General features: G+C 60.9%; 106 protein-coding genes and 1 tRNA gene (2 of these 107 only partly in view). 54 read left to right on the plus strand and 53 right to left on the minus strand.

The features are described from left to right. The 9 genes from GRF63_RS06145 to leuC form a co-directional block, all read right to left on the minus strand. Positions 1–120: the beginning of an SOS response-associated peptidase gene (locus GRF63_RS06145; RefSeq protein ID WP_160485045.1), read on the minus strand. It extends 498 nt beyond the left edge of the window; the window shows 120 of its 618 coding nt (coding positions 1–120); its start codon is at positions 118–120; its stop codon lies off the left edge, out of view. Between the two features lie 6 nt (positions 121–126). Continuing rightward, positions 127–1026, minus strand: coding sequence for a hypothetical protein (locus GRF63_RS06150; protein ID WP_160485046.1), 900 nt, complete (start codon positions 1024–1026; stop codon positions 127–129). Between the two features lie 102 nt (positions 1027–1128). Beyond that, on the minus strand, positions 1129–1470 hold the full coding sequence (grxD, locus tag GRF63_RS06155) for a Grx4 family monothiol glutaredoxin (RefSeq protein ID WP_160485047.1): 342 nt from the start codon (positions 1468–1470) through the stop codon (positions 1129–1131). Positions 1471–1506: 36 nt separating this feature from the next. After that, complete coding sequence (locus GRF63_RS06160) at positions 1507–1740, minus strand: BolA/IbaG family iron-sulfur metabolism protein (protein ID WP_160485048.1); 234 nt, start codon at positions 1738–1740, stop codon at positions 1507–1509. Positions 1741–1765: 25 nt separating this feature from the next. Continuing rightward, positions 1766–2089 (minus strand): DUF1476 domain-containing protein, encoded by a 324-nt coding sequence (locus GRF63_RS06165; protein WP_160485049.1) that lies wholly within the window; start codon positions 2087–2089, stop codon positions 1766–1768. 41 nt (positions 2090–2130) lie between these two features. After that, positions 2131–2736 (minus strand): 3-isopropylmalate dehydratase small subunit, encoded by a 606-nt coding sequence (leuD, locus tag GRF63_RS06170; RefSeq protein ID WP_160485050.1) that lies wholly within the window; start codon positions 2734–2736, stop codon positions 2131–2133. Beyond that, positions 2736–2894: an isopropylmalate isomerase gene (locus tag GRF63_RS06175; protein ID WP_160485051.1), complete on the minus strand. Its 159-nt coding sequence runs from the start codon at positions 2892–2894 to the stop codon at positions 2736–2738. Before GRF63_RS06175 ends, leuD begins: the two co-directional genes overlap by 1 nt. Before the next feature lie 39 nt (positions 2895–2933). Continuing rightward, positions 2934–3428 (minus strand): DNA-deoxyinosine glycosylase, encoded by a 495-nt coding sequence (locus GRF63_RS06180; RefSeq protein ID WP_160485052.1) that lies wholly within the window; start codon positions 3426–3428, stop codon positions 2934–2936. Then, on the minus strand, positions 3415–4857 hold the full coding sequence (gene leuC, locus GRF63_RS06185) for a 3-isopropylmalate dehydratase large subunit (protein ID WP_160485053.1): 1443 nt from the start codon (positions 4855–4857) through the stop codon (positions 3415–3417). The genes GRF63_RS06180 and leuC overlap by 14 nt, the downstream gene beginning before the upstream one ends. Positions 4858–4955: 98 nt before the next feature. Here leuC and GRF63_RS06190 point away from each other — a divergent pair, with 98 nt between their 5' ends. The 3 genes from GRF63_RS06190 (at position 4956) to GRF63_RS06200 (ending at position 6699) form a co-directional block, all read left to right on the plus strand. Continuing rightward, entirely contained in the window at positions 4956–5360 is a 405-nt protein-coding gene (locus tag GRF63_RS06190) for an acyl-CoA thioesterase (RefSeq protein WP_160485054.1), read from the plus strand. A 66-nt stretch (positions 5361–5426) separates the two neighbouring features. Then, positions 5427–6194: a fatty acid desaturase gene (locus tag GRF63_RS06195; protein WP_160485055.1), complete on the plus strand. Its 768-nt coding sequence runs from the start codon at positions 5427–5429 to the stop codon at positions 6192–6194. Positions 6195–6198: 4 nt separating this feature from the next. Beyond that, a complete protein-coding gene (locus GRF63_RS06200) occupies positions 6199–6699 on the plus strand; it encodes a sterol desaturase family protein (RefSeq protein ID WP_160485056.1) in 501 nt (166 codons plus the stop codon). A gap of 36 nt (positions 6700–6735) precedes the next feature. Here the strand turns inward: GRF63_RS06200 and GRF63_RS06205 are convergent, their stop codons facing one another. The 12 genes from GRF63_RS06205 to GRF63_RS06260 all read right to left on the minus strand — a co-directional run bounded on the left by GRF63_RS06205 (position 6736) and on the right by GRF63_RS06260 (position 10915). Next, the gene (locus GRF63_RS06205) at positions 6736–6894 is read right to left on the minus strand and encodes a YqaE/Pmp3 family membrane protein (protein WP_160485057.1); all 159 of its coding nucleotides are present in this window, start codon (positions 6892–6894) and stop codon (positions 6736–6738) included. 92 nt (positions 6895–6986) lie between these two features. Then, complete coding sequence (locus GRF63_RS06210) at positions 6987–7319, minus strand: YbaN family protein (protein ID WP_237392308.1); 333 nt, start codon at positions 7317–7319, stop codon at positions 6987–6989. A gap of 19 nt (positions 7320–7338) precedes the next feature. Continuing rightward, positions 7339–7746: a SufE family protein gene (locus GRF63_RS06215; RefSeq protein ID WP_160485059.1), complete on the minus strand. Its 408-nt coding sequence runs from the start codon at positions 7744–7746 to the stop codon at positions 7339–7341. A gap of 24 nt (positions 7747–7770) precedes the next feature. After that, positions 7771–8022 carry a hypothetical protein gene (locus GRF63_RS06220; protein WP_160485060.1) on the minus strand — a complete coding sequence of 84 codons (252 nt, stop codon included), beginning with the start codon at positions 8020–8022 and terminating at the stop codon, positions 7771–7773. Between the two features lie 39 nt (positions 8023–8061). Beyond that, positions 8062–8298: a hypothetical protein gene (locus tag GRF63_RS06225; RefSeq protein WP_160485061.1), complete on the minus strand. Its 237-nt coding sequence runs from the start codon at positions 8296–8298 to the stop codon at positions 8062–8064. Next, complete coding sequence (locus tag GRF63_RS06230) at positions 8295–8597, minus strand: hypothetical protein (RefSeq protein ID WP_237392309.1); 303 nt, start codon at positions 8595–8597, stop codon at positions 8295–8297. The genes GRF63_RS06225 and GRF63_RS06230 overlap by 4 nt, the downstream gene beginning before the upstream one ends. After that, entirely contained in the window at positions 8597–8914 is a 318-nt protein-coding gene (locus GRF63_RS06235; RefSeq protein ID WP_160485062.1) for a hypothetical protein, read from the minus strand. Before GRF63_RS06235 ends, GRF63_RS06230 begins: the two co-directional genes overlap by 1 nt. After that, a complete protein-coding gene (locus tag GRF63_RS06240; protein WP_160485063.1) occupies positions 8914–9225 on the minus strand; it encodes a hypothetical protein in 312 nt (103 codons plus the stop codon). The genes GRF63_RS06235 and GRF63_RS06240 overlap by 1 nt, the downstream gene beginning before the upstream one ends. A 34-nt stretch (positions 9226–9259) precedes the next feature. Beyond that, positions 9260–9637 carry an envelope stress response membrane protein PspC gene (gene pspC, locus GRF63_RS06245; protein ID WP_160485064.1) on the minus strand — a complete coding sequence of 126 codons (378 nt, stop codon included), beginning with the start codon at positions 9635–9637 and terminating at the stop codon, positions 9260–9262. Continuing rightward, entirely contained in the window at positions 9634–9930 is a 297-nt protein-coding gene (pspB, locus tag GRF63_RS06250) for an envelope stress response membrane protein PspB (RefSeq protein ID WP_160485065.1), read from the minus strand. The genes pspC and pspB overlap by 4 nt, the downstream gene beginning before the upstream one ends. Positions 9931–9932: 2 nt before the next feature. Next, positions 9933–10766: a phage shock protein PspA gene (pspA, locus tag GRF63_RS06255; RefSeq protein WP_160485066.1), complete on the minus strand. Its 834-nt coding sequence runs from the start codon at positions 10764–10766 to the stop codon at positions 9933–9935. Then, positions 10763–10915, minus strand: a complete 153-nt coding sequence (locus GRF63_RS06260) for a hypothetical protein (protein WP_160485067.1) — start codon at positions 10913–10915, stop codon at positions 10763–10765. The genes pspA and GRF63_RS06260 overlap by 4 nt, the downstream gene beginning before the upstream one ends. Before the next feature lie 150 nt (positions 10916–11065). Here GRF63_RS06260 and pspF point away from each other — a divergent pair, with 150 nt between their 5' ends. The 9 genes from pspF (at position 11066) to rbfA (ending at position 19869) form a co-directional block, all read left to right on the plus strand. Beyond that, a complete protein-coding gene (pspF, locus tag GRF63_RS06265; RefSeq protein ID WP_160485068.1) occupies positions 11066–12121 on the plus strand; it encodes a phage shock protein operon transcriptional activator in 1056 nt (351 codons plus the stop codon). Between the two features lie 174 nt (positions 12122–12295). After that, the gene (locus GRF63_RS06270) at positions 12296–12673 is read left to right on the plus strand and encodes a hypothetical protein (RefSeq protein ID WP_160485069.1); all 378 of its coding nucleotides are present in this window, start codon (positions 12296–12298) and stop codon (positions 12671–12673) included. Between the two features lie 212 nt (positions 12674–12885). Then, positions 12886–13446, plus strand: a complete 561-nt coding sequence (rimP, locus tag GRF63_RS06275; protein ID WP_160485070.1) for a ribosome maturation protein RimP — start codon at positions 12886–12888, stop codon at positions 13444–13446. Then, positions 13446–15116, plus strand: a complete 1671-nt coding sequence (gene nusA, locus GRF63_RS06280) for a transcription termination factor NusA (RefSeq protein WP_160485071.1) — start codon at positions 13446–13448, stop codon at positions 15114–15116. The genes rimP and nusA overlap by 1 nt, the downstream gene beginning before the upstream one ends. Further along, positions 15097–15798, plus strand: coding sequence for a DUF448 domain-containing protein (locus tag GRF63_RS06285; protein ID WP_160485072.1), 702 nt, complete (start codon positions 15097–15099; stop codon positions 15796–15798). Before nusA ends, GRF63_RS06285 begins: the two co-directional genes overlap by 20 nt. 75 nt (positions 15799–15873) lie before the next feature. Continuing rightward, on the plus strand, positions 15874–18459 hold the full coding sequence (gene infB / locus GRF63_RS06290) for a translation initiation factor IF-2 (protein WP_160485073.1): 2586 nt from the start codon (positions 15874–15876) through the stop codon (positions 18457–18459). A gap of 53 nt (positions 18460–18512) precedes the next feature. Next, complete coding sequence (locus GRF63_RS06295; RefSeq protein WP_160485074.1) at positions 18513–18938, plus strand: PaaI family thioesterase; 426 nt, start codon at positions 18513–18515, stop codon at positions 18936–18938. Next, the gene (locus GRF63_RS06300; RefSeq protein ID WP_160485075.1) at positions 18938–19471 is read left to right on the plus strand and encodes a DUF1697 domain-containing protein; all 534 of its coding nucleotides are present in this window, start codon (positions 18938–18940) and stop codon (positions 19469–19471) included. Before GRF63_RS06295 ends, GRF63_RS06300 begins: the two co-directional genes overlap by 1 nt. Continuing rightward, entirely contained in the window at positions 19471–19869 is a 399-nt protein-coding gene (rbfA, locus tag GRF63_RS06305; RefSeq protein WP_160485076.1) for a 30S ribosome-binding factor RbfA, read from the plus strand. Before GRF63_RS06300 ends, rbfA begins: the two co-directional genes overlap by 1 nt. Here the strand turns inward: rbfA and GRF63_RS06310 are convergent. Further along, complete coding sequence (locus tag GRF63_RS06310) at positions 19866–20357, minus strand: flavodoxin family protein (protein ID WP_160485077.1); 492 nt, start codon at positions 20355–20357, stop codon at positions 19866–19868. The two genes, rbfA and GRF63_RS06310, sit on opposite strands and share 4 nt — an antisense overlap. Further along, positions 20354–21946: an AbgT family transporter gene (locus tag GRF63_RS06315; RefSeq protein WP_160485078.1), complete on the minus strand. Its 1593-nt coding sequence runs from the start codon at positions 21944–21946 to the stop codon at positions 20354–20356. The genes GRF63_RS06310 and GRF63_RS06315 overlap by 4 nt, the downstream gene beginning before the upstream one ends. An 85-nt stretch (positions 21947–22031) precedes the next feature. Between GRF63_RS06315 and GRF63_RS06320 the strand changes: the two genes are divergently transcribed. From GRF63_RS06320 to GRF63_RS06345, 6 genes are all read left to right on the plus strand, one after another. Beyond that, positions 22032–22715, plus strand: a complete 684-nt coding sequence (locus tag GRF63_RS06320) for a site-2 protease family protein (RefSeq protein WP_160485079.1) — start codon at positions 22032–22034, stop codon at positions 22713–22715. Beyond that, on the plus strand, positions 22708–23688 hold the full coding sequence (gene truB, locus GRF63_RS06325; protein ID WP_160485080.1) for a tRNA pseudouridine(55) synthase TruB: 981 nt from the start codon (positions 22708–22710) through the stop codon (positions 23686–23688). The genes GRF63_RS06320 and truB overlap by 8 nt, the downstream gene beginning before the upstream one ends. A 26-nt stretch (positions 23689–23714) precedes the next feature. Further along, the gene (rpsO, locus tag GRF63_RS06330; protein ID WP_160485081.1) at positions 23715–23984 is read left to right on the plus strand and encodes a 30S ribosomal protein S15; all 270 of its coding nucleotides are present in this window, start codon (positions 23715–23717) and stop codon (positions 23982–23984) included. Between the two features lie 203 nt (positions 23985–24187). Then, on the plus strand, positions 24188–26488 hold the full coding sequence (gene pnp / locus GRF63_RS06335) for a polyribonucleotide nucleotidyltransferase (RefSeq protein ID WP_160485082.1): 2301 nt from the start codon (positions 24188–24190) through the stop codon (positions 26486–26488). Between the two features lie 68 nt (positions 26489–26556). After that, on the plus strand, positions 26557–27240 hold the full coding sequence (locus GRF63_RS06340; RefSeq protein WP_160485083.1) for a polyamine aminopropyltransferase: 684 nt from the start codon (positions 26557–26559) through the stop codon (positions 27238–27240). A 76-nt stretch (positions 27241–27316) separates the two neighbouring features. After that, positions 27317–28381, plus strand: coding sequence for a class I SAM-dependent methyltransferase (locus GRF63_RS06345; RefSeq protein ID WP_160485084.1), 1065 nt, complete (start codon positions 27317–27319; stop codon positions 28379–28381). A gap of 15 nt (positions 28382–28396) precedes the next feature. Here the strand turns inward: GRF63_RS06345 and GRF63_RS06350 are convergent, their stop codons facing one another. Beyond that, complete coding sequence (locus tag GRF63_RS06350) at positions 28397–28918, minus strand: DUF1993 family protein (protein WP_160485085.1); 522 nt, start codon at positions 28916–28918, stop codon at positions 28397–28399. A 142-nt stretch (positions 28919–29060) separates the two neighbouring features. Between GRF63_RS06350 and GRF63_RS06355 the strand changes: the two genes are divergently transcribed. Then, positions 29061–30416, plus strand: a complete 1356-nt coding sequence (locus tag GRF63_RS06355; protein WP_160485086.1) for an MFS transporter — start codon at positions 29061–29063, stop codon at positions 30414–30416. A 260-nt stretch (positions 30417–30676) separates the two neighbouring features. Beyond that, positions 30677–31249, plus strand: coding sequence for a class I SAM-dependent methyltransferase (locus tag GRF63_RS06360; RefSeq protein ID WP_160485087.1), 573 nt, complete (start codon positions 30677–30679; stop codon positions 31247–31249). A gap of 76 nt (positions 31250–31325) precedes the next feature. Here the strand turns inward: GRF63_RS06360 and GRF63_RS06365 are convergent, their stop codons facing one another. Continuing rightward, entirely contained in the window at positions 31326–32021 is a 696-nt protein-coding gene (locus GRF63_RS06365) for a GcrA family cell cycle regulator (RefSeq protein ID WP_160485088.1), read from the minus strand. Between the two features lie 100 nt (positions 32022–32121). Here GRF63_RS06365 and GRF63_RS06370 point away from each other — a divergent pair, with 100 nt between their 5' ends. Beyond that, positions 32122–33012 carry an ABC transporter permease gene (locus tag GRF63_RS06370; RefSeq protein WP_160485089.1) on the plus strand — a complete coding sequence of 297 codons (891 nt, stop codon included), beginning with the start codon at positions 32122–32124 and terminating at the stop codon, positions 33010–33012. Between the two features lie 2 nt (positions 33013–33014). Here GRF63_RS06370 and hspQ read toward each other — a convergent pair whose 3' ends face one another. Further along, positions 33015–33395, minus strand: a complete 381-nt coding sequence (gene hspQ / locus GRF63_RS06375; protein ID WP_160485090.1) for a heat shock protein HspQ — start codon at positions 33393–33395, stop codon at positions 33015–33017. A gap of 161 nt (positions 33396–33556) precedes the next feature. On the opposite strand from hspQ, the gene GRF63_RS06380 reads away from it, so the two are divergent. Then, positions 33557–33647: transfer RNA gene (locus GRF63_RS06380), tRNA-Ser, on the plus strand. Between the two features lie 21 nt (positions 33648–33668). Here the strand turns inward: GRF63_RS06380 and GRF63_RS06385 are convergent. The 4 genes from GRF63_RS06385 to GRF63_RS06400 all read right to left on the minus strand — a co-directional run bounded on the left by GRF63_RS06385 (position 33669) and on the right by GRF63_RS06400 (position 40168). Continuing rightward, entirely contained in the window at positions 33669–35870 is a 2202-nt protein-coding gene (locus GRF63_RS06385; RefSeq protein ID WP_160485091.1) for a molybdopterin-containing oxidoreductase family protein, read from the minus strand. A gap of 192 nt (positions 35871–36062) precedes the next feature. Further along, positions 36063–37520: an aldehyde dehydrogenase gene (locus GRF63_RS06390; protein WP_160485092.1), complete on the minus strand. Its 1458-nt coding sequence runs from the start codon at positions 37518–37520 to the stop codon at positions 36063–36065. A gap of 8 nt (positions 37521–37528) precedes the next feature. Then, positions 37529–38827: a glutamine synthetase family protein gene (locus GRF63_RS06395; protein ID WP_337189620.1), complete on the minus strand. Its 1299-nt coding sequence runs from the start codon at positions 38825–38827 to the stop codon at positions 37529–37531. 57 nt (positions 38828–38884) lie between these two features. Beyond that, positions 38885–40168 carry a cytochrome P450 gene (locus GRF63_RS06400; protein WP_237392310.1) on the minus strand — a complete coding sequence of 428 codons (1284 nt, stop codon included), beginning with the start codon at positions 40166–40168 and terminating at the stop codon, positions 38885–38887. A 119-nt stretch (positions 40169–40287) separates the two neighbouring features. Between GRF63_RS06400 and GRF63_RS06405 the strand changes: the two genes are divergently transcribed. Then, complete coding sequence (locus GRF63_RS06405) at positions 40288–41163, plus strand: 3,4-dihydroxyphenylacetate 2,3-dioxygenase (RefSeq protein WP_160485094.1); 876 nt, start codon at positions 40288–40290, stop codon at positions 41161–41163. A gap of 27 nt (positions 41164–41190) precedes the next feature. On the opposite strand, the gene GRF63_RS06410 is transcribed toward GRF63_RS06405, so the two are convergent. Together GRF63_RS06410 and qhpR are read right to left on the minus strand one after the other, a co-directional pair. Further along, the gene (locus GRF63_RS06410) at positions 41191–42024 is read right to left on the minus strand and encodes a type 1 glutamine amidotransferase (RefSeq protein WP_160485095.1); all 834 of its coding nucleotides are present in this window, start codon (positions 42022–42024) and stop codon (positions 41191–41193) included. 58 nt (positions 42025–42082) lie between these two features. Beyond that, the gene (qhpR, locus tag GRF63_RS06415) at positions 42083–43084 is read right to left on the minus strand and encodes an AraC-like transcriptional regulator QhpR (RefSeq protein WP_160485096.1); all 1002 of its coding nucleotides are present in this window, start codon (positions 43082–43084) and stop codon (positions 42083–42085) included. A gap of 170 nt (positions 43085–43254) precedes the next feature. Here qhpR and GRF63_RS06420 point away from each other — a divergent pair, with 170 nt between their 5' ends. The 4 genes from GRF63_RS06420 to GRF63_RS06435 all read left to right on the plus strand — a co-directional run bounded on the left by GRF63_RS06420 (position 43255) and on the right by GRF63_RS06435 (position 49638). Then, on the plus strand, positions 43255–44457 hold the full coding sequence (locus GRF63_RS06420) for an MFS transporter (protein ID WP_160485097.1): 1203 nt from the start codon (positions 43255–43257) through the stop codon (positions 44455–44457). A 3-nt stretch (positions 44458–44460) separates the two neighbouring features. Next, positions 44461–45876: an NAD-dependent succinate-semialdehyde dehydrogenase gene (locus GRF63_RS06425; RefSeq protein WP_160485098.1), complete on the plus strand. Its 1416-nt coding sequence runs from the start codon at positions 44461–44463 to the stop codon at positions 45874–45876. Next, the gene (gene gabT / locus GRF63_RS06430; RefSeq protein WP_160485099.1) at positions 45876–47162 is read left to right on the plus strand and encodes a 4-aminobutyrate--2-oxoglutarate transaminase; all 1287 of its coding nucleotides are present in this window, start codon (positions 45876–45878) and stop codon (positions 47160–47162) included. Before GRF63_RS06425 ends, gabT begins: the two co-directional genes overlap by 1 nt. Before the next feature lie 82 nt (positions 47163–47244). Then, positions 47245–49638, plus strand: a complete 2394-nt coding sequence (locus GRF63_RS06435) for a TonB-dependent receptor (protein ID WP_160485100.1) — start codon at positions 47245–47247, stop codon at positions 49636–49638. A gap of 14 nt (positions 49639–49652) precedes the next feature. On the opposite strand, the gene GRF63_RS06440 is transcribed toward GRF63_RS06435, so the two are convergent. Genes GRF63_RS06440 through GRF63_RS06455 form a run of 4 tightly spaced genes read right to left on the minus strand, consistent with a single transcriptional unit; the run spans position 49653 to position 53362 of the window. Beyond that, positions 49653–50666 (minus strand): AraC family transcriptional regulator, encoded by a 1014-nt coding sequence (locus GRF63_RS06440; protein WP_160485101.1) that lies wholly within the window; start codon positions 50664–50666, stop codon positions 49653–49655. A gap of 53 nt (positions 50667–50719) precedes the next feature. Continuing rightward, complete coding sequence (locus tag GRF63_RS06445; RefSeq protein WP_160485102.1) at positions 50720–51040, minus strand: 2Fe-2S iron-sulfur cluster-binding family protein; 321 nt, start codon at positions 51038–51040, stop codon at positions 50720–50722. After that, a complete protein-coding gene (locus tag GRF63_RS06450; RefSeq protein WP_202131574.1) occupies positions 51037–52467 on the minus strand; it encodes an aldehyde dehydrogenase family protein in 1431 nt (476 codons plus the stop codon). Before GRF63_RS06450 ends, GRF63_RS06445 begins: the two co-directional genes overlap by 4 nt. Before the next feature lie 4 nt (positions 52468–52471). Beyond that, positions 52472–53362 carry a fumarylacetoacetate hydrolase family protein gene (locus GRF63_RS06455; RefSeq protein WP_160485103.1) on the minus strand — a complete coding sequence of 297 codons (891 nt, stop codon included), beginning with the start codon at positions 53360–53362 and terminating at the stop codon, positions 52472–52474. Between the two features lie 149 nt (positions 53363–53511). On the opposite strand from GRF63_RS06455, the gene GRF63_RS06460 reads away from it, so the two are divergent. From GRF63_RS06460 to GRF63_RS06490, 7 genes are all read left to right on the plus strand, one after another. Further along, positions 53512–54315, plus strand: coding sequence for an acetoacetate decarboxylase family protein (locus tag GRF63_RS06460; protein WP_160485104.1), 804 nt, complete (start codon positions 53512–53514; stop codon positions 54313–54315). Positions 54316–54496: 181 nt separating this feature from the next. Next, entirely contained in the window at positions 54497–56869 is a 2373-nt protein-coding gene (locus GRF63_RS06465) for a TonB-dependent receptor (protein ID WP_160485105.1), read from the plus strand. 34 nt (positions 56870–56903) lie between these two features. Further along, the gene (locus GRF63_RS06470; RefSeq protein ID WP_160485106.1) at positions 56904–58661 is read left to right on the plus strand and encodes an amidohydrolase; all 1758 of its coding nucleotides are present in this window, start codon (positions 56904–56906) and stop codon (positions 58659–58661) included. 26 nt (positions 58662–58687) lie between these two features. Continuing rightward, on the plus strand, positions 58688–60388 hold the full coding sequence (locus GRF63_RS06475; protein ID WP_160485107.1) for an amidohydrolase: 1701 nt from the start codon (positions 58688–58690) through the stop codon (positions 60386–60388). 432 nt (positions 60389–60820) lie between these two features. Continuing rightward, complete coding sequence (locus tag GRF63_RS06480) at positions 60821–63391, plus strand: TonB-dependent receptor (protein WP_160485108.1); 2571 nt, start codon at positions 60821–60823, stop codon at positions 63389–63391. A 74-nt stretch (positions 63392–63465) separates the two neighbouring features. Further along, complete coding sequence (locus GRF63_RS06485) at positions 63466–64794, plus strand: APC family permease (RefSeq protein ID WP_160485109.1); 1329 nt, start codon at positions 63466–63468, stop codon at positions 64792–64794. 37 nt (positions 64795–64831) lie between these two features. After that, a complete protein-coding gene (locus tag GRF63_RS06490; RefSeq protein WP_160485110.1) occupies positions 64832–65650 on the plus strand; it encodes a helix-turn-helix transcriptional regulator in 819 nt (272 codons plus the stop codon). Between the two features lie 18 nt (positions 65651–65668). On the opposite strand, the gene GRF63_RS06495 is transcribed toward GRF63_RS06490, so the two are convergent. Next, positions 65669–67060 (minus strand): aminotransferase, encoded by a 1392-nt coding sequence (locus tag GRF63_RS06495; protein ID WP_160485111.1) that lies wholly within the window; start codon positions 67058–67060, stop codon positions 65669–65671. 198 nt (positions 67061–67258) lie between these two features. On the opposite strand from GRF63_RS06495, the gene GRF63_RS06500 reads away from it, so the two are divergent. Further along, positions 67259–68506, plus strand: coding sequence for a Zn-dependent hydrolase (locus GRF63_RS06500; protein WP_160485112.1), 1248 nt, complete (start codon positions 67259–67261; stop codon positions 68504–68506). A gap of 60 nt (positions 68507–68566) precedes the next feature. On the opposite strand, the gene GRF63_RS06505 is transcribed toward GRF63_RS06500, so the two are convergent. Continuing rightward, on the minus strand, positions 68567–70315 hold the full coding sequence (locus GRF63_RS06505; protein ID WP_160485113.1) for an amidohydrolase: 1749 nt from the start codon (positions 70313–70315) through the stop codon (positions 68567–68569). 267 nt (positions 70316–70582) lie between these two features. Here GRF63_RS06505 and GRF63_RS06510 point away from each other — a divergent pair, with 267 nt between their 5' ends. The 6 genes from GRF63_RS06510 (at position 70583) to GRF63_RS06535 (ending at position 77569) form a co-directional block, all read left to right on the plus strand. Next, a complete protein-coding gene (locus GRF63_RS06510) occupies positions 70583–71092 on the plus strand; it encodes an RNA polymerase sigma factor (protein WP_160485114.1) in 510 nt (169 codons plus the stop codon). Beyond that, positions 71089–72126 carry a FecR domain-containing protein gene (locus GRF63_RS06515; protein ID WP_160485115.1) on the plus strand — a complete coding sequence of 346 codons (1038 nt, stop codon included), beginning with the start codon at positions 71089–71091 and terminating at the stop codon, positions 72124–72126. The genes GRF63_RS06510 and GRF63_RS06515 overlap by 4 nt, the downstream gene beginning before the upstream one ends. A 73-nt stretch (positions 72127–72199) precedes the next feature. Further along, positions 72200–74821 (plus strand): TonB-dependent receptor, encoded by a 2622-nt coding sequence (locus GRF63_RS06520; RefSeq protein ID WP_160485116.1) that lies wholly within the window; start codon positions 72200–72202, stop codon positions 74819–74821. A gap of 40 nt (positions 74822–74861) precedes the next feature. Beyond that, positions 74862–75239 carry a DUF6152 family protein gene (locus GRF63_RS06525; protein WP_160485117.1) on the plus strand — a complete coding sequence of 126 codons (378 nt, stop codon included), beginning with the start codon at positions 74862–74864 and terminating at the stop codon, positions 75237–75239. 7 nt (positions 75240–75246) lie between these two features. Beyond that, the gene (locus GRF63_RS06530; RefSeq protein WP_202131575.1) at positions 75247–76053 is read left to right on the plus strand and encodes a hypothetical protein; all 807 of its coding nucleotides are present in this window, start codon (positions 75247–75249) and stop codon (positions 76051–76053) included. A gap of 1 nt (position 76054) precedes the next feature. Continuing rightward, positions 76055–77569, plus strand: a complete 1515-nt coding sequence (locus tag GRF63_RS06535) for an alpha/beta hydrolase domain-containing protein (RefSeq protein ID WP_237392311.1) — start codon at positions 76055–76057, stop codon at positions 77567–77569. Positions 77570–77605: 36 nt separating this feature from the next. Here GRF63_RS06535 and GRF63_RS06540 read toward each other — a convergent pair whose 3' ends face one another. Genes GRF63_RS06540 through GRF63_RS06550 form a run of 3 tightly spaced genes read right to left on the minus strand, consistent with a single transcriptional unit; the run spans position 77606 to position 80384 of the window. Next, the gene (locus GRF63_RS06540; RefSeq protein WP_160485118.1) at positions 77606–79000 is read right to left on the minus strand and encodes a tetratricopeptide repeat protein; all 1395 of its coding nucleotides are present in this window, start codon (positions 78998–79000) and stop codon (positions 77606–77608) included. Next, positions 79000–79719 carry a DUF4331 family protein gene (locus GRF63_RS06545; protein WP_160485119.1) on the minus strand — a complete coding sequence of 240 codons (720 nt, stop codon included), beginning with the start codon at positions 79717–79719 and terminating at the stop codon, positions 79000–79002. The genes GRF63_RS06540 and GRF63_RS06545 overlap by 1 nt, the downstream gene beginning before the upstream one ends. Continuing rightward, positions 79719–80384, minus strand: a complete 666-nt coding sequence (locus tag GRF63_RS06550) for a DUF4331 family protein (RefSeq protein ID WP_160485120.1) — start codon at positions 80382–80384, stop codon at positions 79719–79721. The genes GRF63_RS06545 and GRF63_RS06550 overlap by 1 nt, the downstream gene beginning before the upstream one ends. A 184-nt stretch (positions 80385–80568) precedes the next feature. Between GRF63_RS06550 and GRF63_RS06555 the strand changes: the two genes are divergently transcribed. Together GRF63_RS06555 and GRF63_RS06560 are read left to right on the plus strand one after the other, a co-directional pair. Next, positions 80569–81129: a sigma-70 family RNA polymerase sigma factor gene (locus GRF63_RS06555; RefSeq protein ID WP_160485121.1), complete on the plus strand. Its 561-nt coding sequence runs from the start codon at positions 80569–80571 to the stop codon at positions 81127–81129. After that, the gene (locus tag GRF63_RS06560; protein ID WP_160485122.1) at positions 81126–81920 is read left to right on the plus strand and encodes an anti-sigma factor; all 795 of its coding nucleotides are present in this window, start codon (positions 81126–81128) and stop codon (positions 81918–81920) included. The genes GRF63_RS06555 and GRF63_RS06560 overlap by 4 nt, the downstream gene beginning before the upstream one ends. 32 nt (positions 81921–81952) lie before the next feature. Here the strand turns inward: GRF63_RS06560 and GRF63_RS06565 are convergent, their stop codons facing one another. From GRF63_RS06565 to GRF63_RS06585, 5 genes are all read right to left on the minus strand, one after another. Beyond that, on the minus strand, positions 81953–83038 hold the full coding sequence (locus tag GRF63_RS06565) for an NADH:flavin oxidoreductase (RefSeq protein ID WP_160485123.1): 1086 nt from the start codon (positions 83036–83038) through the stop codon (positions 81953–81955). Between the two features lie 131 nt (positions 83039–83169). Next, on the minus strand, positions 83170–85062 hold the full coding sequence (locus GRF63_RS06570; protein WP_160485124.1) for an HAD-IIIC family phosphatase: 1893 nt from the start codon (positions 85060–85062) through the stop codon (positions 83170–83172). Continuing rightward, complete coding sequence (locus GRF63_RS06575) at positions 85059–85304, minus strand: acyl carrier protein (protein ID WP_160485125.1); 246 nt, start codon at positions 85302–85304, stop codon at positions 85059–85061. The genes GRF63_RS06570 and GRF63_RS06575 overlap by 4 nt, the downstream gene beginning before the upstream one ends. A gap of 55 nt (positions 85305–85359) precedes the next feature. Beyond that, positions 85360–86550, minus strand: coding sequence for a TonB-dependent receptor (locus GRF63_RS06580; RefSeq protein ID WP_160485126.1), 1191 nt, complete (start codon positions 86548–86550; stop codon positions 85360–85362). Positions 86551–86554: 4 nt separating this feature from the next. Further along, positions 86555–88075: an MBOAT family O-acyltransferase gene (locus GRF63_RS06585; protein ID WP_202131576.1), complete on the minus strand. Its 1521-nt coding sequence runs from the start codon at positions 88073–88075 to the stop codon at positions 86555–86557. A 444-nt stretch (positions 88076–88519) separates the two neighbouring features. Here GRF63_RS06585 and GRF63_RS06590 point away from each other — a divergent pair, with 444 nt between their 5' ends. From GRF63_RS06590 to asnB, 3 genes are all read left to right on the plus strand, one after another. Next, the gene (locus GRF63_RS06590; RefSeq protein ID WP_160485128.1) at positions 88520–89341 is read left to right on the plus strand and encodes a sulfotransferase family protein; all 822 of its coding nucleotides are present in this window, start codon (positions 88520–88522) and stop codon (positions 89339–89341) included. 187 nt (positions 89342–89528) lie between these two features. Then, on the plus strand, positions 89529–90740 hold the full coding sequence (locus GRF63_RS06595) for a polysaccharide pyruvyl transferase family protein (RefSeq protein ID WP_160485129.1): 1212 nt from the start codon (positions 89529–89531) through the stop codon (positions 90738–90740). Positions 90741–90844: 104 nt separating this feature from the next. Then, complete coding sequence (gene asnB / locus GRF63_RS06600; protein WP_160485130.1) at positions 90845–92788, plus strand: asparagine synthase (glutamine-hydrolyzing); 1944 nt, start codon at positions 90845–90847, stop codon at positions 92786–92788. A gap of 45 nt (positions 92789–92833) precedes the next feature. On the opposite strand, the gene GRF63_RS06605 is transcribed toward asnB, so the two are convergent. Continuing rightward, positions 92834–94183, minus strand: a complete 1350-nt coding sequence (locus GRF63_RS06605) for a lipopolysaccharide biosynthesis protein (RefSeq protein WP_160485131.1) — start codon at positions 94181–94183, stop codon at positions 92834–92836. A gap of 172 nt (positions 94184–94355) precedes the next feature. Then, the gene (locus GRF63_RS06610; RefSeq protein ID WP_160485132.1) at positions 94356–95783 is read right to left on the minus strand and encodes an O-antigen ligase family protein; all 1428 of its coding nucleotides are present in this window, start codon (positions 95781–95783) and stop codon (positions 94356–94358) included. A 249-nt stretch (positions 95784–96032) separates the two neighbouring features. Here GRF63_RS06610 and GRF63_RS06615 point away from each other — a divergent pair, with 249 nt between their 5' ends. Further along, positions 96033–97415, plus strand: coding sequence for a pectate lyase family protein (locus GRF63_RS06615; protein ID WP_237392312.1), 1383 nt, complete (start codon positions 96033–96035; stop codon positions 97413–97415). A gap of 9 nt (positions 97416–97424) precedes the next feature. Further along, positions 97425–98564, plus strand: coding sequence for a glycosyltransferase (locus tag GRF63_RS06620; RefSeq protein WP_160485133.1), 1140 nt, complete (start codon positions 97425–97427; stop codon positions 98562–98564). A gap of 49 nt (positions 98565–98613) precedes the next feature. On the opposite strand, the gene GRF63_RS06625 is transcribed toward GRF63_RS06620, so the two are convergent. From GRF63_RS06625 to GRF63_RS06645, 5 genes are all read right to left on the minus strand, one after another. Next, positions 98614–99819, minus strand: coding sequence for a glycosyltransferase family 4 protein (locus tag GRF63_RS06625; protein ID WP_160485134.1), 1206 nt, complete (start codon positions 99817–99819; stop codon positions 98614–98616). 303 nt (positions 99820–100122) lie between these two features. Then, entirely contained in the window at positions 100123–101856 is a 1734-nt protein-coding gene (locus GRF63_RS06630) for a hypothetical protein (protein ID WP_160485135.1), read from the minus strand. Positions 101857–102084: 228 nt separating this feature from the next. Continuing rightward, positions 102085–102774 carry a PIG-L deacetylase family protein gene (locus GRF63_RS06635; protein ID WP_160485136.1) on the minus strand — a complete coding sequence of 230 codons (690 nt, stop codon included), beginning with the start codon at positions 102772–102774 and terminating at the stop codon, positions 102085–102087. Beyond that, a complete protein-coding gene (locus GRF63_RS06640) occupies positions 102774–103688 on the minus strand; it encodes a methionyl-tRNA formyltransferase (RefSeq protein ID WP_160485137.1) in 915 nt (304 codons plus the stop codon). Before GRF63_RS06640 ends, GRF63_RS06635 begins: the two co-directional genes overlap by 1 nt. Before the next feature lie 6 nt (positions 103689–103694). Further along, on the minus strand, positions 103695–104900 hold the full coding sequence (locus tag GRF63_RS06645; protein WP_160485138.1) for a glycosyltransferase: 1206 nt from the start codon (positions 104898–104900) through the stop codon (positions 103695–103697). Positions 104901–105322: 422 nt separating this feature from the next. Here GRF63_RS06645 and GRF63_RS06650 point away from each other — a divergent pair, with 422 nt between their 5' ends. The 6 genes from GRF63_RS06650 to GRF63_RS06675 all read left to right on the plus strand — a co-directional run. After that, on the plus strand, positions 105323–107407 hold the full coding sequence (locus GRF63_RS06650; RefSeq protein ID WP_160485139.1) for a polysaccharide biosynthesis protein: 2085 nt from the start codon (positions 105323–105325) through the stop codon (positions 107405–107407). Next, positions 107397–108596 carry a DegT/DnrJ/EryC1/StrS family aminotransferase gene (locus tag GRF63_RS06655; RefSeq protein ID WP_160485140.1) on the plus strand — a complete coding sequence of 400 codons (1200 nt, stop codon included), beginning with the start codon at positions 107397–107399 and terminating at the stop codon, positions 108594–108596. Before GRF63_RS06650 ends, GRF63_RS06655 begins: the two co-directional genes overlap by 11 nt. Positions 108597–108849: 253 nt before the next feature. Continuing rightward, positions 108850–109386 carry a polysaccharide biosynthesis/export family protein gene (locus GRF63_RS06660; RefSeq protein ID WP_160485141.1) on the plus strand — a complete coding sequence of 179 codons (537 nt, stop codon included), beginning with the start codon at positions 108850–108852 and terminating at the stop codon, positions 109384–109386. Further along, a complete protein-coding gene (locus GRF63_RS06665; protein ID WP_160485142.1) occupies positions 109386–110621 on the plus strand; it encodes an outer membrane beta-barrel protein in 1236 nt (411 codons plus the stop codon). The genes GRF63_RS06660 and GRF63_RS06665 overlap by 1 nt, the downstream gene beginning before the upstream one ends. Positions 110622–110880: 259 nt before the next feature. Next, positions 110881–113223 carry a GumC family protein gene (locus tag GRF63_RS06670; protein WP_160485143.1) on the plus strand — a complete coding sequence of 781 codons (2343 nt, stop codon included), beginning with the start codon at positions 110881–110883 and terminating at the stop codon, positions 113221–113223. Further along, on the plus strand, positions 113210–113475 hold the beginning of the coding sequence (locus tag GRF63_RS06675; protein WP_160485144.1) for a sugar transferase. The gene runs 334 nt beyond the window's last position; 266 of the gene's 600 nt are visible here — the first part of the coding sequence; its start codon is at positions 113210–113212; the stop codon falls past the right edge of the window. The genes GRF63_RS06670 and GRF63_RS06675 overlap by 14 nt, the downstream gene beginning before the upstream one ends.

Consider the following 113475-nt stretch of genomic DNA (forward strand, 5'->3'; position numbering starts at 1 on the left):
GCCGGGATACACCATTTCCGGCGCATTGCTGCCCGGGGAAACGGAGAGATCCTGCGCAATCGCATCGAAGAAATGCGCAACCTCGTCCTGCGATTTGGACATGCGATAAAGGTTGCACATGGCCGGTCAGCTGCCTTCGTCGACAAAGGGAACGGGCGGCGCGGCCATACCGTCCGCCATCAGCCACACGATATCGCCGGTCACCACGCCCAGCCGCATCGGCAATTGGCTGGAAATAAAGCTATGGATTACCGTGGGCGCAGTGCCCTGTTCGAACTGCGTCAAATAGACCTTGTTCGAAAGATCGGCCTCATCGCCATTCCACGTCACCACTTCGCAGGTGTCGGTCACGATTTCAGGATCGCCAACCTGGCCAAATTCATCAAAGCTGACGCGGTAATGCTTGCCCAGGGGCACGGCCCCTTCGGCAATCGGGCCATTCAGGACATAGGCGACAAGCTTGCCATCGTCGCTCGGCGGCAGGACGATGGGAATGTAGCTGACCGAGTGATTGGCTTTCGGGTCGGCAGGCTCTCCATCAAGGCAATAGCTGGCAGACGGGGCGGATATCACCGCGCGCGGCGCGACGTATTTTGCCCGCGCCATCTGTTCCGCGATGCCAGTTAGGGCAGGGGCGGATGCGGCATCGTGCAGGGTTTCGGACAGGATCTGGCCCTGTGCAATTTCGTACTCGCCAAGGGCCACCAGCGGGGCCTGTGCGCCTTCGCCGCGCGCCGCTACGATCGTAACGTTCCATACGCCCAGCGTATCTGCGGGGAAGGCAACTGCGCCGCGATAGCCATCGCCAAATTCGCCGCCGGTCATCCCGGCATATTGCCGCTGCGCAATGGCGCTTGCCATCTGCACATCGGCCATGATGCGTGCGGTGGCCTCGGCCTCTCTTGCCTGCGCGCTGCGATCCGCCAGATCGGCGGGCATAGCGGGCTCGGCTGGCGGGGCGTCCTGCGCATGCGCCACCAGGGGCGCGGCAAGAGCGAGGGTTGTGGCTGCAAGGATGCGGATCATGAAAGCTCCAGGATTTCTATCGTCTGGAGGATAGAGAGATTTTCCTGAACGGAAACGGACCCTGCTTTCAAAGAAATTGGGCGCCCGCAGGCGCCCAATTGTTCAGGAGGCCTTTTCGACCTTCTTTTCATCCATCAACTGCTGCAATTCGCCAGCCTCGAACATCTCCATCATGATGTCGCTGCCGCCGACGAATTCACCCTTCACGTAAAGCTGGGGAATGGTCGGCCAGTCGGAGTAGCTCTTGATGCCCTGGCGGATTTCCTGATCCTGCAATACATCGACGCTGCCAAAGGCGACACCGCAATGATCGAGGATGGAAACCGCCCGGTTGGAAAAACCGCACTGCGGGAAGAGCGGGGTGCCCTTCATGAACAGGACGACATCTTTGTCGCCCACGATCTTTGCAATGCGTTCATTGGTTTCAGCGCTGTTGTCGCTCATCTATCCCACCACGTCGTTAGAAAAAATTGATGACAGTCAGTTGGGAACGCTGGTGTGCAGTTGCAAGGCATGAAGCTCTCCGCCCATGCGACCGCCCAGTGCTGCGAACACCATCTTGTGCTGCTGCACGCGGTTTTTCCCGGCAAACTCGGCGGAGGTGACCCGCGCAAGCCAATGGTCGTTATCGTCGGCCAGGGCCTCTATCTCGACTGCGGCATCGGGAATGGCGGCCTTGATCAGCGCCTCGATCTGTTCGGCTGGCATGGGCATCAGGATTGTCCTTGCAGGGTAATGATCAGGATTCGCTCATGAACTGGCGGCGGGCTTCGATAGCCTTTTCTTCCAGCTTGGCGCGCACGCCGGCTTCGTCAACGTCGCAGCCGGCCTGTGTCAGATCGCCCAGCACCTTGCGGATCACGTCCTCGTCACCGGCTTCCTCGAAATCGGCCTGCATGACGGCCTTCTTGTAGGCGTCGGTTTCTTCGGGCGTCAGGTCCATCAATCCGGCGGCCCATTCGCCAACCAGACGGTTGCGGCGCGCGGCCACCTTGAAGGCGGTCTCTTCGTCCAGCGCATATTTGGCTTCTTCGCCGCGTTCGCGGTCCTTGAAATTGGTCATCGGATTATTCCTTGCTAAGTGGAAAGCGTAAAATTGAAATGTCAGGCTGCCGCTGCCGTGCCGCGAACCAGCCATGGCTTGTCTGCCGACAGGCGGTTTTCGTAGCGTGAGATGGCATCATCGCGCGTTAGCGTAAGGCCGACTTCGTCCAGCCCTTCGATCAGGCAATGCTTGCGGAAGGGGTCGATCTCGAAAGTGAAACGATCCTGAAATGGCGTGGTGACGGTTTGCGCGTCCAGATCGATGGTGATCGGATCGGTCTTCGCCACTTCCAGCAATCGGTCCACCTGCGCCTGCGGCAGCGCCACGGTCAGGATGCCGTTCTTGAAGGCGTTGCCTGCAAAAATGTCGGAAAAGCTGGGGGCGATCACGGCGCGGATGCCAAGGTCCAGCATGGCCCACGCGGCATGTTCGCGGCTGGAACCACAGCCGAAATTGTCTCCGGCCACAAGGATGGGTGCGCCGGAAAATTCCTCGCTATCGAAAACATTGTCCGGATCGTTGGCCCGCACGGATTCGAACGCGCCAGCGCCTAGGCCTTCGCGGCTGGTGGTTTTCAGCCAGCGCGCGGGGATGATCAGGTCCGTATCCACGTTCTTGCGACCGAACGGGATCGCCCTGCCTTCTACGGTCTGAACCTTCTCCATCAATCCGTCTCCGGCTTTTCGCCGCTGGGGATGGGGCCGGGCTGTGTCGGCTCGTTCTTCTTCTTGCGACGGTTGGCGTAAAGCATGGCTGCGGCAATAGCGGCAGAGCCGATGGCCCCGGCGGCAATGGCCGCTGTCTTTTGAATACGGTCAGTCATAATAGTTCAAATGCTCTTGTGATGGCTACGTTGCAAGATTCAGCGAAGAAAATGCTGCAATTTGTCCCACTCTCGCGCTTTTTCATCGAATGTCATCGCGGCATGGGCCGGGCTGGAGGAGGGGAGGGTGACGCATCTGGCGCCCGATTGCGCCAGTTGCGGCCTGCCGATCGCTTCCGATTTCTTTCCGTTGAAAGCTACGGCCCGCAATTTCGGCAGGTGGGAGACAAGATCGCAAAGGTCGGTCGCTTCCACCTTGCGGATGCTGGCATCCAGGCTGCCGCTGCGCTCTGCCGATTTGACGGCATCCCACAGGCCAACCTTGTGGCGAAGCAGCGCCCCGGTCCGTTCATCATAGGGAAGCGATACGAGCGGAGCGCCGATAACCCGCTCCATCAGATGCCAGAAACGGTTCTGCGGATGCGCGTAATATTGTCCGGCCGACAAAGATTTCTCCCCCGGCAGGCTGCCAAGGATCAGCAATTGCGTATCGTCCTGAACGATGGGCGCGAAAGATGTCTTACGCTGGCTCACGCGTCAGTTCGCGGACATCGGTGAGGCGTCCGGTCACGGCGGCGGCGGCGGCCATTGCCGGGCTGACCAGATGCGTGCGGGCACCCGGCCCCTGTCTGCCCACGAAATTGCGATTGCTGGTGGAGGCGCTGCGTTCGCCTGATGGCACCTTGTCCGGGTTCATGCCGAGACAGGCGGAGCAGCCCGGTTCTCGCCATTCCAGTCCGGCATCGGTGAACACCTTGTCCAGCCCCTCAGCCTCTGCCTGCATTTTCACAAGGCCAGAGCCGGGCACGACGATGGCCCATTTCACATTGTCCGCCTTGCGGCGTCCGCGCAGCACTTCTGCTGCGGCGCGCAGATCTTCGATGCGGCTGTTGGTGCAGCTGCCGATGAAGATGTTCTGCACTTCCACGTCCTGCATCCGCGTGCCCGGCGTCAGGCCCATGTATTCAAGGCTGGCGCGGGCGGCGTCCTGCTTTGACGGATCGTCATAGCTTTCAGGAGCCGGCACGGTGCCGCCGATGGGCACCACGTCCTCCGGGCTGGTGCCCCAGGTAACGGACGGCTCCACATCGGCCGCGTTGATCACGACGGAGCGATCGAACTTCGCATCGGGATCGGTGTAGAGCGTTTTCCAATAGGCGACGGCATCGTCCCATTCCTCTGCCTGCGGGGCGAGGGGACGGCCCTTGATATAGGCAAAGGTGGTTTCATCCGGCGCGATCAGGCCGCCGCGTGCGCCGGCTTCGATGCTCATGTTGCAGACGGTGAGGCGCGATTCCACGCTCATGTCCTCAAATGCCTTGCCGCGATATTCGATCACGTGGCCGGTGCCGCCGGCGGTGCCGACAACGCCGATGATATGCATGATCAGATCCTTGGCCGTGATGCCAAGGCCCAGCTCTCCATCCACGCGCACTTCCATGGTCTTGGACGGGCGCAGCAGCAGGGTTTGCGTGGCGAGCACATGCTCCACCTCGCTGGTGCCGATACCGAAGGCCCAGGCGCCAAGCCCGCCGTGGCAGGCGGTGTGGCTGTCGCCGCAGACGATCGTCGTGCCGGGCAGGGAGAAGCCCTGTTCCGGGCCGACAACGTGCACGATGCCCTGCTGCGCCGAAGTCTCGTTGAAATAGCGCACGCCGAATTCCGGCGCGTTGCGTTCCAGCGCGGCCAGCTGATCGCGGCTTTCCTTGTCCGCGATGGGGATGCGCTTCCCATCTGCATCAAGGCGCGCGGTGGTGGGCAGGTTATGGTCAGGAACGGCCAGGGTCAGCTCAGGGTGGCGCACGGTGCGGCCCTTCATGCGCAGCGCCTCGAAAGCCTGCGGGCTGGTAACCTCGTGAACGAGGTGGCGATCGATAAAAATCAGGCAGGTGCCATCATCGCGCCGTTCGATCACGTGGGCGTCAAAAATCTTTTCGTAGAGTGTGCGGGGTTTGCTGGCCATGCCGCGCAGATAGCGCGCGTATCGTTTTGAGCCAAGCATTACGAAAAAATGCTTCTTATCGTCTTGGAAAGTTAACCTTGGGCGTCTAACTTACACAAATGTCAGCCATACCCTTTGCCATCCCGATCAAGATCCTGCCCGATGATATCGATTTCATGGGGCATGTGAACAATTCCCGCTATCTCAACTGGGTGCAGGATGTGGTGCTGCAGCACTGGCAGAAACTCGCCCCGGCAGACGAGGTGGCGAGCAAGGCGTGGGTCGCGCTGAAGCACGAGATTACCTATCGCCGTCCCGCCTTCCTGGAGGATGACGTGATAGCCGAAACCGTGCTGGAAAAGATCAAGGGTGCACGCAGTTTCTACAACACGGTGATTCGCCGCGGTGAAGAGGTGCTGGCCGAGGTGCAGAGCATGTGGTGCTGCATCGATGCTGCAACCTTGCGGCCCGCACGCATTGATCAGGACGTGGCGGAACGCTGCTTTGGTCTGCCGCGAACATAGCGCCAGCGCCGTACGGACCACGGGACGCGTTTGCTTGAGGCGGATTTGCGCCTACAGCGCATGGTGATGACGAAAACCGTTCAGCAACCAGCGCCGGGCCTTGGCCGCAGAGCGCAGGCGGCGATTGGCCTTGGCCTTGCCGCGCTGATTTCCGGTGCGTGGATTGCCTTGCACATTTACGCGATCTTCGTGTTCGAGCTTACCTGGGCCAGCCTGCCGCTGGGCATTGGGATCGCGGTGCTGCAATGCTGGCTTTCGGTCGGCGTGTTCATCATCAGCCATGATGCCATGCACGGTTCGCTGGCGCCGGGCTGGGCGCGGCTGAACGGGGCGATCGGCGGCGGGCTGTTGTTTCTTTACGCAGGCTTTGGCTGGCGCAAGATGCGCGATGCGCATTTCGATCATCACATCCATGCCGGCCGCGAAGGCGATCCCGATTTCGACACCGCCAACCCCAGCCATTTCTGGCGCTGGTACACCACATTCCTGATGCGCTATTTCGGCTGGCGCTCCATCGTCTATGTTTCCACCCTGGTGACGATCTACTGGCTGGTGGTGGGCGTGCCGATGGTGCAGATCGTGCTGGTGTTCGGCCTTCCGGCCATCGCATCCAGCCTGCAGCTGTTTTATTTCGGCACCTATCGCCCGCACCGGCATGCGGATGACGGGTTTGGAGACAGGCACAACGCCCGGTCCGATGATTTCTCGCCGCTGGTCAGCCTCGCAACCTGCTTCCATTTCGGCTATCATCACGAACATCACATCTATCCGCAAACGCCATGGTGGGCCTTGCCACGCCGCCGCCGTGCGACTGCGGAAACGATACGGAGCTGACAAGATGAGCGTAGCTGCAATCATCCTCACCGTGGCAGGTGCGGTCGTGTTCATGGAGGTGTTCGCCTGGTGGGCGCACAAATACGTGATGCATGGCTGGGGCTGGGGCTGGCATCGCGATCACCATGAACCGCATGACAATGTGCTGGAAAAGAACGATCTTTTCGCCGTCGTCTTTGGCAGCATCGTAGTCGCCATGTTCGCAATCGGCTATTACGTGTCCGATTTCCTGTGGTGGTTCGCGATGGGGATTACCGTTTACGGCCTGATCTACACCTTCATCCATGATGGACTGGTGCATCAGCGTTATTTCAAATGGGTGCCAAAGCGCGGCTATGCCAAGCGGCTGGTGCAGGCTCACAAGCTGCACCATGCCACCGTGGGCAAGGAAGGCGGGGTCAGTTTCAGCTTTGTCTTCGCGCGGGACCCCGCCAGCCTGAAGGCGGATCTGAAAAAGCAACGCGAAGCCGGTATCGCCGTCGTAAGAGACAGCGTGGGCGCGTGATACGCTGATCAGCGCGCCCGTTTCAGCGAAACCGATTTAGCGCACGAAGTTCACGTAAATCCCGTGGATCAGGCCCGGCACGAAGAAGATCAGCGTCAGGATCAGGTTGATCAGGAAGGTGCCGCCAAGGCCATGCTTCAATGCAACGCCCAGCGGCGGCACGAGGATGGTGGCGATCAGGATAAGGATATTCATGTGTAGCTCCGTTCGGGACTAAAGGGATGTTGACCCCTTCAATCCTGCGGAGCGCTGCATGTTCCTGCATCTTCAGGCGCTACGGCGCGCAATCACTCCGGCCGGGTCCAGATCCATGTTCCCACCAGCGCCATGATGCCGATGGGTATAAGGGCAATGGGAAAGCCGGCGGTGAAGCCCGTCAGCACGGCGGCAAGGGCCATGAAGCCCAGCGCTGCATATTTGCTTTTGCGCGCAATGCGGCGATGTTCGCGCCAGTCGCGCAATGCGGGGCCATACTTCGGATGATCCAGCATTCGCGTTTCCCACTGCGGATTGCCCCGCGCGAAACAGAACACCGCGCCCAGCAGGAAGACAAAGCCCGGCATCACCGGCAACACCATGCCGATCCAGCCCAGGGCGAAGAACACGATCCCCGCTGCCATCCACAGCGGACGCGCCATATCAGCCTGCCGCAATGCGCGCGGCGTGATCCTGCACCAGCGCGATCATGTTGGGCACGCCCTGCGTGCGGTTGGAAGACAGCTGGTTTTTGAGGTCGAAGGGGGACAGCGCCTCTGCAATGTCCATCTGTGCAACATCGCTTGCGGGCTTGTCCTGCACGGCGGAAATTACCAGTGCGACGATGCCTTTGGTGATTGCCGCGTTGCTGTCTGCCAGGAAGTGCAGCTGGTCCGCCTCTCCGGTAGGATAGACCCACACCTGCGCCGAACATCCGCGCACCAGCGTGGCATCGGTTTTCAGCGCGGCGGGCATTTCATCAAGCTCGCGGCCCAGCTCGATCAGCAGGCGATAGCGTTCATCGCCTTCGAGAAATTCATATTCTTCTTGGATATCTTCAAGTGTTCGCATGCCAAGCCATGTAGGGGCTGCGCGTCAGAGGTCCACCCCGTTTGCGATGGCTTCCAGCTTGCGGATGCGCTCTTTCAGGTCGGCGATCTCTATCCGCGCCATGCCTTCGCGCGATCCGCCTTCCATGTCCGGCGCGCTGTCCGATTGGCCGCGCTGCATGTCCAGCTCGCTGCGTTTGAGGTCCAGCCATCCCTGCCATCCCATCAGTGCAGAGGCGCTGAGCATGGCGATGGCGAGCAGGCTGCTGGCGGCGAACAACAGGTCAATGTGTGTCATTGTTTTCCTCCCTGCGGGTGTGCGTGGTGCGTGCGGCGACTATTCGTCGCGCAGCTTTTCAATTTCTTCCGCCGTGCGGCGTGCCGGATCGGTGGCGATGCGTTCAAGAACCTGCAGTCTTTCGCGCAGTTCTTTCACCTCGTGCTCAAGCTCGGCCTCGCGCCTTGTGGCATGTTCGGTATCCTCAATTCGATCATCGCCGGGGCGGCGGCCATGAAGATACTTGGCCACAGCGGTGATGAGTACGATCAGGACGATGGCGCTCCAGAAACTCACGATGCTGCCTCTTTTCTTGCCTCTGTCTCGGCGCGCAAATCTTCGATCTGGCGGGAGAGATCGGCACCGGGATCGGTAACGATGCGTTCCAGCACGCGCATCCTGTCTTCAAGATCGGCCTGCGTCTGGTCGCCCCTGGAAACCTGCGCAGCCTTTGCCTCCTCAATGCGCGCCTCAAGTTCCAGCTTTTGGATCTTGTGCGCCCGATCCCGCTTGCCCGCGATCGTGCCAAATATCAGGCACACCAGCAGCATGACGAAGATAAAGGCCATGATGATGAAGACGGTGACAGCGTCCATCAGTTGGCGTCCTTCTTGTCGCCCCGCAGGCTCTCGATCTCCTGCGTCAGGTGATAGCCGCTGTCGGTGACGATGCGTTCCACATTGGCGAGGCGATCTTTCATCGATCCCAGTTCAGCCTGCAGCGCGGCGTTTTCCTGGCTCAGCAGTTTGACGCGCTCCACCGCCTGATCATTCTTGGGATAGACCGATTTGCCCCAGCTGTTTTCCAGCGGATAGCCGTGCTTCACACGGATCCAGGTGTTGGCGACCCATGCGACGCCAATCGCAATACAGGGTATGGCAATCGTCGCTGCGGGAAGTTGCGAGAAATCCATCAGACCGTTTCCTTCTTCTCGATATTCAGGGGCACGCCGCTGCCTTCGTCCACGCTGCGCTGGTCACGCAGAGCCTCGATCTGGGTGGCGATGTCATAGCCCTTGTCGGTGACGATGCGTTCCAGCACGCGGACCCTGTCCTCCAGTTCCTGAGCATGGGTGGCATATTGCGCGGCTTTTTCCGCTGTATGTTGGGCCGTGACGTTGACTTCCATCCTGGCGATTTTTTCCTTGTGCCTCGTCCAGATCAAGCTGATCGGAATCATGCATCCGAAGATAATGCCAAGTATCGGGATCAGTTCTCCAGGCATATCGGTCCCCCTTTGTCCTTGTGTGATGCGCCCCTCAGCGCAGTTGTTCGATTTCCTGCGACAGGCGCGGGTTGGATGATACGTAATAGCTCTCCACTTCGGCCAGGCGGCGATCGATGTCCTTCATCCGGCCGCGGATTTCGCGCGCCGTGCGCTTCGGGCTCTGCCGTACGCGCTGCCAGTACTGCGCCTCTTCCGGCGCGGTGTAGAGGTGCGCGGGCTTCTTGTTCAGCAGCAGTCCGGCGATGAAGTAGAACGGGATGATCGAACCGCTGGTTGCGAAAAGCAGGAACACGGCGGCCAGGCGAACCCACAGGGCATTAACCCCGGTGTAGTCGGCAACCCCGGCGCAAACGCCCATCAGCTTGCCATTCACCTTGTCACGGTAAAGCGTTGTGCGGGGGCTGTTCATGCCTGGTTTCCTTTCTTTTCTGCGAGCAGTTCCTCCAGCTCGCGCAATGGTACGTTGTCGATGGCTTGGTCGTGGCGGATACGGGGCGTTTCGAAGTCGGGATTGTCGGCCGCGACAAGGCGCTCCACCGTGTCCATCCGTTCGTCCAGCCGCTTGGCCAGCTGGTAGAGTTCTTCCAGCAGCGCCTCATCATCGGTGGTGATTGTGGCGGCGGTCTTCCACTTTGTTACGTAGTGCAGGATGACCCATGGCAGGCCGATGAAAATGATCGGTATGGCAATCAGTTCTTCCACGTCTATTCCCCTTCGTCCTTCTTGGCGCTGCTTCCCATGCCGAGAGCGCGCTTCATTTCCTCCAGTTCGTCATCCACCTTGTCGCCGCCTTCCAGCGCTGCGAATTCATCCGCGAGGCTGGGTTTGCCATCGCCGATACCCAGGGCATCGGCGCAGCCTTCGGCATAGTCCACGCGGCGTTCCAGCTGGTCAAAGCGGCTGTGCGCTTCCTCCACCCGGTCGCTGGTCATCAGGCTGCGCAGCTTCACGCGGTTCTCCGCGCTTTCCAGCCGGGCCGAGATCTGGCTCTGGCGGCTGCGGGCTTCGCGCAGGCGGTTCTGCAGCTTGGCGATATCCTGTTCATAGGCGCGCAGCGCATCGTCCAGCACGGCGATTTCCTGCTTCAGCTGGTCGCACATGTCGGCAGACTTGCGCTTTTCCATCAGGGCGGCACGGGCCAGGTCTTCGCGATCCTTGCTGAGTGCCAGCTGCGCCTTTTCAGACCAGTCGTTCTGCAACCGTTCCAGCTTCACAGTGTGGCGGTGCATTTCCTTCTGATCGGCAATCGTGCGGGCCGCGCTTGCGCGGACTTCCACCAGCGTTTCCTCCATTTCGAGGATGATCATGCGGATCATCTTCGAAGGGTCGTCTGCCTGGTCCAGCAGTTCGTTGAAGTTGGCGGCGATAATGTCACGAGTACGCGAGAAAATGCCCATCAAGGGTCCTCCGATATTAAGCGAATTGCCGGTGGGGGTGGGGCTGGTGCGAATACGCTCGATTTCCTTGTCGAGGCGCGATCCGATGCCAGTCCTGCCACGTCCGCGCGGCAAGAAGGGGGTGCGGTTTTCGTCGGTCATGCCAGTTCCACCGTCGGCAGGCCCACCAGCATGGCTGGCGCGTCTGCAACCGGCTCCATGCCGGCGAAGATGGTAAAGGCAATCATCGCGGCGATGCTAACCATTGCGGCTTGGCCAACCTGGCTGCTGAAGAAGCTGCGATCGAACATGTTTTTCCTCCTGAACCCTTTCTGCACCATGAATTGCAACAGCTGTGCCAATTTTGGGAAACGGGAGAAAACTGCGGTTTCTTGAGGATTGTGCGTGCCGGCAGTTAGCGACTATTGCCAAGTGTTGGGATTTTGCACTATATCTTGGGGATGGAGCGCGAAAATCAGTTCATCGGCCAGTCCGGCGCCTTCCTGGATGCGGTGGAAAGGGCCAGCCGTGCGGCCCCGATGGCGCGTCCCGTACTGGTAATCGGAGAGCGGGGCACCGGCAAGGAATTGATCGCCGAACGCCTGCACCGATTGTCGGACCGCTGGGAAGAGCCGCTCGTCACCATGAACTGCGCCGCGCTTCCCGAAACCCTGATCGAGGCGGAGCTTTTCGGCCACGAGCAGGGCGCCTTCACCGGCGCTACCAGAGCGCGCGAGGGGCGTTTCGAGGAAGCCGACCGGGGTACGTTGTTTCTCGACGAACTGGGCACCTTGTCCATGGGCGCGCAGGAGCGGCTGCTGCGGGCCGTGGAATATGGCGAGGTCACGCGCATCGGGTCCAGCCGCCCCACCCGTGTGGACGTGCGCATCGTCGCCGCCACGAATGCAGACCTGCCACGCCGTGCGGAAGAAGGCACTTTCCGGCCCGACCTGCTCGACCGGCTCAGCTTCGAAGTCATCACCCTGCCGCCCCTGCGCGTGCGGGAGGGGGATATTCCCGTGCTGGCCGATTATTTCGGCAGGCGCATGGCGGCAGAGCTGAGCTGGGACGAATGGCCGGGCTTTGCCGATCACGTGGCGCGCGGGCTGGAGAACCACCCTTGGCCCGGCAATGTGCGCGAGCTTCGCAATGTGGTGGAGCGCGCCGTCTATCGCTGGGACAATTGGGAACAACCCATCGGAGAGGTGGTGTTCGACCCGTTCGATTCGCCGTGGAAGCCGCTGGCCGATGCAACAACGGCGGCGGGCAGCCGCGCAAGCTCCGCTGGAAACTCGCAGCAGACCCCTCAAAACGCCCCGCAACACGCTATACAGCCGCGGCTGGACAAGATCGACGATCTGCGCGCCGCGGTGGACGATCATGAAAAGGCGATCGTGGAACATGCGCTGGGTGCCAATCGCTGGAACCAGCGGCAGACCGCGCAGGCCCTTGGCCTTACCTATGATCAGTTGCGCCACACGATGAAAAAGCATGGGATTGGCCAGGACAAGTCGTGATCGCTTACGGGTTTTTACCTCGCATTAAGGCTGGCTTAGGAACTTGCGGTTAGGCATTTTCTGGAGAGAGGACGGCAATGCTGGTTCGGGCCATGGCCCCGTCAGCGCGACTAGCCTGACGCCTGCCTTACGCCTGCCAGAGGCCTGATAGAGAAAAGAGCTGCAACCAGAACGATGCCGAAAGCTGTTTCAAAGATCGCTCGTCGCCCTGTCTATTCCGAAGCGGATGCTCCGCCTCAGAAGGTGAACTTCCTGGTGGGCGTAGTGGCCTTTGTAGGCGCGATCGGGGTGGTGGGCATTTTCGGCCTGGCGAGCATCGGCGGCGGCATGGATGGCGGTGATACCGGCCCGCATGTCATCTATGAAGGCGGCGCTCCCCAGCGGGTGGAGCAGCCCCGCGAAAACATTGTGGCCATGGTGGACGATGATTACGTCGTCGGAAACTTCGGCGATCCGGTCAGCGATCTTTATGCCGATGACGATGATGGCGGCTGGGGCACGCCCGCGCTGGAACGGGCATCGGATAGCGGCGCAGGCTCTGCCTGGAACTAGAAAATATCGCAGGCCAATGCCCACGGCAGGCCCGCGCGCCGTGCTTTTCCCCCTGCAATCTGAGATTCCCGTGTTGCTTTCCCACGCTGCTGCGCCTACATAGCCGCAATCCCGACATTGTCTGACACTGGAGGGGCTGGCGCCGAACGGGGCCGGCACCTAAACCTTTGTCTGCACCGTGTTGGTGATTTGGACCTGATGATGGAGACCCGATGGCCGATATTGCGCGCCTTACAGACGTGATCGAACCCGAAGCTAAGGCACTCGGCTTTGAACTCGTGCGCGTGAAGATGACGGGTTCGGGTGATGAACGCACCTTGCAGATCATGGCCGAGGACCCGGAAACGGGCCAGCTGGTTGTGGAACAGTGCATGGCATTGTCACGCCGCGTGTCTGACCGGATCGACGAGGTTGAGGCCGAGGGCGAAGAGCTGGTGCGCGGCGCGTATCACCTCGAAGTCAGCAGCCCCGGCATCGATCGTCCGCTGACTCGCGCAAAGGATTATTCGGACTGGGCCGGGCATGAAGCCAAGATCGCGCTGAGCGAAAAGGTTTACGGCCACCGCAATCTGCATGGCGATATTGTCGGCATTGAAGACAATATGGTCACCATCACGGACAACCGGGCAGGGGACGTTACCGTCCCGCTCGACAAGATTCACTCGGCGCAGCTGGTCTTCACCGACAAGCTGATGGCCGCAACCAAGCCGCTGGATATGAGCGGCGTCGACGATCTAGAAGAACTCGAACAGGAAGAAGAGGCTAACAACTGATGGCCAGTCCCATTTCCGCCAACAAGGCTGAACTGCTTGCGATCGCCAATGCCGTCGCATCGGAAAAGATGATCGACAAGAGCATCGTGATCGAAGCGATGGAAGAGGCGATCCAGAAGGCCGCACGCGCACGCTTCGGCCAGGAAAACGACATCCGCGCCAAGCTCGACCCCGTGACCGGCGATCTGCGCCTGTGGCGCGTTGTCGAGGTGGTTGAGGAAGTGGAAGACTACTTCAAGCAGGTAGACCTGGAACAGGCCGAGAAGCTGGAGCCGGGTTCCACCGTGGGTGACTTCATCGTCGATCCGCTGCCCGCCATGGACGATCTTGGCCGCATCGACGCGCAGAGCGCGAAGCAGGTGATCTTCCAGAAGGTGCGCGATGCAGAGCGTGAGCGCCAGTATGAAGAGTTCAAGGATCGCGCAGGCGAAGTGATCACCGGCGTTATCAAGTCGGTGGAATTCGGCCACGTGATCGTGAACCTCGGCCGTGCCGAGGGCGTGATCCGCCGCGACCAGCAGATCCCGCGCGAAGCTGCCCGTGTGGGTGAGCGTGTGCGCGCGCTGATCAGCAAGGTGGAGCGCAACAACCGCGGCCCGCAGATTTTCCTCAGCCGCGCCAATCCCGATTTCATGCGCAAGCTGTTCGCGCAGGAAGTGCCCGAGATCTACGATGGCATCATCGAGATCAAGGCCGCCGCCCGCGACCCCGGCAGCCGCGCCAAGATCGGCGTCATCAGCCACGATTCCTCCATTGACCCCGTCGGCGCCTGCGTCGGCATGAAGGGCAGCCGCGTACAAGCGGTGGTGCAGGAATTGCAGGGCGAGAAGATCGACATCATCCCGTGGTCGGAAGACACCGCGACATTCGTGGTGAACGCCCTCCAGCCCGCCACCGTTTCGCGCGTGGTGCTGGATGAGGACGAGAGCCGCATCGAAGTTGTCGTGCCTGACGATCAGCTTTCGCTGGCCATCGGTCGCCGCGGCCAGAACGTGCGTCTCGCCAGCCAGCTGACCGACAGCCAGATCGATATCATGACCGAGGAAGAAGCCTCGGAAAAGCGCAGCAAGGAATTCGCGCTGCGCTCCAAGATGTTCGAGGAAGAGCTGGACGTCGACGAAACCCTGTCGCAGCTGCTGGTTGCCGAAGGCTTCGCCGAGCTGGAAGAAGTTGCCTATGTGCAGCTGGACGAGCTGGCCACCATCGAAGGCTTCGATGAAGAGCTGGCCGAAGAACTGCAGAGCCGTGCGCAGGAAGCGCTTGGCCGCCAGGAAGCTACGCATCGTGAAACCCGCCGTGAACTGGGCGTGGAAGACGATCTGGCAGAACTTCCGCATCTGCGTGAAGAAATGCTGGTGGTGCTGGGTAAGGCCGGGATCAAGACGCTGGACGATCTGGCCGATCTCGCCACGGACGAGCTGATCGCCAAGAAGCGCGAAGCTCCCCGTCGCCGCAACAACAGCCCCGATGGCCCGCCGATGCGTCGTCCCCAGCGAGAGCAGGACAAGGGCGGTGTTCTGGGTGCCTTCGGTTTGAGTGAAGAGCAGGGCAACGAGATCATCATGGCTGCCCGCGCGCACTGGTTCGAGGACGAGGAAGAGGCTGCACCTGCTGCACCTGCTTCCGAAGCCCAAGCAGAGGAGGCCGCCGATGCGGAATCCTCACAATGACACATTAGGTTCGCCTAAAACCGAAGCCGACGTCTCCCCCGCAAAGGGGAGCGAGCGTCGTTGCGTGCTGACGGGTAACACCGGCGCGCGCGATGAACTGGTGCGCCTTGCCATCTCTCCCGATGGCGATGTGCACCCCGATGCGCTGGCAAAGGCACCGGGACGCGGCGCGTGGATCGGCGTTTCGCAGGCAGAGCTTTGCGAAGCGATTGCCAGTGGCCGCCTGCGCGGCGCGCTGGCCCGGGCATTCAAAACGGGCGGCACGGAAGGTGCGCTGAATGTGCCGGAAGACTTGCCTACAAGAATCGAAAACGCCTTGAAAAAGGCCGTGCTGGATCGCCTGGGCCTCGAAATGCGCAGCGGACGCCTTATCTTGGGGTCTGATCGCATCGCTAACGAAGCGCGTATGGGGGCCGTTGCCGCCCTTTATCACGCCGAGGATGCGAAGGAGGACGGGCGCCGCAAGCTGGATCAGGCATGGCGTGTTGGCCTTGATGAAGAAGGTTCGGGACGGACGGGCGAGCGCCTGCCACTGGACCGGGAGGCCCTGTCTGTGGCATTGGGCCGGGAAAATGTCGTCCACTTGGCGCTGGCCGATGCGAAATCGGCGCAACGGATAGCTATCCCGTTGCAGCGCCTGCTGAACTTTATGGGAGCCGCCACAACGGCTGCTGAGACGTAACTCGCCGGGTGGCGAAATATGCCGCCCCGAGAGGGACGGCGTGACTGATTGATTTTGAAGGACTGAAACGAGCACATGAGCGAAGAGAACGAAACCCCGAAACGCACCCGCAAGCCGCTTGGACTCAAGCGGGCCGTGGATGCCGGGGAAGTCAAACAGACCTTCAGCCACGGCCGCACCAACAAGGTTGCGGTGGAAGTGAAGCGTCGTCGCAAGCTCGTGAAGCCGGGTGAAGAGCCCGCCGCGGCACCTGCCCCTGCGCCCGCGCCAGAGCCGACGCCGGAACCTGCGCCCGCACCCGTGGCCAAGAAGCCTGCCGCGCCCAAGCCTGCGCCAAAGCGTGCGGCGCCTGACGGAGAGACTCCGCAGGAAAAAGTCGCCCGCATGCAGCGCGAGGCCGAGGAAGACCGGCTGCGCCAGGCCCAGGAATCGCGCAAGCGTGAGGAAGAGGCAGCAAAGCAGGCTGCCGAGGACGAGAAAAAGCGCGCCGCCGAAAACAAGAAGGCCGAGGAAGAAGCCGAGAAGCAACGCAAGGCCGATGCCGCCGCCGCCAAGGCCGAAACCGCCGCGCCCGCTGCAGAGCCGAAGGCCGAGGCCGCAACCGAGGCAACGCCGGAGCCAGCAGCCGAGGAGCAGACCGCAAAGGCGCCTGCTGCCCGCAAGTTTACGCCGGTTGCCCGCCCAGAGCCCAAGCGTCCTGAAAAGAAGAAGGAAGAGAAGAAGGCCGGTGGCCGTTCGGATCGTGCTGGTGGCGGCAATGCTGCCGACAAGCGCCGTTCAGGCAAGCTGACCGTCAACAAGGCGCTGAACGAGGACGAGGGCCGCCGCGCCCGCAGCCTCGCCGCGCTGAAGCGTGCCCGCGAAAAGGAACGCCGCGCCCAGGGTGGCGGCGGCTCCAGCCAGCCGCGCGAGAAGCAGATCCGCGACGTCGTCGTTCCCGAAGCCATCACGGTCGGCGAACTTGCCAAGCGTATGGGTGAGAAGGGCGCTGATTTGGTGAAGGAACTCTTCAACCTCGACATGATGGTGACGGTCAACCAGACCATCGACCAGGATACGGCGGAATTGCTGGTCGAACAGTTCGGCCACAATATCCAGAAGGTTTCCGAAAGCGATGTCGACATCGTCAATGACGAGGACGTCGATCCCGAAGAAACGCAGGTTCCGCGTCCGCCGGTGGTGGCCGTCATGGGCCATGTCGATCACGGCAAGACCAGCCTGTTGGATGCCCTGCGCAAAACCAATGTGACGCGCGGCGAGGCGGGTGGCATCACCCAGCATATCGGTGCCTATCAGGTGACCACGAAGGACAAGTCCAAGGTCACCTTCCTCGATACGCCGGGCCACGCTGCCTTTACCGAAATGCGCCAGCGCGGTGCCAACGTCACCGATATCGTTGTGCTGGTGGTGGCCGCCGATGACGGCATCATGCCGCAGACGATCGAGGCCATCAATCACGCGAAGGCGGCCAACGTGCCGCTGATCGTGGCGATCAACAAGATCGACAAGCCCGAGGCCAATGCCCAGAAGATTCGTGAGCGTCTGCTGGAGCACGAGGTGATCGTTGAGGCCATGTCCGGCGATGTGCAGGACGTGGAAATCAGCGCCAAGGAAGGCACTGGGCTTGACGAACTGATCGAGAAGATCGCGCTGCAGGCCGAGCTTCTGGAACTGAAGGCCCGCCCGGATCGCGATGCCGAAGCCACCGTGGTGGAAGCACAGCTGGACAAGGGCCGCGGTCCTGTTGCCACCGTGCTGATCAACCGCGGCACGCTGAAACGTGGCGACACCTTCGTTGTCGGCACCGAAAGCGGCAAGGTTCGCGCCATCGTCAACGACCAAGGCAAGCAGATCAAGGAAGCTGGCCCGTCGATGCCGGTAGAGGTTCTGGGCCTGGGCGGCGTGCCGTCTGCGGGTGAGAAGCTGACCGTTGTTGAAAACGAGCAGCGTGCCCGCGAAGTGGCGGAATATCGCCGTGAGAAGGCAACCGAGAAGCGTACCGCGCTGGCCCCGACCAGCTTCGACACCATGTTCAACAAGTCGGACGTGATCGAATGGCCGGTGGTGGTGAAGGCCGATGTGCAGGGTTCTGTCGAGGCGATCACCTCTGCGCTGCACAACCTTTCCAACGATGACATCAAGGTGCGCGTGCTGCATGCAGGCGTGGGTGCCATCACGGAAAGCGACGTGCAGCTTGCGTCGGGTTCGAAGGCCCCGATCATCGGCTTCAACGTGCGTCCCAATGCCAAGGCGCGTGAACTGGTGAAGCGCGATGGCGTGCGGATGATGTATCACGATGTGATCTATCACCTGACCGACGAAATCACGAAGGACCTGCTGGGCGAGCTTGGCCCGCTCAAGGTGGAAAACGTGGTTGGCCGTGCAGAGGTCAAGGAAGTCTTCAAGTCCGGCAAGCGGGACAAGGCTGCCGGCCTGCTGGTGGAAGAGGGTGTTATCCGCAAGGGTCTGCACGCTCGTCTCACCCGCGAGGACGTTATCGTCTCTGCCACCACCATCGCATCGCTGCGCCGCTTCAAGGACGATGTGGACGAAGTCCGCGCTGGCCTGGAATGTGGTGTGGTCCTCGAAGACACCAACGACATCAAGCCGGGTGACCAGCTTGAAGTGTATGAGGTGAACGAGGAAGAGCGTACGCTCTGAGCCGAGTGTATCCCGCCCTTCTCCTTCGGGAAGGGGCGGGAACGGAGTAACTGATGAGCGAACTTCCCACGATACCGCAATGGCCATCCGCGCGCATGATGGGTGCCGAATATCTCGGCTATGATGCGGAAACGCAGACGGTCGAGATGGCGTTCACACTGCCGCCCGAATTCGCCGCCATGCGCGGCACGGTGCAGGGCGGATTGCTGGCAGGCCCGTTTGACGAGGCTTTTGGCGCGGCGTTGTATATGGCGACGGGCGGAAAGCTGCAACTGACGCTGGACCTGAACCTGTCGCTGCTGCGGCCCGTTCCGTTGGAGCGTTTCACGATCAAGGCGCGCGCGGCAAAGGCCGGGCGGCGCGTGTGCTTTCTGGATGCCGACCTGTTCGACGTGAATGGAAAGCTGGCCGCACGCTGCACCGCCACCAGCATGGTGACCGACTGGCCACAGGCGAAAGGTGCCGAGGCCGAGGGTTGATGGCAGGTCTGGTCGCTCTGATCGGCTCCATCAACGTAGGCGGCAATCGTGTGAAGATGGACGCGCTGCGGGTTGCCTTCGAGAAAGCGGGTTTCACCGGCGTTGCCACCGTCACCGCAAGCGGCAACGTGCTGTTCAACGATGATGGCAAGGACGATACAGAGGGCCGCATTGCTGCGCTGTTGAAAAGCGACTTCGGTATCGACAGCTTCGCGGCCGTGCGCAGCCGCACAGAACTGGCTGCGGCGCTGGCGAACAATCCATTTACAGAAGCGGGTGAAGAGAAGCTGGTCCACACCATGTTTCTGGAAGGCCAGCCCGATGCGTCTGCCTTCGCGCAGCTTGAGGCGGATCACCAGGGGCGCGGGCCGGAGAAACTTGCACCCGGCACCAAGGCTCTCCACATCGATTATGTCGATGGCTTGGGCAGTTCGAAGCTGACCAAGCAATTGATAGAGCGCCGCCTCGGCTGCCGCGGCACAGCGCGCAATGTTACCTCGATCCGCCGGATCATGGAAAAGATGAAAGACTGATGGCCCGCCATTCCAAACCCGAAGACCAGTCCGTCCGCCTACTGAAAGTGGGGGAGCGGGTGCGCCATATCCTCTCCGAACTGCTGGCGCGCGGGGAGGCGCATGACAACACCTTGCGCGCGTCCAACATCTCCGTGACGGAAGTGCGCATGTCGCCCGACCTGCGCAACGCGAAGGTCTACGTAAAGCCGCTGCTGGGGGAGGACGAGGACGTCGTCATCAAGGCCCTGCGCACCAATACCGCGTTCTTCCAACGCGAAGTCGCCCAGCGCCTGGGCCTGAAATTCGCGCCCAAGCTGCAATTCCGCCCTGACGAGAGTTTTGACGAGGCAGGCCGGATCGAACAATTGCTGGACGATCCCAAGGTGCGGCAGGATCTGGAAGACCCCGAAGACTAGAACACGCCCATTTCCAGGCCAGCGGCGAGGGTTGCGCCCAGTTCGCGGACCTTGGAAAGCCCGGTTTCGCCGATGGTCTTTTCGGCCAGTATCTCTTCCTTCGTTTGCGCGGCCACGTTGATGATCGGCGTGTCCGCAACGCGCTTCAGCCGCCAGCCGGTGCAGATGCGTTCCAGCTGCGCCCTTGCGTTTTCTCCATCCGATCCGGCGCAGATCATCGCGGCGTAGGGCCGCCCCTCGATCTTGCCGAGCACATCGTAATAGGTGCGATCGAAGAACGCCTTCATCACCCCGGCAATCGCGGCGAGATTTTCCGGGCAGGCGAACAGGTAGCCATCGGCATCCAGCAGGTCTTGCGAGCTGGCATCTTCCGCCGCCAGAAAGAGGACATCGATCTCGCCCGCCTCTCGCGCCGCATCGCATGCGGCCTGCGCCAGTTGCCTGCTGCCGCCGGTGCGCGAATACCAGATGATGGCGAGGCTCGTCATTGGGCAACTATTGCAGTCGGCACTTCGCTGAATACGCTCGCGCCCGGACCCAGCGGCAGGTCAAACACCACCCATGCCACGGTCAGCGCCATGCCCGATGCCATGATCCCCACGGCATAGGGCACCATGGTCGCCGCCAGGCTGCCAAGGCCGAAGCCCTTCACCCAGCGCTGACAGAACACCAGCACCAGCGGGAAATAGGGCATCAGGGGCGTGATGATATTGGTGCCGCTGTCACCCACGCGATAGGCGGCGGTGGTCATTTCAGGCGAGAGGCCCAGCAGCATCAGCATGGGCACCATCACCGGTCCCAGCACCGCCCACTTGGCGCTGGCAGAGCCGATCAGCAGGTTCAGCGTCGCGCCGAAGATCAGCACGCCCAGCAGCATCGCCCAGGCGGGCAGGCCGCTAGCGCGCAGGGCGTCGGCCCCGTCCACCGCCAGCACCAGCCCCATGTTGCTCCATGCGAACATCGCCACGAAATGCGCCGCGGCAAAGGCCAGCACCATGTAATAGGCCATGTCCTTCATCGCCTCCGCCATCATCGCCACCAGATCGCGGTGATCGGCAATGGTGCCTGCCGCGCGGCCATAGGCCCAGCCGGGCAGCAGGAAGACGAGAAGGAAGAATGGCAGCAGGCTGCGGTAGAACGGCGTCAGCTGGCCTTCGGGCGGAGCATCGGGGTCTATCAGCGGGGCATTCGGCATCAGCACCATCGCGGCCCACAGCGCCACCAGCGCCAGCACCACCAGCCCGGCATTGCGCAGGCCGCGCCGCTCGTCCGGGCTCGTCGAGGTATCATCATCGCCATCGTCCACCGCGCGCGCGGCCGTTCCATCCAGCGCATAGCCCGACAGGCGCGGTTCGATGATGCGATCGGTGACGTACCAGATCACCGGCAGATAGATGATCGTCATCGCCGCGATGAAGAACCAGTTGCCCGCGATATTGGCCGTCCACCCTTCGAAAACAGTGTTTACGCTCGCCTCCGTTATGCCCAGCAGCAGGGCATCCAATTGCCCCGGCAGCAGGTTGGCGGAAAAGCCGCCCGATACCGCGGCAAAGCTGGCGGCGATGCCCACCAGCGGGTGCCTGCCTGCGGCATGATAGACGATGCCCGCCAGCGGGATCATCACCACAAACGCCGCGTCGGCAGCGTGGTTGCCCATCATGGACACCAGCGCCACGGCAGGTGTCAGCCAGAAGGCAGAGACCTTGGCCATGGCCGCGCGCATGGCGGTGGCAAACAGGCCGGAGCGCTCTGCCACGCCGGCGCCCAGCATTACGGTGAGCACATAGCCCAGCGGCGGGAAGTGGGTGAACGTCTCCGGCATCTGCGTCAGCAGGCGGCGGATATTCGCGCCTGACAGCAGGCTTTCCACCGCGATGATGCGATAGGTGCCGGTTTCGGGATCGATCTCTACCGGGTGCGGTGCAGACCATCCGGCCCATGCCGCCACCACCGAAATCACCACCAGCGCAAGGATGAACCACAGGAACAGGAAGACAGGGTCAGGCAGGCGATTGCCCGTCTTCTCGATCCAGCCGAGGATGCCGCCCTGCGTTTGCGCCACTGCCGCTTGGTTCATTGAAACCCCATTTATTCCCTGCGGCGCAGCATGACGGCAAGTGTGGCACTTTACCAGAGCCTGTCGAACGCCCATTTAGCCTGCAATGACTGAAACCATCCTGCTGGCAGCGATCCTGATCCCGTGCCTGATCGTTGCCATTGTCTTCCACGAAGTCGCGCATGGCTGGGTTGCGCTGATGCTGGGCGATCCCACGGCGAAAGAGCAGCGCCGCCTGTCGCTAAACCCCATTCGCCACGTGGACCCGGTGGGCACGCTGCTGGTGCCCGGTGGCCTCGCGCTGGCGGGGCTGCCGGTGTTCGGCTGGGCCAAGCCTGTGCCCGTCATCAAGCAGCGGCTGGATAATCCGCGCTTCGGCATGATGGCGGTGGCCGCTGCGGGGCCGATGACCAACTTCATCCTCGCCCTGATCGGCGCGATCGTGCTGGGCGTGGTGATGGCGCTATTCCCGGCAGATGTGCCGCCGCCGCAATGGCTCGCCGATGGCGCCTATTATTTCATCGCGATCAACCTGTTCCTGGCGCTGTTCAACCTCCTGCCGATCCCGCCGTTTGACGGTTCGCACATTGTCGAAGGGCTGCTGCCAGCGTCTGCTGCGCGCGTTTACAACAAGGTGAGGCCGTTCGGCTTCCCGCTGCTATTCATCCTGCTGCTGGTGGTGCCCTATGTTTTCCCGGAGGCGAACATCATCGAGAACGTCGTCTTCCCGCCCGTGGAATGGGCGATGAACAAGTACCTTGCCGTTTCCGAATGGATCGCCGGTGGCTGATAAACTTCCCCAGCACGGCTGGATCATCCTCGATAAGCCCGTGGGCCTTGGCTCCACGCAGGCTGTGGGCGCGGTGAAGCGCAATCTGCGCGAAGGCGGCTATCCCAAGGTGAAGGTGGGCCACGGAGGCACGCTGGATCCGCTGGCAGAAGGCGTCCTGCCCATCGCATTGGGCGAAGCGACGAAGCTTTCGGGCCGCATGCTGGATAGCGACAAGACCTATGAATTCACCATCCAGTTCGGCGCGGAGACGGAGACACTGGACAGCGAAGGCGCAATAACCGCCACGACTGACCGCCGCCCACCGCGCGCCGCCCTTGCTGCCATCTGCGAGCATTTCACCGGTGCAATCGAACAGGTGCCGCCCAAATATTCCGCGCTGAAGATAGACGGAAAGCGCGCCTATGACCTCGCCCGCGCGGGCGAGGATGTGGAAATGAAAACGAGGGCCGTCACCATTTATTCGCTGCATCCGCTGGGCGGCGGAGCCGATGGCGGGGTATCCTCCGCCTTCGCCACCGTGGCGGGCCGGCCCGATCCCTATGATCCGCAGGCGCCGCTGGAACTGGCCGACAGCGTCACCTTGGTCGCCAGCGTATCCAAGGGCACCTATATCCGCAGCCTAGCACGCGATATCGCCCATGCCCTTGGAACTCTGGGTCATGTTACCTATCTAAGACGTGTGAAGGCCGGGCCCTTCAGCGAAACGCAAGCGATTTCGCTGGACAAGCTGAACGAAATCGGTAAGGGCGCGCCACTTCAAGACCACCTCCTGCCACTGGAGGCGGGGCTGGACGGTATCCCGGCCCTCGCTCTCGATCCGGATAGTGCGCAGGCGGCCCGACAGGGCCGGGTCGTATCCGGATTGCCCCAACCCGACGGGCTCTACTTTGCCAGGCTGGAGGAAACTCCGGTGGCATTGGTGGAACTTGAAGGGGGCACGATGAAAGTCGTGCGGGGTTTCAACGTTTAAGGATACTGCGAAAGGTTACAAAACGCATGACGATTACCGCAGAACGCAAGCAGGAAGTTATTGAAGAGCACGCCCAGAACAAGGGCGACACCGGTTCTCCGGAAGTGCAGGTAGCAATCCTGACCGAGCGTATCCGCAACCTGACGGATCACTTCAAGGCCAACCACAAGGATAACCATTCCCGTCGTGGTCTGCTGAAGATGGTCAACAAGCGTCGCAGCTTGCTGGCCTATCTCAAGAAGTCGGATCTCGACCGTTACAACGCCCTGATCAAGAAGCTTGGTCTGCGTAAGTAAGAGTTTCCCGAAGGGGCGGCTGATGAGGCCGCCCCTTCGTCTATCTACGTTCCGTCACATTAGGAGCGTAAGTGAAATGGCATCCTTCACAATTCGGTGAAGGGGCCGGGGGCCGCACAAGGCTCCGCACCGGACCGGGACGGATCACCCGGAACAAGTAGGCCCCGCGATGCAATGTGGCACGCGGGTCAGAAGGATAATCAATGTTCGACACGAAAACTGTATCGCTGGAGTGGGGCGGGAAAACCCTCACTCTGGAAACCGGCCGTATTGCCCGTCAAGCCGACGGCGCCGTTCTGGCCACCTATGGCGAAACCGTGGTGCTGTGCGCCGTGACCGCCGCCAAGAGTGTACGCGAGGGGCAGGATTTCTTCCCGCTCACCGTTCACTACCAGGAAAAATTCTCTGCCGCGGGCCGTATCCCCGGCGGCTTCTTCAAGCGCGAAGGCCGCGCGACGGAGAAGGAAACGCTCACCTCCCGCCTGATCGATCGCCCCGTGCGCCCGCTCTTCCCGGAAGGTTTCTATAACGAGATCAACGTGATCTGCCAGGTTCTCTCCTATGATGGCGAGACCGAGCCCGATATCGTTGCGATGATCGCTGCATCTGCCGCGCTCACCATTTCCGGCGTGCCCTTCATGGGCCCGATCGGCGCTGCACGCGTCGGCTTCGTCGATGGCGAATATGTGCTGAACCCCGGCGTCTCCGACATTTTCGAAGAAGGCCGCCTCGACCTGGTCGTGGCCGCCACCAACGATGCCGTGATGATGGTGGAATCCGAAGCCAAGGAGCTGACCGAAGAGGAAATGCTCGGCGCCGTGATGTTCGCGCATGAGGAAAGCCGCAAGGTCATCGGTGCCATCATCGATCTGGCCGAACAGGCTGCCAAGGATCCGTGGGAAATCGACACTTCCGACGACACCAGCGCCATCAAGGAAAAGCTGCGTGGCATCGTGGGTGATGATATCGCCGCTGCCTACAAGCTGACCGACAAGGGCCAGCGTTCGGACGCGCTGAACGAAGCCCGCGCCAAGGCGAAGGAAGCTTTCGCCGAGGAAGAAGCGCAGACCCAGATGGTCGCCAACAAGGCGGTAAAGAAGCTGGAAGCGGAAATCGTTCGCGGTGCCATCCTGAAGGACGGCCAGCGTATCGACGGCCGCAAGCTGGACCAGGTTCGCCCGATCGAGGCGATGGTTGGCCTGCTGCCCCGTACCCACGGTTCGGCCCTGTTCACGCGCGGTGAAACGCAGGCGATCTGCACCACCACGCTGGGCACGAAGGATGCAGAGCAGATGATCGATGGGCTGGAAGGTCTTTCGTACAACAACTTCATGCTGCACTATAACTTCCCGCCCTATTCCGTTGGCGAGGTTGGCCGTTTCGGCTTCACCAGCCGCCGCGAAACGGGCCATGGCAAGCTGGCATGGCGTGCGCTGCACCCCGTGCTGCCCACCCATGAGGATTTCCCCTATACGATCCGCATCCTGTCCGACATCACCGAAAGCAACGGCTCGTCCTCCATGGCGACCGTGTGCGGTGGCTGTCTGTCGATGATGGACGCCGGTGTTCCCATCGAACGCCCCGTCTCCGGCATCGCCATGGGCCTGATCCTGGAAGGCGAAGACTTCGCCGTCCTGTCCGACATTCTGGGTGACGAAGATCACCTGGGTGACATGGACTTCAAGGTGGCAGGTTCCGAAAAGGGCATCACCTCGCTGCAGATGGACATCAAGGTTGCCGGCATCACGCAGGAAATCATGAAGTCCGCGCTGGAGCAGGCCAAGGCCGGCCGTGCGCATATCCTTGGCAAGATGACCGAGGCGCTTTCGGGTGCCCGCGGTGAAGTGTCCAAGCACGCTCCGCGTATCGAGACGATGCAGATCGATAAGTCGAAGATCCGTGACGTTATCGGCACGGGCGGCAAGGTTATCCGCGAGATCGTGGCCGAAACCGGCGCCAAGGTCGATATCGACGATGAAGGCGTGATCAAGATCAGCTCCTCCAATGCTGACGAGATCGCCGCTGCACGCAAGTGGATCGAAGGCATCACCGAGGAAGCCGAAGTCGGCAAGATCTACGAAGGCAAGGTCGTCAACATCGTGGACTTCGGCGCATTCGTGAACTTCATGGGCGGCAAGGACGGTCTCGTCCACGTGTCCGAAATGAAGAACGAGCGTGTCGAGAAGCCGACCGACGTCGTGTCCGAAGGGCAGGAAGTTAAGGTCAAGGTTCTCGAGATCGACAACCGCGGCAAGGTTCGTCTGTCGATGCGCGTTGTAGACCAGGAAACCGGCGAAGAGCTGGAAGACACCCGTCCCCCGCGTGAAAAGCGTGAAGGCGGCGGTGACCGTGGCGGCCGTGGCGGTGATCGTCGTGGCCCGCGTGGCGGCGGCGGTGGCCGTGGTCGCGGTGGTGATCGTGGCCCTCGCGGCGGCGGTGACAAGGGCGGTGACAATGGTGGCGGCGGTGCCGACCACATGCCGGCCTTCCTCAAGGACGACTAAACCCGTTCGATAGACTATCAGGGAAGGGCCGCGAGCAATCGCGGCCCTTTCCATTTGGAGAAACGACAATGCTGCCACGCGAAGAAATCGCCACTGCCCAGATCCCCGAAGGCGACACGCTGACGCTGATCAGCCACGGGCGCGATTTCATCATCATGCTGGGCCGGGACGAGCTGATGGGCACGCGCATGCAGTTCAGCGAGGAACAGCTTGCGCAATTGACGCTGGAACGGCTGGAAATGCCCGCTCCGCGCGTGCTGATCGGCGGCTACGGCATGGGCTTCACCTATCGCGCCGCGCTGGCTGCCCTCCCGGAAAAGGGCGAGGTGGTGGTGGCCGAGGTCGTGCCCGAAATTCTCGACTGGGCGAAAGGTCCGTTGTCAGAACTCACCGGCAATTGCCTGGATGATCCGCGTGGCGAGGTGGTGCTGGCGGATGTGGCGGCGCTGATAGACGATGCGGTGGACGAAACGACGCCAAAATATGACGCCATCCTGCTGGACGTGGACAATGGCCCCGACGGCATCGTGCGCGACGGTAACGAACGGCTCTACACCCGCACCGGCATTGCCCGCATGCGCGATGCGCTGAACGTGGGCGGCGTGCTGGCCGTATGGTCCGCCGCGCCCGATCACAAGTTTACAGGTCGCCTGAAGGATGCAGGCCTGGACGTGGAGGTGCGCCGCGTGCGCGCACGCCCTAACAACAAGGGCCCGCAGCACCACATCTGGTTCGCCCGCCGCCAGCGATAGGGGGCGCGATTCCTCTCTCATTCCATTTCGTGCTATGGCCCGGCGCAGGGTTGTGCTGATATTTGGGAGAGAGAATATGAGCGAGGAACAGATCGATTTCGCCAAAGTCGAGGAGATGGCTGGCAAGATCGTGGGCGATGTTGCAGGAGCGGTCAGCCTCTTCATGGCCTATATGGGCGATCAGGCTGGCGTGTTTGACGCTATGGATGGCGAAGGCCCCATGACCTGCCAGCAACTGGCGGACAAGACCGGCCTCAATCCGAAATATCTGCATGAATGGCTCGGGTCCGTCTCTGCAGCGGGTTACGTTGACTTTCATCCAGATAGCGAGACCTTTGAACTGCCCCCCGAAAAGGCACTGGTGATGGCCCGCGAGGGGCAGCCTGCCTGTATGCAGGGCTTCATACAAGCCATTGTTGCGCAGTTCGAAACCCACGAGAAGGCCGTGGAAACGTTCAAATCGGGGGAGGGGCGCGACTGGTCCGATCATTCGCCATGCCTGTTCTGCTCGACAGACCGCTTCTTCCGACCGGGCTACCAGGCCCACCTGATCGACGAGTGGCTGCCGGCACTGGATGGCGTGAAAGAAAAGCTGGAAGCAGGCGCCAGGGTGGCGGACATCGGTTGCGGCTATGGCTCGTCTACGGTGATGATGGCGCAGCGCTTTCCCAATTCAACATTCGTCGGCATCGATTTCCACGAACCTTCGATCGAAAAGGCGCGCGAACAGGCAAGGGAAGCGGGTGTCTCGAACGTCAGCTTCGAAGTCGCGCGCGCGCAGGATTACTCTGGCAACGATTTCGACTTCGCCTGCATTTTCGATGCGCTGCATGACATGGGCGACCCTGTCGGCGCGGCGCGACATATCAGAGAAACGCTGAAGGACGATGGCACTTTCATGCTGGTAGAGCCGATGGCGGGCGACAGCATGGCGGCCAACATGCATCCGCTGGGGCAGATATTCTACGGCTTCAGCACGGTGGCCTGCACGCCTGCATCGCTGGCGCAGGAAGTCGGCCTTGGGCTGGGTGCACAGGCCGGGCAGGCACGCCTAACGGAGGTGCTGAACGAGGCGGGTTTTGCCAAGGTGCGCCGCGCAGCGGAAACGCCAACCAATATGGTGCTGGAGGTGACCGGCTAGGCCACGGCGTAGCGCCTATCCCGCGGGCGCGGTGCGGATCTGGCCAAGGTAATCCATCTTGCCCACGTCCACCCCCATGTGCCGCAGGATGGCGTAGGCGGTGGTGGCGTGGAAGAAGAAGTTGGGCTGCGAGAAGCTGAGCAGGAAATTCTCCGCCGTGAAGGGGATATCAACGTCCTTTGCCTTGAAAATGAAATGCATTTCCTGCCCGACGAAGCTCTCCAGCTCTCCTGTGGAGAGCGCCCGCAGGCTGTTTTCCGCTGCGCCCAGATTGAGGCGCATCTTTTCAAGATCGCTGTCCGGCTCCTCCAGATCGGGGGAGAAAGTGCCCTTGCGCACCCCCTCGATAGCGCCCAGCGAATGCGCCACCATGCTTTTCACCTGATAGTCGAATGGCAGCATGTCTTCGGCCAATCTGAACGCCGCGATGTCGCCATCAGCAAGATCGCTCGCCTTGGCCTTTTCGATCCAACCCTGCGCAGAACCCAGCATCTGGATCATGGTGGGGATGATGGCGTCGTAAAGCGAAATGGTCATCGAAAGGTCCTCGCGTCAGGGCTGCGCCATTTGCTGCCACTCCCGGCCAGTGTCTGCAAGGGCGGCGGCGCCCCGGCGGGCCAGCTTTCTGCGTGACATTCGCCCACCTGCTGGCATTGTGCGAGCGGAGAGGGAGAGATTCATGGCCACGAAGCCGCGCACCACGACATTTGGAGAGGCGCTGAACGCGCAGCCGGTGAAGCCCATTCAGTGGGCCATCGTCACCGTTTGCATGCTGGTGCTGGTATGCGACGGGATTGATCTGCAATTGCTGGGCGTCGTCGCACCAAAGGTGATGGAGGCGTTCGATGTAACACGCTCCACCTTCGGCATTGCGATGATGGCGGCGCTGATCGGTTTTGGCCTTGGTGGATGGGGTGGCGGCTGGCTGGGCGATGCCATCGGTCGGCGCTGGACGCTGGTGATCGCTGCGCTGGTGTTTTCGCTGGGAACGATGGCCGCTGCCACATCCGAGGGGGTGTGGGCCATGGCCTTCTGGCGCATGTTTGCAGGGCTGGGCTTCGGCGGCGCCTATGCCAATGCGCTGGCAATGGCGGGCGAATGGCTGCCGGATCGCTGGCGCCCCGTGGCCATCAGCACGCTTGCCGTTGGCACACCCATTGGCGGCACGGTGGTAGGCTGGATCGGGCCTGACCTTGAGGCCGCCTATGGCTGGGAAGGCACGTTCATGATCTTTGGCGCGGCCACGCTGCTGGTGGTGCTGGCCATCGGCATTGTCCTGCGTGACAGCCCATCCTTCCTGCTGGCACGCGGGCGATCAGAACTGGCGCAGAAACACGCGAAGCTGGTGCTGGATGACGACGTGGCGCTGTCGCCTGACAGGCACCACACGGATAGCGAGGGCGGGCCGCAGATCGGCGTGCTGCATCCTTCCAATTTCAGGCTGAACCTAGGCATCGGTATCGCCTTTGCCGCATCCACGCTGGTGGCGTACGGCATCCTCAGCTGGGGAACCACGTTCCTGACGGCGGAGGATTTCACGCTGAACCAGGCGGGCGATGCAGTGGCGCTGGCGGGGCTCAGCTCCATGGTGGGATCGATCCTGTGCGGCATCATCATGCGCCGCTTCGGATCGAAGATCGTCATGGCGGCGCTGTCTGCCATCATGGTGGTGTGGATGCTGGCCATCGGCTTTACGATAGAGGGCCTGCCGGATCAGCTGGACGAGGCGCGACGCACCTATGTCACCTGGCTGGTGGGATTGTCCGGATTTGCCTTCAGCGCCGCCATCGCGGGCATGTATGTGATGATGACCCACGGCTATCCGCCCAGCTGCCGTTCGGGCGGCATCGGCTTTGGCATATTCATGAGCCGCCTTGGCGCAGTGTCGGCCACGGGGCTGGGTGGGGCGCTGCTGGATGCTGGCGGCACCAGCGTGTGGCCCTTCTTCGGCACGTTGGCCGCGGCTGCCGTGCTGGTGTCTGCAGCGGCCTTCGTGGTGGATCGCCACGTGCCGCCGCTGGGCAAGGAAGGGTAACCTCCTGATTCGCTTGGCGATTGATTTGGGGCTTAACGGTTTTTGCGCAGGCAGAGCCTTCCGGCACAATTATCAGCGATTTCAGCAACCGGGCTTGCGTGAATTGGCAGTAACCCTTGGCTTTGGCGCAATGCATCGGCATGGGGGGAAACCCGTTTGAAAAGCGATCAACCTACCGCAAGGAAAAGGCTGCCAGATACGTGAATGGAAATGATCAAGTCCTGTCGACCCAAGGTGCACGGCGCGGGGCATTCAGCCGCATGATAGGCCCGCTGGGCGTGTTTTTCCGGGGCTTTGTGGAAAATCCGAAGATGGTGGGGTCCATTATCCCGTCCTCCCGCGTGACGATCAATGCCATGCTGGACCGGGTGGATTGGCAACGGTGCAAGCTGTTCGTGGAATATGGGCCGGGCGTGGGCACTTTCTGCCCGCATATCCTGGATCGCCTGCCGCCGGGTGGGCAATTGCTGGTGATCGACACCAACCCCCGCTTTATCGAATATCTGCAACGCACGGTGGATGACGATCGTTTTCATGCCATTCTTGGTTCGGCAGAGAATGTGGAGGAATATGTCCGCCGGCTTGGCCATGAAAAGGCGGATTTCGTCCTTTCGGGCCTGCCGTTTTCATCCCTGCCCGAAGGGGTGGCAACGCGCATCGTCGAAGCCACGCAGCGCGTGATCCGCAGCGGCGGCGCATTCCTGACCTATCAGTTCCGCCCCACCGCGAAAGAGCTGACCGAGGCACATTTTGACAAGGTGGACACAGGCTATGTCTGGCGCAACATTCCCCCCTGCCTGCTGGTGTGGGGCTGGAAAACGGGCGAGGCCTGACGACAGCAAACAGCACAAAAAAGGCCCGCCTTCCGGATATTGGAAAGCGGGCCTTTTTGTTAAATGGCTGTTGCCGTCAGCGAACGCGCGGTCCGCCAAAGGGCAGGGGCGGCGGGGGACGGCGCGCACCACGGGGCAGCTGCGCCTGATAGGCCCGACCGCAATGTTCCACGCAATAGGGGAAACCGGGGTTCACCTTTTCTCCGCAGAAGTGGAAATCCGCCTCTCCGGGATGGCCCATGGGCCAGCGGCACACGCGATCGTTCAGGTCCAGCAGGCTGGTCTTGTCCGCGATGGAAGGATCGGGCTTTGCCGGCACCAATCGGCGCGGCGGGGCCGGCGGGATCGGCGGCTGCTGATCACCTGGGCCCTGGCGCAGAAAACCACCGGGGCCATAGGATACGATCTTGGGCAGGTCGGATCGCTTGTCCGGCATGGGCTGCTGCGGATTGGAGTTGGATGCGGGCGCGGCGGCCTGCGGTTCCTGACGCTCCACCGGCTTTGCCGCCGGGGCTTCCGCTGCCTTTCTGGCGGGCGCGGGTTTCGGCTTTGTTTTGGGCGCTGCTGGTTTTGCAGCAGCCTCCTTCTTCTTGGCAGCCTTCTTCTCGTTCGCCTTTACCGGGCTTGGTCGTGCCTTCAGGCCCAGACGATGCGCCTTGCCGATCACCGCGTTGCGTGACACGCCGCCCAGTTCGGTGGCAATCTCGCTAGCGGTGGATCCGCCTTCCCACAGCTTTGTGAGGGTGGCGATGCGTTCTTCAGTCCAGCTCATGAAGTTATCGTGTTCCGTTCATCTTGCGGACCGCGCACCATTCCGGTCACGGTCCTTTGTGTTCTTGCCAGCCCGGCACAGGAGAGATAGTCGCGCCCCTATGACCGATCAAGCACCTGCATCACTTTCCGCCACCGGCGATCTTGTGGCAGCCGGCAGCAATGCCGGTCGCAAATTCCCGCCAAAGGGAGAGCCGCAGATCACCGGCATCAACCGGATCGGGCTGTGGAGTCTCTATATTAAGGAGATCCGCCGCTTTCTCAAGGTGCAGACGCAGACTGTGTGGGCGCCCGCCGTCACCACATTGCTGTTTCTGGTGATCTTCACCGTGGCGCTGGGCCGATCCGGGCGAGAGATCATGGGCGTGAATTTCGGCACTTTCGTTGCGCCGGGCCTGATCATGATGGGCATGATGCAGAACGCCTTTGCCAATTCCAGCTTCAGCCTGCTGGCGGGCAAGCTGCAGGGCACCATCATCGATCTGCTGATGCCGCCCTTGTCAGAGGCGGAACTGATGATCGGCATCGTGATGGCGGCCATCACCCGCGCGGTGATGGTGGGCGGCGCGGTGGCGCTGGCCATGTGGCTGTATCCGGGTGTGGACCTGCACGTGGCGCACCCTTGGGCGGTGGTGTGGTTCGGCCTGATGGGGGCCACCATGCTGGCGATTCTGGGCCTGCTGGCCAGCATCTGGGCAGAGAAGTTCGATCATAACGCGGCGATCACCAATTTCGTGATTGCGCCGCTCAGCCTGCTGTCGGGCACGTTCTACGTGATTTCCAACCTCTCGCCATTTTTCCAGATGGTCAGCAAGGCGAACCCGTTCTTCTACATGATCTCTGGCTTCCGTTTCGGCTTCCTCGGCTCCAGCGATATTGGCGACACCAATCAGGCGGTGATCGGCGCGGCGATTGGCGTGGGCGTGCTGAACCTGGTGATGGGCTTCATCACCTACCGCGTTCTGAAAAGCGGCTGGAAGATCAAGAGCTGAACCTAGTGCGTCAGGCTGCGGCGCAGGAAATAGCGACCGGCGCGGAAATCTTCGAACAGCTGGTCCACCTGCGGATGGTCGATCGGTTCGCCATCTGTATCGATAGAGAGGTTCTGCTGGCTGACATAGGCGACGTAGGAACTGTCCTCGTTCTCTGCCAACAGGTGATAGAACGGCTGGTCCCGATCCGGGCGCTGCCCTTCCGGGATCTGCTCAAACCATTCTTCCGAATTGGCGTAGACCGGATCGATATCGAAAACCACGCCGCGAAAATCGAACTTGCGGTGTTTCACGATGTCCCCGATTGCAAAGCGGGCACGCGACCGGCGGGGCGCATCGATGAGCCGACCGGCCTGGGATGAATAGAATTCAGAGCGTTCCATGGCCCGAATATATGCCGTGCCTTCGCCGTAACAAGCGCCAGCGTAAGCCCGTCCCCCGATTTTACGACGAAAAGGCGCGGAAGGGACTTGGCAAGCGATAACCAGTCGGCTAACCGCCGCGCTTCCCATCGACTGCGGGTTTAAGCTGACACCCCGTTTGCGGAGAGGTGCCGGAGTGGTCGAACGGGGCAGTCTCGAAAACTGTTGAGCTCCTATGGGGTTCCGAGGGTTCGAATCCCTCCCTCTCCGCCACTCACTCACAGAACAACTACTTCAGGCCTTCTCTTCTTGCTCAATTGGCAGGACAGACACCGGTACGGCCCCCATGCGCGGCTGGCCGTGAAGCGGATCGTAATCGTCGGACCAGCTTAGAAGCTCGTTCACATTCGCGCCGTGCTCCCGCGGATCGTGATCGTCTCCCGGATTGGCGCCGAAGCCGTGCGTCATTGAAAGGACGCCGGGGCGCAGATCGTCATCGCTTTCCACCACGCCGACGATGGATCCGTTTTTCGATCGAATGCGCACCAGATCGCCGGGAGATAGACCAAGCTGGGCCAGATCCGTGCCGTGCATATAGGCAGGGTTATAGGGTGTCCTGAGAATACCCTCGGCACGGTATGTGGCATTGGTGGTTTGCTGAATGCGGCGGGGGATGAAGAGGTAGGGAAAGTCCGGCCCCGTGCCACGGCGTGCGTGATAGTCTTCCGTCGCCACCTCCTGCAATTGGGCCATCATGCCCGCATCGGCGAGTTCTAGCCGGGCGGAGCAATCGTCGCTGCGCGGGCCGACTTTTGTCCGCGCTTCCTCGAAGATATGTCCATCAGCATATTGCTTTACTGTTTCCAGCGGGATTGCGGAGCCTTCGCAAAGCAGTGCGTAAAGCGCATCGGTATCGGGCTCCCGCTCCATATCCATCGGCAGGGCACTGGCGCGATCCTCGAAGATGCGCCCCAGCTTCAATGAAAGCCCCAGACGGCGCGCGACATGGTAATAGATCTCCCACGAAGCCATGATCTCGGCATCGGGTGGCGGCGTGGCCAGCGCTGGATTGTAAAGCCCGTAAGGCTCCTGCACGCCCCATCCGGGGTGAGTGAAGGAAACGGATTCGAACCATTGCGAGAATGTGGGCACCTCAAGCTGGGTGTTCGTGGCGATGACATGGGTTGCCACGCGGGCGGTGGCGGACATCTCGATATCATGCACCACCAGCAGGTCCAGCGCTTCAAGCGCTTCCTTCACCTTGCGCGTATCGGGCCAGGTGCGCATCGCGCCGCCATGCATGAACATCGCGCAGACATTGCCTTTCGCGGGCGTCATCATCTCTTCCAGCAGGCCGTTGAGCGGCAATCCTGCCACGCTGGCTCCAATGCCGCGCGCAGGCTTTCGCGGGGCATCCGGCATGATGGCGGGGTAGGGGGCGGACGGCTGCGCGCGCGGCTGCCACGGCGCAAGCAAAACAGGGCTGCGGGCAGGATCGCCGGGCCGCGTCCAGAACCCGCGCAGGGTGATCAGGCAGCGTGACAGATAGGTGGAAAGCGTGCCGCGCGTCGCCATGGATGGCCCGACGCCGCTTCCCACATCGCCCCGCTTCGCCTCGATCAGCAATTGGGCTGCTTGCCGCAGTTGCTCCGGATCGACGCCGGCACGCTGCGCGACATAGTCCGGCGTAAAGGGACTGACGGCAGCTGTTAGCGCGTCCAGCCCGGTTGCGTTCTCTTTCACGAACGCAGCATCGGTGCCGCCGCCCTTGATCACCAGATGGATCAGGCCCGCCAGGATCGCGGGGTCCTCTCCCGGAATGCCCTGCAGGTGAACGGCCGCACGCCGGGCGGTTTCGGTGCGGCGGGGATCTATCACGATCAGCTTGCCACCACGGCCCACGAAGCTTTTAAGCCGCTGGCCGGGATTGTTGTTGGCATATTGCTTTGAAATGATGGGATTGCCGCCGATGATCAGGAACACATCCAGCAGATCAAGCGGAACGTGCCCACCTTCCCAGGTGCCGTGCAGCGCATCGGATACGAACATGCCCGGCTGGTCTATCGTCGCCACGGTGTAGAGGCTGTTGGAGCCGATCGCCTCCAGGAAAGACACCATCATCGGCGCGGTGGCGGGTTGTTCGTGCACCGGGTTGCCCATGTAGGATGCAACGGAATCCGGCCCGTATTCCTCGATGCATTGCCGCACTTTCTCGGCAATTTCGTCTATCAGCTGATCCTTGGAAATCGGCACGAAGGAACCATCGGGCATTCGCTTCAGGCTGTGCTTCAATCGGTTCGGATCGTTCTGCTGTGTCGCCAGCGCCCGCCCCTTGGGGCAGATGAAGCCGCGATGCAGCGGGGCGTCAGGATTGCCCTCAACCTTTTCGATCCGCGAGCCATCCAGCGTTGCGATCACCGGGCAGAACCCGCCGCAGCAGCGGCAAACGCTCTTGGCGGTCACCGGCGTGGCCGAAGTCACAGTGCCATCCGTCATTCACGACATCCTTCTCTCCCCCGGCCAGCTTATTGCAAACCAGTGCGGCCTTTGGGGTGGGAAGTATTGAAGCGTATTTTATGCTGGCTGACAATATCGGAATGAGAAACGGCAAAAGGTCCGACGGCCAGATTGGCCGCCGGCGCGTGCGACATGCAGGGCTTCATCCACCCTGTTCGCCGATCCTAAAGGCTATTTTACGCTTTGCTCCAGGATCTGCAGCGTCTTGAGATCGGAATGGAAATCCAGCGCGTAATCGCCGCCCTCACGGCCGATGCCGGAGATACCGATACCGCCGAATGGCGCCGTCAGATCCCGCACTAGGAAGGTGTTTACCCACACCGTGCCGCCGCGCACTTGCCTGCCGACCCGTTCTGCTCTTTCTGCATTGCCGGTGTAGACGATGCCGGAAAGGCCGTATTGGGTGGAGTTGGCAAGGGCCACGCCATCCTCTTCGCTGGCAAATGTCTGGAAGGTGAGGACCGGGCCGAAGATCTCGCTTTGCACCACTTCGCTGTTGTTGTCCCTGGGCATAATCAGCGTGGGTTCCACCCAGTTCTGCCCTTCCTTCCAGCGTTTGCCGCCGCGCACGATCTCGTCACCTCTTTCGCGGGCGCGCTCGATAAAGCCCAGCACGCGTTCGACATGGGTGGGATGGATCATGGCGGAAACGGTTGTGGCGGGGTCCATACTGTCACCCAGCACGTGCTGATCTGCATAGTGATTGAAGCGTTCGAGGAATTCGTCCTTCACGCTTTCCTGCACGATCACGCGGGAGCCTGCCATGCAGACCTGTCCGCTATCATCGTACTGGCCCGCCGCCTTCTTGGCAGCGGCATCGATATCCGCATCTTCGAACACCAGCAGCGCGCTTTTCCCGCCCAGTTCGGCAGTGAACGGCACGATGTTTTCGGCCGCATTCCTGCCAATCACGCGGGCCGTGGGAACAGACCCTGTAAAGCTGATGCGCTTGATGCCGGGGTCCGACGTCAGGGCGTTGCCGATTTCCGCGCCGCCCTGCACGATGTTGAACACGCCCGGCGGAAAGCCGGCTTCATCGATCAGGTCGCCCAGCATGGATGCAGACAGCGGAGACCATTCGGCAGGTTTCAGGATCACCGTATTGCCTGCCGCCAGCGCGGGGGCGCATTTCCACGTGGAGAGCATGAAGGGCGCGTTCCACGGCGTGATGATCAGCGCCGGGCCGGCGGGCATGCGGATAACGCGGTTCAGCGTGCCCTTGGAAGACCAGACGCGTTCCTCATGCTCCACCGCCAGATCGGCGTAATTGCGGAAGTTCAGCGCAGCGCGAGAGATAACGCGCAGTTGCAGGCTCTCCAGCAGCATCGCCATGTCAAGGCATTCGACAAGCGCGAGCTTCTCCTTGTTCTCCTCGATCAGGTCCGAAAGCCGGTTGAGATAGGCGGCGCGTTCCTTGGCAGAGAGGGCCGCCCATGCAGGAAAAGCCTCCGTCGCAGCGGCGACGGCCTGCTTCGCGGTATCGGCATCGCCCAGCGCGACGTCGGCCAGCTTGCGATCCCAGTCAAACGGGCAGCGCGTTTCGAAAGTGCGGGGCGAAGACACCCGGCGATTGCCGATGAAATGGTCGGGAGAGACGGATACACCGTCGATGTCGATACGCTCGGCCATGAAGGTCCTCAGATGTAATGCAGGTAATAGGCGATTTGTTCTTCGCGAGACTTGTCTGCCAGCAGCTCTATCTCGCGCCGTTTGATGGCGACGTAATTGGCCACCAGCACGCTGCCGATTGCTTCGGTCAGCGCGGTGTCGCTTTCCAGCGCATCCAGTGCAGAGCCAAGATCGTGCGGGGCATGCTCCTCTGCCGAGACGCTTTCGATGCCGTCCTCTGTTTCCGGGTCGGGCAGGGCATAGCTGTTTTCCATGCCCAGATGCCCGGCCTGCAACAGCGCTGCGATGGCGAAATAGGGGCTTGCGGCACAATCGCCCAGGCGATGTTCCAGCCGTGCGCCGTTTCCTGTTTCGCCCGACAGGCGCACTGTCACGGAACGATGATCCACGCCCCAGTTCGCCCAATATCCAACAAGATTGCCCGGCTTAAGCCGTTCATAGGAATTGGTCACCGGTGCCAGCACGCCGGTGAGCGCGCGATGGTGTTTCAGCATGCCGGCGATCACGCCCTGCATCACCGGATTTGAGGTGTCGTTCACATCGGACCGGGCGAACACGTTTGTGCCGTCCTTGTCCGTGAAGCTGAGGTTGAAGTGCAATCCGCTGCCGCTTTTGCCCTCGATCGGCTTTGGCAGGAAGGATAGCAGGTAGCCCCGCTTGAACAGGATTTCGCGCGCCATCTGGCGGAACAGGAATGCATCGTCCGCCGCCTTCAGCGCATCGGCATAGCGCAGGGTCAACTCGAACTGCGGGGAATCGAATTCGGCATTGATGGATTCAATTGGCAGGCCGCAATTGGCCGCCGCTTGCCAGATATCGTCCACCAGTCCGGCAGGATCGGAGAAGGGGCCGGTGCCATAAACAAAGGCGCCGGGCGTTTCGTAGGGCACCCATTCGCCATCGGCATTGCGCTGATAGACATAGGCTTCCATTTCGATGCCGATCTGCGGCTCCAGCCCGCGGTCGCGCCACAACGCAATTGCGCGTTTCAGGGCGGAGCGTCCACACAGCGGGAAATCCGTATCGCCATCGCGCAGATCGCCAACCACCACCTGGGTATCGCGTTCCCACGACATGCGCAGGTTTGCCGGATCGAACACCAGTTGCATGTCCGGCAGACCGTCCAGCACGCCCGCGCCGGGTGCGGCGATCATGTCCTTGCAATAGGTTACAGCATAGGCACCCACGCACAGCCGTGCATGGCCCTTTCGCGCTTCTGACAGCGGAACATATTTGCCGCGTGCCAGATTCAGTTGATCGGCAAAAAGGAGCCGGCACCTTTGCGTGGCTTCGCCTGACGCTGTCACACTGCTATCTCCCAAAACTGCCCCCTTATCTGCCATTTTACCGTCCCACGCCACGTGTCAGCGAGCGGTGACCCTGATCGGCAGTTTCTTGATACCGTGGATGAAATTGGACCGCAGATATTCATGTGGTGCAATCTGCTCGATCTTGCCAAGGCGGCGTGTCATTTCTTCCAGCACCACGCGCACTTCCAGCTTGGCCAGCCACATGCCCAGGCAAATGTGCGGGCCGCCCTGGCCAAAGGCGAGGTGCGGATTGCGCGGCCTGTCCAGCTGTAGCTGATAGGGATCGCTCATAGCATCGCCATCGCGGTTGGCGGAAAGGAACCACAGCACCACCTTGTCACCGGCGCGGATGGTTTTTCCAGCATGTTCGAAATCCTGCGTGGCGGTGCGACGGAAATGGGTGGTGGGGGTGGCCCAGCGGATCATCTCGTCCGTCACGCCTTCCCAGCCGCCGTGGTTTCCGGCTTGCAGAGCCGTCAGCAGGCCGGGCTGGTTGGCCAGCGAATGGATGGTGGCCGCAATCGAATAGCGGGTGGTGTCGTTTCCGGCCGCGACCAGCAGGCAGAAGAAGTTGCGGAATTCATCCCGCGTCATCTGCGTGCCGTGGCTGGTGGGCTGCAAAACGGTGTTCAGAACGCCGATCTCTTCGCCTTTTTCGATCCGGTCGAGCAGATCATTGGCGTAATCGAACAGTTCGACAGCCGCAGGAGAGCGGAAGGGTAGCAGGCGGTATTCATCGGTATCGACCTTATCGATAACGAAATCGGTGTAATCGGGATCGGCGTTGGAAATCAGCGCATCGCCGCGCTCCACCAGCCAGCCGGCATCTTCATCCGGCACACCGATGATCTGGCCCAGCATCTGCATCGGCAGGCGGCGTGCAATACGGTCTGTCGCGTCGAATTCGCGTTCCTCGAAGGATTGGTCCAGCAGTTCCGTCACGATCTGGCGGATGCGATCTTCATATTGCGAGATTGTGCTCTTGGAAAAAGCCTTGCTGGCCAGCGCGCGAAAGGCGCGGTGAACAGGCGCATCGGTTTCCTGAAAGGTCTTGCGCGCCTCGTACTCTTCCTCCGTCTGGTCCTCCATGCGGATACCGCGAGCGGAGGATAGCAGACCGGTCTGCCGGTTCAGTTGCAGGATATCGGCGTGCCGCACCACCGACCAGAACCCGTCATCGGGGCCGGTAAATTCGGTCCAGTGGACCGCCGCCTCGCTGCGCATACGGTCAAAAGTCGCGAAGGGTGCGCCGTTGTCGAAAGCATCTTGCGATGACAGATCGACATGGGGATCTTCGGATCGGGAAAAGGGATAAATCATCACATCAGCCTCTGCCATCTAGCTAGGAAGCAAGCGTTCCTTTCACTTGGCAGAACCGGACAAGATGCCGCCCAGCTATCCCCACCCTGCCGAAAACACGCTATTCGCCTCTGCAAGAACTTACAGAGGAGCGCGACATGGGTGAGATAGTTGGAGCAGGCATCGTGGCACACGCGCCCACGATCATGATGTCGGAAGAAGATCGCAAGGAATTGAACGAGGGCAAGGAAATCAGCCTCGTTCCCGGATTGCACCGGCTGCGCGAGGAAGTGCTGGACCCGCTGAAGCCGGACACCATCATTATCCTGGATACGCACTGGCACACCATCGTGGAATTCTGCGTCACCTCCCACGCACGGCGCGCCGGGCTTTATACGTCCGACGAATTGCCGCGCGGGATGAAGCAGATACCCTATAATCTGAAGGGCAACCCGGAACTTGCGAATAGCATCGCGCATCGCGCCACCGAAGTCGGCGTGCGCACCAACCCGATCGACGATCCGTGGTTGCCGATCCATTATCCGACGGTAAATCTCTCCACCTTCCTGCATGACGATGCGCAGGAATGGCTGTCTGTCAGCCATGCCTATACCGGGGAGCCGGAAACTTTCCTGAAGGTGGGCGAGGGGATTGGCAGGGCCATCCGTGAAAGCGATCGGCGCGTTGCCATCATCGCCAGCGGTTCGATGAGCCATCGCTTCTGGCCCTTCCTGCAAATCCCGGATCACGAATCCTCCGATCCCATCCATATCTCCCGCCCCGAAGCGCGCGAGGCGGATCTGGAGCGGATCGAATGGATGAAGGCGGGTGATCATGCGCAGGTCATCGATACAATGGACGATTTCCTGCAGCACCTGCCAGAGGCGCGCTTTGGCCACTACCTGATGATGGCCGCAGCATGCGGCGGGCGTGACTGGAAAGCAAAGGGGCGCCAGTTCTCCGATTATGAGAACGCCACCGGCACCAGCCAGGTGCACGTGTGGTTTGATCGCGACGGAGACGGCTGGGCCTAGATCCAGCCGCTCCTGCCGCAGTTCAGATCACAGGACTTCGCTCTCCAGCCAGGCGATGATCTCACCATTGCGGGTGCGATCATCCAGGATGTCATCATCGATGCCCAGCTGCCAGCGCAGGCCCATATCATCTGGCGCGGCGATCAACCGGTCCAGCTTTCTGACATAGGCGTGCATGCTGTCTTTATCGACGAAGAAGCCTTCAGTGATCATCGCATCTTCATACAGGCGATAAAGCTGCACCAGCTGCTGCAGATCGAATTCCGGATGATACTGCACTGCCCATACCGTGCTCTTGCCAACCGGCACCAGCGCGGCCTGCACCTTGCTGTGGGGGTTGGATGCCAGCAGAGTGGCGCTGTCGGGCAGGCGTGTCACCTCGTCATAATGGATGCAGGGCGCATCGAATGATCGGTTCTTCAGGCTGAAGATCGGATGGCCACGCCCCTCGTCTGTCGGGGTGATCTTGCGGGCGATGCCCACTTCGCGGCCCATCGGGCTGTATTCCACCTGGCCCCCGGCTGCCATCACCGCGATCTGCAGGCCCCAGCACGATCCGAATATCGGCATGCCGGTTTCGCCTGCCCTGGCAGTCAGCTCTATCTGGTTGGTCACGGCAAATTCGCTGTCATAGGCGTGCAGCGATGATCCGGTGATCACCATGCCATCATAATCGCCAAAGCCCCGGCCTTCGGGGAAAGCCCAGTCCTCGTCTGCGCCATTGATCGTATCCATTTCCAGATCGGGGAAGTGAGTGGAAATGGCCTCTGCGTAAATCTGGCTGGAACTGCGCACGCCGATCTTTGCGCCCAGAGCGCGTTTTTCGGCGGTGTTTCCTTCAAGCAATAGCAATCGCGGCATCGTGTTTCCCTGTGGTATTTAAGTCTTGGATCAGAAGGGCTGAGGGGCCCCAGAAATTCTACTGCGCCATCTGCTTGCGGCACGCCTGCGGTGAAACCCCGCTCCACCGGCGGAACGCGCGAGTGAATGTGCTGTGTTCCGAATAGCCGAGGCGCAAGGCGATCTGGGCGATGGACAGGTCCGGCTTTGTGCGAAATTCGAACACCGCCTGGCGCATGCGGCATTCGTCCAGCACCTGCTGAAAACTGTGCCCTTCGGTTGCCAAATGGCGGCGCATGGTGCGGCTGGACATGCCGACCTCGCGAGCCACGCGCTCCTGATCGATGCCAAGCTGGTCCAGGTCGCGATAAACAACCTGCGCCAATCGTTCCACCAGCGCGCTGGATCGGTTCTTGTCGGCGATCTGGCGGTTCAGTTCGTTGATCGGCGCCGCGCGATCGCACGGCTCGATGGCGCGATCCAGAAAGCGGGTGGGGAAGCGGAACATGTTGGTATCCGCCTCGAAACTGCACGGCGCATCCACCACGCGCTGGATGTCGCCTGTCATCATGGAGGCGGAGGCTTCGAAGTGGAATTCCACCTGGTCCCAGCCATCGGTGGAACCCTGGCACAGGATCTGCGCCAATATGCCAAAGCTGAACATTGCATCCTGATGGCGCGGCCAGATGTTGGGATCGAGGATGCGGTAGCTGAGCGAAGTCGTGCGTTCCTGGCTATCGATGCGGATATCGGTGCAATCCTGTAGCAGCGCGAAATATTCCACGAACCTGCGCAAGGCGGAGCCCACGCTGGTGGAGGCGCAAACGGCATCGCCCACCGGGCCAAGCGATTGGAGGCTGTAGTTGCGGCCTACCAGCCACGGGATCGCAACATCCTTGGTGTCACGCACCACGCATTCCGAAAAATCGACGAAGCCTCTCAGCGGTATTCGTCTCTCCGCCTCGGCATCGGCTTGGGCAAAGTTCTGGAATGGCTTCATACTTTCCGTACGATAGCCCTGGCTGGACATGAAACGCTGCCACCCATCAAGGGCGGAAGAGCGAACGCAGGTAACCGCCATGTTTTTTTCTCCCTCAATGGGAAGAAAGCTATACCCGGCGTTGCACGCTGAATTGATAGTTTGTGCCATTTGACTGACAGTTTAGGACAGGAATTGGCTACACTTGTCCACTTCGGCCAAGCCCGTCGCCGCGATCGTGACAGATGAAACGGCACCGGAGGACGATATCGATGGCCGATCGTGTGCACATGCCCGAACACAGCGCAGCGGCGGCCAATGCGGTCGACGTCAATTCCATAAGCGCGATTGCCAGCGCCATCGTGCTGGGCACGATTGGGGTGCTGTCCTTCATCATCCAGCCCGGCGTTGTGGGCGGATTTGTGAGTGAGCTTGGCTATACAGAGCCGCAGGCGGTCAACCTTGCCGGTGTGGAGATGCTGGGCGTCGCGATTTCGGCGATCGTACTCGCATTCTTCGGCAATCGGCTGAATTGGCGATATGTTGTCTTCTTCGGGCTGGCGCTGGCGATTTTCGGCAATATGCTGTCAGCGGCGATGTTGCAATCGTCCAGCTTCTGGGTCGCTCGGCTGGTGGCAGGGCTGGGCCACGGCCTGATCATCTCCATCAGTTTTACCTTCATCGGCATCACTCGCCATGCAGAGCGCAATCTGGCGCTCTATCTGGTGCTGCTCCTCACCTATGGCGCATTCGTCCTGTGGTTCTTGCCGAATTTCCTTGCCACCTTCGGGTTCACCACGCTGTTCGGCTGTTTCGCGGTACTGTGCCTCATCTCCATGATCACCGTGCGTTACGTGCCGCGCGCCTATGTGGCCGAAGCGGTAGACGCGCCCAATGCGCGCCAGCTTGGCCGCCCGATGATCCTTTTGGCGCTGGCCGGCGTGCTGGCCTATAATCTGGCGCAGGGCATCGCATGGGGTGTGCTGGCGCTGGTGGGGTTTGCCGCCGGCCACGCAGAACAGCCCGTGGCGGACGCGCTGTTCCTGTCGCAGATACTGGCAATTGCGGGCGCGCTGGCGGCGGTGTTCCTGGCGGAACGGATAACGTCCCACTGGGCCATCGCCATCGGTATTCTGGGCGGCGGGGCCAGCATTGCGCTGCTGCTCGGCCAGCCGGATTACGCCACCTTCCTGATCGCCGTCTGCGGGTTCAACTTGCTGTGGAACTTCGTGCTGCCTTTCATCCTGGCAAAGGTCTGCGATTTCGAAGTCAGCGGCCGGATGATCTCATACGCCATCGCCTTGCAGATGATCGGCCTAGGCGGCGGCCCCTTGCTGGCCGCGCCGCTGATTACCGATGGTTCCTTCTTCTGGGTGGAGCTGGTGTGCATCGGCTTCTTCATTCTCAGTTACCTTTCCCTGCTTGTGCCGATGAACGCGCACCGGCGCCTGCTTCTCTCTGAAACGACTGTCTGACCCATGAACCTTGAACTTGAAAGCCTCGGCGATGCCGAAGGCGCGCTTGCCGTATTCGATCCTGCCACCGGCAGCGAAATTGGCCGCGCCACAACATACAGTGAGGACGATGTGTCCTCCATTATCACGCTGGCAGATGCCGCCGGGCAGGAATGGGCGCAACGAACGGCCAAAGATCGCGCCGCCATACTGAGCAAGTGGTTTGCCCTCACCAAACAGCACACTGAAGAACTGGCCCGGCTGGTGACCGCGGAAAGCGGCAAGCCGATGGCGGAATCGCGCGGAGAGGTCGCCTATGGCGCGTCCTTCATCGAATGGTTCGCGGAAGAGGGCAAGCGAGCCTATGGCGAAACGGTGCCGACTTTCGCGGCCGGCAAGCGGGTGATGACCATAAAGCAGCCGGTAGGCACCTGCGCTGCCATCACCCCGTGGAACTTCCCCGTCGCCATGATCACCCGCAAGGTGGCCCCGGCGCTGGCGGCAGGCTGCGCCATCGTCGTAAAGCCCGCAGAGGCGACACCATTTTCTGCGCTGGCGCTGGAGCGTCTGGCGCATGAGGCGGGCGTGCCACGCGAACTGTTTCGCGTGGTGCCAACCACCGATCCGGCGGAACTGGGCACACTGTTCTGCACGCACCCCCGCATCCGCAAGCTCAGCTTCACTGGCTCCACCGCCGTGGGCAAGACGCTGATGCGCCAGACGTCGGACAATGTCCTGCGCCTCAGCCTGGAACTGGGCGGCAACGCACCCTTCATCGTGTTCGACGATGCAGACCTGGACGCCGCCGTGGAAGGCGCGATGGCCAGCAAGTATCGCAATGCCGGGCAAACCTGCGTGTGCGCCAACCGAATACTGGTGCAGGACGGTGTCCACGATGCTTTCGTGGAAAAACTGAAGACGCGCGTAGAGGCGCTGAAGATCGGCGCAGGCTGCGAAGAGGGCACGACGCTGGGCCCACTGATCAACAGCGCCGGGCGAGACAAGGTGGCAAGGCTGGTGGATCAGGCTTTGTCCGCGGGCGCGAAACCCGTCACCGGCGCAACCACCAGCGATGCCGGGGAAGGCTTTTACGAGGCCACCATCCTCACCGGCGTCACGTCCGATATGGCGATTGCCAGCGAGGAGATTTTCGGCCCCGTCGCGCCCGTCATCCGCTTTTCGACAGAGGACGAGGCAATCCGCATCGCCAATGACACGCCCTATGGCCTGGCGGCGTATTTCTACGCCCGCGACGTGGGCCGCGTGTTCCGCGTGATGGAGGGGCTGGAATACGGAATGGTCGCGGCGAACGATGGCATCCTGTCTACCGAAGTCGCGCCGTTCGGCGGCATCAAGCAATCCGGCATGGGCCGCGAAGGATCGAGCCACGGCCTCGATGAATATCTTGAACTGAAATACTGCCTGGTGGGAGGAATTTGATGAGCGTGAATGCAGATCTCTGGAAGCGGCGCGAGGCTGCCGTGCCGCGCGGTGTCGCCTCCATGCACCAGCGTTTCTTTCACGAAGGCGCCAATGCCCATGTCACAGATGCAGAGGGCGGCGAATATATCGACTTCGCCACCGGCATCGCGGTCTGCAACACCGGCCACAGCCATCCGCGCATCGTTGCCGCGGTGAAGGATCAGCTGGACCGGTTCTCGCACTGCTCCTTCCAGGTGACGCCCTACGAAAGCTATATCGCGCTGGCGGAGAAGCTGAACGCGCGCGCGCCGGTTGCAGGCGACGCGAAGACTATCTTTCTGTCCACGGGCGCTGAGGCGCTGGAGAACGCGGTGAAAATCGCCCGCTCCGCCACCGGGCGGCGCGGCGTGATCACCTTCCAGGGCGGCTATCACGGGCGCACGCTGCTGACGCTGGCGATGACCGGGAAAACGCAGCCGTACAAGGCGCAGTTCGGCCCGATGCCGGGCGACATTTTTCACACGCGTTTCCCCATTCCCTATCATGGCTTCGGCGATGATGCGGCAATCGAAGGGCTGAACGCGCTGTTCGCATCCGCGATCGAACCCGAGGCGGTGGCAGCGATCGTGCTGGAGCCGGTTCTGGGCGAGGGCGGGTTCTACACTGCGTCCTATGATTTCTTCCGCGCGCTGCGAGAAATTTGCGACCGTCACGGCATCCTGCTGATCGCGGATGAAGTGCAGTCGGGCTTTGCCCGCACCGGCGAACTGTTCGCCATGGACTGGGTTGCGCGGGAGGCCGATGTGCGGCCCGACATGATGACCGTGGCCAAGGCAATGGCTGGTGGCTTTCCCATCTCCGGCGTAATTGGCCGGGCAGATCTGATGGATACGCCGGGGCCGGGCGGCCTTGGCGGTACCTATGGCGGATCGCCGCTGGGCTGTGTGGCGGGCCTGGAGGTTCTCGACATCATCGACGAAGAAGATCTGTGCGCCCGTGCGCGGTTGATCGGCAGCCGCATCAAGGAAAGGATGCGCGGACTTGGCCTCTCATGCATCGGGGACGTGCGTGGCCCCGGCGCGATGGTGGCCATGGAACTGGTGAAGGATGGCGATCCATCGCGGCCCGATCCTGAGCTGACGAAGGCCATCGTGGCGCAGGGTCTTTCCGAAGGCCTGCTGCTGCTGTCCTGCGGCATTCGCGGCAATGTCGTGCGCTTCCTGCCGGCGCTGACGATGCCCGACGATGTGCTGGAAGACGGCCTCGACAGGATCGAAAAGGTCGTGCGCGCCGCCGCCGGGTAGCAGGCCCTTCGTTTTGGCCTACTCGGCCAAGCGTATTGGCGGATTGCGACGCACCTTTCCCGGCACCTTAGGGAGGTCTGAAATGCGCAATCTGTTACTCGGCAGCTGTCTGTCTGCCATCACCATCGTTTCGCTCAATCCGCAACTTGCCAAGGCGCAAGATGCGGATGGGCAGCCCGCCGCCACGCCTGCACAGGCGGATGAGCCCGGCATTCTCGACGCGATTATCGTTACGGCCAACAAGCGGGCGGAGAACCTGCAGGACGTGCCAATTTCCGTCAGCGCCTTTTCCGGCGATCAGCTGACCGCGCTGGGCGTGACCGACACCACCGGCATCACCCAGCAGATACCGGCGCTGCAGGTGAACCAATGGTCACCCAACCTCACCATTTTCAACCTGCGCGGCGTTTCGCAGAACAACTTTACCGACAATCTCGAAGCGCCCGTCGCGGTGTATTTCGACAACGCCTACATGGGGTCGATCAACGGCGTCAGCGGGCAGATCTTCGATGTCGAACGGGTGGAGGTCCTGCGCGGACCGCAAGGAACGCTGTTCGGCCGCAACGCCACGGGCGGGCTGATCCACTATCTCTCCCGCCAGGCGGAGGAGGATAACCTCAACGGCTATATCGAGGCGAGCTATGGCCGCTTCAACGATCTGTCGATCGAGGCTGCCATGGGCGGCGGCATTGCCGAGGGCGTGCGCATTCGCGCCGCAGGTCGGCTGGAAAAAGCCGATGGCTACGTGATCTCGCGCGATACCGATGCAGCTGCGGGACTGGTGGGCAGCGGCCAGGATCTGGGCGGCAAGGACGGCTGGGCCGGACGCATCACGATGCAGTTCGAAGTCACGCCAGACCTTACCGCGAACCTGTGGTACAAGCATGCGCAGGACAATGACGTCGATACTGGCGGCTATGTGTTCGACAATTGCGATTTTCTGGCTAACGGATATTGCGCCGTGGACGATACCGGCCTCGGCAATGGTCAGGGCGGGGTGATCAACGGCATCACTGGCGAACCTGCCAGCCCGTTCGAGAACTTCGGCGAACGGCGCGGCTATCTGGATCGCAATGTCGATATCTATCAGGCCGATTTCGAATGGGATCTGGGCGACGCGCTGACGCTGACGTCCATCACCAATTACACCGATCTTTCAAAAACCTATGGCGAGGATGGCGATGCCATCCCGGTGCTGGTGATCAATTTCGACACCACCAATGATTATCGGCAGTTCTCGCACGAGATGCGCCTGGCCGGAGATACCGATTTCGCGCGCTGGCAGGTGGGCGGCTATTACCTCGATATCGACATGGATGGCTCCATCAAGACGCAGGGCGCGCCGGTTCTTGGCTCCGCGCTGGAGGTGAATGGCGATGCGGTTGATCCGGCGGTGTTCCAGACATTCGGCCTGTCATCTCGCAACTGGTCTGTCTTCGGTCAGGCGGATTTCCTGCTGACCGATACGCTGACGCTGACCGCTGGTGCGCGCTATTCGCAAGACGACAAGTCAATCGATTACACGGCCACGCTTATCGATCCGGCGGTGGCCGACGATTTCCTCATCGCATCAAGCGCGGCGTTTGAAACCGTGGTGCCGGGCGTGAACGATATCGACTATGGCGACTGGGCCGCGCGCGTGGCGCTGAGTTACGAGCCGAACCCCGACCTGTTGCTGTTCGCATCGTGGAACAGGGGCATCAAGGGCGGCAACTGGTCGCTGGGCTCTGACGTTGTGGCAGAGGATTTCAAGCACGGGGCGGAGACGCTCAACAGCTTTGAAGCCGGTTTCAAAAGCACGCTGGCCAATGGCGACCTTCGTCTGAATGGCACGGTGTTCCACTACATCTTCGATGATTATCAGGCATTTGCACTAACCGGCGGCGTGCCATTCGTAACCAACAGCGATGCCCGTTCCACCGGTGCTGAGGTTGAGGCGTACTGGAGCCCGACGCCTCAGCTCAACGTGGTGCTGGGCGGCACCTGGCAAACCTCCAAGGTGGATCAGGTGCGCGGACCGGGCGAACAGTTCGGGCCGGAGTTCTTCCCCGGCGCGCCCGATGCACAGTTCTGCACGAATGAGGGCGGTTTCTTCTTCTGTGACTATCCGCAGGATTTCATCACCGATGCCGAATTCCCCAACTCGCCCGAATTCAGCCTGAACTATCTGTTCCGCTACAACTTCGATCTGGGCGGCGGCGAACTGGCTGCGCAGGTAGACGGGGCATGGTATGCCGATCAGTATCTGGAAGTGACCAATGGCCTGTCCTCGCTGCAGGAAGCCTATAACGTCACCAACACGTCCCTGATGTACACGGATGACGCCAGCGGCATTTCGGCGCAGCTGTGGATGCGCAATGTGTTCGACAAGGAATATCGTGCCTACACGCTGAACCTTGGCATTCTGGGCACCACGTCGTTCTTCGCGCCGCCGCGCACCTATGGCGCGACCTTGCGCATACCGTTCGGCGACTGAATTTTCGGAAAGCGTCAGCTTTCGGCAGTCATCCGGCGATATCGTTCCGGTGTATTGCCACACTGCGCCTTGAAGGCGCGGATAAAGCTGGCGCTTTCCGAATAGCCAACGGAAAGCGCGATATCCGCGATGGAGCGGTCGCTCTCTGCCAGCAGGTGGCACGCCTGCTGCATCCGGTGGTGCTGGGCCATGTCGCGGAAGGTCTGGCCGTCTTTCGCCAGCCGTCGCTGCAATGCGTGGACGGACAGGCCCAGCGCAGCAGCGGCATCCTCCACCTTTGGAGGTGCGGAGACTGCACGCATTTGCAGCCAGTCCTCCAGCCGTTCCACCAAGGTGGCCGGGCCTGCCTCGTCCTCTGCCTTGCTTTGCAGGTGGTCGACCAGGATGGGAAACAGGTCGCCGCTCAGTTCCCTTCCTCTTCGGGTTAGGTCGGCGGCATCGAAGCTGATGGAATTGCGCGGCCGATCGAAGAACACATCGCAATCGAAGAAATCGCGATAGGTCAGGTAATCGCCGACCTGCGCGTGTTCGAAGCACACCTCCCGCAGATCCAGTCGGCCGCCGCAGTAATTGCGTGCCAGCGTATAGGTGACGGCAATCGAATATTCCGCGTCCTGCCGCCGCGCGCCCAGGCTGGTATCGCGAACGCCGTATTCGAAGGTCGCCGTGTCCGGCCCGACGCTGATGGAATTGCGCGCCGATTGCTGCATCACGCCCAGGTAGTGCACGAATGCCGAGAAGGCTTCTCCCAGTGTGGGCGCGGAAAGGAAGAGGAAGCTGAGCGGGCCAAGGCTGTCCGCACTGGCGATGCGCCCTGCGTGAAGGCCGAAATGGCGATTATTGGCGAACTCCGCCGCGCTTTCGAAAAAGGCCAGGAAGGTGCGCAGGGGCAGGGTTGCCTCGCGATCTTCCAGCAGATCCTTGCCCAGACCGAACTCTTCCAGCAACGGTTCCGAAGCGCGCCCTGTCAGCTCCACGCAATTGGCAACGTGGCGCAGCAGCAGGACGGAAATGGTCGGTTCGGCCATGGCGCAAGGTTAGACCGCAAATTCCGTGAAAACGGAAGGGAGGCCGGGCCGGATCAGTCTTCCGGCGCCACACGGCATTCGGCATTGTCCGGCAGATCGGCCATCGATACCTGGCAGGACAGGCGCGAATTTGCCTCTCGGTGATCCGAACTGTCCAGCAGATCGTCCTCATCATCCGACATTGCGGGCAGGCTGGCGAACACGTCTTGCGGCAGGATCACGTGGCAGGTGGCGCAGGAACAGCAACCGCCGCACAGGGCCAGCACTTCGTCCACGCCATTATCGCGCATCGCCTCCATCAGCGAAACGCCTTCGTCCGCAGTGATCGTGCGGCGTTGGCCGTCACGCTCGATAATTTCGACGGTCTTACTCATGCCTTGCCCTTTGCTCCGCCATAGACTGATTTCACTTCGAGAAACTCCAGCAGTCCGTGCACGCCCCATTCGCGGCCATTCCCGCTTTTGCGATAGCCGCCGAAGGGTGCCTTGCTGTCCAGCACGCTGCCGTTGAGGTGCACCATGCCGGTGCGCATGCGTGCGGCCACTTTCGCAGCAGCATCGATATCGCTGCCCCAGACATAGCCGGATAGGCCGTATTCGCTGTCATTGGCGATTTCGACAGCCTGATCGATGTCGTCATAACCCATGATCGCCAGCACCGGGCCAAACACTTCATCGGTGGCGACGCGCATATCGGTGGTGACATCGCCCAGAACGGTGGGGGCTACGAAATACCCTGTCAGACCGTCAGGCTTTTCGCTCCCGCCTGCCACCAGCGTAGCGCCATCCACGATGGCCTGTTCGATATGGGTGATGACGCGGCCATATTGCGCCTCATTGGCGACAGGGCCAAGGTCGGCATCATCCTGCGGCATGCCGACGGTAAGATTACGCGCGACGCGGCCCGCAATTTCCTGCGCTTCCTTCTGCCGGGCGGCAGGCACCAGCAGGCGCGTGCCGGCATTGCAGCTTTGCCCGCTGTTGAACATGCAGGATGCAACGGCATTCGAAACCGCCTTTTCCAGGTCTGCATCTTCCAGCACGATCACGGCGGATTTTCCGCCCAGTTCCAGCGCCACGCGCTTGATCGATCTGGCCGCGTTCTGCCCGATGGCGATGCCGGCCCGTGTGGACCCGGTGAAGGACACCATATCTACTTTGGGATGCCCCGTCAGCGTGTCGCCCAGATCGCCGCCGGTGCCGTGAACAAGGTTGAACACGCCCGCAGGCAGGCCAGCCTCTTCGACGATCTCGGCCAGAATCGTGGCATCCAGCGGGGCCAGTTCGCTTGGCTTCAGCACCATGGTACATCCCGCGGCCAGCGCCGGTGCAACCTTGGCAGCGATCTGGTTCATCGGCCAGTTCCAGGGGGTGATCAGGGTGCAGACGCCAATGGGCTCTCGCCGCAGCATGGTGGAGCCCAAGGGCTCTTCAAAAGCAAAGTCCGGCAGCAGGCGCAGGATCTCGTCAAAATGCTGCGGACCCGATCCGGCCTGCGCGCCGCGGGCGAGGGAGAAGGGCGCACCCATCTCTGCCATGATCGCATCGCCGATCTCGTCCGATCGGTCTTTCAGCGCCTGATTGATCCGTCCGATGATGGCGAGGCGTTCGTCAACGCTGGTTTGGGACCATGCGGGAAAGGCGCGGGCGGCCGCATCAATGGCGCGTTTCGCATCGGCGGCGCTGCCCATTGCAACGCGTGCCACCTCTTGGGTTGTGGCCGGATTGATGACAGGCGCGGTCCGCTCCGCCTGTATCCATTCGCCATCGATAAAGTGGCGCGTTGCATCGGGCAGGGCCATCGCTTCAATCTTTCTCGCCAAGTTTGGATTCGTAGAACTGGGCACCCTGGCCGCCTGCTGCGCGCTTGCCGCGATGCTCCCAATCGCCGCCCATGGCGGTGGAGATCACCTCTTCACTGGTGGAAGGCTGCGCGCCCACATCGTCACGGATCGGCGTGGGGCCGGTCACGATGCGATTGGTGAGTTTACCAAGGCCTTCAACCTCCACTTCCACCACGTCGCCCGGCTCCACCGGACGGCTGTTGGCGGGCGTGCCGGACAGCAGCACGTCGCCCGGTTCCAGCGTGATGGTGCGCGCAATATCGGCCACCAGATAATGCATGTCCCATTCCATGTTGGCGGTGGTGTCTTCCTGCGCCACCTTGCCGTTCACGATGGTGCGGATGGTCTTGTCATGAAAATCCCATCCCGTGACGAGGCCCGGCCCGATTGGGCACAGCGTGTCCGATCCCTTTACGCGCAACATGGATCCGGCATCGGTATCGCGAAAATCATGCAGGCCGTAATCGTTGGAAACGGAATAGCCCAGAATGTAATCGCCCGCTTCATCGGGGGAGATATTGCGGCATGTCTTGCCGATCACGATAGCGATCTCGCCTTCGTAATTCAGGTATTTGCACCGTTCCGGCCGCACGATATCGCCCTTGTGGGTGTTCAGCGCGGTGATGGGCTTGTGAAAATAGGTTGGCGCGGGCGGCAGCTTGGTGATGAATTCATCCACCCGGCTATGATAGTTCAGATGCACGCAGATGATCTTGCTGGGCTGGACCGGGGCCAGATGCACCGCATCGTCCACACCGATGCTGCGCCCATCGCGCGTCACCAGTTCGTCGCCTTCGCGAGTGGTTAGAATAGGATATCCATGAAGCAGGATGCGGCGGTATTCGGTGGTCATCGAGATCTCCCGGAATTAATCGCGTAAGCGTTCGATACAGGACTTAGCGTGCCAGGCGGCTTTCATCTTTGGCCGTTGTGGCCAAGCTTTCCGCCGCAAGGCAGACAAGTCTTGGCATCAAGTCGACACAAGATTGCAAGAGGACAATGATGAGCGAGCTCAAGGGCCTATTCTATCCACGCACGCCAACCGGCAAGGCGAGCATCGTGCCGCCGGTGCCGTGGCACTATTCGGGCGATCTCATCACCCTTGAATATCGCACGGACCCGGCAAAGGTGGCCGCGCTGATGCCAGAAGGTTTCGAACTGGCGGACGAGGATCCGGGCGCGCTGGCGGCGATCTGGGCGGATTGGCAATCAACCGGTGACGATCCTGGGCAGCTGCTGGACCCGGTGCGGGTGCAGTACAAGGAAATGTTCATCGTGTGCCGCTGCAAATTCCAGGGCAAGACCTATACGCGCTGCCTGTATATCTGGGTGGACAAGGAATTTGCCATGCTGCGCGGGCAGCACCAGGGCTATCCCAAGAAGCTGGGCAGCATCCAGATGAGCCGCCCTGTCGTGGTGGGCAAGGCTGGCCCCCGACTGGAACCGGGCGGCACCTTTGGGGTGACGCTGGCAGCGTTTGATCGGCGTCTGGCCGAGGGGCGCTTCACCATCCGTGAGGAATGCGAGTCGGCGGGCTTTGTTAACGGGCACCCGATGGCGCACAGCCGCTGGATGCCTGCGATCGAGACAGACGGCACGCAAAGTCTTAACGAAGTCGTCACCATGAGCGGTTTTGACGTGGAGAAGGGCCGCTGTTTCAAGGGCGACTTCGATATTACCTATTTCGACAGTCCGGTAGAAGAATTGCTGGATATTGCACCGCAGGAAAAGATCGCGGGATACTGGCACGAGATCGGCGTTTCCTGGCGGGCTGGCACCACGCTGGCGCGCAACAATCTGGCCTGATCGCGCCGGCTCAACCCGCGCGGAGAGAGTGAATTTTCAACCTTCAGGCTCGCTGTTTCGGCGGGCCTGAAGTCGTGCCTGCTGCAAGCGTAAAAGGGCGAATTATCATGGCCTAAATTGCCAAGCCAGATTGCCCTATCCGGCATCTCATGCACCCTCGAATTCAAGGTCGGGGAAAATCATGAACAAGTTCGGCAGTACCAAATCTCTACTTCTCGTATCCGCAGCAATCGCCGGTTTTGCGACGCCCGCATTCGCGCAGGACACCGCCGCTGAACGGGCAGGGGAGCCCGAAGCGCGCGAGCGGCCCAACGAGATCGTCGTTACCGCAAGGCGGACGGAGGAATCTCTTTCCGATGTGCCGATCAGCGTTGCTGCCTACAGCCAGGAATCGCTGGATGAGCAGGGCGTTCGCAATATCGATGATATCGCCAACATCACGCCCGGCGTAACCCTGACCCGCGGCGATCAGCGCAATGCGGGCGCGGCCAATATCGCCATCCGCGGCATCTCCTCCACGGCGGGTTCTGCCACCACCGGCATCTATATCGACGATACGCCGATCCAGATCCGCAACATCGGTTTCTCTGCCTTCACGCCGTTCCCTGCAGTGTTCGATCTGCAACGTGTGGAAGTGTTGCGCGGGCCGCAGGGCACATTGTTCGGTGCAGGATCGCAGGGCGGCACGGTGCGCTTCATCACGCAGCAGCCCAATCTCAATTACGTTGAAGCCTACGGGCGCGGCGAGCTGGCCTTCACGCAAGGCGGTGATCCAAGCTACGAAATGGGCGCCGCAGTCAGCGTGCCATTGGTGGAAGGCAAGGTTGCCGGCCGGGTAAGCGGCTATTTCCGCCGCGATGGCGGTTACATCGACCGGGTAAATTACATCAACGGCAATATCGAGGACGAGAATTCCAACCACTCCGACACGGTCGTTCTGCAAGGCGCGCTGGCAATCGAGCCGACCGAGAACCTGACCATTCGCCCGTCGATCTTCTATCAGGACATCGATATCGCGGACGGCAATTATTACTGGGAAGACCTGTCCGATATCGACGATGGCGATTTCCGCAACGGCAACGCGCTGGCCAACACCAGCAGTGACCGTCTGCTGCTGCCTGCCCTCGCGATCGAACTCGATCTTGGCCCAGTGGCGCTGTTCTCCAACACTTCCTACTTCGATCGCAGCCAGAACGCGGTGAACGATTACACGGTGTTTGAATCCTCGCTGTGGGCACGCAACCCGTTCTTTCCCGCCGGCTATTTCGCACCGGCGTTCCAGGATAACCAGCAGGCCAATTTCACCCAGGAACTGCGCCTGCAATCCAATGATCCGGATTCGCGCTTTAGCTGGGTGGTCGGCGGGTTTTATTCCCGCAACAAGCAGACCGCCGCGCAGCTGGTGCAGAACACCTTCCTCCCGCAGCAGATCATGGACAATTTCGGCATCACGATCGAACAGTTCTTCGGTCAGGGGCTGATCGATGGGAAATATACGTTCGTGCTGGACGATGCTGAATCGGTGGACGAACAGATCGCCGGTTTTGGCCAAGTTGATTTCCAGGTCACTGACGAGCTGAGCCTTACGGCAGGTCTGCGCGTAAGCAGCACCAAGTTTGATGTGAACGCGCAGTTCGTTGGGCCCGTGGTCGGCCCGCCGGTGGATGACACCGGCTCGCAAAGCGAAACGCCGATCACGCCGAAGTTCGGCATCTCCTACCAGCCGGACGATGATCACCTGTTCTATGCGACGGCCGCCAAGGGCTTCCGCATCGGCGGGTACAATCCTGCCGTGGGCCTGCCGTGCGGTGTTTCCCAAGGTGCTCCCATTCCGGGCACGCCGCTGGGCAATATCGGCCTGTCCGATCGCCCAGAACTGTATGAATCGGACTCTGTCTGGAGTTACGAGGTTGGCTCCAAGAACAGTCTGTTCGGCAACAGCGTGAATGTTGAAGCCAGCGCCTTCCTGATCAAGTGGGACAATATCCAGCAGAACGTCGGCCTCGCCTGCGGGTTTGCCTTCACCGATAATCTCGGTTCGGCCACCAGCAAGGGCTTCGACGTCGCTTTCTCGGCGCTGGTCACTGACAATCTGACGCTGGGCGGACAGGTCGGCTATGTCGATGCGAAGCTGGATGAGACGGTGAGTGCAGGTCCTTCCGCACCGCTCAACCTGGTGACGGAGGGCGATGCGATCTCGCTCAACCCGTGGCAGGTGACGCTGAATGGCCAGTATGATTACGACATGCTCGGACAGGAAGGCTACACCCGCTTCGATTACAAGTTCCAGAGCAAGCAGAACGATCTGACGCCGGGCCTCAACCCGCTCAACGGCGGTGCCGATCTGCAATTGCTGCCGCGCCAGGAACTGCACCTGCTGTCACTGCGCACAGGCGTGAAGACCGATCTGCTGGATATCTCGCTGTTCGTGAACAACGTGTTCAACACGCACAAGCGCCTGTTCCGCCAGCGCGACGTGCAGTTTTCACCCCTGTTCCGTGCCACCAGCCCCCGGCCGCGTACCGGCGGCGTGACCGTCACCGTGCGATATTGAGGCCGATCAGCGAACACTCTTGAGAGGAAACAGAATGACCCGACCCACCTTGCTGGCTGGAACTGCCATTACGCTCGCCACAAGTCTTGCCATCGCCACCACGGCAACGGCACACGAACGCGATGATCTGGCCGCAGAACATGCGACAGAGATCTATTACAACGCGCAAGTGCACACGCCCGATGGCTGGGCAGAGGCCATGGCGGTGGCAGACGGGGTCATTCTGGCAACCGGTACGAATGAAGAGGTGGCGCAACTTGCAGATGCCGCCACCCGGCGCATGGACATGGGCGGTGAAACCATTCTCCCAGGTCTTCACGATGCCCATGTCCATGTGCTGTTCGCCGGTATGGAGCAATTCGCCTGCGGGTTTGAGCCGGGCGCATCGCCGGACAGGATTGCGCAGCGGGTTGGCGAATGCGTCGCCAATGCGCAGCCGGGTGACTGGATCACCGGCGGCAACTGGGTCGCCGCCGTGTTCGAGGATGGTCAGCAGAACCGCCAATTCCTGGATGCAATCGCGCCCGACAATCCAGTGGTGCTGGTGGACGAATCCCACCACAGCTCCTGGGCCAATTCGCGCGCCCTGGAACTGGCGGGCATCACCCGCGACACGCCCGATCCACTGAATGGCATTATTGACCGGGATGCCAATGGCGAACCCACCGGCCTGCTGCGTGAAAGTGCAGAAGCTCTGGTGGCCAACGCGATGCCGCCTGCCAGCGTGGCAGAGCGGGAGCGGGCTCTGCGCCTCTCCACCGCGCAGATGCTGTCTTACGGGATCACGTCCTTCAACGATGCCGGCGTTACACAAGAGAATATCGGCGTCCTTGCAGACCTCTCCGAAAGCGGCGTGATGAAGCAGCGGGTGCTGGGCTGCATCCGCTGGGCACCTCCTGGCATGGAAGGCCATGAGGAAAGCATGCAGCTCATCAACGAGCGGGGCTTTTACGAGGCCGGCCGATTTGAGCCGCGCTGCGTGAAGATCGTGCTGGATGGCGTGCCGACCGAAAGCCACACCGCCGCGATGCTGCGGCCCTATGTCGATAATCCGCACGGCCATTCGGACGGGCCGTCCACCGGCCTGCTGATGGTGCCGCAGGATGTGCTGAACGAGGCGGTGGCCAACTTCGATCGGCAAGGCCTGCTGATCAAGTTTCACGCGGCAGGGGACGGCGCCGTGCGCGCCGCGATCAATGCTGTCGCCCATGCGCGCCAGGTAAACGGCGCGGGTGGGCCGATGCATGATGTTGGCCACAACAGCTTCATCGATCCGCAGGACATTCCCCGTGTGCGCGAAGTGAACATGACGTGGGAGTTCTCTCCCTACATCTGGTATCCCACGCCCATTGCGGACAAGGATATTCGCCGCGCCATCGGTGATGAGCGGATGGAGCGTTGGATCCCCATCCGCGATGCGGTGGAAACCGGCGCGCTGGTGGTGGCCGGGTCTGACTGGTCCGTCGTCCCGTCCGTCAATCCATGGCTGGCGATTGAAACCATGGTAACCCGCCAGATGCCGGGTGGCAGCAGCAACACCGTGGGTGAGGGGCAGCGTGTCGACCTGGAAACCGCCTTCAAGATCTTCACCGCCAACGGCGCTTCGCAACTGGGGGAACGATCCACCTGGGGCTCTTTGGAGCCGGGCATGATGGCCGATTTCATCGTCACCGAGACGAACCCCTTCGAAGTGCCCATCACCAGCGTGCACAGCACCAAGGTGGCGCGCGCCTATATCGAGGGTGAACTGGTTTACGATGCCGCAAACCCCCCACAACTGACTGCCAACTGACCGCCAACTGAGGGATATCCGAGACCATGAAAATGCAGGCGAAAACCATCCTCCTGGCCGGCGCCGTCATGCTGGCGGCACCCGCATCGGCGCAGTTCAACCAGCCCAACACCTATGATCCTACCGAAGCGGACCTGATTATCGAGGATGCCCGGATCTACACGCCGGATGGCTGGGTAAGTTCCGTTGCCATTGCCGACGGTGTGATCGTGGCGGTGGGCGATGATGCCGCCGTCGCGCCACATCGCGCGGCAACCACGCAGGTGATGGATCTGGATGGCCGGATGGTGATGCCGGGCCTGCACGATATGCATGTTCATCCGCTTGGTGCAGGCATGGCACAATCGGCTTGCGACATTCCCCATGGTTCCAATGCAGAGGCCGCGCTGGCGGTGATTGCCGATTGCGCCGCCAATGCGGAGCCGGGCGACTGGATCACCGGCGGCGGGTATGACAACAACTCCCTTGGCACCACGCCCACGCGTATCATGCTGGACGAGGTTGCCCCGGACAATCCGATCATCCTGCGCGATATCAGCGGGCACAGCGCCTGGGCCAACTCACGCGCGCTGGCGATTGCAGAGATCGACCGCGACACCGCCGATCCCGATGGCGGCATTATCGAACGCGATGCCGCAGGCGACCCTTCCGGCGTGTTGCGCGAAGCGGCAGCGATGCTGGTCTCTGTCCGCATACCGGAGGTTTCGGTGGAAGAAGGCGCGGCTGCGCTGCTCTGGTCGCTGGATGAAATGATGTCCTACGGGATCACCGCGTTTGACGATGCCGGCGTTTCGGAAACCACGGCGCGCGCATATGACATGCTGGCCGATCGCGGCGATCTGAAACTGCGGGCGCGCGGGTGCTTGTGGGGCCGCGACATGTCCCTGATTGCGCGGCACATGGAGTTTGCGCGCGACAAGTTCTCTCCCACTTGCGTGAAGCTGATGCTGGATGGCGTGCCGACGGACGGACACACCGCCGCCATGGTGGACCCCTATGTGGATGGCGGCCATTCCGATCACGATCAGACCGCGCGCGAGCGTGGCCTGCTGATGATCCCGCAGGATGAGCTGAACACCCTCGTCGCCGATCTGGATCGTCGCGGCTTCACCGTGAAGTTCCACGCCGCAGGCGATGCCGCGGTGAGGGCAGGGCTGAACGCAATCGAATTCGCGCGAGAGCAGAATGGCTTCAGCGGCCAGTATCACAATGTGGGCCACAACAGCTTCGTGCAGATGGATGATATCGCCCGTGCGCGCGACATGTTCGCCACCTTCGAATTCTCTCCCTACATCTGGTATCCCACGCCCATCATCGGGGACATTCGCGCCGCCGTGGGTGAGGAGCGGATGAAGCGCTGGATCCCTGTGAAGGACGCGCTGGATGCAGGCGCGCATGTCGTGGCAGGATCGGACTGGAGCGTTGTCCCCTCGGTCAATCCGTGGATCGCTATCGAGACATTGGTCACCCGCCAGGTGCCGGGCGGCGGCGGTGAGGTGCTGGGCGCGCAGGAGCGTATCACGCTGGAGCAGGCGATCGATATCTTCACCCGCCAGTCTGCCGAGCAGATGAATTCCGGCCACGCCACAGGCACGATCGAGACAGGCAAGCTGGCCGATATGATCGTGCTTGATCGTAATATCTTCGAAGTGCCGATCACCGATGTTCATGACACGAAAGTGCTGATGAGCTTCGTGGGCGGAGAGCTGGTGTATCAGGCGCAGTAAAGAGGAGGGTCAGGCCGAAAGCTTCTTCGGTCCTCGGGCTTCCACCGCCTTTTCATCATGTAAATAGCAAAGCCAGCGCCTGCTTGCGGGTGCTGGCTTTGCTGCGTTGTTGAGAGCAGCGACCTTGCGGCTGCAGCATCGGCTAAATCCCCATCTCAGGCTGTTAAATGGGGCGATAATCTCTGTTTCACCTGCGAAATTTCCTGTTTCCCGATCAAGGGGCTGGCGCGTCTTTTTAAGGCGTGTTCCAGCCGATCTGTCGGTCACCTGTCATCAGCGTTGCTGACCCCCGGAACGCAGCCCCCACCGCCACTGTACCCCCGCAGGGTGACTTGCTGATCGCGAGGGTGAGGGGGACTATCGGGCCAATCGATAAAAAGACGCAGGCGAGGAACGGTTCAACAAATACCGACATGAATGGGGAAGTCGAAAATGCGAAAACTAATCTTGCTGGCAGGTGCATCACTTGGCGCTTTTTCCGCCGGTTCTGCTGCGGCCCAGACGGCCGCGCCGAATGATACGGACACTGCGGCGAACCGGACCGACACCATAGTGGTGACGGCAACCCGCCGGGCGGAATCGATTGAGCGTACTCCGGTCAGCGTTTCGGCCTTCGGCACCGAAACACTGGAAGCGGTGGGTGCCAAGCAGATCGACGATCTTGTCAGCCTGACGCCCGGCCTTGAGCTTGGCCGCACCCTTACAGGCTCGAACAATATCTCCATTCGCGGGATCGCGTCCGGTGCCGGCGCGGGCACGACCGGTGTCTATATCGACGATACGCCGATCCAGGTGCGCAACCTTGGCTATGGCGCGGGCACGGCATTTCCGGAGATTTTCGACCTTGAGCGGGTGGAGGTTCTGCGCGGTCCGCAAGGCACGCTGTTCGGTGCTGGATCGGAAGGCGGCACAGTCCGCTTCATCCAGACTGCGCCCGAAATGTATGACTGGTCCGCCTACGGACGCGCTGAAATTTCCACCACGCACAATGGCGATGAATCGTATGAGGCCGGTGCTGCCATCGGCGGGCCGATCGTGCCGGGTGTCCTGGGCTTTCGTGGCCACGTCTATTATCGCAAGGATGGCGGATATGTTGACGCGGTACGGGCGGATGTCACGCCCGCTGTCGACCCCGCAACCGGCAATCCGCCAGCGCCGGAATATCCCTATGCCAACCTTGTCGATTTCAACACGACGGAGGTTTTGCGCAAAGACACCAACAGTTCCAACGCGCTGACGGCGCGACTGGCGCTGGAGTTCCGCCCGAATGACTGGCTGAGCATTTCGCCATCGGTCAGCTACCAGCGCCTGCGCCGCGACGATGGCCTTGGCGCATTCTGGCTGGCAGGGTCTGACCTGGACGATGCGGATTATGTGCGCCGCGTCAATTTTCAGGGTGCACCCGGCTCCAATCCGCTGTTCACACAGGTCGATATTCCTGACCTGGAAGCATCAGAGGATACGTTCTGGCTTTACGCAGTCGATGCCGAAATCGATCTGTCCGACACGGTCCAGCTAATTAGCAGCACGTCCTACTTTGATCGGGAAAGCGAGACATTCCTGGATTTCACCGTCATCGATGCATTCCAGTATGCATTCGAATTTTTCGTGCCTGAAGGCTACAAATCAATGTCCGCCTATGGCGTGGCGCAGGAGAATTTCGTTCAGGAAATCCGCTTGCAATCCACCGATACCTCGTCCCGCTTCAACTGGGTGCTGGGCGGCTTCTATTCCCGCAACAAGCAGGGATCTACGCAGAACATCGGCAACAACTTCGTTTCCAATCTACCGGTTCTTCCATTGTTCGGCGGCGTTGCGGGCGGGCAACCGTTCGGACCGGGGTCTTCTGCGGTGGAGAATGCCTTCGGCACACCGCTGCTCGGTCCCAAGAACAGCTCCTATATCGAAAACCGCGATCTGACGGAAAAGCAGCTGGCAGGCTTTGGCCAGGTTGAATACGAAGTGATCGAAGATCTTACGCTGATCGCCGGGGTACGTGTTGCCAAAAACGATCTAGAACTTGACGCAACCTTCCGAGGCCCGCTCAACAATGATAACGCGCCCTATGGTGCACCTTGTCCTGCGGGTGAAACCTGTGTTGTCGGCTCTGGCACATTCGCGCCCGTTTACGTGGACACATCCGGCTTCAAGAATTCCGAAACCGCGATCACGCCAAAGTTCGGCATTTCGTGGCAGGCAACGCAGGATCACCTGTTCTACGGCACGATTGCCAAGGGATTCCGCCCGGCGGGTGTGAACGCCCGCGTGCCGGCAAAGTTCTGTGGACCTGACCTTGCGAACATCGGCTATGTCGATGGGCAGGGCAATGCCAGCCAGCCTGCGGTCTATGGCTCTGATTCAGTCTGGAGTTACGAAGCAGGTTCCAAGAACCGCTTCGCCAACGGGCGCGTAAATATCGATCTCAGCGCCTATTACATCGATTGGTCGAACATCCAGAACAGCGTTTTCCTGCCCACCTGCCTCTATGCCTTTGTCGATAATCTTGGCGATGCGACATCCAAGGGTATCGATCTTGCTATCGATCTTGAACCGGTTGACGATCTGCGCATCGGCGGCACCGTGGGTTATAATTCCACCACCTATCAAGATGATGTCATCACGCCCGATGGCACCGTGCTGGGTGCGGCGGGCACGCCAATCGGCGAAACGCGGCCCTGGCGCTTCTCGCTTTACGGGCAGTATGATTTTGATCGCTTCTATGGCCGTGCCGATGTCGCTCATCTTACCTCGGCGCGGGAATACGGGGAAACCGATCCGGCATCACCGCAGTTCGATCCGCTGCTGCGGCCGCTGGAATCATACACCACGGTTAACCTTCGCGGCGGTGCAAAATTCGATGAACTCGATGTTTCGATATTCGTCGAGAACCTCACCAACGCAACGCCGCTTTTCGGGCTCGACGCGCAGTTCAACAACGTGGTTTACACAGCCTCGTCCCTGCGTCCGCGCACGGTCGGGCTGACTGTTGCATACCGTTACTGATTAAACTTCGGCGCGGGTCGATTGGGCAGTGTCCGGTCGGCCCGTGTTGATCGAACAGGAGCAGATTCCACGACATGACAGGCACCCCGATCGACACTGCGACATCGCCCACGGAGCAAGGTGCTGCAAAGCTGAACCGGGTGATGGGCACATTCTCATTGACGGTGTTCGGGCTCGCCTACCTCGTGCCGCTGACGGTTTTCACAACCTTTGGCGCCGTTACCGAGATTACCCAGGGCCATCTTCCGCTAGCCTATGTCGTCACGACAATAGCGATGTTCTTCACGGCGCTCAGCTATGCCGTGCTGGTGCGCAAGATCCCCTCGGCAGGCTCCGCTTTTGCCTATGTCTCAGCCGCCTTCGGAAAGCGCGCAGGCTTTGCCACCGGGTGGACGCTGCTGCTGGACTATCTCTTACTACCGGCGATCAACTATCTGATTATCGGTATTTATCTTAACGCCTATTTTCCTGGCATTCCCAGTAGCCTCTTCATCATCGCTGCCATCCTGCTGGTCACGGGCCTCAATGTGGTGGGGGTAGACGTGGTGAAGCGGGCCAGCCTGTTGCTGGTGGTGGCGCAGATCGTTTTCGCCGCGGTTTTCGTGGCAATCGTATTCCTGAGGCCAGAGACAGAGTTTGTTTCCTACCCTTTCTACTCACCGGGTTTAGAATGGGCCGGGCTGCTGGCAGGTGCGGCGATCCTGTGCTTGTCATTCCTGGGTTTCGACGCCGTTTCCACCCTTTCAGAAGAGGCGCGTGACCCCGAAAAAAGCGTGCCGCGCGCGATCTTGCTGACCGCGCTTCTGGGCGGGGCGATTTTCATCGTGCTTTCCTATGCGGGCACGCTGGTGCTGGGTGACTGGCGGCAGATCCAGTCGGCCGATACCGCAGGGCTGGAAGTGATGAAACCACTGGGGCCCATCGTTTCCGCGGCCTTCATCGCCGCCTATCTGGCTGGCTGCGTAGCCTCCGCCATTGCTTCGCAGGCCAGCGTTTCGCGCATCCTGTTCGCCATGGGCCGCGAAGGACAATTGCCAAAATCATGGTTCGGGCATCTGGACCGCAGGTTCAACACGCCGACCTATGCCATCTGCACCGTGGGCCTGTTTTCCCTGATCGCGGTGTTCATCTCTCTGGAAAGCCTTGCATCGCTGATCAGTTTCGGGGCGCTCTTCGCGTTCTCAATCGTCAATCTTTCGGTGCCCTTCATTTTCAGGGAGAAGCTTGGCCGCAAGACGGGGGCCATCATCCTGCGATATCTGGTGTGTCCGATCATCGGTCTGCTTCTCACCATCTGGCTGTGGTTCAGCCTTTCTGGCCTGGCACTGATGATCGGCTTGCTGTGGCTGGTGGTGGGGCTTATCATTTCTTTCACGTATAAATCAGCCGAAGCACCAGTATGAGCGGGATGCAGTGTATGCAGGTCCAGAACCGGCCGAAATGAGCGAGCCGAACGATGCATTGCAAAGGCGCAAGCCGCGAAAGGCCGACGATCCGGACCCGGAGCTGGAGCGTATAGCCGGCCAGCTTGCGCTGGCGATTTCATCCGTCGGCTCCACCAGTTTCGGAGACAGCCTTGCCGCCATGCTGGAAGGGATGAGCGGCTATACCTCGACAGTGGTCGCCGCCTTTTCAGAAGGGGCAAAGCCGGTGCGCCTGCACAGCGATCTCAGCCCGGACGACGAGAAGACGACGCTGCGCCCCTATTTCGATGGCACCTACCTGCTAGACCCATGGTACAACATGGCAAATTCGCAGATCGAGGACGGGGTGTATCGATTGTCGGACAATGTGCCCGACGGCTTCCGCAAGAGCGAATATTACCTGACCTATTATGATTCCACCGGGCTGATTGACGAGTGCGGCATCTTCGTACGCCTCAGCAAACAGATTAGCCTGGTCACGATGCTGGGCATCCGTGCAAGCGACGAGGGCGCGCTCAGGCGTGGGCAGTTGAAGCAATTGCGCGCGCTGTTCCCCGCCATTCGCGAATTGATGTATCGCCAGTGGTCCAGCCTTTCCACCATCTCCGGCAATTCAAACGACAATCTGCAAAGCATATGTGGCGCGCGGGGCCTGGTGGGGCGCGAGATCGAGGTGACCGGCTATCTGCTGCGCGGCTATTCCAACAAGATGATCGGCCGCGAACTGGGCATCAGTCACGAGACGGTGAAGGTCTACCGAAAGCGCATCAATCGCAAGCTTGGCACTCGCAGCACGCGCGAAATATACTCCATGTTCTTCCGCAAAAGCTTCTAGGCTCCAAGCCGTTGAAGATCAGGCTGCGGCCGCCTGCGAAAGCAGCTGGCCCGACACATCTTCAATCGCCTGATCCAGCGCATCCACCAGCTTATCCACCTGTTCGCGAGAGATGATCAGCGGTGGCGACATGATTACCGTATTGCCCACGGGCCGCACGATCACACCCAGTTCGCGGGCACGGCCAAAGACGATTTCCGCCGCGGCAAGTTCTGGGGCGAAGCTTGTCTTGCTGGCACGGTTGGCCACCAGCTCCACACCGGCCATCAACTGCTCCCCGCGAACATCGCCCACGATCTCGTGCCGGGTCAGGCCCTGCAAACGCTCCTGTAGGTAAGGGCCTGTATCCAGAACATTGGCGAAGACATCCTCCTGCTCGTAAAGCTCGATGGATTTCAGCGCGGCAGCACACGACACCGGGTGGCCTGAATAGGTGAAACCGTGCGTCAGCACGCCGCCCGGCCCCTGCGGCACGCTGATCACCTCGTGAATGCGATCGGAGAAGATCGCCGCACCGATGGGGCAATAGCCAGAACTAATACCCTTGGCGGTGATCAGAATGTCCGGGACATGGGCGAACCTGTCTTCAGAAGCGAACCAATGGCCCAGCCTGCCGAAGCCGGTAACCACCTCGTCCGCGATGTAGAGAATGTCATTCTCCCGGCACAGATCGGCCATGCGGCGGTGATACCCTTCGGGCGCCACCAGAACGCCCCCGGCGCCCATCACGGGCTCTGCAATGAAGGCGGCGATATTTTCCGCGCCCAGCTGCATGATGCGGTAGCGCGCTTCGTCGACAAGGAAATCACAGAACTGCGCTTCGTCCATCCCGTCCGGCCGGCGAAAGCAATCGGCTGCCGAAAGGTGGTGCACGATGTCCTCTGCGATCCGATCAAACCCATAGTGGATGCCGTGAATACCCGTCAGCGCGGCGGCGAAGTAGGTCGATCCGTGATAGCCGTTGTGGCGCGACAGGATCTTCTTCTTTGCTGGTTTGCCAAGCCGATTGAAATAGTAATGCGCCAGCCGCACCGCAGTGTCATTCGCGGTGGAGCCGCCGGTGGTGAAGAAGACGTGGTTCAGATCACCCGGTGTACGCTCCGCCAGCTTGCGCGCCAGCAGGGCGGCGGGAGTGTTGGTTGAATGGCCAAAGGTGTTGAAATAGCCCAGCCGCGCGGCCTGTTCGCCCATGGCGCTGGCAATCTCGCGGCGGCCATGGCCAAGGTTGACGCACCACAGGCCGGCAATACCATCCAGGTAGGATCGCCCGTCCTCATCGGTGATCATCATCGCATCGCCGTGGCTCATCACCTGGCTGCCGGTTTCCGCGAAAGTCGTAAAGTCGGTGTAGGGATGGATGAAATGATCCCGATCAGCACGCCAGCTATCCGATTTCGAAGTGCCATCCATTTCGTTGCTCCAAAGATGCGTCAGCTTTAACTCTGCGGATAAAAGTAGTGCGCATGGAAAAAGCCGATAGTCCCCCCCACGGGTTATAGGGTCTGAAACCGCTTTCGGTGCCGTTGTACCCTATCGGGGTAGCTTGAAAGCGGCTTGCAGACTGGTTCACACAGGCCCTTTGACCCAACCGGCAAGGGGATGCGGTAGATGAGCGAGGACCTGAAGATCAATGGCGCGCGGCTGTGGGACAGGCTGATGGAAATGGCCAGGATCGGTGCGACCGAGATGGGCGGCTGCAATCGCCAGGCGCTGACCGATCTCGACAAGCAGGGGCGCGACCTTTTCATATCGTGGGCCAAGGCCGTTGGCTGTACGATAGCGGTGGACGAGGTGGGCAATATCTTCGCACGGTTGGAGGGGAGTAATCCCGACGCAGATCCCATCCTGATGGGCAGCCATCTCGATACGCAGGCAACCGGCGGCAAGTTTGACGGTGTTTACGGCGTGCTGGCCGCGCTGGAAGTGGTGCAGACGCTGGTCGAGGCGAAGCACGTCGTCGCGCCGCCACTGGAGATTGCCGTCTGGACGAATGAGGAGGGGTGCCGCTTTCCGCCTGCCATGCTGGGGTCGGGCGTGATGAGCGGGGCCTATTCGCTGGAGCAGGCCTATGCCTCTACGGACAAGGAGGGCAGGACGCTGGGCGAGGAGCTGGATCGCATCGGCTACCGCGGCACATTGCCCGCCTCGCCCAGACCCTATGCCGCCATGCTGGAGGCGCATATCGAACAGGGCCCGATACTGGAAGCCGACGAGAAAACCATCGGCGTGGTGAGCGGCATTCAGGGCGCACACTGGTTTGACCTGAAGGTGACGGGTGCCTCCGCCCATGCAGGCCCCACGCCAATGGCCATGCGCAAGGATCCGTGGCGCGCCGTGGCGCCAATCGTATCGCAGGTTCTGCAACTGGCCGATGATCACGCGCCATGGGGGCGTGCAACCATCGGCGATGTGTCGGCCGATCCGGGTGCGCGCAACACGGTGCCACATACTCTGTATCTCAGCATAGATATCCGGCACCCGGAGGAGGGCGTGCTTGCGAGTATGGAAGAAGAGATGCGCTGCATCATCGCGGATGCCTGCGCCGCGGCCAATGTTACCCATTCCCTGCAAGAAGTGTGGCACATGCCGCCCACCACCTTTGCACCGCATCTGGTGGATACCATAGAGGTTGCCGCAGACGCGCTGGGCTATTCCAGCATGCGGCTGGTCAGCGGTGCGGGGCATGACAGCTTGCACACTGCGCAATTCGCGCCGACCGCGATGATCTTCGTGCCATGTGCCGACGGGCTGAGCCACAACGAACTGGAATCGGCGGAGCCTGCCGATCTGGAGGCGGGGGCCAATGTCCTGCTCCGCGCTATCGCAAATCTGGGAGAGGCGCAGGCACGCGATTGATGCCAGGCTTTGCGGAAGACGGCCGGGAGCATGGCCGCCTTCCGCAAATGGCGCGGAGCCCTATTCGGCTTCGAAGACTGGGCGTCCGGCGAAATAGGTCGCCGCTACACCCATGTCGAAAATCTGCGGGTCGACCGGCTCCGCCACGGTGCCGCCCAGGATCACGAAGTCGGCCCATTTGCCTGCTGAGATGGAACCGATCTGATCGCCCCAGCTGGTGCTTTGAGCTGGCTCCAGCGTGTAGGCCTTCAGCGCCTGCGCAAAGGTGAGCGCCTGTTCCGAATGCCAAGGCTCACCATCGTTGAACCCGGCGTGGTTGGCCCGGTACATCGCATCGCCAATCTGTTTCAGCGGATCGAGATGTATGGATGTGCTGCCATCCGCGCCGAACATCACCTTGGCGCCGGTATCGATCAGTGATTGCCAGGTATATGCGCGGTCTTCACGGGCCGGTTCTATCCGATCCTCGATATAGGCGACGGCCTTGGTCATGTGATTGGGCGTCATCGATGCCACCACATTCAGTTCGGCGAAGCGGGGCAGGTCTTCCTTGTCCAGCAGCTCCACATGCTCGATCCGCATGGGCAGGTCCGTTGTGCTGGTATCGCGCGCGGCTTCGTAAGCATCAAGGGACGCGCGCACCGCGCCATCTCCGATGGAGTGGATGGCCACCTGGAAACCGCCAGCGGTCAAAGCAGAGACATTCGCGGAAAGCTCCTCCGGCTCCACGAACCAGTTGCCGGTCCAGCCTGGCTGATCGCGATAGGCTTCGAGCAGAACGGCCGTGTGTACGGAAAGAACACCGTCATTGATCAGCTTTACAAACCCCATCTCGAACAGCGGTCCCACGCTGTCTTCGAACCCTGTCGCATCCACCAGTTCGCGCACGCGCTGTTGTTCGTTGCGCAGCTTGGCGATCCTGCCATCCATGTTGCCGGGCTGTCGCATCGGATCGTTGGCCGGATCGAACCCGCCGAAGAAACCGTGCCACATGCGCATCGTCAGGCCGCCCTGCTGCAGCACGTGCAGCCAATCGTCATAGGCTGTCATGTTGTGCATGCCGGTGATGCCAAGGCTGTTGGCGTACTGGATCGCGGCGGGAAGGGAGGCATAGCGTTCCTCATCCGTCTGCCGCGGGATCAGGGCGCGTACCAGATCGACCGCGCCTTCCTTCAGAATGCCGGTGGGTTCCCCCGTTTCGGGATCGACAACGATCTGGCCCCCCGGCGGCACCGGCGTATTGGCAGTAATGCCAGCCATATCGATAACGGCGGAATTCACCCACACGAAATGGCCATCGATATGCGTCAGCACGGTTGGCCGGTCTCCCACGATCGCGTCCAGAAATTCCTTCGTTGGCAGCACATCGTCAATGATGGTGTGATCCCAGTTTCCGCCCAGCAGCCAGTTATCCGCTCCAAGGCGGGAATGTTCGGTGCGCAGCAGGTCTGCCCATTCATCGCGCGACTGCACGTAAAGGTTCAGCCGATTGCTATCGCCGCTGAAATGCGCGTGGGCATCGATGAAGCCTGGCGTAATCGTGTGCCCGCCGGCATCGATCACTTCGGTTTGCGCATCAGCAAGGGAGCGAATTTCCTCACTCGTGCCGATGGCGGTGAACTTGCCATCCTCCACGGCGAAAGCCTGCGCGCGGGGATATTCCTCATCAACCGTGTAGACATCGCCATTCACCACAATGATGTCCGGCCCTGCAAGCGCGGGGCTTGCCAGCAGCAATGCCGCGAGGGAAGTGGAGCCAGCGAATGCGGTTTTGCCCAGACGTCTTTGGAAAGAGCGAGAGGCGATCATGGGTCTTCTCCTTGGTACAGCGGTTATCAGGCGGCTGGTGGCGAATGCCGAACCTCGGATCTCCACCAGATTGTCCGGTCGAGGCTACGTCCCAAGGCCCGCGCAGGATACTCCCCCACAGGGGTTACGCGGCCATATCCGCTGGCCGCCACGCTGGTTGCCTGCGCTGAAAGTGAAGTCAGAACGCCGAAAAAACGCGCGAAAAGCCTTGTGGGTCGCCCCACGTGGTGCGTCATAGGGCTGTCAGCAAAAAAGCGATTGCACACCATGGTATCGAAGGAAGAGGAGAAGTGGGCCAATTTCCACCGGGATTACCGTCCCGCTCTCATCGCATTCTTCCTGCGTCGCACGCATGATTATGCCGAGGCCGAAGACCTCTCGCACGAAGTTTTCATTCGCATTGCCGACAAGGATGATACCGCATTCCGGCAAACCGATGCCTACATATTCCAGGTTGCCGCCAACCTGTTGAGAGATCGCGGCAGGCGCTCCCAAGTGCGCAGCGACTATGCTTCGCGCCAGCGCCTGTCAGACGAATTGGGCATAGATCCGCTCGATCCGCACCGGATCAGCGTGGGGCGGGAATCGCTGGCGTTGCTCACTTCGGCACTGGAAGAATTGCCGGAGCGCACGCGCCAGATTTTCATGCTGTTTCGCTATGAACAAATAGACCAGCGCACGATCGCAGAAAGCTTTGGCATCAGCGTGAGTGCGGTGGAAAAACACGTCCATCGCGCGATGGCGAAACTTATCAAGGCGCTAGGAGAAAAAGCGTGAGGTTGGTCGAGGTCGCAGGTTCCAGCATGACGATAGAGGAACAGGCCAGCGCCTGGTGCATTCGCTTGGCCTCCGGTCATCTGGACCCCGCCGAACAGGCGGAGTTCGACGAATGGATATCTGCCGATGATGCCCATGGCAAAGTGTTCGACCGGGCGCAGATGGCCTGGAGAGGGCTTTCCGCCATTGCCGACAGCCCGGAAATCATTGCCCAGCGTGCCGATGCGCTGGATGCGCTGCGCCGTGCCAATCGCAGTCGGTGGTCACGCAAGGTGCAAGGCAACTGGCAATGGGCCGCGGCGCTGGCGGCCAGCGTTCTGGTCGCGGTCCTCACCGTGTCGCTATGGTCCAATTTCCAGACAAGCGCGGAGGTGCAGCCGGAAGTTTTCGCCACCAATGTCGGCCAGCAGCAGATCGTTACCCTTATCGATGGATCGCGCCTGACACTGGATGCGCAAACCACGGTCACCGTTCTTTATGAGGATGACAGGCGCGTTCTGACGCTGGAGAAAGGCCGCGCCAAGTTTGACGTGGGCAAAGATGCGGATCGCCCCTTCTCGGTAACGGCAGGCGGGCGGACCACTGTGGCGACGGGAACATCGTTCAGCGTGGAACTGCTGCGGCAGGACATGAAGGTCGTGCTTTTTGAAGGGCAGGTGAAGGTCGCCGCTGCCGGCAGTGCCCCTTCTGCCCGATCCGTTACGTTGGCACCGGGAGAGAAGCTGGTTGCCAACCTATCGCCACTGGCGGTGCCCAGGGTTGAGCAGGCCGATCTTCTGGGCGCGAAGGCATGGGAAGACGGCCAGCTTGTTTTCATCGATGAACCGCTGGTGGCGGTGCTGGAACAGGTCAATCGCTATAGCCGCACGAAAATTGAGATCGGTGATGCGCGCGTTTCCGGGATCAGGATCACCGGCGTATTCAATGCAGGGGACAGCCGCGCTTTTCTGGATGCCATCACCGGGCTTTACCCTTTGAAAACGCAGGTCAATTCTGATCGGGTGGTAATTATGTCAAAAATACTTCAAGATTGAAGTGAGGGTCGCCACACATCCTGCGTCTTAGTTAACGTCACCTGGGTGATTGGGAACAAGAAGGGGGAATGAGATGGTAAGTGTGCGCAATCTGTTCATGATGGGATCGGCCATCGCTGCGATATCGGCGCCAATGGAAGTCAGCGCACAGGCGCAGACCTATCAGCTGGATATTCCGGCACAATCACTGGACAGCGCCCTGCGCGCATTTGCCCAGTCCACGCGGCAGCAGATCGTTTTCGATATGGATGCCGTAAGGGGCCGCACCAGCCCTGCGCTGCGCGGCAATTATACGATCAACGATGCCATCGGCATCCTGCTGGCCAATTCCGGGCTTGAGGCTTCGCCGGGAAATTCCGGTGTCTATATCGTCAAACAGAAGGCTTCGCGCCCGGTTGCGCGGATTGCGGCTGCGCAGACCTCTACGCAGGCTTCGACACAGCAGGCCGATGCCGGTCAGGTACGGCAGGCTCCGCCCGCACGCACTGTGGAGCCGACGACGGAAATCGTCGTTACGGCAAGGCGCAGGGATGAATTGCTGACGGGCGTACCTGCATCGATCACCGCCTATTCGTCTGACTTCCTGGAAAAGCAGAACATCCAGACCTTCGCCGATTATGCGACCAAGATCCCGAACGTCACCTTTCAATACGGGCAAGGCTCCGACTTTGCCGCCACGGGTTTCAGCGGTGGCCGCGTCACCACCATTCGCGGCGTCGCGGGCGCGAACACCACGGCCTATTACCTGAACGATACGCCGATCCCCTCCACCGTCAGCCCGCAGACACTGGGGCTGGACCGGATCGAGGTGCTGAAGGGCCCGCAAGGCACGCTGTTCGGCGCAAGTTCGATGGGCGGCAACCTGCGCTTTATCACGCGCAAGCCCTCGCTCACCAAGAACAGCTTCATGGCAGAGGGGCAAATAGGCACGACCAAATCGGGCGGCACCGATTACGGTATAGAGGCGCTTGGCGGCGCCGTGCTGGTGCCCGATGTGATGGCCGTGGATGTCTCGCTTGGTTACACGCGCGAATCCGGGTTTCTTGAGCGCCGCTTCCCCGATCCTGCAGCACCCGACCAGTTTATCACCAAGGATGATCAGGGCCGCAATGATGTCCTCTCCGGATCTGTGGCACTGCGCACGCGGCTGAGCGATAGCTTTGAAGTGACGCTGAATGCGCTGGGCCAGAAGGCCAAGCTGAACGGTTATCCCGCGGCCTACGTACCGCTGCCCGGCTATGCGCCTGTGTCCTACACCCTGACGCGCGACCGCGACATTCAGGAATATTCGAAGGACCGCTGGGGCCTTGCCTCGATCGTGCTCGATTACGAAGGGGATGGCTTCTCCGTCGTTTCTTCCACCAGCTATTTCGCCCGCCGGGTGGAGGAGCAGGAGGACGTGACCGAGGGCACCAATGAATTCCTGGTGGATTTCTTCGAGGTCGATCTGAACAGCGCGCCGTTTACGGGCCTGAACATCATCAAGGACAAGCGCTTCACCCACGAAACGCGCCTGTCTTTTGACGAAGGCGTGCTGATCCCGAACCTGTCTGGCATCGTGGGCGTTTTCCACCAGGAGGATGACCAGACCTTTACGCAGCCGGCCGTGTTCATTCCCGAACTGGCGGATGCCGGTTTCGAACCCGCTTACCTTTCGGATTTCAGCTTTCCGCAGCACGTGGACAACACCGCGGTTTTCGGGGAGCTGTATTACGAGATCCTGCCAAAGCTGACGCTGACCCTTGGCCTGCGCCAGTACTGGATCAAGCAGAAGGCGGACGAATTCCTCAGCCTGGGGTTCTTCAACTCGCCCGAGGGCGACATCACCCCGGCAGAAAGCAACAAACAGTCGGGCCTGGTGCCAAAATTCGTCGCTTCCTATGAAATTGGCGACGGCGGCAATATCTACGCCTCCGTTTCAAAGGGGTTCCGCGTGGGTGGCACCCAGCCAGCGCAGACAGACGATTTCTGCGTGCCGGAATTGAACGCGCTTGGCCTGTCGAAGGATGCCATCGGCAACTTCCAGCCCGATACTCTGTGGAGCTATGAACTGGGCGCAAAGGCCCGGCTGGCTGGCGGCAGGCTGTCTGTATCCTCCGCCGTGTTCCAGATCGACTGGTCCGATGTGCAGCAGACGATCTTCCTGCCCGATTGCAGCATTTCCTTCATCACCAATGCGGGCAAGGCCCGCATTCGCGGTGGTGAGCTGGAGGTTTCGGGGCGGCCCATCGCGTCCGTTCCGCTGACGGTACAGCTGGGCCTTGGCTACACCAATGGCAAGCTGGTGGAGCCCGGCTTCCTGCCGCAATCGCCCAATTCCCGCCTGGCACAGGTGCCGCGCTTCACCGGCACGATCTCCGGCTATTACCGCACGCCTGTCAGCGACAGCGCGGATCTGTTCGCAGCCGCTGACTATTCCTACACAAGCGCCGTGAAGGTGGCGGACAATGTGGGCGGGTTCCTGACACGCCAGCCGTTCAACCTCCTCAACGCGAATATCGGGCTGGGCTTCGATCGTGCAGAGGTGCTGATCTACGGCAAGAACCTGCTCGATAAGCGTCTGAACTTCGGCGATCTCTACGCCAATGGCTTTGAGCGTCAGGAGTTGACCGCAGGCGGCGATGTGCAGCGCCTGCCTCGCGGCGCAGTCAGCCGTCCGCGCGAGATCGGCCTTCAGGTTCGCCTGAACTTCTAAAGCCGCTTCGCGCCTCACCAAGAACGCAGGAGATTTTCGTATGATGAAACTGTCCAAAGCCTGGATGCCGGCCTTCGCCCTGGCCATCGGCGCGGTGGCAGCACCGGCCGTCGCGCATCATTCCTTCGCCATGTTCGATCGCAGCGAGGAAAAGACCATCACCGGCGTCGTGGGCAAATTCGCCTGGACCAATCCGCATGTCATGATCGACATGTCCGTTAAGGACAAACAGGGCAATTCCGCACGGTACCGGATCGAAAGCGCCAGCGTGAATATCCTGATGCGCGAAGGCTGGCGCGTGGGTGCGATCAAGTCCGGCGACAGGATAACCGTGGTCTACAATCCCCTGAAGGATGGGCGCCGTGGCGGTTTGCTGGTGAAGGTGAGGTTGGCCGATGGTACGGTGCTGAATGGGTAGGGCGGCTGTGATCGGCACTGGCATGAAATCACGCCCGTCCTTGCGGCATGCCCTGCTGTGCGGCGGATTGCTGGCGTCCCTTGGCGCGCTGCACATGCCCGTTGCCGTGCAGGCGCATGATGTATCGGCCCATGATGTTTCAGTGGAGCGCGACATCAGCGGCACCTGGGAACGCTATCCTGAAGATTGGGCGGGGCCGGACCCCGATAATCCGATCCCGCCCAATGGTCCGTTCAAACTGAACGAACCCTATGCATCAGCCTATGATGATTTGCAGGAGCGCAAGGCGGCGGCCAATCTTGCCGGCACTCCGCTGGCCAATTCCAGCACGCGCTGCCTGCCCGAAGGCATGCCCACCATCATGGAGGCGATCTATCCGATCCAGATCGTGCAGACAGATGGCCAGGTGATCGTGCTGGCAGAATTTCTCACCCAGACGCGGCGGATATGGCTGAATGATGCGATGCCGCCTGCCGACGAGATTTCGCCGTCTTTCAACGGCCATTCCGTGGCCCGCTGGGAAGGCGATGTGCTGGTGATCGAAACGCAGGGCGTGCGGCCGGATGTAACCTATTACGGCATTCCGCACACCGATGATCTGCGGCTGACCGAGCGCATCCGCAGGGTCGATGAGGAAACGCTGGAAGATCACGTGACAATCCATGACCCCACGGTGTTTGCAGAGCCATACTCCTTCACCCTGACATACAAGAAATCCGATTACCGGATCAGCGAATACATCTGCGAAAACAATCAGATAGAGGTCAGCGATGATGGCGGGTCATATCTTGATCTGGGAGAGGAAGACTACTGAGATGACGAAAAAAGTACTGCAACGGCTGGGCCGCACGTCGATAATGATCGCCGCGTCCGCGCTGTATTTCTCCGCCCCTGCCATGGCGGAGGTTCCGCCCATGCCGCATGTGGTACCCGTGCCGCCGTCTGGTATCGCCCCGCTGTCCTCAGCAAGCCGGGAAGGCACCGAATATATCGACCTTGAAGCTGCGGGGTATGAGGAGGAGGAATATTATCTCTCCGGCATTGCCCCGGCGATCACGGCCGAGGGTGAAACCCTGTTCGATGCGCCTTACACCACGCGCATTCTGGTGCGCAGGCCAAAGGATCCAGACCGCTTCAACGGCACGGTGATTATCGAGCCGTTCACATGGTTCGGCGAACGCGGGGCAAGCTGGATCCTGACGCGCGAATATCTGCTGCGCCAGGGATATGCCTATGTCGGCTACACGCTGAACATCAACAAGCCGGAGCAGGACCCGAAGTTTCTGCCGACCGATTTGCCAAAGGACATCGCGCGCTATGTCGGCATCGTGAATTTCGAATTCATGCGTGACTTCGATTATTCGCGCTATTCCCCGCTCGGCTTCTATTTCGATCCTGACCGTTTCAAACGCGGCGAGTTCGTCGATCCCTTCGTGCCGCAATCGCAGGGTGTGGGGGCGCAACTGGCCTATCTGCTGAAATCCAACGATCCTGACGGGCCATTGGCGGGCCTTCAGGTTGATCGCGTATATGTGAACAGCTGGGCCGTTACCGCGCAGGTATGGATGGATTACCTTGATCAGGGCCGTCACCAGCAGTGGAGAATGCCGGACGGCAGCGCCCTGATCGATGCCTATATGACGGGGCGCATGTCCTTTGGCGAGGTGGGCGGCGAAGTGATCCGCGTGCCCGAACACATGCCGGAAGACGCGCCTTTCGTCACCATCTTCACCCAGTCTGAATTGCGATACAACGCGGTGAATGCGATCCCGCTGCCCGCCGATACAGACAGCCCGAAACTGCGCCATTACGAAATCCCCGGCACGCCGCACCTGCGCCCGGAGGATGTAGGCACCGGAGAGATCGAGCCGATGCCAGTCGACGTGGGCAAGGAAGACGATCCGCGCTGCAACACGCTTTATAACGAGCCGGTGGAAATCGTCGCTTCGGCCCTGCTGGATGGCATGGACAAGTGGGTGCGCGATGGCACGCCGATGCCGAAATCACCGCGCGTGGAGCGTAGCGAGGATGACATCGTAAGAGATGCCACCACCGGCAATGCCATCGGCGGCGTGAGGCTGCCATGGGTGGCGGCGCCGTCCGCCGTCTATCTGGTGGAGGAGGAGACGAACTGCGGTCTCGCCTATGACACCAAGACGCCCTATTCAGCGCAGCGGCTGCGCGAAATGTACGGAAGCTACGCCAATTACCGCGCGCAGTATGAGGCTGCAAAGGCCGAGGCAGTGGCGCAGGGCTATATCCTGCCTCACGATGCCGCTTTCCTTCAAACTATCGCCACGCCGGAAGACTTCACGGGCGAAGGCGACTGAGATGCAGGCGTTCGGCCCGGCGAAGCGAAGTGATCGCTAGCCGTGGCCGAACCACAGGCGCGACATGACGGGATCGAAGATGCTGGGGTTAAGCTCGCGTGCCTTTTTCGCAGCAGCCTTCGATGCCTTGTCATTACCCAGCATCTCTTCCGCTTCGGACAGACGCGCGTAAAGCGGGGCGCTGCGCCAGCCTTGTGCCTCCGCCTCCAGCAGATGCGCGCGGGCCTGTGCCGGATCGCCCGTCTCCAGCAGCGCCTCCGCCACGAGGATATGGGCATCGCCATATGGCCGGTGCGACAGGTTCTCTCGCGCAAGGCGCAGGGCCCGTTGCGGATCGCCGAAGGCCAACTCGTTCTCGAAAGTATGAGCCGTATAGGCCAGCGGCATGGCCTTGGCGCGTGCGCGCCAGATTGCCGTGGATCGCTGCGTCAGCTGGTCTGCCGCCTGCGTATCGCCCTGTGCCAGATATAGCGACGCGGCTGCATCCAGCGCCTGGGGATCGCCATATTCGCGCGCAATGCGCTCCTGCACCGCGATAGCATCGTCGAAATCGCCCGCGACGCCCTGCGCCTCTGCGATATAAAGCTGGGTCAGCCAGTGACCCGGAAACAGCCTGTCGGCCTGCCAGAACCGTTCTGCCGCGGCTTCGAAATTGCCGCGCGCACTCTCGATCATGCCGATCTGCAAAGCATAGGAGGCAAGTCCGCGCGGGGTGCGCAGGCTGTCTCGCCGGGCAGCCTTGCCAACCAGTTCGATAGCCTCGTCAAACCGGCCTTGTGACCGGGCGAGGAGAGCCTGCCGGATGGCAGTGCCCGATGTCGGCAATATCGCATCGGCAGCGGTGTAGGCGCTGGCAGCGCCTGCCATATTGCCGCGGTAAAATTCTATATCGCCCCGCAATGCCACGGCCTCCGCCCGTTCTGCGGGGGAGGGGGCAACGGCCACTTTTTCAAGGCGGTCCAGCTGCATTTCTGCTGCTGCCAGATCATGTCCCGCCATGGCAATCTCTGCCGCGGTGAGGATCGGGCCGGACGCGGCGGGAGCAAGGTCTTGCGCCATCGCCAGATTGTTTCTGGCCAGGGCCAGCCTCTCCGGGTCGGCCGTCATCTTGAAGCGGGCAAGCTCTGCGCGCGCCAGGCCTTCGCGGGGGAGCCATTGATCGGGCGCATTGGCCACCCTCTCTCTGGCAAGGGCAAGCTGGCGATCGGATGCCGCCAGTTCCTGATCAAAATTGTCGGGACCGAAGCCGGCAGAGGGGAGTGCCACAGCGGCGGTGGCCGTTTCGCCACCGCTCCACATAACCTCGGCCCCGACAATAGCGAGAACCGCCGCCCCTGAAAGCGCAAGCGCGCGCGGCGCTACACCCTTCCAGAAGCCGCGACCCTCGGCGGTTGCGGCGGAATCAGCCCCTGTTGCGCCGCCGGCAACCATCAGCTCGGCATCGCGCAGGGGGTAAGGCCTGCGTTGGTCAGATCGTCTGCCAGAGCCTCTGTCAGTCCGGTAAGCTGCTGCGCGAGTTCGGGGACGAAGGTCTCGTTCGCATCATCTTGCGGACTGGCATCATTGTATGGGATCTTCTGATCCGAACCGATCAGAACGGTGGCAACCGCGGGCATGCCCATGCGATCGACCCGCTCATATGCCGCGGGGGCATCGGTCCTGAAGGTGAAGGTGGTCCCGCTGGTGGATGCCAGGGGCGGAGAACCCTGTGGCGCAGCCAGGAAGGGGAAGCCGCTGCGGAATGCCACATCGTTTTCCGGTGGATTGAGCGGGATGTTGGCGAAGGTCAGCGGGCTGTGCTCCATCAGATCCAGGAAAATCACCGCCAGCGTCACGTCGATCACCGGATCGCTCAGCAATCGGCCATTGGGGAAGCCTGCATCGGCACCAAGGTTGATCGTCAGCGTATCGGGGATCACCGCATCGGCGACGGTAAAGCCGCCGGTGCCGGGGATTTCCTGCTGCAGACAGGGGCCGACATCGAAGCTTGCCGATGTGGGCGTGGGTGTGGGCGTTGGAGTGGGTGTTGGCATCACGACCATATCGTCGTCATCGTCATCACCGTCGAAACAGCCCGGCAGCATGGTGAGGGCAACAAAGGCCGGAGCCAGTGCGATTGCGCGAAGGCACCGTGTGTTGGCAAAAGTCATTACAGCTGTCCTCCAAAGCGTGCGGTTTCGGCCCAGACGTCCACCAGATTGTCGCCGTTGGCGATCCGGTCGAGCGGGATGGAGATGACGATGGCCGTCAGGTTCTGCCCGGCGAAGAAATCGCGGTCGGCCATGAAGCTGAGATCGCCTGTATCCTTGGTTTCCATGAAACCCTGAAGGTCGAAGAAGAAGGGATCGTCGAACAGGCCGGCGCGAACCATCACGCCATCCTTGGTGAGATCCTTTTCGACAGACCCCACGATGTTACCGGTGACGCCCGGCACATTGGAAACCTGCACGCCAAACTCGTCCGTCATCGCGCCCCTGCCAAAGCGGACGCGGATGGGAATTTCCGTATCGACACGGCTACCGGCGTTGGAAATGTTGATCTGGTAAAGAACGTCAGGATCATAGGTCGCCGGCTCGTCCGTCGCCTGCGGGCCGGAGAAGGTCAGTACCATGTTGAACTTGTCGTCCGTGTGCCATGCGAAGATATCGGCGATGTCTGCGGCGCGATCCGGCGTGCTGTCCACGCTTGGGTCCGTGCGGCCCGGCGGATCAAGGTGATCGGCTGCTGTCAGGCCGAGGCCCGGCAGGATCTGCGTAGCGCCGATGGCAAGAACAAGCCCCGCCGCACCCGCCATTAATTTGGCATTTCTTCTCATGAATGACCTCCCGATGTGCCGCGCCCGATGACGCTGGTGAACGGATTCTTCGATCGCGTTCATTCACCAGTACGAAAGGATTTGCTGAGCGGATTTCGATGCGGTGAAATTTTTTGCCCAAAGGTGGGCCGCAGGTACGCATCGCTGGTCAGGAACCAATCTTTGTGCCAGAGAATTGGTTGATATGGCCGATACCGATCCCGACCGGCTTCTTGCTGAACAGCTGAAGCACATCGCGCGGCGGGACCTTTCGGTTTTCCCGGAGTTCTACAGCGCGACCTCCGGAAGGCTTTTTGCAAACATTCTTGGCATTGTGAAAAACCGCGAAGCTGCGGAAGACGTATTACAAGAAACATATATCAAGATTCTAAATCGATCGGGTGCGTTTGATCGTGATCGGGGAAAGCCGTGGCCGTGGCTTATCCTGATGGCGCGCAATACGGCGATCGATCGCATCAGGGCGCGCGGCAGGCGAGACAATCTGGATGGCGAGAAATATCTGATCGCTATCGAGGAGGACGAGCAGAAGCCGCTGGATGAAGCCCTGGCAACGCAAACTGAAGGCAAGCGCGCAATGGAAGAAGTGAGCAAATATGATGCTGCCTCCACCGATTGCATTCGCGCGGCATTTTACGATGGCCTGACCTATTCCGAAATCGCCGAGCGGGAAAATCTCCCCCTCGGCACCGTGAAAAGCCGCATCCGGCGCGGCATCAAACATTTGAAGTCAAAAATGGATCGATGACTGACAGCACTCGCCTTGATGCGGAACGCGCCCTGCTTGCAGCCGAGTATGCTCTCGGCCTGCTGGAAGGTTCTGCGCGTGCCCAGTGTGAGGAGCTGTATGCTGTCGACCCTGCCTTTGCCGCTGAAGTCGATCGCTGGATCGAGGAGGCAGATGGCTGGGGCGACGGGGAGCATGATGCTGGACCGTCGGAAGAAAGCTACGCCCGCATTGCCGCTGCTGTCGGCCTGAATGATGAGGGCGGTGCTGTCAGCCCGGAGCATGAGCCTGCGCCTGTTGCAGCAAATGATCCGGGCCTGTGGCGTCCGCTGGCAATTGCTGCTTCGCTGGCGGCGGTGGTGTTCGCCAGCCTGTGGCTGCTGGATAGCCCCGCGCAGCAGGATTACCCTTCGCAGCAGGACAGGCCCATTGCGGACGCGCAGGTTCCGCCGATGCCCGACAGGCAAGAGCAGTTCAGCGTTGCGCAGATCAGTTCTGACGATACGACATCGCTAGTGTCCGCCCTGTATGACACCGATACCGGCACGTTATATGTGAAGCTGTCCGACATTCCCGATGCAGAGCGTGTGCCGCAATTGTGGCTGCTGGACAGCAATGGCACGCCGCGTTCGCTGGGCTTTGGCACGCGCGACGCGAGCACGCCGATCACGCTTTCGGCAGACCTGCGACAAATCGCCGATGAGGGCGGCGTTCTGGCGATCTCGCTGGAGCAGCCGGCGGCCGTGCCGCATGAAACGCCAAGCGACGTGTTGGGCGCTGCGCAGTTCGCCAGCCTGGATATCGCGCGCTAAATTCGTCGGGCGGCTAGGCCTGCCGGTTTCAGCTATTCCTGCAGGAAATCGTCCCTGGTCCCCAGATACTCCAGAAATGCCGGGCCAACGCCTTGCGATTGCAGATATTCCGACGTCACCGGCAGATCGGGAGAGGTGAAGCCCGGCTCCTCCATTACGCGCCGTGCAAAATCGTGGTTCAGGATGGCCGCGCGGCCCACCAGCACGAAATCCGCACCCTTGGCCATCGCAGCCTCTGCATCGCCTCGGTTGCTGATCTTTCCCGCCACGCCCAACGCAACCTTGTCTCGCGGCAGGCTGCCGAAGATGTCCAGCAGGTCCTTGTCGCCAAAGCGGTCATCCTCCGGCTTCTTGAACACATTCCATAGTGACATATCGAGATAGTCTACCGTCTCCTGCAACAGGATCTGCGCCGCCAGATCGCGGATTTCGCCAAGGTCCTGCCCAAAGCGTTCTGGTGACAAGCGAACGCCCAGCTGGAAATCGGGGCGGCAGGCGCTGCGAATGCCATCGATCACTTCCAGCAACAGCCGCGCGCGGTTTTCCGGGGAGCCGCCATAGCGATCCGTCCTGCGGTTCAGTTCGCGTGAGAGGAAGGCGCTGAGCAGATAGCCATGCGCCCCGTGAATCTCCACGCCATCGAACCCGGCCCGTTCTGCGCGCACCGCCGCAGCGATGAAATTGTCGCGCACGGCCTCAACCTCATGCAAGGTCAGGGCGCGGCTGGCCACGTCCTCGGCAGCGGACGGCCCGACAGGCACGCCCACCAGATCAGCCGGAGAGCGCAGGCCCCCGTGGTGCAGTTGCACCGAGGAGACGGCACCGCGGCTGCGGATGGCATCTGCCAGCCGGGTAAGCCCCTCCAGATGCAGCGCGTCATCGAAGATGCCAAGCTGGCCGGCAAAGCCCTGGCCCTGCGGTTCCACATGGGCAGCCGCCGTCATCACCATGCTGAAACCGCCATCGGCGCGCATCGTCAACCAATTAATCTCATCGTCCGAAAGCGCGCCATTTGCGTGGCTTTGCATATTGGTCATCGGGGCCAGCGCGATGCGGTGGCTCCACACTGGCCCGCGCGGCAGATGGAGCGGCTGTGTAATCGCGCTCTTCCGGTTCATGACATTATCCAACCCGATGGTTCGCAAGCATACTTTGGCACATGCGAATAGACGTGCGGTGATCCGCGTCAACCGTCATCGGCGCCGCAGCGATGCACGCCATGCGAACCATCAGGGGTGAAAGAGGCCGGTCAGGCCAGCGTCACGTCGATGAAGGTCTTGTGCGGCGTATAATCATCCACCGCGCAGGCATATGTCACGCTGCCATCGTCATTCTCGTCAACAATCTCGAAGCCCAGACGGGTGTAGAAATCGGCGACCATGGCGTTGCGATCGGTTGGGATATAGGTGGCCCTGATGGTCTCCACGCCCGCCAGCGCTGCGGTTTCGAACAGGCTGTTCATCACGCATTGCTCCACGCCGCGTTCCAGCACGCGGCACGATTGCAGCCAGCTGTCGATTGACCATTCGGCCCCGTCCTTGCGAACGATAACCACGCCGATCATCCCGTGCGCTGCAAACTTGTCCTCCAGCCGTACCTGCCATCCCAGCAGATCGGGATCGTCCTCCATCTTCCTGACATCCTCCTCGCCATAACGGCGGGTGGTGAGGTTGAACTGGTTGGACTTGTTGATCAGCTGGGTGATCCGGCTGCGCCCGGCATCATCGAAGGGGGCAATCGTCATACGCATGCCAAGCGATGTCAGGTAATCGTCGTAATTGCCGATTTTTGCGCGGATTTCCGCTGCCGCCGCGCGCCCGCCATAGCTTTCTGCGCGAGAGATATCCTCCGTGTTCAGCGGCAGGTGATCGAACAGGCCGGATTGCGCAATACGCTCTATGTAAAAGGACGGATCGTCGCCCACTTCGATGGTGGAAACCAGCGGCAATTCCTGCCGAACACGCTCCCGCTCTGCGGCGTTGTCATCGATGAAAACGAAAGATTCCAGGCCAAGGCTGAGCGTTTCGGCGATGGACTTGATGTTGGTTGCCTTGTCGCTCCAATTGGCCTGAAACACCGCGACGTGATCTTCCTTGATCACCATTTCGGAGTGGTTGCGAAACGGCTCCCGCGCGATTTCATCGGTGTTCTTGGAACATACGGCCAGCACCACGCCCCGCTTGCGCAGGGTGATGATGAAGTTCTGGAACGCGACGAAAGCCTCACCCTCCGGCGAGTTCTGGCCCAGCCGGATACCGGCCAGCCCATCATCGCCGATCACGCCGCCCCATAATGTGTTGTCCAGATCAAGCACCAGACCGCGCGCGGCCTTGCCCTTCATCGCTGCCAGCACGCCGGCGATGGAATCCGCGGCCAGCGGGCACACGTCCACGCTGAAAGGGATCTTTGCCGCATGATAGCGCACGGGGTCCAGCCAATTTTCCATGCCGACCCGGCTGGCAAGGGCAGCCTGATCCCACAGCAGCCAGCGGCCCTGCATCGCGCCTTCGGCCAGCATCAAATTCATGCACTGCCTAAAACGCGCGCTGGAGCCGGGTGTTGCCAGCTCTGCGGAGGAAACCTGCAAGGCGGCAGGAAGCGTGGCGAAAATGACCTGGCAGCCGGTCTTGTCCTTGGCCGCCGCAGCCAGCGCGGTGACGAGGTTTTCCGCATCGGCCAGCGCTTCATCCTCCGCGGCCTGATCCAGCATCGGCCGCTCACTGGCAAAGGCGCTTTCATCCAGCACCACCAGCAGGGCATCCAGCGCGCAGCCAAAGCAATCGGCGGGCGAAAAGGCGAAACTTGCCACGCTGTCGTAAGGGGCTTCGACGGACGAAATACTCAAACCCCGCGCCAAGCCTGCCGCAGCCAGCGGGGCGGGCAGATAGCTGAGCGTGCGAGAACCCAGCAGCCCCAGCCTTACCGGCGTGAACTGTGAATTGGGAAAGTCGGCCTTCTGCAGCTTCTTCGCCAGCCGCTCCGTCCGCAATTGTTCGCGCATACCCAGCTGCTGGTTGGCCAGGGTCTTTACTGCGACATAATCCGGCTCTGCACCGCCTGCCAGAACGGCCTCGATCTCTGCCAGACGGTCTGCCCAGTCGTTGGCCAGGGGAGGGCGCCAGGGGAAGTTCAAGGATGTCATCCCTTCTGCTTCGCCGCCGCGTTCACCAGGTCACCCAGGTTCTTGAAACCCTGCATCTCGGATGTGCTGAAATGAACGCCCAGTTCCATCTCGATCATCACCATCAGCCGCACGTGGGAAAGGCTGTCCCACTGTGCGACATCGTCTGCCGTGGTTTCCATGGTGACGGGGCCGTCATACTCATCGAACAGGTCCCTGATGATTTGCGTAACCTGTTCAAGAATGGCCTGTGGGTCCGACATGAAATTATCCTTTTTGCTGAAAGTTCTGGAGCGCATCAATCATTAGGCATGTGCCTTACAGATCAGGCACGACGAGCCTTAGATCGGTGTAATCCCGATTTGGATCATAGTCTTTAACGGCGGTGCGAATTTCTTCCTCGTATTCTGCGATATTCTCTCGCGTTACGCGGTCACTGCCGTTCTTGATCGCCATCATGAAACGGCGAAGAATGGCCGGGTTATAGATGTGGCCGACTTCGCGATAATTGGCGAGATCGCCCGCGACAGTGGGATCATTGTCCAGCGCGAAAATGCTGACATTGGGCAGATCGGCCACGGCATTCACCAGGCACCGCCGCGCCACCATCTGTTCATCCAGCAGGGTGGGGCTGATGTCGTTACGCCGCACGTAGTAGAAAGCATAGGACACGATCGGGAACAGGATATCCACCTGCGCCCCGCGCGCGGAAAGCTTTTGAAGATCGGGGATCAGCTGTTCGTTAAGAGCGGTAAAGCTGTCGCAGGTCTTGCCGCTGGACTGGGTGATGCCGGTCCGGTTGCGCTCCACCATCCGCTTGATCCGGGAGAGTTCCGGCGGGCTCTGGAAGCGGGCATACATGTTTTCGATGTAGGCGTCGTAACCCGCATCATCGGGATTGCTGTAGGTGGTCTTGCCGCGCAGGATATCGAAGGTGCGGCGAATGGTCGGCGGGTTCACCATGCGCAGATCGTTGGTGATGTCATCGTCATACAGGAAGGTGGGGAAGCCGCGATTGGCGACGTCCGCGCCTTCCATATAGGTCCAGTCGTATGTCAGGATCACGCGCTTTACCGCGGGATTATCCACCAGCCTATCCAGCACCAGGTCGCGATCGATCGGGCGCGGGCCGCCATAGCTCAAATTGGCGGCATTGGTGTCCGGCCCCAATATCTCCCGCATATATTCCGGCGTGTACATCGCGGTGATGGAACTGCCGACGAGGAAGGTGTTGTACGACGGATCCTTGGCCGCGACATCGATCCAGTCGATCACCAGATCCCTTGGCGTATCGCCCGCCTCGATGCGCGGTTCGGCGCCCCAGCGATAGACATTGTGCGGATCAACCGCGATCACCAGCGCGGCCAGCGCCAGGTATAGCACGCTGATCAGCACCGCTGCAAACAGCATGGGCCGCGCCGCTTTCCAGCGGATGGATTTGAGCGATTGCCTGCGCGCGTTTCGCGATGCGGATGGTGCCACGGGGCTTGCGTTGTCAGGTTTCGTCATGGCGTCAGAATCCCTGATAGAGGAACGGCGGCTGGCGGGACACATAGTAGAGCGCGGCAAGCACCAGCACCGACATATAGGCAGCCTGGACCCAGCCCGGCCGCCACAGGCGGCGCAGGAAGGCAGGGCCATAGCTCTTGTTATCATAGGTCATGATGGCCGGACGATAACGTCGCATCAGCTCAACACTGTTGGGGCACAGGTAAATGATGGAAAACGCGATGCCCAGCATCATCACCGGATAGCGCATGTTGAAGGCCGAGGGCGCATCGAAGGATGTGCCGAACATCTGCGAGAACAGGTGGAAGCCGCCGGCCACGCTTTCGGAACGGAACATCGCCAGGCTCAGCAGCAACGGCAGGAAGAACACGGCGCGTTCAAGGAAGCCGATGAACAGCCGGTTCTTGTCCTTCGAGAAGTTGCGATACCACTTCGATGCGCGCACCTCTGTTTCCAGCGCAAACCAGAAGCCATGCATCAGGCCGAACACCACGAAGGTCCACAAGGCGCCGTGCCAGATGCCGATGATCTGGAAGTTCACCAGCATGGGGATCCACAGGCTCAGCAGATGTGCCGGGATCGGGGCCAGCCGGTTGAACATGGCATATCGCGTACCCGCCACCGAGAGGGGCGTGTACAGGAAGCGGGCGATCACGCGCGTCAGCGTCATATGCCAGCGGCGATAGTAATCGATGATGCCGTTTGCCTTGAAGGGCGAGAAGAAGTTGATGGGATAGCGTAGGCCGAACATGCGGGCGAGGCCCAGCGCCATGTCCGAATAGCCGGAGAAATCGAAATAGAGCTGGCCCATGTAAGCCAGCGCCCCGATCCATGCCTGCACCGGGTGGATCTCTGCCCCCACATTGGCGGCGCTGAACACGACATCCACCGTGGGGGCAAGATTGTCTGCAATCACCACCTTCTTGAACATGCCGATGGCGATGAAGGTGAGGCCTACGGCAAGGTCGATCGGGTTGAGGCGGAGGAACCGCTTGGACTGGATCTGCGGATTGAACTCGCTGAGATAGGTGATCGGCCCGATGATCAACTGCGGAAAGAAGCTGACGAAGGCGCCGTAGCGGCAGAAGGCGGAAACCATTGCCTTTGGCGAGGACAGCTTGCCCAGGAACTGGAGTACGTTCTTCTCCCGACCATAGGCATCCGCCAGAAAGGCGGCCTGGTGGAAGGTATAGAAGGAAATACCTGCCGGAATGGCGATGCCGGCAATGTCCACCAGCACCCCGCCACTGGGGCCGAACAGCAGTGAGACGATCTTGTACTTGAAATAACACAGCGACAGGAAGTTGTACGCCTGCCCTGCGAGGTAGAGCCGTTTCCTGCGCTTGTCCTCGTCATCCATGAAGGTGATGGCAAGGGCGATCACGAAATTCACGATCAGCGCAATGATCAGCAGCGCGACAGAGAACCAGCTGTGCGGAATGTAGAAGATTATCGACGAGACGAACAGGACGATAAGAGCCGCATTCTTGCCGGCGAAATGGCTGATAGTATAAAAAGTTATCAATACGATAGGCAGGAATACAAACAGAAAGAGAGGGTCTGTAAAAATCAATTCTGTTTCCCTTCGCCCTGCAATCAATCAAAAGTTCTTGAGCAATCTTTGCAACGATCGCTGTCCGAAATGACCGGAATTCAGTCAACTTGTGTCGTGAGGCGATGCCAAAATGGGCCGGAATCAAAAAGTGGGCATCGGTATAGCCACCCTCCCGCAATGAGAGGCGCATAATCAAAGTGGTTACTGCCTAGGGGTGGGGAGGGCGGCACCACGGCGTATCCGCTATTGCCCATACAGTTTGGGAGTAATCCCGATGCGCAGCAGATCCCCTGCGCGGGCAATGGCAATTTCAGTTGGACGCTGCCATTCTCGATGCCTGAATTTTATTTGCGCGGTGAAGTCGATTTCAGTCGCCTTATCATCCTGCGTTCTACTCTAAGGTGCCAATGACCAATGCAGCTCAGTGACATTGATTTCGTGATTATCGGCGCGGCCAAATCGGCCACGACCTGGCTTCAGACGCAGTTGCAGTCTGATCCGGCGATCTACATGCCTGACCCTGAACTCCACTATTTCTCCAGGGAATATGAGCGTGGCACGGACTGGTATCTGTCGCAGTTCAGCGATGAGGGGATCGGCAAGGTCGTTGGCGAAAAGTCCAACTCCTATCTCTACACGCCCGAAGCGCCGGAGCGTGTTCACCGCGATCTGCCGCATGTCAAACTGATTGCCCAGCTGCGCAATCCGGTTGCGCGGGCCTATTCCAGCTATTGCATGCTTTTCAGGCGCGGAGAGGTGGGGTCCGATATCGAGAACTATCTCGATCCTTCGAAGGGAGAGCACACGCAGATCCTGGGCTCCGGCAATTTTGCGTCTTACCTGCAATCCTACGTCGATCTTTACGGCCGTGAAAAGCTGCTGATCCTGTTCTTCGATGGCGTGTCGAAAACGCCGGAATTGCAGATGTCGAAAGTGCGTGGCCATCTGGGCCTGCCGGATCGTGCGCTGGCACCCGAAGGGCGCGAAAAGGTGAAGGACAAGACCGCACCGCTGGTGCCAGTCGGCATGCGCAAGCGCCTGTCCTGGATGAAGCCACTGGTGCAGCCCTTGCGCGGCACGGCCCCGTTCGAGGCGGCGCGCGGCATGATCGCGCGCAAGACCGAATATCCGCAGTACACCGACGATCTGAAAAAGCGCGTGAGCGAGTATTACGCCCCATCGATCGAGGCGCTGGAGAAAATGAGCGGCCAGTCGTTGAACCATTGGTATAAATAGACCCGCAGGCCCAATTGGTCAGCGATAAAGTCAATTATGGGCTAATCGCTTTTCCCACCTGCGCGCATGCCCACACATTGGTAACCCGGTGTGTGTACAATCTCCATCTCAACCAGACGGGACGATTTCGCTGGAACGTGCATCGCACGCAGAGATGACGCTATCGTCAAGAGGGCCAAGAATTACCATGAAGAAGTTCATCATCACCGGCATCCAGATGAGAAACAAGGGCTCTCAGGCGATGTTTCTGTCTTTGTACTATGGCCTGAAGGCGCTGTACAAGGATTGCCAGGTAACGGCATTCGCCAACAAGTACGATGATCCGGAGCAGTACTCTTTCGAGTTGTTGCCATATGACGATTACACCCGGCTGTTGTACAAGTATAATCTGAACAACATTCCGCTGGTAACCCCGCTGTTGACGGCGCTGGCCGGTCGTTCGCGCAAGACGGACAAGTGGGACGGCGCAATCTCCAAGATGGACAAGGCCTTGCGAGAGGCGGACGCCATCCTCGATGCCAGTGGCTACACCCTCGGCTCTGGCTGGGGGAAGGGCGGCGGCCGGATGCTGTTGCAGACGATCCGCATCGCCAAGGCGCACAAGAAGCCGATCATCCTGATGCCGCAAAGCTTCGGCCCGTTCGACTGGGGCGAGGATGATGACGAGGCCTTCCTGAAAGAGGTGAAGGAAGAGCTGAGCTATTGCACCAAGATCTATGCCCGCGAAGTGGAAGGCTATGAATGCCTGAAGGCGCTGGGCCTGACCAATGTGGAACTGTCGGCAGACATGGTGATCAGGGAAGATATCTTCCCCACCGCCGCCGACATCCACAAGTCCTATAATCCGGCACGCGTGGAATACCCCGCGCCGGGCTCCGTAGGCTTCATCATCAATGAAAACGTGTTCCGCATCGGCGATCGCGAAGCGGTGTTCAACCTCTACGCCAAGATGCTGGACAAGCTGGTGGACGACGGAGAGAAGGTGGTGTTCCTGAACACATCCACCGCCGATATGCAGTTGGTGGAAAAGGTTCTGGAAAGGACCAGGGGCCGCGATCAGGTTGGCGTAATCAGCGGCGAATATTCCAGCCCGGAACTGATCGATATCCTCAGCCGGTTCAAATATGTGGTGGCATCGCGCTATCACTCCATCGTGTTCGGCTATCGCAGCGGTATTCCCGCCATCATCCTGGGCTGGGCCAGCAAGTACCAGGATCTGGCAGCCCATTTCGGGCAGCAGGATTATGTCTTCGATATCCGCGAGCCCGATGTGGACCGCATCATCGAGAAGATCGACAAGATGAGCGCAAACCACGCCGAAGAATCGCAGAAGATCAAGGATCGTCTGAAGGAAATGCAGACCACATCCGTTATCCAGCAGGCCGTCAGCGCCCTGTAGGCGCGTTGCAAGAGTGCGGGTTTACCTGACCAGCCTCAGGCACGGCCTGCGATACCCTTTTACTGGCACGCGCGCATCGCGGTGCGGAACATAGGCTTGGCAGTATGTGCGGAATTGCAGGCTTTGTAGATTTTGAACGAGGGTTGCAGCGCAATCCGGGGCGGGTGGTGGACGATATGCGCGATGCCTTGCTGCATCGCGGACCGGATGCCGGCGGTTCCGTGCTGGAGGCAGAGGGCCGGGTGGGGCTGGGGCATCGCCGCCTGTCCATCATCGATCTGTCGGAAACCGGCGCGCAGCCGATGGAATCCGCCTCTGGCCGATATGTCATCGTCTTCAACGGCGAGATCTACAATTTCCAGTCCATCCGTGCAGAGCTGACGGCGCTGGGTGCCAGCTTTCGCGGCACGTCGGATACAGAGGTGCTGCTGGAGGCGATTGAGCGCTTCGGCTTTGCAGGGGCACTGGGCCGGGCCAACGGCATGTTCGCGCTGGCGCTGTACGACAGGAAGGAAAAGCAGGTTTCCTTCGCGCGGGATCGGCTGGGCAAGAAACCGCTCTATATCGGTCTGGAAAATGGCGCACTGGCCTTCGGATCGGAACTGAAGGCGCTGCGCCGCCATCCGCAATTCGAACAGGTGGAAATTGATCGGCAGGCCGCGGCGCTGTTCGCGCGGCTGGGTTATATTCCCTCGCCGCATTCGATTTACAAAAACATCTGCAAGCTGCCCCCCGCCAGCTATCTGGTTCTGCCGCTGGAAGGCAGGGCGCCGGATTTCGACACCATGCGCGCGGAAACGCGCACCTACTGGAGCATGTATGCCGCCGCCAAGGAAGGCATGGAAACCCGGTTCGAGGATGAGGATGAAGCTCTCACAGCTCTGGAAGAGCGGCTGGGCACAGCGGTGGAGCAGCGCCTGATTTCCGACGTGCCCGTTGGCGCGTTTCTATCGGGCGGGGTGGATTCCAGCCTTGTCTGCGCGGTGATGCAGGAGCGGCTCTCGGGCGATGCGCGCACCTATACGGTGGGCTTTGCCGAGAGCGAGTTTGACGAGACGGCGGATGCCGCAGAGCTGGCCGCACATATCGGATCGCAGCACACCCAGCTTCCACTTGATCCCAGCGCCGCGCTGGAAACCGTGGGCGAGATGCAGCAGATTTTCGACGAGCCCTTCGCCGATGCCTCCCAAATCCCCTCCCTGCTGATTTCGCGCCTGATCCGGTCCGAAGTCACCGTTGCGATTTCGGGCGATGGCGGGGACGAATTTTTTGGCGGATACAAGCGCTATCCACGCATGCTGGCGATGGAGCGGCTGGCCCAGCGTATGCCCGGCGCCCTGCGCAGCGCATCGCGTGCCGCGCCATTCTGGCTGCTGGATGCGGGCGCCAAGGCTGGCGCGATGCTGAAACCGGGCGGCCTTGCCGGAGAGGTGAGCGGGGATCGTCTGGAGAAAATCCGCGATATCGTCGCGCAGCCCGATTTCCGTCATCGTTACGAGCATTTCAATTCGCAGTGGACCGGCGGCTCCGGCTCCTCTGCCAGCCCGTTCACCACGGCGGACATTCCCGATAACCTGGGCCAGCTGGAACAGATGATGTTCCTCGATTCGATCTGCTATCTGCCGGATGATGTTCTGGTGAAGGTGGATCGTACATCGATGGCGACCAGCCTTGAAGTGCGATCTCCGCTGCTGGATTATGAACTGATCTCCACCGCCTGGCGCATGCCGGACAGCCTGCGCATGCCCGATGGCGGCGCTGGCAAGGTGGCTTTACGCAAATTGCTGGCGCGGCGCGTTCCCGATTCCATGATCAACCGCCCGAAGCGCGGATTTGGCGTGCCGCTGAATGATTGGCTGCGCGGTCCTTTGCGCGAACTGGCGGAAGATAATCTGAACCCTGCACGGCTTAATGCGCTTGGCTATTTCGATAGCAAGGCCGTGGCCCGTCACTGGGCTGAGCATCTGTCCGGTCGCCGCAACTGGGGCTTCCACCTGTGGGGCGTGATCAGCTTCAGCCTGTGGCATCGCCACTGGATGGAAAGCTAGGGCTGCTACCCGCCGGGCATCATCGCCCGGCTATCTTCCTTTAGTTCAGGACGTTTCCGCTTTTTCCACGGTGGGCAGATCCTTGCTCGATCCCCACATCGCGGTGTCCAGCACGATGGCGTTCAGCAGGCCGAAGCCGATATGGGCAAAGCTTGCCCCGATGGCCCCGTAAATCGGGATGGCGTAGAACGCGATGCCCAGGAACAGGGCAGTGGAGACCGCTGCCGATATCAGCACGAAGCGCGGGCGGTTCATAGCCAGCAGGGCGGACCGCGCCGGGGCCGAGTGCATGATCAGGAACACCGCCACAAGCTGCGCCATCAGGATCGGGTAGGAGGCCACGAAGTCCGGCCCGAAGGCAAATTCGATCAGCTGCTTGCCAATCACCAGCGCGACAAGGAAGATACCGGCCAGGATCACGCCCAGCAGACCCTGCACACCGGCAATGGTCTTGCGGAACTGCTTCTTCTTCTGGCCCACCCACATGCGCGCCAGATCGGGATACACCACCATCTGGATCATCTCGCCCGATTGCATGGCAACCTTCGCCATACGCTTTGCCAGATGATAGAAACCGGCGGCAGAGCTATCGGTGAATGCGCCGACGATCAGCGTATCGGCCTCATGCGTGATCGTGCGCAGGGCGCTGGAGGCGTTGGTGGTGAAGGCAAAACCCAGGAAGCCCGGATAATCCTTCATCAGACCGCTGGGGTTTGCCCGCAGCGGAGAAGGCGTGCCCTGTTTGTGGAGCTGGCGAAAGGCGATGAAATTGTAAACCAGCGCATCCACCACCTGCGAAATGGTCCACACCCATACGAAGGTCATCAGTCCGGCGCCGGCCCAATAGAAGATGCCGGCAAGAATCAGGCGCAATATTCCGGCGATGAAGACGATATAGGCCATCGTGCGGAACATGCCCGCCATCCGCATCACCGCGGAAGACATGCCCCGCAGGTTTAGCGCAATGGCAATCGCATAGATCGCGACCAGCGGCACCATCTCCTTCGGAAAATCGAAGAAACTGGTGATGATGAAGGCGATGATCACCGAAAGGACAGCGGCCACCACGGCCCCCACCACATCCAGGATCAGGCCGAACAGATAGAGGCGGGACATCCGCAATGGATCGTTCGCGCCTTCCTCCGTCGCGGCATAGCGTACCAATGGCTGCCAGGATTCAAAGCGCACCACGCGTTCGCACACGCGGCCCACGGCCAGCGTCATGGCAAGCACGCCGAAAGCTTCCGGCCCCAGCGCGCGCGTGGCCAGCGCAAGGCTGCCGATCATGATCACGGCATTGCCGAAACTGCCCGTCATCAGGTGCAGCACGCTTTCAATGCGCTTGCGCAGAACGGATTTCCCGCCCGCCTGGGGCGAGGTTGTCCCGTCGCTCATCGTAGCGTTCCGTTCGTGGTATTCAGGTGGTGCACGCAAGATCTCCAGCACGGGTAAGTGCGAGCAAAAGATAGGCTGATGGCGCAGGTCATGCCATTTGCATGATGGACGCGCAGTGGCAATTCAGGGTGTCAAAATTGGATAGGTCTTTCGCCCGCCCAGTTACAGCAATCTAGCGCCGCCCGCGATTCCCGGGATGCGGCGGGTCCAGAAATGAGACGGGTTCGTCCTCCTCTTCATGGCCAAAGCCATGGTCCTTAACGGGAGTTTGCCACCGGCGCCCGCCGTATCGCTTCGCATTGCGCGGCGGCGGCGGGGCGGCCGCACCGGGCGCCTCCGGCCTTACGCAGGTGAGCAGGGCGAGGAATACCGGCGCAACCCACAGGCGGGCATACATATGCGGCACTGTCAGCGTGAACAGGGTGAAGATCAGCAGCACACCCACGCAGATGATGCCGCGCCGGGCATCGGTTGAAATACCTGTGAGAGCCTGGAACCACATCAGGCCCAGCATCGCCATGAAGCCGATCAATCCCATCAGGCCGGCTTCGGTAAGCAGCAGCAGCGGGAACACATGCACCGGCGCCTGATGTACGCTCACCACCCGGAAACTGTCCGCGCCGATGCCGATAACCAGCGTGTCGCCCGCCATGCGCCAGGCTTCCTGCGCCAGCTCCATCCGGCCGGTAAAGGTGCCCGCTTCCTGCAGGCCGCCGCCCGACAACGCGCCCATCACGCGGGTTTCGAAAGCCGCAGGCAGGGGCAGGCCGCTGGACAGATAAACCCCGACGATGCCGATCACTGCCAATATCCCGAACATCGCGCGGCGCGGCCAGCGTGCCAGCATCACCAGCGCGCTGGCGGAAAGGCAGATCACGAAGCCGCCGAAACTGGCCGACGATATCAGGCCCCACACCAGGAACAGTCCGCAAACGATGCTGAGCAAGGGCGGCATCAGCCTGCGGCCCGCGATGTAGAACAGGAACACCAGGGCAAAACCCGCCATGGCGCTGTTATTGTTGGCATTACCCGAAAACGCGCCAAGCCTGCCCATGCCGGTGATGAAGTTGTTGCCGAAATAGGGCGCGGTATCGGCATAGGTGAAGAAAAGGCTGGCGATATTGCCGAACGCCTGTGAAAAGGTCACGCCAAGGACATAGAAGACCACGCAGCGTTGCAGGGTTTTCAGGTCGAAACTGGCGAATATCATCGGCAGCATCAGATAGGCGAAGATATATTGCATCGCCACGATCAGCCAGCGGATGATCTCTCCGTTGATCAGCGTGCTGATGAACAATGCGCCCAGCATCAGGATCAGGGAAAACAGCCACGCCGGAGACAGCGCCGCCATGGGCGCAAGGTTTAGGCGCGATGTGGCCACCAGGCCGCCCAGCACGATCAGAAATGCCCCGTCCGAGAATGTGAAGTTGATGTCTCCCGGCCGGGCGATGTGCCACGAAACGCAGAAGACGCCGATCAACAGGAATATTTCGAGCACGCGCGAAAGCGAGAGCGTAGCCCCCGATGTTGGCGTGTGACGACGCGCCCCTGTGTAGGAGGCTGTCGCATCGGAGCGAGTATCGTCGAGAAATGTGCTCATCACCGCAAACGCTAATACATTTGCGAGGGCAGGCCAAAGGCGGGTTTGGATATCGCCGTGCCAAAGGCGATCAATCGCTGGCGATTATGAGGATACGACTACACCCTTTGAGGGAGTGTCATCGAGCTAATGCGCAGTTTAAACGCAGTAATTACCCCAGTGAACAGTAGACAGCAGGCGATACGAACTGCACCCTTGGGAGCGAATTTCAGTATTTTACCCGGTGCAGGCAAGAGGGCAGTGAATATCATGCGATGTGATCGAATCCTTCCCGCCCGTTCTATTTGGCTGGCGATGGTTGCTGGCCTGGTGGCCTGTTCCGGTCCGGCGGAAAGCGGCACGCAGGAAGGGGAGGCAGGCTGGCAGACACCGGAGCACCCGGCCTTTCCCGGTGCGCAGGGATATGGCTCTCGCAGCAAGGGCGGGCGCGGTGGCAAGATCATGCAGGTCGTTTCGCTGGAGGATTCCGGACCCGGAACCTTGCGCGAATGCATTGAAGCGATGGGCCCGCGCGTCTGCGTGTTCCGCGTTTCCGGCGTCATCCGCTATACCGATCAGCCGCCCCGCATCCGCCACCCGTTCATCACCATTGCCGGGCAAACCGCGCCGGGCGATGGGATCACCTTGGCCCACAGCGGCGGGGAAATGGGCCGCACGCCTTTGGTGATCAAGGATACCAATGACGTAATCATTCGCCACATCCGCGTGCGCAACGATCGCATCGGAGACCGGCGCGGCAGCGAGGATTCGATCACGATCGAGAACAGTTCGCACGTGATCCTGGATCACGTCAGCGCCAGCTGGGCGCGTGATGAGCTGGTGAACGGCCACGGCAACAACAACTTCATCACCGTCAGCAATTCGATTTTTTCCTGGGGTATCCCCAAGCATGACAAGTGCGCGCTGCTGGCATCGGACCCCAAGGCACCGCAGTATTTCAGCTTCATCGGCAATCTTTGCGCCCATAACGGGGATCGCAATCCCGATATCAATTTTCCGCCCGATTCCTGCGTGGAGGTGGTGAACAACGTATTCTACAACGCGCAGTCCGAATTTGCGGAAGTGTGGGAATCCTACGGCGGGACGCCTGTCGCCATCATCGGCAATACCTTCATCGCCGGTCCCGATACGCAGCGGAACGCGCTGGGCATTATCCGGCAGATCATTTCCAGCACCGGGCCCGCGCGCGTTTACGTGGATGACAATGAATTCATCGGGAATTTCATGGAGAAAGACACCGGCCTTGCCGACATCAGCCTGACGCAGCCCGATTGCGCGACAACATTCACACCGGCCTCCGCGCAGCAGGCCTATCAGTCGGTGCTGGGCGGTGCAGGCGCATTTCCGCGCGATGCGCTGGATCGGCAGGTGGTGGACGATGTGCGCAACCGCACAGGTTCTGTGATGAAGGCGCCGGGCACCATCCCGCAATTTGCCATGGAGCGCGCCGGGCGAGATACGGACCGCGACGGAATGCCAGATGATTGGGAGACTGCACATGGCTCCAGCCCCGATTTTGCCGATCCGTGGGATGATGCCAATGGAGACGGTGTGGCCAATATGGATGCCTGGCTGGAACAACGGCACCTGGAAGTCATCGGTGCAAGCGTGCCGCAGGGTAGCGCGGTCTAGAAATCAGGGATGAAGGTTCTTCACGTCATTACCGGGCTCAACGTCGGCGGGGCGGAGAACATGCTCGCCAAGCTGATAGAGCGAGGCGGGGCGGATACGCCCGAAGTCCTTTCCCTGCTGCCACCCGGCCCCATTGCGGAGCGAATCACCGCGTGCGGGGTGAAGGTGCACACGCTGAACATGCGGCGCGGCGCGGTTGGGCCTGCTGCCATGTTGCGGCTGCCGCGCATGGTGGAGGCGATAGCGCCAGACCTGATCCACGGCTGGATGTATCACGGCAATCTGGCCGCCAGCTATGCACGCAAACGGTTGCAGCCCAGGCTGCCGCTGGTGTGGAACATCCGCCATTCCATCCCCGATCTGGCGATGGAAAGCCGGCAGACGCGCATCCTGCTGAAGCTGAGCGCAGCCATATCCCGCGGGCCGGAAGCGATCGTTTACAACGCCCATGTCTCCCGCGCGCAGCATGAGGCGATTGGCTACTCGGCGACGCGCGGCATGGTGATCCCCAATGGTTTCGACACTTCGCGCTATCAGCCCGCCCCCGGCGCGCGCGATGCGGCGGCGGCGCAGTTCGGCTTTGCCGATGGCGCGTTTCGCATCGCCTGCATCGCCCGCCTGCATCCGATGAAGGATCATGCGCGGCTGGTGGAGGCGGTGGCTGCAGCCCGCATCAGGGGGTGCGACATCCACCTGGTTCTTGTGGGGCACGGGCTTGAGGAGCCACCCGCGGATCTGAAGCACCTGATCGAGAGCAAGCTGCCCGCCGACAGGGTGACCACCTGCGGCGCGCGTTTCGATGTGGCAGACTGGCTGGCGGGTATGGACCTGCTGGCCGTGCCATCGGCCTGGGGCGAGGCATTCCCCAACGTGATCGGAGAGGCGCTGGCCTGCGGCGTGCCCGTGGTGGCCACGGATGTGGGAGACAGTGCGCGGATCGTTGCCGATGATGGCATCATCGTGCCGCCCAAGGATACGCACGCCATGACGGAGGCTATTCTCAGCATGGCCGCGCTACCGCCAGAAAAACGTGAAGCGATGGGGCAGGCCGGGCGCGAGCGCGTGGTTCGCGATTATTCGCTGCCCAAGATTGGGGAGCGCTATTCGGATATGCACGCCGCGTGCTTGGAGCAATTGCGGCAGGGCTGAAACCAGCTTCGCAAGTATTTCAGCAGGGCGCGTAAACCCGCGTGCAGCGTCAGCTTGTAGTGAAGGAGGAGGAGTTGTTCCGCCGGCCAGCATGGGACTTCGGCCGGCGCAGTGTTCCCACCAACTCGCGATAGACCTTGCGCACCTCGGCAACGTGATGTTCGCTGGTGTAGCGTTTCTCTGCCATCAGGCGTGCACGCTGGGTCAACGCATCGCGCCGTTCGGGATCGTTCAGCAGGTCCAGCGTGGCCCTTGCCATGGCAGGGGCATCGTCCATCGGCACGATGATGCCGCAATCGGGCGCCACGGCCTCTGCATTGCCGCCTGAATCGGTGGCGATCACCGGGGTGCCAACCAGCATGGCTTCCACCAAAGTGCGGCCCAAAGGCTCGTTAAGGGCGGTGATCAGCAGCGCATCGCATGCGCCGATCCATTCGTGGCCCGGCTCTCTATAGCCCATCAGCTGTACCGGCGGTGTCTTGCCGGGGCTGCCAAGCCGCTGCTGCATCTCGGCAAAAAGCGGGGCGTCCTTCGGTTCGCCAAACATCACGCCCACCACGGGGCGATCCGAGATGCGTTCCAGCTCGGCAACGGCATCCATGAAGGCCAGCGGGCGCTTTCGCACGATATACTGGCCGAAATAGCCGCAGATGATGGCATCGTCCGGGCAGCCAAGTTCCGCGATCAGTCGCTGGCGCATATCGGCGCGATCGACGGATACGCTGACATCGAAAGGGCTGTGAATGACGCGGGCTGACTTCAGCTTGCCCCAGCGGCGCCGGGGCAGTGAATATTCGGATACGGACACGATCTGGTCCGCCAGGATCGGCGCGATCATGCTGGTGCCGCGCGCATCGGGATCGCCGCGATGATACCAGACCATGCGCGACCCCGCCAATTTGGCCGCCATCGCCCAGCTGGCATGGCTGCGCCCGTCATTGGTGTGGACGATATCCACGCCCAGTTCCTTCAACATGCGCGCGCGGCTGAACATGCGCGGCAAGGTGCGCAGCGCACTGCCGATGCCGAAATTGCGGCCAACGGCAAACGGTTTTTCCATCGCGCCGGGATCGGCCACCTGATCATAATCGCTGTACAGTTCTGCAATCTTGCCGCCGGCGACTTCTGGCACGATGATGATGCGATATTGCGAACGGGGCAGGGCATCCAGCAAACCCTTGAGCGAAATATGGCTGCCACCGATCCGATCACCCGCAAAGGCGAGGCAGACCGTGGTTTTTCGCTCGGTATTCATGAGGCCGGACATTGCATGCTCCAATTCTGCCTGGACAGATCACATCCGCATATCGCCGGCTGCGATGCAGTTCAGACGATCAGTCCAGGTGGGCCCGTTTCCGGGGCCAGACAATCGACGCGAAGTATCAAAAGCTCAAGCTATCTTTGGTATTATTGCCAATAACTTGCAGCGGGTGGACCTTCGCCTGTCTACCCGCCGAATTGGACATTACCAAGAATACGCAGCGAAGCGTTACGTCAGCATGCCGGTGTCCCTAATAGAGACAGGCAATAGCCGCCTTCGCGTTTAGGAGAGCTGAACTCAGCGCCCGCAGTTGGCGGCGGGCAGTTTGGCAGATGTGTTGAAGAATTTGCCGGAGCCATAGCGCGTGTGATCATTGGCCAGCATGTTCAGATATTCCTCGATATTGGGGTATCCGTCGCCGTCGGCATCGGCATTTGCATCCGATTTATTGGCATCGGTGTTCTTGTACTTGTTTTCCCATGCATCGGGCATGCCGTCATTGTCTTTGTCTGCCAAGGCATCGACGCCGGCCGTGATCTTGGCAAAGCCGCCATAATCTGCCGGGTTGCCGCTGGTGAAGCCGTTCTGGAACAGATAAGGCGCGCTGTCGCAGGTTTGCAGATCCTTGATATAGGCCGCGTCCACATTGTCACGGCAGCGGCCCGATCGGCAAAGCAGTGCCCCGGCCTGATCGATCACGGTGCGCTGCGCCGTGCGGGCATCGGTCAGCATCCAGGGCCGCAGAAAATTGTCGTTGATACCGGGCGCGTAGACCCAGTCATTGGCGTAGACGCCGGAACTGATGGTTGATCCGGGGTAGGCGCCAAAGCCGCGGCGGCTCTTGTTGCCCTCGCGAAAAACCTTGAAGCCGAAGGACGTGTCCGTCGCCCTGTCGAACAGGGCGGGGAAGAACGATTCGGGCCGATCCTGCGACAGCACGCCTTCCATGTGGCTGTTGCTGACCCAGTTGAGGAAGACGGTGCCGAACTGGTTGGAGATCAGCCCCGGCTCGCTGATGAAATTATACACCGTGTTGCCAATGAAATCGATCTGCCCTGTGGTGCCCGTGGGCGAAGGCGAAACGCCGCCTGCGATATTGGCCCCGCGCTCATCACCATGTTGCGACAAATTATAGGCAATCGTGGCCCGGTTTGCAGGCTTCATGAAGAACGTTTTGCAATGATATGCGCCGGGATCATGGCCGGCATCACGGCACAGGTTCGGCCCGATCATGGAGAACTGGATTGTGCAATCGGTGCACACCGCGTCCAGGCTTTCATCCGTGCCGAACATGGCCGTCACGTGATCCAGGATCTGGCGCTGGCTCTCCCCGATGCGCACGGAATCGCCATTGCTACTGGGCGCATCGGTATGGTTGCCATAGCGGAAGCGGATGTGCCGCACGATCGTATCGTCCTGGCGGCGGGTGTAGAACAGCGGCGCGTCCACCAGCCCCTTGCCACGCACCACCTCTATGCCGCGGGGCGAGGTCTGGCCCGCAATATAGAGGCCATCCACGGTGATGCGCATCGCCGATTGAATGACGATCTGCCCGCTCACATCGAACACGCAATAACGCGGGCGCCCCGCAGGAATGGAATAGGGGGAGGATACCTGCAGCGCGAGGGCGCATTCGCGCAGGGTGATCTTTCCATCATTGGGGTCTGCCGTGTCCGCCAGGCTGTTGATGCGATAGACCACGGCATTCGGGCTGCGCACGCTGGCCTGCGCGCCAAAGCCGATGGCGGTGGGGAATGCCAGCGGATGGCGGCTGGCTTCCGGAATGCTGCCATTGTCAGGGTCGGCAAAGGCCGCAGCGCCCGCCGTGCTCTGTGCCGAGGTGGGCGTGGGTGTCGGCGTTGGCGATGGAGACGGGGTGGGCGTCGCCGTGGCGAGCGATGTTGGCGTGGAGGGAGAGCTATCATCGCCCCCGCATGCGCTTAAGAGCGCCAGCGCCAGGGTCACAAAGCCTAAACGGCCACGGAGAGATCGCACCATGTCCACCGGCGCTGCGCGAAATTCGTCTTCCATCGTATTTTACCTGCAATGAGGGCACACCGGCCCTTTCGTCATCCCCCTGTATTAGATGCAGGGCGCCTCTCGCACCATTCAGGTTGAATGCGTGTGACTTTTACCGCGATAAATGACGAATCGTGCAGCGAAAGCGCCGGATCGTGGAACTCTTGTCGACGAGAAGCTGGCGCGGGCGCGCGAAGGGCAGCATTCGCCCGTCTCACCTATTGATTCGAGCCCCTGTTGTCAGGCCCGCAGGATGGAGCGGACGTGCATAAAAGCCTCCGCCGCATGCAGGTGCACGGCAGACCCGCGCACCGCTGCCATGGCGCGCAGGGTTTCGGGGCTGCGCTCTTCAGGGAAGGGGCGAACCTGGCTGGCGAATGCGCCAAAGGCTTCCAGCTTGCGCTCCAGCGTGCTTTGAATGTCGATAAACACATTGGGCACGAAGGCGGGCGTGGTGGGGGCGGCGTACCAATTGGTTTCGCTCACCGTCTCATAGCAGAGAATGTCACATGGCGCGTTTGAATGGCGCGGGCGGGCGGCAACCATGGATGCAAGAAAGGTGTACTGGTGATCCAGATGGATATCGCCCACGAATGGCAGCAGCAGCGTATCGGGGCGCACATCATCCACCAGCTGCGCGAAAGGCGCGTTGCATTCGCGAGCGGGGATCGCATCAAGCTCGGCAGCGGGCAGGTCCAGCATGCGGGTATCGGTCACACCGATGATGGCGTGGGCGCGGCGCATTTCCTGCTGCACCTGCTCCACCTGTTCGCGCGGGAAAATCGGCTGCCGGCCGGTGGTGGCGACGGCAATGGTGACATCGGCCCCTTCATCCACCAGCCGCGCCAGCGTGCCGCCACAGCCCAGTATCTCGTCATCCGGATGCGGCGCTATGGCCAGCACGCGGCCAAACCTATCGGACAGTTTCATTACCGCTCTCTTCCCAGAATTGCATGCTGCAGCGGGGTCTTGCCCGATGCTGTTTCCCAGTCTTCCACCCGCAGCAGGCCATCGCCGGTCATGATGGTAATCTCGCCGTCAGCCCGCTCTATGATCTGGCCATTCATGGCGTGATATCGGCCATCGTCGGGCAGGGCGCTGCTGCGCCAGATGGTCAGCTTGTTATCCGCGTCGAAGGTGAAGGCGCCGGGATAAGGCTTGCCCACGGCGCGCACCAGGCGTTCAATTTCAATTGCGCTCTGGTTCCAGTCGATCAGCCCGTCTGCCAGCGTCCTTTTCGCGGCATAGGTGGCATAGCGCGCTTCCTGCGGCTGGCGCGGCAATTTGCCGCTAGCGATGGTGGCCAGCGTTCGATTCAGCATCGTTTCCAGCGCATCCTGATGCTTTGCATACAGCGTTTCCGCCGTTTCATCCGGTGCAACATGGAAGAACTGCTGATCGATGATGTCGCCATCGTCCACATCATCGCCCAGCCACATCAGCGAACCTGCGGTGATCGGCTCCTGCAACAGGATCGTCCACGGCAGGGCCGCGCGCCCGCGCAGGCGCGGCAGGGCGGCGGGGTGATAACCGATGATCGCATCAGGCTTTAGATTCATGAATTCATCGCGGCACAATTGCGACCAGCCGATCACGAAGATGAAATCGACGTCCGCATCCCTGATGGCCTGAAGGGTTTCGGCGCTATTGGAATTCAGCGTGCGGAATAATCTGGCGTCCGCCCTCTCGGCATGACCAGCAAGATCCTCGAAATCAGAATGCCTGCTGGCCGCCTCAAGCTCCAGCGTGACGATAATCTCAAGCGACCATTCCGGCGATCGGGCAAGTGTTTCAGCGGCCAGCGCGGTGCTGCCCACGCAGCCTACAAGTGCAGCTTTCAACATGACCGATCAGCCCGCAGTGCCGGAAAGCGAAGCACCCGCTGCAGTGGGCGTGGCTGCAGGCGATTGCGCGCCCGTGCCGCGCAGCAGGCCCATTTCGGCCAGCAGCTGATGATTGACCTTGTGCACGTCGTAAACCTCTTGCGCCAGCTTCAGCGAAGCGGCGCCCATTTCCTGCGCCAGCGCGGGATTGGCGGCGAACTTCTGCATAGCCTCGGCCAGATCCTGCGCATTGCGTGGACGCACCAGAAAGCCGTTCACGCCGTCTTCTATCGCATCGCGGCAGCCGGGCAGATCGGTGGTGATTACTGCGCGCGCGCTGGCCAGCGACTCCAGGATCGTGCGCGGCAGGCCTTCCCGGTAATAGGATGGCAGCACGAACACAGAGCTGGCCGCAAGATAGGGCCGCACGTCATTGGTGCCTGGCACGAATTCCACGTCATATTCCGTGGCCAGTCGCGCGCTTTCCTCGCTGGAGATGCCGGAAGGGTTTTCATCCTCTGCACGGCCCACGATCTGGAACTGGCAATCGGGATAGGTCTGGTGGACGATGCGCGACGCTTCCAGAAATTCCATGATCCCCTTGTTGCGCATCAGGCGGCCGATCATCAGGAAACGGATCGGCTGGGTAACGGCAGGGCTGGGGGTAAAGCGGGTGAGCGACACGCCCGATCCCGGCACCTGGATCACGCGCTGGTGCGGATCCACGATACCCAGTTTGATCATGTCCTTGCGATCATCGGCGTTGAAGACGAAGGTGGCCTGCGCCCGCGCCAGCGCGCTGCGATACAGCCGCGTCACCGCCTTACGCAGCAGGCTGGAATAACCCGCATCCATGCTGAACACCTGGCCCAGGCCGGACATCAGCGCATAGAATTTCGGCTTTGCACCGGCCATGCTGGCAATCCGCGTGGCGATACCGCCGTAGATGATCGGCTTTTGCGTATAGGCCAGCACGATATCGGGCTTTTCGCGGCGGATCAGGCTGACGTAGTTCAGCATCAGGCCCATGTCCGAGATCACATTGGTGCCGGTGCGCTGCATCGGGGTGTGCGCGAATGTAACGCCCATCTTTGCCAGCTTGCCCTCCGTCTCCGCATCGCGATCCGGCGCGCCGGCAATCACCGTATGGCCATTGTCGATCATCGCCTGCAGCAGATCACCGCGAAAATTGATCAGCGAATAGGCGAGGCTGGAGAGGACAAGGATCTTCACTGGACACCATCTTTCGCAATTGCCGGAACGGTCTTCTCGCAGCTGTCGCAGCTATGGCGGACGCTGTTTAAGGAAAGATTGCCTGGAAAAGTCACGCCCCCGATATGGCGGCAAAAGCGGCTGTCAGGCAACCGCGGCAGACGGTTACTATCCTTTCGATATGTCCGCTTGGGCCATTTGGGAGATTCTTCTTCGCAGGTGATAGGGTGGCCTAGCCGAATTATCGCGACACTAGCTTGTCGGGCGTTTCAGGCGCGCTGACGACTAATCCGGCTATTCCCAGCTTGCTCATGCCTCATCTTCGCCCCGCCGGGGTAACGTGCATCGTATTGGAGTTGCCCATCCCGAAACAGGCCATCCTGAAACAGGGCCTGAAACAGGGGGGTGGCCTACGCGGACACAACAGGAATGAGCCAGAGCTGATGAACAAGCCCGAGAGGAAGATTGAAAGCAGGGAATCGCACCAGATTCCGGAAGCGGCTGACAGCACATCGTCCAGCACCCGGCGAAAGTTGCGACGGCTGACGCGCGATGTTGGCGTGATGGGTATCGATTTTACGGTCGTGTTCGTCACCCTGTTTGCCGCACTCAACTTGTTTCCGATCGAGCCCTTCGGCCCGGTGCTCGGCTTCGTGCCCTTCACGCTGGCGTTTGCGGTTGTGGCGGTCGCGGTCTTTGCCCTGTCCGGCCTTTACAAGCGCAGCTGGCGGTTCGTGAACTTCACCCATTCCAGCTTCCTTGGCATGGTGATCCTAGGCGGGCTGGCGCTGGCATGGGTTCTGGCCGCTGCCATTCCCGCCGTGCGCGAACAGGCCGGCTTGCTGATCCCCGTGGCGGTGATCCAGTGGGCTTTTGCCACGCTGGGCATGCTCAGCGCCCGCATGATGCGCCGGGTGGAGCGCCAGTTTTTCGAGCGTCGCCGCCTGGTTGTGCGGCCAAAGCCGCTGTCGGCGGAGCGCAAGAAGGCCGTGCTGATCGGATCGTGGCAGTGGGCCCGCATCTCCATCGATATTGCGAACACCGATCAAAGTTCCTCCATGGAAATCCAGGGCGTGCTGCTGCCGCGGCAGGAAGATGCGCTGCTGCGTGTGGATGATATTCCCGTGCTGGGCAGCCAGTACGATCTGCCAGCCGTGCTGCGCCAGCTGGAGTTCGAGGACAATTCGCCAGACTACGTCGTGGTCTGCGATGATGGCACCTTCCTCAGCAATCGCGACGTAACGCGCATCATCCACACCTGCCGCGAGCGAAAGGTGGAGGTGCGCCGCGTGCGTGACCCGTGGGCGCAGCTGTTGCAGCAGGCATCGCCTGCCAACGCGCCGCGCCTGCCGATCGAGGATCTCCTGGGCCGCAGCGAATACAAGCGCGACAACAAGAGCGTGCTGCGCCAGATTGCAGGCCGCAGCATCCTGGTGACGGGCGCTGGCGGAACCATCGGTTCGGAACTCTGCCGCCAGATCGCGCAGATCAAGCCATCGCGGCTGGTGCTGCTCGATTCCAGCGAATACAATCTCTACCAGATCGATATGAGCCTGCGGGAGCTGTTCCCCGATCTTGAGATCGTGAGCGAAATTGCCAGCATCTGCGATGCCGCCGCCATCAATCGCGTGTTCGAGAACAACCGCCCCTCAATCGTGTTTCACGCCGCCGCGCTGAAGCATGTGCCCATCGTGGAGGCCAACCCCTGCGCCGGCGCGATGACCAATATCATCGGCACGCGCATCATCTCCAACGCGGTGTGCCTGTTTGGTGCCAAGGCGATGATCCAGGTTTCGACGGACAAGGCCGTGAACCCCATTGGCGTGATGGGAGCGACAAAGCGCGTGGGCGAGCTTTACTGCCAGGCGCTGGATATGTGCGGGGTGGATGATCCCGATGCGCCGCGCTTCATGACGGTGCGTTTCGGCAACGTGCTGGGCTCCAGCGGTTCCATCGTGCCCCTGTTCGAACGCCAGTTGCGCGAAGGCAAGCCGCTGACCGTGACGCATCCTGACATCGAACGCTTCTTCATGACCGTTCGCGAAGCCGTGCAGCTGATCCTGCAAAGCAGCTCCAGCGCGCTGGAATATGAAACGCAGCGCGGCTCCATCTTCGTTCTCGACATGGGTAACCCTGTGCGGATCGTGGATCTGGCTCGCCGCATGATCACGCTTTACGGGCTGGAGCCTGAGGAAGATGTGCCCATCGAATTCGTGGGTCTGCGTCCGGGTGAAAAGCTTTACGAAGAACTGTTCGACATTTGCGAGGAGCAGGTGGAATCGGGCATCGAAGGCATCTTCGAAGCGCGCTCACGCCCCATCCCGCTGCCGTTCATCACCATGGCCATCAACCTGATCGCAGAACGTGCCGACGCTGGCGAGGACGAGGGTATCATCAGGCTGGTACACGGACTGGCGCGATATCCGGCGAATGGTAATGACCATGACCTGTTGCAATATTCATCGGCCGCCGAACTCACCACGCTGTTCGAACGCGCCTATCGTGCAGAGACCGCCAATGACCGTTAATGCCGTTGCCAAACCGTCTACAAGGCGAGAGGTCCGTTCGGCCTGGCCCCGGTTCGAGGAGGATGAGCGTGAGGCAGTGGCCAACGTCCTCGTCACGGGCCGGGTGAACGCCCTTGTCCACGGCGGGGAGTGCGATGCCTTTGCCGCCGAATTCGCCGAATATCTGGGTGCCGATCAGGCCCTGTGCATGGCCAATGGCACGGTGACGCTGGAGATTGCACTGCGTGCGCTGGGCGTTGGGCCGGGTGACGAGGTGATCGTACCTGCGCGCAGCTTCTTCGCCACGGCCAGCTGCGTTGCCGCCGTGGGCGCATTGCCGGTGTTTGCCGATGTGCTGTCACCCTCGCAGAACATCGATCCCGAGTCTGTGGCACGCATGATCACGCCGCAGACCAGGGCGATCATCTGCGTCCATCTGGCGGGCCTGCCATGCGACATGCAGGCGCTGTGCGGCATAGCGCAGCGGCACGGATTGTTCCTGATAGAGGACTGCGCGCAGGCCCATGGCGCTGCGATTGACGGGCGCAAGGTCGGCACATTTGGCGATGCGGGATCATTCTCCTTCTGCACGGACAAGATCATGTCCACCGGCGGGGAGGGCGGTCTGCTGGTGATGCGCGATGCAGAGGCTCATCGGCGCGCATGGTCCCTGAAAGACCATGGCAAGAACCCGGAGAAACTGTCTGACGGAAAAGGCATTCCGGGGCAGTTCCGCTATATTCACGATAGCATGGGCAGCAATGCCCGGATGACGGAGATGCAGGCGGCCATCGGGCGGGTGCAATTGCGCAAGCTTCCCGATTGGCTGGAAACGCGCAATGCCAATGCGCAGGCCTTGTCCGAAGCCATGGCCGATCATCCGCTGCTGATGGTGCCGGAAGTCCCGGCGGACATCACCCATTCCTATTACAAATACTATCTGCTGCTGCGGCCGGAGATCGCCGATCCAGAGGCAAAGCGTGCGCAGATCATCGCGCATCTGATGGCCAATGGCATTCCCTGCGGCACGGGCTCATGCCCGGATATGAGCCAGGAACTAGGGCTGGAAGGGCTGGATTGCCGCCGTGACGGCACGCTTGCAAACGCCCACGAACTGGGCCGGCGCACGCTGATGCTGCTGGTCGATCATACTCTGGATGCAGACGACATGGCTCGAACCGCAGAGGTATTGTGGGAACTGACGTCTTGAAGTGATTTGCGATTTTCAAGTCCAGCCGCCCGGTATGGGCATGCAACGTGTTGGACTTGACATAATGGGAAAGTAAGTTTCCCTCTATACAGGGGCATGGCGGGGTTCGAACAGTATGCTGAACTTGCCATGACATGGTGCCGAGGGGCGATGCCGGGATGATCCGGATTTCGACTTTGCGGCTATTTGGAAGAATGAAAAGGGGTGCGACATGATTCGACGGACTAGAGACCTGATAAAGGCATTAACCTGCATGATGGGCTTTGCGCTGCTGGCCGCATGCTCATCCTCCCTGGCCGGCCTGCCATCCCTGGCAAGCGCCGAGACGATGGAATATCGCATGCAGCCGGGTGACGAGCTGCTGATCACCATTCAGGACGTTGAACAGGCCGATCGCTCCTACATCATCGACAGCAGCGGAATGATCTCGCTGCCGCTGTTGCAGGAAGTGAAGGTTTCGGGGCTGGGCCCGCGCGAAATCGAGGATGCGATTGCCAATGGCTATCGCTCTCGCGACCTCCTCACCAACCCGATCGTATCGGTACAGATGGGCACGCTGCGCCCGTTCTACGTGATCGGCGAAGTGAAGGGTCCGGGTGAAATTCCCTATCGCCAGGGCATGACTGTGCTGTCCGCGATCTCCGCTGCCGGTGGCTACACCTACCGCGCGCAGGAGGGCGAGGTTGAACTGGTCCGCACCATCGATGGCCGCGAGGTCCGTTCGCGGGCAACCGAAAACACGCTTATCATGCCGGGTGATCGTATCCGCGTTTACGAGAGATGGTTCTGATGCACATTCGCTCCCTTTGGTTTGTCAGCGCGGCGGCATGCGCCATCGCCGGTACGTCGGTCTCGGTTTCCGCACAGGAAATCGGATCGACGGCGGGCGGCGTTCTGGGTGACGATTCTGAATATCGCCATCAGCCGGTGCCCTTCGGCCCCTTCAACATCGAAGTGGGTGCAGAAGCGCAGCTGGAATATGACGACAATATCTTCGCCGAACCCACCGCGACCGAAAGCGATGTGATCGCCCGGTTCCGGCCCTATGCCGGTATCGAGCACAGGACGGGCGCACTCAGGACAACGCTGTCCACCAAGTTCGACCTGCGCCGTTATTTCGATTTCACCAGTGAAAACGCCACCGGCGCCAGCGCGCTGTTGACCAGTTCATACAGCCCGCAGGCTGGCGAAGCGTTCACGCTCACCGCGCTGGCAGATCGTGCAATCGAGGATCGCGGCGATCCCGAAGCGCGCGAGATCGAAGGCATCGGCCCGCGTATCTATCGCATCCTGGGCGGTTCTGCGGGCTATACCCGCCAGGGCTCCCGCTTTCTGGTAGAAGCCGTGGGCGATTATCGGAATGTCGATGCGCTGGCCATCATCGATGCGCAGCGTGATTACGAAACCTATTCGGGCCGCGTTACCGTGGGCTATCGATCCGGCGGGCCGTTCTACCTCACCGGTACAGGCTATTACACGCGGCGCAATTTCCGCCTGCGTGAACCGATCACCAATATCGATCGTGACACCTCCACCGTCGGCGCATTGGCGGGCATTCGTTTCGACGATGGCGGCCTGATCGAAGGGCGCGTTGGCGCGGGTATTTTCAAGCTCAGCACGGACGATCCGCTGCGCGACGGGCGCACGGGTTTCTCCCTGCAAGGCCAGCTGGCCTATCGTCCCACGCAGCGTACCGCCGTCAGGCTCAACCTGTTCAACGGGGACGTTGCCTCGTTCCGTTCCGGTGGTTCAACCCGGACCGAGACCAACATCGGCCTGTTCGTGGAGCAGGAGATCCGGCACAATTTCCTCGGCTCTGCCGGTGTGGAATTTGAACGCTACAACTTCTCCGGCAGCAATTCGCCAACGCAGCAGCGCTGGCGCGCCACCACGGGCCTTGAATATCTGATTAACCGCCGCCTGTCGGTGTTTGGCCGGGTCAGCTACAGCGATCGCAGCAGCGATGGCCCGCTGGAAGGATACAGCCGCTTCCGTGCAGGGGCGGGCGTGAGAGTGCGCCTCTAGTCACACGGGCTTGTCCCAAGGGCTGGTCACAAGGCTTGTCACAGGGGCTTGAGTTACAAGGAATTCGGCGCCGTGTCCGCAGGGGCCCGGCGCCGAAAGCGCAATTGGCCATCGCATGTATCAAAATGGGCTACCCTATATAAGTAGCCCGACATACCGATGATAAAGTGCCAAGACACGCGCGATCTGCGAAATGCAGGATCTAGGAAACCTATGAAGGAGTCGCTTCTGCAAGGGGCGACAACGGGCTGAAAATCGCATGGCGAATCTGGTAGAAGTCAACAATTTCGGTAACAATCTGCCGGCAGAGCGGCGGCTGCCGTGGACGTATCGTCCGGAGGCCGTGGCCCATCACAACCTGTCGCTGCGCGATTTCGTGCGGCTGCTGGAACGCCACAAGCGCATGATCCTGCTGGTGATTGCGGCGATTACCCTGCCGGTTCTCGTCTACCAGCTGATGTCGCCCAACCTCTATAGCTCGTCTGCCCATGTGCAGGTGCAGCTGATTGACGAAGTGGGCACCAACCAGGCCGACGTCAGCAATCGCAACGAAGTCCGCGTTTCCAACGCGGTGCGCCTCAATCGCTCGCGCTCCTCGGCAGAGGCCGTGATCCAGGATCTTGATTTGCTGAACGATCCGGAATTTCGCACGGAAATGGGCCAGGTGACAGGGGACGAACCGGCGCAGATGCACCGCGCGATCAACACGTTGCTGAACATGCTTTCCGTCACCAGTGAGCCGAATTCCGACCTTATCCAGGTCACCATCACCAGCAAATCGCCAGAACTTTCTGCGCGGATCGCGAACCAGTATCCCGACAGCGTCAGCAATGTGCGCAAGGGGCAGAGCACGCAGCGCCGTGAAGAATTGCTGGCATCGCTGGTGGCAGAACGGGCCGATCGCGAAGAAGCCGCGCGCTCCGCATCCAATGAGCTGGCGGAATTCCGCCGCGATGCGCGCATGCCATTTGGCCTAGGCACGACTGAAAACCTGTCTCACATGAACCAGCTTGCTGCCGAAGCGGCTTCGGCCAGCGCCAACAGCGCGGGCTCTTCCTCGCGCAGTGCGGTTATCGGCAATGCAGCCGGTTTGCGCAGCACGGCGCAGGCAACCTCTGCCGCCGTTCAGCAGCTGGAGCGGCAACAGGCAACGCTGATCGCCGAAAGGGCGCGCTATGGCGCCACGCTCGGCTCCGGCCATCCGGATATGGTTCGCGTTACCAATGAACTCGCCACCGTGGAGAGCGAGCTTGCCCGCCAACGCGCCGATGCGCAGGCCGCGGCGCAGGCCGTTGCCAATGCCGAAGCTGCACAGATGCGCGAAATGGCACGCAGCCAGGCCGCGCAGGACGCCGCCCGTGCCAGCCGCCTGCAGGGCGCGCTTTCATCGGTGCGATCGCAGGCTTTCCAGAACAACGAAAACTCCGTGAAACTGGCCGAGCTGGAGCGTAACGATCAGCTTGCCAACATGGCCTTTGCATCCATTGTTGAACGTATCGAGCAGGTGCGTGCGCAGATGCAGCTGGAAGGCGTGAACACCACCGTGGTTTCGCCCGCGGTCGCCAATTATGACCGTGTTGCACCGGCGCCTGCGAAGATGACGCTGGTCGCCTTCCTCGGTTCTGCCGTGCTGGCAGTGATGATGGCCCTGGGCCTGGACCTGGCCGATGGCCGCCTGCGCACCTCTGCCCACGTGGCCCGCCACTTCGGCCTGCCGACGCTGGGCATGCTGCCCCGTATCGAGGCAGGGTTGTCGGAAGAGATCAACGAAAGCCCGGTTCTGCAGGATCCGCATTCGCTGTTTGCTGAGGCTGCTCGCTCCACCTATTCCGAAATGCGCGCGCTGCGCCAGGATGGCGGTTCGCAATCGGTGCTGATCACCAGCCCGCTGCCCAACGATGGCAAATCCACCGTATCGCTGACGCTGGCTGCCGCCGCCAAGGTGATGGGGCAGAGCGTGGTTCTGGTTGACCTTGATCTGCGCGTGAAGGGTCTGCTAAAAGACGTGCAGCGTAACCTCGATACGCCGGATATCGTGGACGTGCTGACGGGCCGCGCCAGCGTGGATGACTTGTTGCAGGATCCGGAGGTCAAGCCGATGCTGGATACGCCGGAAGGCCTTGGCCCCGAAGAGATCGAAAACGCCTTTGCCGTGGATACCGGGCGTATCGTGATCCTGAGTGCGAAGCAGCCGGTGGAAAATCCGGCGGCCCTGCTCAACGCGCAAAGCCTGCGCCTGCTGCTGGCCGACCTGAAAAAGCATTTCGACCTGTTGATCATCAACGCACCTGCCGCGCTGGCCGTGCGCGATGCCCGCGCCATGTGCGATTTTACCGATCATACGCTGGTGGTATCCCGCTGGGGCCGCACCACGATCGAGCAGATGAGCGCGACGCTGGAAACGCTTTCCGGCCGTGCTGACGGGGTGGTGTTCGACCATGTCGATTATGCCGAGCATGCCCGCCGCCAGTATGGCGACTCCATCCAGTTCTATGTCGATGCCTCGGATTACTATTCCGACGATTACTCATCGCCATCGATCAAGGAGCGGATTATGCGGATCTTCCGCGGCAAGCGCGCCCGTCAGGATGAATACGCTTAAGCCGCGTCAGATCCCGATCATGTTTTCACGCTTCGTTGCCCTCGTCCTGCTGATCCTGGCGCTGCCCATTCTTGCCGTGCTGGCTGTACTGGTCGCTCTGTCGATGGGCAGGCCGGTGATGTTCCGCCAGACCCGATCGGGCAAGGGCGGGGAGGGGTTCACCCTGGTGAAATTCCGCAGCATGAACGATGCGCGCGATGCACGGGGCGAGCTTTTGCCCGATGAAGAGCGGACCGGCGCGGTGGGCACTCT

The organism is Aurantiacibacter rhizosphaerae, from assembly GCF_009807005.1.
Lineage (GTDB): Bacteria > Pseudomonadota > Alphaproteobacteria > Sphingomonadales > Sphingomonadaceae > Alteraurantiacibacter > Alteraurantiacibacter rhizosphaerae.

What these genes read in the sequence shown, in the direction of transcription:
- GRF63_RS06150 (WP_160485046.1), bottom strand. Translation starts at nt 1,026, where the DNA reads ATGATCCGCATCCTTGCAGCCACAACCCTCGCTCTTGCCGCGCCCCTG.
- grxD (WP_160485047.1), bottom strand. Translation starts at nt 1,470, where the DNA reads ATGAGCGACAACAGCGCTGAAACCAATGAACGCATTGCAAAGATCGTG.
- GRF63_RS06160 (WP_160485048.1), bottom strand. Translation starts at nt 1,740, where the DNA reads ATGCCCATGCCAGCCGAACAGATCGAGGCGCTGATCAAGGCCGCCATT.
- GRF63_RS06165 (WP_160485049.1), bottom strand. Translation starts at nt 2,089, where the DNA reads ATGACCAATTTCAAGGACCGCGAACGCGGCGAAGAAGCCAAATATGCG.
- leuD (WP_160485050.1), bottom strand. Translation starts at nt 2,736, where the DNA reads ATGGAGAAGGTTCAGACCGTAGAAGGCAGGGCGATCCCGTTCGGTCGC.
- GRF63_RS06175 (WP_160485051.1), bottom strand. Translation starts at nt 2,894, where the DNA reads ATGACTGACCGTATTCAAAAGACAGCGGCCATTGCCGCCGGGGCCATC.
- leuC (WP_160485053.1), bottom strand. Translation starts at nt 4,857, where the DNA reads ATGGCCAGCAAACCCCGCACACTCTACGAAAAGATTTTTGACGCCCAC.
- GRF63_RS06190 (WP_160485054.1), top strand. Translation starts at nt 4,956, where the DNA reads ATGTCAGCCATACCCTTTGCCATCCCGATCAAGATCCTGCCCGATGAT.
- GRF63_RS06195 (WP_160485055.1), top strand. Translation starts at nt 5,427, where the DNA reads ATGACGAAAACCGTTCAGCAACCAGCGCCGGGCCTTGGCCGCAGAGCG.
- GRF63_RS06200 (WP_160485056.1), top strand. Translation starts at nt 6,199, where the DNA reads ATGAGCGTAGCTGCAATCATCCTCACCGTGGCAGGTGCGGTCGTGTTC.
- GRF63_RS06205 (WP_160485057.1), bottom strand. Translation starts at nt 6,894, where the DNA reads ATGAATATCCTTATCCTGATCGCCACCATCCTCGTGCCGCCGCTGGGC.
- GRF63_RS06210 (WP_237392308.1), bottom strand. Translation starts at nt 7,319, where the DNA reads ATGGCAGCGGGGATCGTGTTCTTCGCCCTGGGCTGGATCGGCATGGTG.
- GRF63_RS06215 (WP_160485059.1), bottom strand. Translation starts at nt 7,746, where the DNA reads ATGCGAACACTTGAAGATATCCAAGAAGAATATGAATTTCTCGAAGGC.
- GRF63_RS06220 (WP_160485060.1), bottom strand. Translation starts at nt 8,022, where the DNA reads ATGACACACATTGACCTGTTGTTCGCCGCCAGCAGCCTGCTCGCCATC.
- GRF63_RS06230 (WP_237392309.1), bottom strand. Translation starts at nt 8,597, where the DNA reads ATGGACGCTGTCACCGTCTTCATCATCATGGCCTTTATCTTCGTCATG.
- GRF63_RS06235 (WP_160485062.1), bottom strand. Translation starts at nt 8,914, where the DNA reads ATGGATTTCTCGCAACTTCCCGCAGCGACGATTGCCATACCCTGTATT.
- GRF63_RS06240 (WP_160485063.1), bottom strand. Translation starts at nt 9,225, where the DNA reads ATGCCTGGAGAACTGATCCCGATACTTGGCATTATCTTCGGATGCATG.
- pspC (WP_160485064.1), bottom strand. Translation starts at nt 9,637, where the DNA reads ATGAACAGCCCCCGCACAACGCTTTACCGTGACAAGGTGAATGGCAAG.
- pspA (WP_160485066.1), bottom strand. Translation starts at nt 10,766, where the DNA reads ATGACCGACGAAAACCGCACCCCCTTCTTGCCGCGCGGACGTGGCAGG.
- GRF63_RS06260 (WP_160485067.1), bottom strand. Translation starts at nt 10,915, where the DNA reads ATGTTCGATCGCAGCTTCTTCAGCAGCCAGGTTGGCCAAGCCGCAATG.
- pspF (WP_160485068.1), top strand. Translation starts at nt 11,066, where the DNA reads ATGGAGCGCGAAAATCAGTTCATCGGCCAGTCCGGCGCCTTCCTGGAT.
- GRF63_RS06270 (WP_160485069.1), top strand. Translation starts at nt 12,296, where the DNA reads ATGCCGAAAGCTGTTTCAAAGATCGCTCGTCGCCCTGTCTATTCCGAA.
- rimP (WP_160485070.1), top strand. Translation starts at nt 12,886, where the DNA reads ATGGCCGATATTGCGCGCCTTACAGACGTGATCGAACCCGAAGCTAAG.
- nusA (WP_160485071.1), top strand. Translation starts at nt 13,446, where the DNA reads ATGGCCAGTCCCATTTCCGCCAACAAGGCTGAACTGCTTGCGATCGCC.
- GRF63_RS06285 (WP_160485072.1), top strand. Translation starts at nt 15,097, where the DNA reads ATGCGGAATCCTCACAATGACACATTAGGTTCGCCTAAAACCGAAGCC.
- infB (WP_160485073.1), top strand. Translation starts at nt 15,874, where the DNA reads ATGAGCGAAGAGAACGAAACCCCGAAACGCACCCGCAAGCCGCTTGGA.
- GRF63_RS06295 (WP_160485074.1), top strand. Translation starts at nt 18,513, where the DNA reads ATGAGCGAACTTCCCACGATACCGCAATGGCCATCCGCGCGCATGATG.
- GRF63_RS06300 (WP_160485075.1), top strand. Translation starts at nt 18,938, where the DNA reads ATGGCAGGTCTGGTCGCTCTGATCGGCTCCATCAACGTAGGCGGCAAT.
- rbfA (WP_160485076.1), top strand. Translation starts at nt 19,471, where the DNA reads ATGGCCCGCCATTCCAAACCCGAAGACCAGTCCGTCCGCCTACTGAAA.
- GRF63_RS06310 (WP_160485077.1), bottom strand. Translation starts at nt 20,357, where the DNA reads ATGACGAGCCTCGCCATCATCTGGTATTCGCGCACCGGCGGCAGCAGG.
- GRF63_RS06315 (WP_160485078.1), bottom strand. Translation starts at nt 21,946, where the DNA reads ATGAACCAAGCGGCAGTGGCGCAAACGCAGGGCGGCATCCTCGGCTGG.
- GRF63_RS06320 (WP_160485079.1), top strand. Translation starts at nt 22,032, where the DNA reads ATGACTGAAACCATCCTGCTGGCAGCGATCCTGATCCCGTGCCTGATC.
- rpsO (WP_160485081.1), top strand. Translation starts at nt 23,715, where the DNA reads ATGACGATTACCGCAGAACGCAAGCAGGAAGTTATTGAAGAGCACGCC.
- pnp (WP_160485082.1), top strand. Translation starts at nt 24,188, where the DNA reads ATGTTCGACACGAAAACTGTATCGCTGGAGTGGGGCGGGAAAACCCTC.
- GRF63_RS06340 (WP_160485083.1), top strand. Translation starts at nt 26,557, where the DNA reads ATGCTGCCACGCGAAGAAATCGCCACTGCCCAGATCCCCGAAGGCGAC.
- GRF63_RS06345 (WP_160485084.1), top strand. Translation starts at nt 27,317, where the DNA reads ATGAGCGAGGAACAGATCGATTTCGCCAAAGTCGAGGAGATGGCTGGC.
- GRF63_RS06350 (WP_160485085.1), bottom strand. Translation starts at nt 28,918, where the DNA reads ATGACCATTTCGCTTTACGACGCCATCATCCCCACCATGATCCAGATG.
- GRF63_RS06355 (WP_160485086.1), top strand. Translation starts at nt 29,061, where the DNA reads ATGGCCACGAAGCCGCGCACCACGACATTTGGAGAGGCGCTGAACGCG.
- GRF63_RS06360 (WP_160485087.1), top strand. Translation starts at nt 30,677, where the DNA reads ATGATAGGCCCGCTGGGCGTGTTTTTCCGGGGCTTTGTGGAAAATCCG.
- GRF63_RS06365 (WP_160485088.1), bottom strand. Translation starts at nt 32,021, where the DNA reads ATGAGCTGGACTGAAGAACGCATCGCCACCCTCACAAAGCTGTGGGAA.
- GRF63_RS06370 (WP_160485089.1), top strand. Translation starts at nt 32,122, where the DNA reads ATGACCGATCAAGCACCTGCATCACTTTCCGCCACCGGCGATCTTGTG.
- hspQ (WP_160485090.1), bottom strand. Translation starts at nt 33,395, where the DNA reads ATGGAACGCTCTGAATTCTATTCATCCCAGGCCGGTCGGCTCATCGAT.
- GRF63_RS06385 (WP_160485091.1), bottom strand. Translation starts at nt 35,870, where the DNA reads ATGACGGATGGCACTGTGACTTCGGCCACGCCGGTGACCGCCAAGAGC.
- GRF63_RS06390 (WP_160485092.1), bottom strand. Translation starts at nt 37,520, where the DNA reads ATGGCCGAGCGTATCGACATCGACGGTGTATCCGTCTCTCCCGACCAT.
- GRF63_RS06400 (WP_237392310.1), bottom strand. Translation starts at nt 40,168, where the DNA reads ATGGCAGAGGCTGATGTGATGATTTATCCCTTTTCCCGATCCGAAGAT.
- GRF63_RS06405 (WP_160485094.1), top strand. Translation starts at nt 40,288, where the DNA reads ATGGGTGAGATAGTTGGAGCAGGCATCGTGGCACACGCGCCCACGATC.
- GRF63_RS06410 (WP_160485095.1), bottom strand. Translation starts at nt 42,024, where the DNA reads ATGCCGCGATTGCTATTGCTTGAAGGAAACACCGCCGAAAAACGCGCT.
- qhpR (WP_160485096.1), bottom strand. Translation starts at nt 43,084, where the DNA reads ATGGCGGTTACCTGCGTTCGCTCTTCCGCCCTTGATGGGTGGCAGCGT.
- GRF63_RS06420 (WP_160485097.1), top strand. Translation starts at nt 43,255, where the DNA reads ATGGCCGATCGTGTGCACATGCCCGAACACAGCGCAGCGGCGGCCAAT.
- GRF63_RS06425 (WP_160485098.1), top strand. Translation starts at nt 44,461, where the DNA reads ATGAACCTTGAACTTGAAAGCCTCGGCGATGCCGAAGGCGCGCTTGCC.
- gabT (WP_160485099.1), top strand. Translation starts at nt 45,876, where the DNA reads ATGAGCGTGAATGCAGATCTCTGGAAGCGGCGCGAGGCTGCCGTGCCG.
- GRF63_RS06435 (WP_160485100.1), top strand. Translation starts at nt 47,245, where the DNA reads ATGCGCAATCTGTTACTCGGCAGCTGTCTGTCTGCCATCACCATCGTT.
- GRF63_RS06440 (WP_160485101.1), bottom strand. Translation starts at nt 50,666, where the DNA reads ATGGCCGAACCGACCATTTCCGTCCTGCTGCTGCGCCACGTTGCCAAT.
- GRF63_RS06445 (WP_160485102.1), bottom strand. Translation starts at nt 51,040, where the DNA reads ATGAGTAAGACCGTCGAAATTATCGAGCGTGACGGCCAACGCCGCACG.
- GRF63_RS06450 (WP_202131574.1), bottom strand. Translation starts at nt 52,467, where the DNA reads ATGGCCCTGCCCGATGCAACGCGCCACTTTATCGATGGCGAATGGATA.
- GRF63_RS06455 (WP_160485103.1), bottom strand. Translation starts at nt 53,362, where the DNA reads ATGACCACCGAATACCGCCGCATCCTGCTTCATGGATATCCTATTCTA.
- GRF63_RS06460 (WP_160485104.1), top strand. Translation starts at nt 53,512, where the DNA reads ATGAGCGAGCTCAAGGGCCTATTCTATCCACGCACGCCAACCGGCAAG.
- GRF63_RS06465 (WP_160485105.1), top strand. Translation starts at nt 54,497, where the DNA reads ATGAACAAGTTCGGCAGTACCAAATCTCTACTTCTCGTATCCGCAGCA.
- GRF63_RS06470 (WP_160485106.1), top strand. Translation starts at nt 56,904, where the DNA reads ATGACCCGACCCACCTTGCTGGCTGGAACTGCCATTACGCTCGCCACA.
- GRF63_RS06475 (WP_160485107.1), top strand. Translation starts at nt 58,688, where the DNA reads ATGAAAATGCAGGCGAAAACCATCCTCCTGGCCGGCGCCGTCATGCTG.
- GRF63_RS06480 (WP_160485108.1), top strand. Translation starts at nt 60,821, where the DNA reads ATGCGAAAACTAATCTTGCTGGCAGGTGCATCACTTGGCGCTTTTTCC.
- GRF63_RS06485 (WP_160485109.1), top strand. Translation starts at nt 63,466, where the DNA reads ATGACAGGCACCCCGATCGACACTGCGACATCGCCCACGGAGCAAGGT.
- GRF63_RS06490 (WP_160485110.1), top strand. Translation starts at nt 64,832, where the DNA reads ATGAGCGAGCCGAACGATGCATTGCAAAGGCGCAAGCCGCGAAAGGCC.
- GRF63_RS06495 (WP_160485111.1), bottom strand. Translation starts at nt 67,060, where the DNA reads ATGGATGGCACTTCGAAATCGGATAGCTGGCGTGCTGATCGGGATCAT.
- GRF63_RS06500 (WP_160485112.1), top strand. Translation starts at nt 67,259, where the DNA reads ATGAGCGAGGACCTGAAGATCAATGGCGCGCGGCTGTGGGACAGGCTG.
- GRF63_RS06505 (WP_160485113.1), bottom strand. Translation starts at nt 70,315, where the DNA reads ATGATCGCCTCTCGCTCTTTCCAAAGACGTCTGGGCAAAACCGCATTC.
- GRF63_RS06510 (WP_160485114.1), top strand. Translation starts at nt 70,583, where the DNA reads ATGGTATCGAAGGAAGAGGAGAAGTGGGCCAATTTCCACCGGGATTAC.
- GRF63_RS06520 (WP_160485116.1), top strand. Translation starts at nt 72,200, where the DNA reads ATGGTAAGTGTGCGCAATCTGTTCATGATGGGATCGGCCATCGCTGCG.
- GRF63_RS06525 (WP_160485117.1), top strand. Translation starts at nt 74,862, where the DNA reads ATGATGAAACTGTCCAAAGCCTGGATGCCGGCCTTCGCCCTGGCCATC.
- GRF63_RS06535 (WP_237392311.1), top strand. Translation starts at nt 76,055, where the DNA reads ATGACGAAAAAAGTACTGCAACGGCTGGGCCGCACGTCGATAATGATC.
- GRF63_RS06540 (WP_160485118.1), bottom strand. Translation starts at nt 79,000, where the DNA reads ATGGTTGCCGGCGGCGCAACAGGGGCTGATTCCGCCGCAACCGCCGAG.
- GRF63_RS06545 (WP_160485119.1), bottom strand. Translation starts at nt 79,719, where the DNA reads ATGACTTTTGCCAACACACGGTGCCTTCGCGCAATCGCACTGGCTCCG.
- GRF63_RS06550 (WP_160485120.1), bottom strand. Translation starts at nt 80,384, where the DNA reads ATGAGAAGAAATGCCAAATTAATGGCGGGTGCGGCGGGGCTTGTTCTT.
- GRF63_RS06555 (WP_160485121.1), top strand. Translation starts at nt 80,569, where the DNA reads ATGGCCGATACCGATCCCGACCGGCTTCTTGCTGAACAGCTGAAGCAC.
- GRF63_RS06560 (WP_160485122.1), top strand. Translation starts at nt 81,126, where the DNA reads ATGACTGACAGCACTCGCCTTGATGCGGAACGCGCCCTGCTTGCAGCC.
- GRF63_RS06565 (WP_160485123.1), bottom strand. Translation starts at nt 83,038, where the DNA reads ATGAACCGGAAGAGCGCGATTACACAGCCGCTCCATCTGCCGCGCGGG.
- GRF63_RS06570 (WP_160485124.1), bottom strand. Translation starts at nt 85,062, where the DNA reads ATGACATCCTTGAACTTCCCCTGGCGCCCTCCCCTGGCCAACGACTGG.
- GRF63_RS06575 (WP_160485125.1), bottom strand. Translation starts at nt 85,304, where the DNA reads ATGTCGGACCCACAGGCCATTCTTGAACAGGTTACGCAAATCATCAGG.
- GRF63_RS06580 (WP_160485126.1), bottom strand. Translation starts at nt 86,550, where the DNA reads ATGACGAAACCTGACAACGCAAGCCCCGTGGCACCATCCGCATCGCGA.
- GRF63_RS06590 (WP_160485128.1), top strand. Translation starts at nt 88,520, where the DNA reads ATGCAGCTCAGTGACATTGATTTCGTGATTATCGGCGCGGCCAAATCG.
- GRF63_RS06595 (WP_160485129.1), top strand. Translation starts at nt 89,529, where the DNA reads ATGAAGAAGTTCATCATCACCGGCATCCAGATGAGAAACAAGGGCTCT.
- asnB (WP_160485130.1), top strand. Translation starts at nt 90,845, where the DNA reads ATGTGCGGAATTGCAGGCTTTGTAGATTTTGAACGAGGGTTGCAGCGC.
- GRF63_RS06605 (WP_160485131.1), bottom strand. Translation starts at nt 94,183, where the DNA reads ATGAGCGACGGGACAACCTCGCCCCAGGCGGGCGGGAAATCCGTTCTG.
- GRF63_RS06610 (WP_160485132.1), bottom strand. Translation starts at nt 95,783, where the DNA reads ATGAGCACATTTCTCGACGATACTCGCTCCGATGCGACAGCCTCCTAC.
- GRF63_RS06615 (WP_237392312.1), top strand. Translation starts at nt 96,033, where the DNA reads ATGCGATGTGATCGAATCCTTCCCGCCCGTTCTATTTGGCTGGCGATG.
- GRF63_RS06620 (WP_160485133.1), top strand. Translation starts at nt 97,425, where the DNA reads ATGAAGGTTCTTCACGTCATTACCGGGCTCAACGTCGGCGGGGCGGAG.
- GRF63_RS06625 (WP_160485134.1), bottom strand. Translation starts at nt 99,819, where the DNA reads ATGAATACCGAGCGAAAAACCACGGTCTGCCTCGCCTTTGCGGGTGAT.
- GRF63_RS06630 (WP_160485135.1), bottom strand. Translation starts at nt 101,856, where the DNA reads ATGGAAGACGAATTTCGCGCAGCGCCGGTGGACATGGTGCGATCTCTC.
- GRF63_RS06635 (WP_160485136.1), bottom strand. Translation starts at nt 102,774, where the DNA reads ATGAAACTGTCCGATAGGTTTGGCCGCGTGCTGGCCATAGCGCCGCAT.
- GRF63_RS06640 (WP_160485137.1), bottom strand. Translation starts at nt 103,688, where the DNA reads ATGTTGAAAGCTGCACTTGTAGGCTGCGTGGGCAGCACCGCGCTGGCC.
- GRF63_RS06650 (WP_160485139.1), top strand. Translation starts at nt 105,323, where the DNA reads ATGAACAAGCCCGAGAGGAAGATTGAAAGCAGGGAATCGCACCAGATT.
- GRF63_RS06655 (WP_160485140.1), top strand. Translation starts at nt 107,397, where the DNA reads ATGACCGTTAATGCCGTTGCCAAACCGTCTACAAGGCGAGAGGTCCGT.
- GRF63_RS06660 (WP_160485141.1), top strand. Translation starts at nt 108,850, where the DNA reads ATGATGGGCTTTGCGCTGCTGGCCGCATGCTCATCCTCCCTGGCCGGC.
- GRF63_RS06665 (WP_160485142.1), top strand. Translation starts at nt 109,386, where the DNA reads ATGCACATTCGCTCCCTTTGGTTTGTCAGCGCGGCGGCATGCGCCATC.
- GRF63_RS06670 (WP_160485143.1), top strand. Translation starts at nt 110,881, where the DNA reads ATGGCGAATCTGGTAGAAGTCAACAATTTCGGTAACAATCTGCCGGCA.